The 114,653-nt window shown below is 45.8% G+C and carries 121 protein-coding genes, 1 tRNA gene, 1 other RNA gene and 3 pseudogenes (2 of these 126 cut by a window edge); 36 read left to right on the forward strand and 90 right to left on the reverse strand.

Translation table 11 applies throughout. The features are described from left to right. The 3 genes from tsaE to C2757_RS06385 all read left to right on the forward strand — a co-directional run. A protein-coding gene (tsaE, locus tag C2757_RS06375; protein ID WP_215373619.1) for a tRNA (adenosine(37)-N6)-threonylcarbamoyltransferase complex ATPase subunit type 1 TsaE crosses the window boundary here: on the forward strand, positions 1-426 show its 3' portion. 126 nt of this gene lie to the left of the window's left edge; only the last 426 of its 552 coding nucleotides appear in the window; the start codon falls outside the window, past its left edge; its stop codon occupies positions 424-426. Then, positions 423-1,769 (forward strand): N-acetylmuramoyl-L-alanine amidase, encoded by a 1,347-nt coding sequence (locus C2757_RS06380; RefSeq protein WP_215373621.1) that lies wholly within the window; start codon positions 423-425, stop codon positions 1,767-1,769. Before tsaE ends, C2757_RS06380 begins: the two co-directional genes overlap by 4 nt. An 86-nt stretch (positions 1,770-1,855) precedes the next feature. Then, a tRNA-Lys gene (locus C2757_RS06385) sits at positions 1,856-1,931 on the forward strand. Between the two features lie 270 nt (positions 1,932-2,201). On the opposite strand, the gene C2757_RS06390 is transcribed toward C2757_RS06385, so the two are convergent. From C2757_RS06390 to C2757_RS06405, 4 genes are all read right to left on the reverse strand, one after another. Continuing rightward, entirely contained in the window at positions 2,202-2,753 is a 552-nt protein-coding gene (locus tag C2757_RS06390; protein WP_215373622.1) for a hypothetical protein, read from the reverse strand. A gap of 59 nt (positions 2,754-2,812) precedes the next feature. Beyond that, positions 2,813-4,072, reverse strand: coding sequence for a hypothetical protein (locus C2757_RS06395; RefSeq protein ID WP_215373624.1), 1,260 nt, complete (start codon positions 4,070-4,072; stop codon positions 2,813-2,815). 123 nt (positions 4,073-4,195) lie between these two features. Next, positions 4,196-4,918, reverse strand: coding sequence for a hypothetical protein (locus C2757_RS06400; RefSeq protein ID WP_215373626.1), 723 nt, complete (start codon positions 4,916-4,918; stop codon positions 4,196-4,198). 74 nt (positions 4,919-4,992) lie between these two features. Continuing rightward, the gene (locus tag C2757_RS06405; protein ID WP_215373628.1) at positions 4,993-5,883 is read right to left on the reverse strand and encodes a hydrogen peroxide-inducible genes activator; all 891 of its coding nucleotides are present in this window, start codon (positions 5,881-5,883) and stop codon (positions 4,993-4,995) included. Positions 5,884-6,021: 138 nt separating this feature from the next. Here C2757_RS06405 and ahpC point away from each other — a divergent pair, with 138 nt between their 5' ends. Both ahpC and ahpF read left to right on the forward strand, forming a co-directional pair. Further along, a complete protein-coding gene (gene ahpC, locus C2757_RS06410; RefSeq protein ID WP_215373630.1) occupies positions 6,022-6,585 on the forward strand; it encodes an alkyl hydroperoxide reductase subunit C in 564 nt (187 codons plus the stop codon). A 105-nt stretch (positions 6,586-6,690) separates the two neighbouring features. Then, positions 6,691-8,268, forward strand: a complete 1,578-nt coding sequence (gene ahpF / locus C2757_RS06415) for an alkyl hydroperoxide reductase subunit F (RefSeq protein WP_215373632.1) — start codon at positions 6,691-6,693, stop codon at positions 8,266-8,268. Here ahpF and C2757_RS06420 read toward each other — a convergent pair. Continuing rightward, positions 8,265-9,716 carry an NAD-dependent succinate-semialdehyde dehydrogenase gene (locus tag C2757_RS06420; protein WP_215373633.1) on the reverse strand — a complete coding sequence of 484 codons (1,452 nt, stop codon included), beginning with the start codon at positions 9,714-9,716 and terminating at the stop codon, positions 8,265-8,267. The two genes, ahpF and C2757_RS06420, sit on opposite strands and share 4 nt — an antisense overlap. Positions 9,717-9,880: 164 nt before the next feature. Here C2757_RS06420 and C2757_RS06425 point away from each other — a divergent pair, with 164 nt between their 5' ends. After that, a complete protein-coding gene (locus C2757_RS06425; protein WP_215373635.1) occupies positions 9,881-10,675 on the forward strand; it encodes a DUF4239 domain-containing protein in 795 nt (264 codons plus the stop codon). A gap of 30 nt (positions 10,676-10,705) precedes the next feature. Next, positions 10,706-11,581, forward strand: coding sequence for a CoA ester lyase (locus tag C2757_RS06430; protein WP_215373637.1), 876 nt, complete (start codon positions 10,706-10,708; stop codon positions 11,579-11,581). Here C2757_RS06430 and C2757_RS06435 read toward each other — a convergent pair. The 4 genes from C2757_RS06435 to C2757_RS06450 are packed head-to-tail and all read right to left on the reverse strand — an operon-like array spanning position 11,578 to position 19,111. After that, positions 11,578-13,020 (reverse strand): amino acid permease, encoded by a 1,443-nt coding sequence (locus C2757_RS06435; RefSeq protein WP_215373639.1) that lies wholly within the window; start codon positions 13,018-13,020, stop codon positions 11,578-11,580. The two genes, C2757_RS06430 and C2757_RS06435, sit on opposite strands and share 4 nt — an antisense overlap. A 28-nt stretch (positions 13,021-13,048) precedes the next feature. Continuing rightward, on the reverse strand, positions 13,049-16,201 hold the full coding sequence (locus tag C2757_RS06440; protein ID WP_215373641.1) for an efflux RND transporter permease subunit: 3,153 nt from the start codon (positions 16,199-16,201) through the stop codon (positions 13,049-13,051). 10 nt (positions 16,202-16,211) lie between these two features. Further along, on the reverse strand, positions 16,212-17,465 hold the full coding sequence (locus C2757_RS06445; protein ID WP_215373643.1) for an efflux RND transporter periplasmic adaptor subunit: 1,254 nt from the start codon (positions 17,463-17,465) through the stop codon (positions 16,212-16,214). Then, positions 17,462-19,111: an efflux transporter outer membrane subunit gene (locus C2757_RS06450; RefSeq protein ID WP_215373645.1), complete on the reverse strand. Its 1,650-nt coding sequence runs from the start codon at positions 19,109-19,111 to the stop codon at positions 17,462-17,464. Before C2757_RS06450 ends, C2757_RS06445 begins: the two co-directional genes overlap by 4 nt. A 395-nt stretch (positions 19,112-19,506) precedes the next feature. Between C2757_RS06450 and C2757_RS06455 the strand changes: the two genes are divergently transcribed. After that, entirely contained in the window at positions 19,507-19,725 is a 219-nt protein-coding gene (locus tag C2757_RS06455; RefSeq protein WP_215373647.1) for a hypothetical protein, read from the forward strand. A gap of 9 nt (positions 19,726-19,734) precedes the next feature. Here the strand turns inward: C2757_RS06455 and C2757_RS06460 are convergent, their stop codons facing one another. The 3 genes from C2757_RS06460 to C2757_RS06470 form a co-directional block, all read right to left on the reverse strand. Further along, a complete protein-coding gene (locus C2757_RS06460) occupies positions 19,735-20,112 on the reverse strand; it encodes a hypothetical protein (protein ID WP_215373649.1) in 378 nt (125 codons plus the stop codon). Beyond that, the gene (locus C2757_RS06465; RefSeq protein ID WP_215373650.1) at positions 20,113-20,340 is read right to left on the reverse strand and encodes a hypothetical protein; all 228 of its coding nucleotides are present in this window, start codon (positions 20,338-20,340) and stop codon (positions 20,113-20,115) included. It lies immediately after the preceding gene. Between the two features lie 97 nt (positions 20,341-20,437). Continuing rightward, positions 20,438-21,685 carry a dicarboxylate/amino acid:cation symporter gene (locus C2757_RS06470; RefSeq protein ID WP_215373652.1) on the reverse strand — a complete coding sequence of 416 codons (1,248 nt, stop codon included), beginning with the start codon at positions 21,683-21,685 and terminating at the stop codon, positions 20,438-20,440. A gap of 119 nt (positions 21,686-21,804) precedes the next feature. On the opposite strand from C2757_RS06470, the gene C2757_RS06475 reads away from it, so the two are divergent. Next, positions 21,805-22,476: an alpha/beta hydrolase gene (locus tag C2757_RS06475; protein ID WP_215373654.1), complete on the forward strand. Its 672-nt coding sequence runs from the start codon at positions 21,805-21,807 to the stop codon at positions 22,474-22,476. Here C2757_RS06475 and C2757_RS06480 read toward each other — a convergent pair. Further along, positions 22,469-23,254: a sulfite exporter TauE/SafE family protein gene (locus C2757_RS06480; protein WP_215373656.1), complete on the reverse strand. Its 786-nt coding sequence runs from the start codon at positions 23,252-23,254 to the stop codon at positions 22,469-22,471. The two genes, C2757_RS06475 and C2757_RS06480, sit on opposite strands and share 8 nt — an antisense overlap. A 28-nt stretch (positions 23,255-23,282) precedes the next feature. After that, positions 23,283-24,629, reverse strand: coding sequence for a metalloprotease PmbA (pmbA, locus tag C2757_RS06485; protein ID WP_215373657.1), 1,347 nt, complete (start codon positions 24,627-24,629; stop codon positions 23,283-23,285). Between the two features lie 26 nt (positions 24,630-24,655). Here pmbA and mog point away from each other — a divergent pair, with 26 nt between their 5' ends. Continuing rightward, a complete protein-coding gene (gene mog / locus C2757_RS06490) occupies positions 24,656-25,279 on the forward strand; it encodes a molybdopterin adenylyltransferase (RefSeq protein WP_215373659.1) in 624 nt (207 codons plus the stop codon). Between the two features lie 13 nt (positions 25,280-25,292). Here mog and orn read toward each other — a convergent pair whose 3' ends face one another. Then, the gene (gene orn, locus C2757_RS06495) at positions 25,293-25,880 is read right to left on the reverse strand and encodes an oligoribonuclease (protein WP_215373661.1); all 588 of its coding nucleotides are present in this window, start codon (positions 25,878-25,880) and stop codon (positions 25,293-25,295) included. Between the two features lie 15 nt (positions 25,881-25,895). Here orn and C2757_RS06500 point away from each other — a divergent pair, with 15 nt between their 5' ends. Both C2757_RS06500 and rsgA read left to right on the forward strand, forming a co-directional pair. Continuing rightward, a complete protein-coding gene (locus tag C2757_RS06500; RefSeq protein WP_215373662.1) occupies positions 25,896-27,146 on the forward strand; it encodes a M48 family metallopeptidase in 1,251 nt (416 codons plus the stop codon). A gap of 13 nt (positions 27,147-27,159) precedes the next feature. Then, positions 27,160-28,173, forward strand: a complete 1,014-nt coding sequence (rsgA, locus tag C2757_RS06505; protein ID WP_215373664.1) for a ribosome small subunit-dependent GTPase A — start codon at positions 27,160-27,162, stop codon at positions 28,171-28,173. Here the strand turns inward: rsgA and C2757_RS06510 are convergent. The 6 genes from C2757_RS06510 to rpsP all read right to left on the reverse strand — a co-directional run bounded on the left by C2757_RS06510 (position 28,118) and on the right by rpsP (position 32,081). Next, positions 28,118-29,077 (reverse strand): CobD/CbiB family protein, encoded by a 960-nt coding sequence (locus C2757_RS06510; RefSeq protein WP_215373666.1) that lies wholly within the window; start codon positions 29,075-29,077, stop codon positions 28,118-28,120. The two genes, rsgA and C2757_RS06510, sit on opposite strands and share 56 nt — an antisense overlap. Beyond that, positions 29,074-29,811, reverse strand: a complete 738-nt coding sequence (locus C2757_RS06515; protein WP_215373668.1) for a CoA pyrophosphatase — start codon at positions 29,809-29,811, stop codon at positions 29,074-29,076. The genes C2757_RS06510 and C2757_RS06515 overlap by 4 nt, the downstream gene beginning before the upstream one ends. 65 nt (positions 29,812-29,876) lie before the next feature. After that, positions 29,877-30,272, reverse strand: coding sequence for a 50S ribosomal protein L19 (gene rplS, locus C2757_RS06520; RefSeq protein ID WP_215373670.1), 396 nt, complete (start codon positions 30,270-30,272; stop codon positions 29,877-29,879). A gap of 116 nt (positions 30,273-30,388) precedes the next feature. Further along, positions 30,389-31,141 (reverse strand): tRNA (guanosine(37)-N1)-methyltransferase TrmD, encoded by a 753-nt coding sequence (trmD, locus tag C2757_RS06525; protein ID WP_215376995.1) that lies wholly within the window; start codon positions 31,139-31,141, stop codon positions 30,389-30,391. A 39-nt stretch (positions 31,142-31,180) separates the two neighbouring features. After that, positions 31,181-31,744, reverse strand: a complete 564-nt coding sequence (gene rimM, locus C2757_RS06530) for a ribosome maturation factor RimM (RefSeq protein WP_215373671.1) — start codon at positions 31,742-31,744, stop codon at positions 31,181-31,183. Positions 31,745-31,835: 91 nt separating this feature from the next. Beyond that, positions 31,836-32,081, reverse strand: coding sequence for a 30S ribosomal protein S16 (gene rpsP / locus C2757_RS06535; RefSeq protein WP_128112547.1), 246 nt, complete (start codon positions 32,079-32,081; stop codon positions 31,836-31,838). Positions 32,082-32,395: 314 nt separating this feature from the next. Here rpsP and C2757_RS06540 point away from each other — a divergent pair, with 314 nt between their 5' ends. Continuing rightward, on the forward strand, positions 32,396-32,848 hold the full coding sequence (locus C2757_RS06540) for an META domain-containing protein (RefSeq protein ID WP_215373673.1): 453 nt from the start codon (positions 32,396-32,398) through the stop codon (positions 32,846-32,848). Between the two features lie 19 nt (positions 32,849-32,867). Beyond that, entirely contained in the window at positions 32,868-33,314 is a 447-nt protein-coding gene (locus C2757_RS06545; protein ID WP_215373675.1) for a hypothetical protein, read from the forward strand. Positions 33,315-33,321: 7 nt separating this feature from the next. Here C2757_RS06545 and C2757_RS06550 read toward each other — a convergent pair whose 3' ends face one another. From C2757_RS06550 to C2757_RS06570, 5 genes are all read right to left on the reverse strand, one after another. Continuing rightward, positions 33,322-35,109 carry an acyl-CoA dehydrogenase gene (locus C2757_RS06550; RefSeq protein WP_215373676.1) on the reverse strand — a complete coding sequence of 596 codons (1,788 nt, stop codon included), beginning with the start codon at positions 35,107-35,109 and terminating at the stop codon, positions 33,322-33,324. 49 nt (positions 35,110-35,158) lie between these two features. Then, positions 35,159-36,094 (reverse strand): electron transfer flavoprotein subunit alpha/FixB family protein, encoded by a 936-nt coding sequence (locus C2757_RS06555; RefSeq protein WP_215373678.1) that lies wholly within the window; start codon positions 36,092-36,094, stop codon positions 35,159-35,161. Next, positions 36,095-36,844, reverse strand: coding sequence for an electron transfer flavoprotein subunit beta/FixA family protein (locus tag C2757_RS06560; protein WP_215373680.1), 750 nt, complete (start codon positions 36,842-36,844; stop codon positions 36,095-36,097). Between the two features lie 76 nt (positions 36,845-36,920). Further along, the gene (locus C2757_RS06565; RefSeq protein ID WP_215376998.1) at positions 36,921-38,573 is read right to left on the reverse strand and encodes an acyl-CoA synthetase; all 1,653 of its coding nucleotides are present in this window, start codon (positions 38,571-38,573) and stop codon (positions 36,921-36,923) included. A 42-nt stretch (positions 38,574-38,615) separates the two neighbouring features. Further along, entirely contained in the window at positions 38,616-39,536 is a 921-nt protein-coding gene (locus C2757_RS06570) for a histone deacetylase family protein (protein ID WP_215373682.1), read from the reverse strand. 83 nt (positions 39,537-39,619) lie between these two features. On the opposite strand from C2757_RS06570, the gene C2757_RS06575 reads away from it, so the two are divergent. After that, a complete protein-coding gene (locus tag C2757_RS06575; RefSeq protein WP_215373683.1) occupies positions 39,620-40,873 on the forward strand; it encodes a lytic transglycosylase domain-containing protein in 1,254 nt (417 codons plus the stop codon). On the opposite strand, the gene cysM is transcribed toward C2757_RS06575, so the two are convergent. From cysM to gyrA, 15 genes and pseudogenes are all read right to left on the reverse strand, one after another. Beyond that, a complete protein-coding gene (cysM, locus tag C2757_RS06580; RefSeq protein WP_215373685.1) occupies positions 40,870-41,781 on the reverse strand; it encodes a cysteine synthase CysM in 912 nt (303 codons plus the stop codon). The two genes, C2757_RS06575 and cysM, sit on opposite strands and share 4 nt — an antisense overlap. Before the next feature lie 41 nt (positions 41,782-41,822). Further along, positions 41,823-42,251 (reverse strand): helix-hairpin-helix domain-containing protein, encoded by a 429-nt coding sequence (locus tag C2757_RS06585; protein WP_215373686.1) that lies wholly within the window; start codon positions 42,249-42,251, stop codon positions 41,823-41,825. Between the two features lie 88 nt (positions 42,252-42,339). Next, a complete protein-coding gene (rfaD, locus tag C2757_RS06590; protein ID WP_215373688.1) occupies positions 42,340-43,359 on the reverse strand; it encodes an ADP-glyceromanno-heptose 6-epimerase in 1,020 nt (339 codons plus the stop codon). Further along, positions 43,356-44,285: a D-glycero-beta-D-manno-heptose-7-phosphate kinase gene (gene rfaE1 / locus C2757_RS06595; protein WP_215373689.1), complete on the reverse strand. Its 930-nt coding sequence runs from the start codon at positions 44,283-44,285 to the stop codon at positions 43,356-43,358. Before rfaE1 ends, rfaD begins: the two co-directional genes overlap by 4 nt. 14 nt (positions 44,286-44,299) lie before the next feature. Beyond that, on the reverse strand, positions 44,300-45,664 hold the full coding sequence (locus C2757_RS06600) for a UDP-glucose/GDP-mannose dehydrogenase family protein (RefSeq protein WP_215373691.1): 1,365 nt from the start codon (positions 45,662-45,664) through the stop codon (positions 44,300-44,302). A 34-nt stretch (positions 45,665-45,698) separates the two neighbouring features. Next, the gene (lapB, locus tag C2757_RS06605) at positions 45,699-46,910 is read right to left on the reverse strand and encodes a lipopolysaccharide assembly protein LapB (RefSeq protein ID WP_215373693.1); all 1,212 of its coding nucleotides are present in this window, start codon (positions 46,908-46,910) and stop codon (positions 45,699-45,701) included. A 66-nt stretch (positions 46,911-46,976) separates the two neighbouring features. Then, positions 46,977-47,315 (reverse strand): annotated as a pseudogene (locus tag C2757_RS06610) (integration host factor subunit beta); the annotation flags it as partial. A 51-nt stretch (positions 47,316-47,366) separates the two neighbouring features. Next, entirely contained in the window at positions 47,367-49,040 is a 1,674-nt protein-coding gene (gene rpsA, locus C2757_RS06615; protein ID WP_215373695.1) for a 30S ribosomal protein S1, read from the reverse strand. A gap of 134 nt (positions 49,041-49,174) precedes the next feature. Continuing rightward, positions 49,175-49,837: a (d)CMP kinase gene (cmk, locus tag C2757_RS06620; RefSeq protein ID WP_215373696.1), complete on the reverse strand. Its 663-nt coding sequence runs from the start codon at positions 49,835-49,837 to the stop codon at positions 49,175-49,177. A gap of 13 nt (positions 49,838-49,850) precedes the next feature. Further along, the gene (gene aroA / locus C2757_RS06625) at positions 49,851-51,170 is read right to left on the reverse strand and encodes a 3-phosphoshikimate 1-carboxyvinyltransferase (protein ID WP_371817040.1); all 1,320 of its coding nucleotides are present in this window, start codon (positions 51,168-51,170) and stop codon (positions 49,851-49,853) included. An 8-nt stretch (positions 51,171-51,178) separates the two neighbouring features. Further along, positions 51,179-52,060 (reverse strand): prephenate dehydrogenase/arogenate dehydrogenase family protein, encoded by an 882-nt coding sequence (locus C2757_RS06630; protein WP_215373700.1) that lies wholly within the window; start codon positions 52,058-52,060, stop codon positions 51,179-51,181. Further along, on the reverse strand, positions 52,060-53,190 hold the full coding sequence (gene hisC / locus C2757_RS06635; RefSeq protein WP_215373701.1) for a histidinol-phosphate transaminase: 1,131 nt from the start codon (positions 53,188-53,190) through the stop codon (positions 52,060-52,062). Before hisC ends, C2757_RS06630 begins: the two co-directional genes overlap by 1 nt. Before the next feature lie 18 nt (positions 53,191-53,208). Then, a complete protein-coding gene (gene pheA, locus C2757_RS06640) occupies positions 53,209-54,288 on the reverse strand; it encodes a prephenate dehydratase (RefSeq protein ID WP_215373702.1) in 1,080 nt (359 codons plus the stop codon). Next, positions 54,288-55,385 (reverse strand): 3-phosphoserine/phosphohydroxythreonine transaminase, encoded by a 1,098-nt coding sequence (gene serC, locus C2757_RS06645; RefSeq protein WP_215373703.1) that lies wholly within the window; start codon positions 55,383-55,385, stop codon positions 54,288-54,290. Before serC ends, pheA begins: the two co-directional genes overlap by 1 nt. Positions 55,386-55,410: 25 nt before the next feature. Further along, a complete protein-coding gene (gene gyrA, locus C2757_RS06650; RefSeq protein WP_215373704.1) occupies positions 55,411-58,119 on the reverse strand; it encodes a DNA gyrase subunit A in 2,709 nt (902 codons plus the stop codon). Between the two features lie 159 nt (positions 58,120-58,278). Here gyrA and ompA point away from each other — a divergent pair, with 159 nt between their 5' ends. From ompA to ssrA, 4 genes are all read left to right on the forward strand, one after another. Next, on the forward strand, positions 58,279-58,845 hold the full coding sequence (ompA, locus tag C2757_RS06655; RefSeq protein WP_215274196.1) for an outer membrane protein OmpA: 567 nt from the start codon (positions 58,279-58,281) through the stop codon (positions 58,843-58,845). Between the two features lie 98 nt (positions 58,846-58,943). After that, complete coding sequence (ubiG, locus tag C2757_RS06660) at positions 58,944-59,633, forward strand: bifunctional 2-polyprenyl-6-hydroxyphenol methylase/3-demethylubiquinol 3-O-methyltransferase UbiG (protein WP_215373706.1); 690 nt, start codon at positions 58,944-58,946, stop codon at positions 59,631-59,633. A 3-nt stretch (positions 59,634-59,636) separates the two neighbouring features. Beyond that, a complete protein-coding gene (locus C2757_RS06665) occupies positions 59,637-60,317 on the forward strand; it encodes an HAD family hydrolase (RefSeq protein WP_215373707.1) in 681 nt (226 codons plus the stop codon). Positions 60,318-60,388: 71 nt separating this feature from the next. Then, positions 60,389-60,747, forward strand: a transfer-messenger RNA (tmRNA) gene (ssrA, locus tag C2757_RS06670). 60 nt (positions 60,748-60,807) lie between these two features. Here the strand turns inward: ssrA and C2757_RS06675 are convergent. From C2757_RS06675 to C2757_RS06685, 3 genes are read right to left on the reverse strand one after another with little or no spacing between them, the layout of a single operon-like run. Further along, positions 60,808-61,965, reverse strand: coding sequence for a class I SAM-dependent methyltransferase (locus C2757_RS06675; RefSeq protein ID WP_215377001.1), 1,158 nt, complete (start codon positions 61,963-61,965; stop codon positions 60,808-60,810). Positions 61,966-61,969: 4 nt separating this feature from the next. After that, positions 61,970-62,524 carry a carboxymuconolactone decarboxylase family protein gene (locus C2757_RS06680; protein ID WP_215373709.1) on the reverse strand — a complete coding sequence of 185 codons (555 nt, stop codon included), beginning with the start codon at positions 62,522-62,524 and terminating at the stop codon, positions 61,970-61,972. A 6-nt stretch (positions 62,525-62,530) separates the two neighbouring features. Continuing rightward, positions 62,531-63,532 (reverse strand): tripartite tricarboxylate transporter substrate binding protein, encoded by a 1,002-nt coding sequence (locus tag C2757_RS06685; protein WP_215373710.1) that lies wholly within the window; start codon positions 63,530-63,532, stop codon positions 62,531-62,533. Positions 63,533-63,620: 88 nt separating this feature from the next. Here C2757_RS06685 and C2757_RS06690 point away from each other — a divergent pair, with 88 nt between their 5' ends. Genes C2757_RS06690 through C2757_RS06710 form a run of 5 tightly spaced genes read left to right on the forward strand, consistent with a single transcriptional unit; the run spans position 63,621 to position 67,471 of the window. Next, positions 63,621-64,391: a sulfurtransferase gene (locus C2757_RS06690; RefSeq protein WP_251366724.1), complete on the forward strand. Its 771-nt coding sequence runs from the start codon at positions 63,621-63,623 to the stop codon at positions 64,389-64,391. 51 nt (positions 64,392-64,442) lie between these two features. Beyond that, positions 64,443-65,420: a D-2-hydroxyacid dehydrogenase family protein gene (locus C2757_RS06695; RefSeq protein ID WP_215373711.1), complete on the forward strand. Its 978-nt coding sequence runs from the start codon at positions 64,443-64,445 to the stop codon at positions 65,418-65,420. Then, positions 65,417-65,962 carry a chromate transporter gene (locus C2757_RS06700; protein WP_215373713.1) on the forward strand — a complete coding sequence of 182 codons (546 nt, stop codon included), beginning with the start codon at positions 65,417-65,419 and terminating at the stop codon, positions 65,960-65,962. The genes C2757_RS06695 and C2757_RS06700 overlap by 4 nt, the downstream gene beginning before the upstream one ends. Next, positions 65,959-66,480: a chromate transporter gene (locus C2757_RS06705; RefSeq protein ID WP_251366725.1), complete on the forward strand. Its 522-nt coding sequence runs from the start codon at positions 65,959-65,961 to the stop codon at positions 66,478-66,480. Before C2757_RS06700 ends, C2757_RS06705 begins: the two co-directional genes overlap by 4 nt. Before the next feature lie 13 nt (positions 66,481-66,493). Beyond that, complete coding sequence (locus tag C2757_RS06710; protein ID WP_215373715.1) at positions 66,494-67,471, forward strand: tripartite tricarboxylate transporter substrate binding protein; 978 nt, start codon at positions 66,494-66,496, stop codon at positions 67,469-67,471. A gap of 3 nt (positions 67,472-67,474) precedes the next feature. Here C2757_RS06710 and crcB read toward each other — a convergent pair whose 3' ends face one another. The 4 genes from crcB to C2757_RS06730 are packed head-to-tail and all read right to left on the reverse strand — an operon-like array spanning position 67,475 to position 69,000. Beyond that, positions 67,475-67,852 (reverse strand): fluoride efflux transporter CrcB, encoded by a 378-nt coding sequence (gene crcB / locus C2757_RS06715; RefSeq protein WP_215373716.1) that lies wholly within the window; start codon positions 67,850-67,852, stop codon positions 67,475-67,477. A gap of 9 nt (positions 67,853-67,861) precedes the next feature. Then, a complete protein-coding gene (gene ygiD / locus C2757_RS06720; protein WP_215373717.1) occupies positions 67,862-68,641 on the reverse strand; it encodes a 4,5-DOPA dioxygenase extradiol in 780 nt (259 codons plus the stop codon). Between the two features lie 9 nt (positions 68,642-68,650). Beyond that, positions 68,651-68,788, reverse strand: coding sequence for a hypothetical protein (locus tag C2757_RS06725; protein ID WP_169709848.1), 138 nt, complete (start codon positions 68,786-68,788; stop codon positions 68,651-68,653). A 44-nt stretch (positions 68,789-68,832) separates the two neighbouring features. Then, positions 68,833-69,000, reverse strand: coding sequence for a hypothetical protein (locus C2757_RS06730; RefSeq protein WP_215373718.1), 168 nt, complete (start codon positions 68,998-69,000; stop codon positions 68,833-68,835). A gap of 28 nt (positions 69,001-69,028) precedes the next feature. Between C2757_RS06730 and C2757_RS06735 the strand changes: the two genes are divergently transcribed. Both C2757_RS06735 and C2757_RS06740 read left to right on the forward strand, forming a co-directional pair. Continuing rightward, positions 69,029-69,691 (forward strand): site-2 protease family protein, encoded by a 663-nt coding sequence (locus tag C2757_RS06735; RefSeq protein WP_215373719.1) that lies wholly within the window; start codon positions 69,029-69,031, stop codon positions 69,689-69,691. Between the two features lie 91 nt (positions 69,692-69,782). After that, positions 69,783-70,235, forward strand: a complete 453-nt coding sequence (locus C2757_RS06740) for a cytochrome c (protein WP_215373720.1) — start codon at positions 69,783-69,785, stop codon at positions 70,233-70,235. A gap of 19 nt (positions 70,236-70,254) precedes the next feature. On the opposite strand, the gene C2757_RS06745 is transcribed toward C2757_RS06740, so the two are convergent. Continuing rightward, the gene (locus C2757_RS06745) at positions 70,255-70,935 is read right to left on the reverse strand and encodes a cytochrome b/b6 domain-containing protein (RefSeq protein WP_215373721.1); all 681 of its coding nucleotides are present in this window, start codon (positions 70,933-70,935) and stop codon (positions 70,255-70,257) included. A gap of 118 nt (positions 70,936-71,053) precedes the next feature. Here C2757_RS06745 and C2757_RS06750 point away from each other — a divergent pair, with 118 nt between their 5' ends. Then, positions 71,054-72,487 carry a M23 family metallopeptidase gene (locus tag C2757_RS06750; protein ID WP_251366726.1) on the forward strand — a complete coding sequence of 478 codons (1,434 nt, stop codon included), beginning with the start codon at positions 71,054-71,056 and terminating at the stop codon, positions 72,485-72,487. Between the two features lie 56 nt (positions 72,488-72,543). Here the strand turns inward: C2757_RS06750 and C2757_RS06755 are convergent, their stop codons facing one another. Beyond that, positions 72,544-72,984, reverse strand: coding sequence for a universal stress protein (locus C2757_RS06755; RefSeq protein ID WP_215373722.1), 441 nt, complete (start codon positions 72,982-72,984; stop codon positions 72,544-72,546). A gap of 88 nt (positions 72,985-73,072) precedes the next feature. Between C2757_RS06755 and C2757_RS06760 the strand changes: the two genes are divergently transcribed. Together C2757_RS06760 and C2757_RS06765 are read left to right on the forward strand one after the other, a co-directional pair. Then, the gene (locus C2757_RS06760) at positions 73,073-73,474 is read left to right on the forward strand and encodes a DUF2177 family protein (protein WP_215373723.1); all 402 of its coding nucleotides are present in this window, start codon (positions 73,073-73,075) and stop codon (positions 73,472-73,474) included. Between the two features lie 22 nt (positions 73,475-73,496). After that, positions 73,497-75,125, forward strand: a complete 1,629-nt coding sequence (locus C2757_RS06765; RefSeq protein WP_215373724.1) for a SulP family inorganic anion transporter — start codon at positions 73,497-73,499, stop codon at positions 75,123-75,125. On the opposite strand, the gene C2757_RS06770 is transcribed toward C2757_RS06765, so the two are convergent. Further along, positions 75,122-75,841, reverse strand: coding sequence for a sulfite exporter TauE/SafE family protein (locus C2757_RS06770; protein WP_215373725.1), 720 nt, complete (start codon positions 75,839-75,841; stop codon positions 75,122-75,124). The genes C2757_RS06765 and C2757_RS06770 overlap by 4 nt on opposite strands. 75 nt (positions 75,842-75,916) lie before the next feature. Between C2757_RS06770 and C2757_RS06775 the strand changes: the two genes are divergently transcribed. Further along, positions 75,917-76,684, forward strand: a complete 768-nt coding sequence (locus C2757_RS06775; protein ID WP_215373726.1) for a helix-turn-helix domain-containing protein — start codon at positions 75,917-75,919, stop codon at positions 76,682-76,684. On the opposite strand, the gene C2757_RS06780 is transcribed toward C2757_RS06775, so the two are convergent. The 11 genes from C2757_RS06780 to C2757_RS06830 all read right to left on the reverse strand — a co-directional run bounded on the left by C2757_RS06780 (position 76,681) and on the right by C2757_RS06830 (position 86,808). Next, positions 76,681-76,941, reverse strand: coding sequence for a hypothetical protein (locus C2757_RS06780; RefSeq protein ID WP_215373728.1), 261 nt, complete (start codon positions 76,939-76,941; stop codon positions 76,681-76,683). The two genes, C2757_RS06775 and C2757_RS06780, sit on opposite strands and share 4 nt — an antisense overlap. Continuing rightward, complete coding sequence (locus C2757_RS06785; protein WP_215373729.1) at positions 76,938-77,141, reverse strand: FixH family protein; 204 nt, start codon at positions 77,139-77,141, stop codon at positions 76,938-76,940. The genes C2757_RS06780 and C2757_RS06785 overlap by 4 nt, the downstream gene beginning before the upstream one ends. A 26-nt stretch (positions 77,142-77,167) precedes the next feature. Beyond that, positions 77,168-78,625 carry a cytochrome c oxidase accessory protein CcoG gene (ccoG, locus tag C2757_RS06790; protein WP_215373731.1) on the reverse strand — a complete coding sequence of 486 codons (1,458 nt, stop codon included), beginning with the start codon at positions 78,623-78,625 and terminating at the stop codon, positions 77,168-77,170. 3 nt (positions 78,626-78,628) lie between these two features. Beyond that, positions 78,629-79,552, reverse strand: a complete 924-nt coding sequence (gene ccoP / locus C2757_RS06795; protein WP_215373732.1) for a cytochrome-c oxidase, cbb3-type subunit III — start codon at positions 79,550-79,552, stop codon at positions 78,629-78,631. Beyond that, positions 79,549-79,716, reverse strand: coding sequence for a cbb3-type cytochrome C oxidase subunit 3 (locus C2757_RS06800; RefSeq protein WP_071465248.1), 168 nt, complete (start codon positions 79,714-79,716; stop codon positions 79,549-79,551). Before C2757_RS06800 ends, ccoP begins: the two co-directional genes overlap by 4 nt. Positions 79,717-79,734: 18 nt before the next feature. Then, positions 79,735-80,385, reverse strand: a complete 651-nt coding sequence (gene ccoO, locus C2757_RS06805; RefSeq protein WP_215373734.1) for a cytochrome-c oxidase, cbb3-type subunit II — start codon at positions 80,383-80,385, stop codon at positions 79,735-79,737. Positions 80,386-80,395: 10 nt separating this feature from the next. After that, complete coding sequence (gene ccoN, locus C2757_RS06810) at positions 80,396-81,838, reverse strand: cytochrome-c oxidase, cbb3-type subunit I (RefSeq protein ID WP_215373735.1); 1,443 nt, start codon at positions 81,836-81,838, stop codon at positions 80,396-80,398. 165 nt (positions 81,839-82,003) lie between these two features. Then, positions 82,004-82,183 carry a cbb3-type cytochrome oxidase assembly protein CcoS gene (gene ccoS, locus C2757_RS06815; protein WP_215373737.1) on the reverse strand — a complete coding sequence of 60 codons (180 nt, stop codon included), beginning with the start codon at positions 82,181-82,183 and terminating at the stop codon, positions 82,004-82,006. A gap of 9 nt (positions 82,184-82,192) precedes the next feature. Then, positions 82,193-84,625: a heavy metal translocating P-type ATPase gene (locus C2757_RS06820; RefSeq protein ID WP_215373739.1), complete on the reverse strand. Its 2,433-nt coding sequence runs from the start codon at positions 84,623-84,625 to the stop codon at positions 82,193-82,195. 101 nt (positions 84,626-84,726) lie between these two features. Further along, positions 84,727-85,482, reverse strand: coding sequence for a 2OG-Fe dioxygenase family protein (locus C2757_RS06825; RefSeq protein WP_215373741.1), 756 nt, complete (start codon positions 85,480-85,482; stop codon positions 84,727-84,729). Positions 85,483-85,506: 24 nt separating this feature from the next. Beyond that, a complete protein-coding gene (locus C2757_RS06830) occupies positions 85,507-86,808 on the reverse strand; it encodes a TAXI family TRAP transporter solute-binding subunit (RefSeq protein WP_215373743.1) in 1,302 nt (433 codons plus the stop codon). Positions 86,809-86,927: 119 nt separating this feature from the next. On the opposite strand from C2757_RS06830, the gene C2757_RS06835 reads away from it, so the two are divergent. After that, complete coding sequence (locus tag C2757_RS06835; RefSeq protein WP_215373745.1) at positions 86,928-87,689, forward strand: SDR family oxidoreductase; 762 nt, start codon at positions 86,928-86,930, stop codon at positions 87,687-87,689. A gap of 2 nt (positions 87,690-87,691) precedes the next feature. Here C2757_RS06835 and ccmI read toward each other — a convergent pair whose 3' ends face one another. The 16 genes and pseudogenes from ccmI to C2757_RS06910 form a co-directional block, all read right to left on the reverse strand. After that, positions 87,692-88,882: a c-type cytochrome biogenesis protein CcmI gene (gene ccmI, locus C2757_RS06840; RefSeq protein WP_215373747.1), complete on the reverse strand. Its 1,191-nt coding sequence runs from the start codon at positions 88,880-88,882 to the stop codon at positions 87,692-87,694. Next, positions 88,882-89,358 (reverse strand): cytochrome c-type biogenesis protein, encoded by a 477-nt coding sequence (locus C2757_RS06845; protein WP_215373749.1) that lies wholly within the window; start codon positions 89,356-89,358, stop codon positions 88,882-88,884. Before C2757_RS06845 ends, ccmI begins: the two co-directional genes overlap by 1 nt. Further along, positions 89,355-89,885 (reverse strand): DsbE family thiol:disulfide interchange protein, encoded by a 531-nt coding sequence (locus tag C2757_RS06850; RefSeq protein WP_215373751.1) that lies wholly within the window; start codon positions 89,883-89,885, stop codon positions 89,355-89,357. Before C2757_RS06850 ends, C2757_RS06845 begins: the two co-directional genes overlap by 4 nt. Further along, complete coding sequence (locus C2757_RS06855; RefSeq protein WP_215373753.1) at positions 89,882-91,798, reverse strand: heme lyase CcmF/NrfE family subunit; 1,917 nt, start codon at positions 91,796-91,798, stop codon at positions 89,882-89,884. The genes C2757_RS06850 and C2757_RS06855 overlap by 4 nt, the downstream gene beginning before the upstream one ends. Continuing rightward, positions 91,795-92,229, reverse strand: a complete 435-nt coding sequence (gene ccmE, locus C2757_RS06860) for a cytochrome c maturation protein CcmE (RefSeq protein ID WP_215373754.1) — start codon at positions 92,227-92,229, stop codon at positions 91,795-91,797. The genes C2757_RS06855 and ccmE overlap by 4 nt, the downstream gene beginning before the upstream one ends. Then, on the reverse strand, positions 92,226-92,414 hold the full coding sequence (gene ccmD / locus C2757_RS06865; RefSeq protein WP_215373756.1) for a heme exporter protein CcmD: 189 nt from the start codon (positions 92,412-92,414) through the stop codon (positions 92,226-92,228). Before ccmD ends, ccmE begins: the two co-directional genes overlap by 4 nt. Next, positions 92,414-93,184, reverse strand: coding sequence for a heme ABC transporter permease (locus C2757_RS06870; protein ID WP_215373757.1), 771 nt, complete (start codon positions 93,182-93,184; stop codon positions 92,414-92,416). Before C2757_RS06870 ends, ccmD begins: the two co-directional genes overlap by 1 nt. After that, on the reverse strand, positions 93,181-93,846 hold the full coding sequence (gene ccmB, locus C2757_RS06875; protein ID WP_215373759.1) for a heme exporter protein CcmB: 666 nt from the start codon (positions 93,844-93,846) through the stop codon (positions 93,181-93,183). The genes C2757_RS06870 and ccmB overlap by 4 nt, the downstream gene beginning before the upstream one ends. Beyond that, complete coding sequence (ccmA, locus tag C2757_RS06880) at positions 93,843-94,490, reverse strand: cytochrome c biogenesis heme-transporting ATPase CcmA (RefSeq protein WP_215373761.1); 648 nt, start codon at positions 94,488-94,490, stop codon at positions 93,843-93,845. The genes ccmB and ccmA overlap by 4 nt, the downstream gene beginning before the upstream one ends. A gap of 187 nt (positions 94,491-94,677) precedes the next feature. After that, the gene (locus tag C2757_RS06885) at positions 94,678-95,658 is read right to left on the reverse strand and encodes a quinone oxidoreductase (protein WP_215373763.1); all 981 of its coding nucleotides are present in this window, start codon (positions 95,656-95,658) and stop codon (positions 94,678-94,680) included. Positions 95,659-95,692: 34 nt separating this feature from the next. Further along, positions 95,693-95,983, reverse strand: a pseudogene (locus tag C2757_RS06890) (DUF2452 domain-containing protein); the annotation flags it as partial. 15 nt (positions 95,984-95,998) lie between these two features. Continuing rightward, complete coding sequence (locus tag C2757_RS09045) at positions 95,999-96,127, reverse strand: hypothetical protein (protein WP_256438121.1); 129 nt, start codon at positions 96,125-96,127, stop codon at positions 95,999-96,001. A gap of 31 nt (positions 96,128-96,158) precedes the next feature. Beyond that, positions 96,159-96,692, reverse strand: a complete 534-nt coding sequence (locus tag C2757_RS06895) for a superoxide dismutase family protein (RefSeq protein WP_371817016.1) — start codon at positions 96,690-96,692, stop codon at positions 96,159-96,161. A 94-nt stretch (positions 96,693-96,786) separates the two neighbouring features. Then, positions 96,787-97,335 (reverse strand): DUF3833 domain-containing protein, encoded by a 549-nt coding sequence (locus C2757_RS06900; protein ID WP_215373768.1) that lies wholly within the window; start codon positions 97,333-97,335, stop codon positions 96,787-96,789. Then, a complete protein-coding gene (locus C2757_RS06905; RefSeq protein WP_215373770.1) occupies positions 97,336-97,884 on the reverse strand; it encodes a chalcone isomerase family protein in 549 nt (182 codons plus the stop codon). Beyond that, the gene (locus C2757_RS06910; protein ID WP_215373772.1) at positions 97,881-98,291 is read right to left on the reverse strand and encodes a thiol-disulfide oxidoreductase DCC family protein; all 411 of its coding nucleotides are present in this window, start codon (positions 98,289-98,291) and stop codon (positions 97,881-97,883) included. The genes C2757_RS06905 and C2757_RS06910 overlap by 4 nt, the downstream gene beginning before the upstream one ends. A gap of 59 nt (positions 98,292-98,350) precedes the next feature. On the opposite strand from C2757_RS06910, the gene C2757_RS06915 reads away from it, so the two are divergent. Both C2757_RS06915 and C2757_RS06920 read left to right on the forward strand, forming a co-directional pair. After that, positions 98,351-98,725 carry a DUF2237 family protein gene (locus C2757_RS06915; RefSeq protein WP_215373774.1) on the forward strand — a complete coding sequence of 125 codons (375 nt, stop codon included), beginning with the start codon at positions 98,351-98,353 and terminating at the stop codon, positions 98,723-98,725. Next, positions 98,722-99,621 (forward strand): histone deacetylase, encoded by a 900-nt coding sequence (locus C2757_RS06920; protein WP_215373775.1) that lies wholly within the window; start codon positions 98,722-98,724, stop codon positions 99,619-99,621. Before C2757_RS06915 ends, C2757_RS06920 begins: the two co-directional genes overlap by 4 nt. A gap of 64 nt (positions 99,622-99,685) precedes the next feature. Here C2757_RS06920 and C2757_RS06925 read toward each other — a convergent pair whose 3' ends face one another. Beyond that, a complete protein-coding gene (locus C2757_RS06925) occupies positions 99,686-100,798 on the reverse strand; it encodes a linear amide C-N hydrolase (protein ID WP_215373777.1) in 1,113 nt (370 codons plus the stop codon). A 114-nt stretch (positions 100,799-100,912) separates the two neighbouring features. Between C2757_RS06925 and C2757_RS06930 the strand changes: the two genes are divergently transcribed. After that, a complete protein-coding gene (locus tag C2757_RS06930; RefSeq protein WP_215373779.1) occupies positions 100,913-101,548 on the forward strand; it encodes an NAD(P)H-dependent oxidoreductase in 636 nt (211 codons plus the stop codon). A gap of 141 nt (positions 101,549-101,689) precedes the next feature. Here C2757_RS06930 and C2757_RS06935 read toward each other — a convergent pair whose 3' ends face one another. The 3 genes from C2757_RS06935 to C2757_RS06945 form a co-directional block, all read right to left on the reverse strand. Beyond that, complete coding sequence (locus C2757_RS06935) at positions 101,690-102,697, reverse strand: cytochrome d ubiquinol oxidase subunit II (protein ID WP_215373781.1); 1,008 nt, start codon at positions 102,695-102,697, stop codon at positions 101,690-101,692. A gap of 1 nt (position 102,698) precedes the next feature. Then, complete coding sequence (locus tag C2757_RS06940; RefSeq protein ID WP_215373783.1) at positions 102,699-104,063, reverse strand: cytochrome ubiquinol oxidase subunit I; 1,365 nt, start codon at positions 104,061-104,063, stop codon at positions 102,699-102,701. 133 nt (positions 104,064-104,196) lie between these two features. After that, a complete protein-coding gene (locus C2757_RS06945) occupies positions 104,197-104,934 on the reverse strand; it encodes a hypothetical protein (RefSeq protein ID WP_215373784.1) in 738 nt (245 codons plus the stop codon). An 82-nt stretch (positions 104,935-105,016) separates the two neighbouring features. Here C2757_RS06945 and C2757_RS09015 point away from each other — a divergent pair. After that, positions 105,017-105,175 (forward strand): annotated as a pseudogene (locus tag C2757_RS09015) (sugar ABC transporter permease); the annotation flags it as partial. Positions 105,176-105,206: 31 nt separating this feature from the next. On the opposite strand, the gene C2757_RS06950 reads toward C2757_RS09015, so the two are convergent. The 7 genes from C2757_RS06950 to rpsU form a co-directional block, all read right to left on the reverse strand. Continuing rightward, positions 105,207-105,683, reverse strand: a complete 477-nt coding sequence (locus tag C2757_RS06950; protein ID WP_215373786.1) for a potassium channel family protein — start codon at positions 105,681-105,683, stop codon at positions 105,207-105,209. Positions 105,684-105,740: 57 nt separating this feature from the next. Beyond that, positions 105,741-106,328 (reverse strand): hypothetical protein, encoded by a 588-nt coding sequence (locus C2757_RS06955; protein WP_215373788.1) that lies wholly within the window; start codon positions 106,326-106,328, stop codon positions 105,741-105,743. Positions 106,329-106,437: 109 nt separating this feature from the next. Further along, the gene (locus C2757_RS06960) at positions 106,438-107,091 is read right to left on the reverse strand and encodes a cupin domain-containing protein (protein WP_215373790.1); all 654 of its coding nucleotides are present in this window, start codon (positions 107,089-107,091) and stop codon (positions 106,438-106,440) included. Between the two features lie 658 nt (positions 107,092-107,749). Next, positions 107,750-110,353, reverse strand: a complete 2,604-nt coding sequence (gene rpoD / locus C2757_RS06965) for an RNA polymerase sigma factor RpoD (protein WP_215373791.1) — start codon at positions 110,351-110,353, stop codon at positions 107,750-107,752. A 223-nt stretch (positions 110,354-110,576) separates the two neighbouring features. Continuing rightward, positions 110,577-112,532, reverse strand: a complete 1,956-nt coding sequence (dnaG, locus tag C2757_RS06970) for a DNA primase (RefSeq protein ID WP_215373793.1) — start codon at positions 112,530-112,532, stop codon at positions 110,577-110,579. 27 nt (positions 112,533-112,559) lie between these two features. After that, positions 112,560-113,006, reverse strand: coding sequence for a GatB/YqeY domain-containing protein (locus tag C2757_RS06975; protein ID WP_215373795.1), 447 nt, complete (start codon positions 113,004-113,006; stop codon positions 112,560-112,562). 109 nt (positions 113,007-113,115) lie between these two features. Then, complete coding sequence (gene rpsU / locus C2757_RS06980; RefSeq protein ID WP_011903537.1) at positions 113,116-113,328, reverse strand: 30S ribosomal protein S21; 213 nt, start codon at positions 113,326-113,328, stop codon at positions 113,116-113,118. Positions 113,329-113,406: 78 nt separating this feature from the next. On the opposite strand from rpsU, the gene tsaD reads away from it, so the two are divergent. Continuing rightward, positions 113,407-114,480, forward strand: a complete 1,074-nt coding sequence (gene tsaD, locus C2757_RS06985; protein WP_215373797.1) for a tRNA (adenosine(37)-N6)-threonylcarbamoyltransferase complex transferase subunit TsaD — start codon at positions 113,407-113,409, stop codon at positions 114,478-114,480. A gap of 17 nt (positions 114,481-114,497) precedes the next feature. Here tsaD and folE2 read toward each other — a convergent pair whose 3' ends face one another. Next, positions 114,498-114,653 carry the 3' end of a GTP cyclohydrolase FolE2 gene (folE2, locus tag C2757_RS06990; protein WP_215373798.1) on the reverse strand. The gene runs 672 nt beyond the window's last position, so the window shows 156 of its 828 coding nt (coding positions 673-828); its start codon lies beyond the right edge, outside the window; the stop codon is at positions 114,498-114,500.

A 114,653-nucleotide genomic window follows, 5' to 3' on the forward strand; every position in this document is an offset into this window, starting at 1 on the left:
ACGCCAACTGGACACCTCAATATCGCCTTAGAAGGGGACTTAGGGGCGGGCAAGACTACATTTGCTAGATATTTAATTCAAGGTCTGGGTCACGAGGGCAAGGTGAAAAGTCCGACCTACACTTTATGTGAGCCCTACGAACTCACAAGTCATCAAAAGGCTTTTACTGCTCATCACTTCGATCTCTACCGTATGCGTGATCCTCTGGAATGGCAAGAGGCAGGATTTGCGGAATATTTTGATGTACCCGGATTTTGTTTAATTGAGTGGCCCGAGAAAGCAGAAGGCACCCTACCTGCTTTTGATTTTCAGATTCAACTGATGGCTGGTGAGCAAGAAAATGAACGCACTATTAGCCTGAATGCATTTTCTGCAGAGGGCAAGAAAATACTTAAGAACATACAAGCGATAGCTAACTCAAAATGAGTAGCAAGAAAATGAATCTCTCGAGAAGACAGCATCTCAAGACGTCTGCCAAGTTCTTGAGTTTTGCTTTGCTACTCACCGAGGTAGAGATTGCTTGGGGTGCCAAGATATTGGGTGTCCGCATTTGGCCCTCGGAAGATTACACGCGTATTACTCTAGAGTCAGATACTCCACTACCGATTACTCAACAGATTCTGACCAATCCTGATCGCTTGGTTGTTGATGTTCAAGGACTGGAACTGAACTCAACCCTGAAAGATTTGGTTGCGAAAGTCAAACCAAACGATCCTTATGTCTCACAAATTCGGGTGGGGCAATTTCAGCCAGGCATTGTGCGTTTGGTATTTGATTTAAAAGAACCGATCAAGCCACAGCTCTTCACATTAGATCCGGTTGCGGAATACAACTACCGCATGGTGTTTGATCTCTACCCTACTACGCCACCAGATCCATTAATGGCTCTGGTAAAAAGTAGCGCCAAAAAAGAGAGTGCTCTTGAAAAATCCAATGAAGAGGTTGATCTCATTGCACAGTTCGCCACCAAGAAAGAAAAAGGAGTAGCGAAAGTACCTGCAGCGCCGGTAGCTCAAGCCATTCCAGAAACCAAAGCACTCCCTGCTACCGTAAAATATAAACGCTTGATTACGATTGCCATTGACCCAGGGCACGGTGGTGAAGATCCTGGGGCTATTGGTGCAGCGGGATCCAAAGAGAAGCATGTCGTACTTTCGATTGCTAAGCGACTCAAAGAAAAGATTGAGGGTGAAGCCTACATGCGCCCTTACCTCACTAGAGATGGTGATTACTTTGTGCCACTCCATATCCGAGTACAAAAAGCTAGAAGGGTAGAAGCAGATTTATTTGTATCGATTCATGCAGATGCTTTTATTGAGCCAAGAGCAAAAGGTGCCTCTGTCTTTGCACTCTCCCAGATGGGTGCAAGTAGCACAATGGCGCGCTGGATGGCGAATAAAGAAAATGCTTCAGACCTCATTGGCGGAATCAATATCAAGACACAAGATCGCCAGGTTGCTAACCTATTGCTAGATATGTCGACAACGGCCCAAATCAAAGACTCTCTTCAAGTGGGCAATTCCATTCTGAAACAAATCGGTGGATTTGCACCCCTGCATAAAGGAAAAGTTGAGCAAGCCAGCTTTGCTGTTTTAAAGGCCCCAGACATTCCCTCCATCCTGGTTGAGACTGCTTTTATTAGCAACCCACAGGAAGAGGCCCGATTGAATGATGACGCCTATCAGGACCAAATTGCCGAAGCGATTTTGAGAGGAATTAAGGATTATTTCTCGAAAAATCCACCCGTAGCCAGACGGGTAAACTCCTGACGAACTTGTAGGCACAAGGGCTGAAAGGCAGACAGCCTAAACCCCAAGAACGCCCCTAAACTTCTTGCTATAATCTTTGTTTTACTGGGTCGGTAGCTCAGTCGGTAGAGCAGCGGACTTTTAATCCGTTGGTCGCGAGTTCGAATCTCGCCCGACCCACCAGCGTTAGTAAGCCTCGCTTCTTGCGGGGCTTTTTTGTTTTCTGGGACCCTGATTTTTTTAAGTCAACAAGACCGTTGGTCAGTAACTCCCTAGCAACGACCGAATGGTTTGCTGGTCTTTGCATGTCTCATATCGATCCAAAGCAGGCACCAAATGGAAAACCACCCGAAGGTGGTTTTGGTATTGCTTGCCTAGATCATTATCGGTTTTTTCAGAAAGACAAAAGCCACCCTCGGGTGGCTCTTTCATATCTATGGTGATCGGTAAAGCTTATGGAGCAACCCATTGCTTCTTGAGTACTCTCCTGACCATTGGGTCAAATGTCGATAAAGGCTCACTTTTATAGTTAGGGTCAAACGAGATTTCATCATACTTAGCGCAAAACTCTACTGTTTGCTCATAAGCTGGGTCAGATTTAAATTGATCGCGTGCATTGGGATCTACACCAATCTTATCGCCATAAAAATAGGTTTGAAATAAGCCATGCTGTAGTAGCATCCAGTAATTGTTTCTGGAGATGAAAGGATGCAAGATTGATCCAATCACTTCACCATGATTAAAGGGACCTAATGGCTCAGCAATATCATGAAAGAGCGTGACAACAACATATTCTTCATCACGATTATCTCGCAATGCTCTAGTAGCAGCCTGTAAGCAATGTTCTTTGCGAGTAATGTTGTAAGCAGTATCTTTAGAAAGGTTATCTAAAAGAGCAAAGAGTTGGTCTGGTAAGTTGGCCAAAGTCTTCTCATGGACCTCTTTCATGACATCAAAATCAGCAGTAGTACCCTGATCCATCCTAGTGAAATGCATTTTATCCATAGGAATCTTTCTTAAATTTTGTGTTTAGAAGTGCGTAGAAATTAGAGGTGAGAGGCTCTTCACTTCAGCAATACTGAAGGGGAGGCAGGAATACTTCCCGGAAGCTTTTGCAATGACATCAATTGAGATAACAATTTAATAGTCAGCGGTGAATATCCATTGTCATCACTTGGAATACTGTAAGTAGATCCATCCCGCCCCACGATCATGGCAAAGGGCTTTGGTGTTGGCCTATCTTTATTAACGATTAATAGAGCATCCCGATTAAGAGTGCCTTTATTGTTATTAAAGGTACTCGCTGATGGTGGCAAGGTCACTACATAGGGCTTATCAGCCAGCTGCGCTTTTACTACTTGACCTAAATACTCAAAGATATTATTAGTGGATCGAACTCGCACAATTAGAGTAGGTTGCTGTTTTTTGGCAGCACTGGTTTTCAAGAGATCCTCTTCATTGTTGTCTTCGCAATAAAGTGTTTTTCCATACTTCTTCACTGGTAGAAAGTTGGCATACTGATCTGAAGTAATACAAAACTTATATTTACGGGAAACTTGAGTTGGCTGGTAAAGCGGATTTTTGGAGTCACCTACTTGCTTTAGCAGGATGTTTGAATCTTTAAGCATCGAAAAAGCTTGGTCACCAAACCTTGGGACGACTTTATCAACCGTAAGAGGAGAGCCTAGTTTCTCTGACTCATCAATCAGTTGTGCAGAAAAGCCATCTCCAATGATCTTGTACAGGTACTGCTGAAACTGGTCATGTTCTGGTCTCAGGGGGTTATTAATTAAGACTGTCGATTTCCCATTGGGTTGGAAAATCTCAATCTCATCCACAACCATACTCATAATCACCTCCTTTGGAATGTGATTATGGGAAAAGTACTTCACAGTCTCTTTGGGTAACTCATTCAGATAGCTTGTCCAGAACACTGCGTTATCCAAAGAGGATTGTGTGAATGTAAATGAATTATTTAGTGTCAAAGCAGCGCTAGGGGTAACGGTAGACAGCCCACCTTGAATAACGTTATATCCAGCATTCAAGGGTGCTGAACCACCCGAAAACAAGGCTCCAACAGAGGGGCTAACGCCAATCGCGCCAGAGCCGTTGATCGTTGGCATATCTAAAAAACTAACCATCCTATTATCAGCAGAACGCAAAATGTTTTGGAAAATGCTATTGGTTTGGTACTGCTCTAAAGAATAGGCATATTTAGCGGACATCTCACTGAAGTCTGGGGTGAAAGTCGAGGCGCATCCACCTAAAAGCAAGCCCATCACACTCAGGCTTAAATGATTACGAGTCTTTGAGAAGAATTTCATATATTTACAGTGGTTATCAGGATGATACTAACCCAATTCATCTGGCCACTAAAGCAGGCAAGGCACAAAAAAGGTTCAATATCCAGAGCAGATGATCTATCAGTCTCGTTTATGAGGGCTCATTTAAGCCACCTGTTTCGATAATCGATTTTGATAAAGATAAATTATTGAGGCAATCACCAATAATCCGAAGGCAATCGGGCCATGATAGCTTGCATGTGCCACCTGCAGTTCCCAGCCAAAGCCGATTAGTAAGGCCGCCCCTAAGAGATGCATACGTTTATTGATCGTCAGGTAGATTGCCAAAGAAGTGGCGGCAATAAAGACAGCCCAAGAACCGGCAAGACTGACAACAGATCCAATCCCTCCTATCCAGGAATCTACCCACATGACATCCAAGAAGCGCTGAATTACATGGGCATCGTATGTACTGATTTCTCCGGCAGCGAAGAGTTGATCAATCACAATCAACTGACGGCCTAAAGCAATCCCCCCAATACTATCGAGAACCGTAAAGTACACAACAAAAACAAAGATCGCAGCTCTTGCTATCCAAGAAAAAATTTCGCCTTTTGGTTTATAGGCTGGATCACGATGAAAGGTATCAGTCAAAATTAATAAACCTATTCCAACTAAAACCACTAATGGTGTTTGGACCATATGTAATAGGAACCACCAATTGGGGCCAAAATATGACAAGGCATCATAGTGAGGATCATGCGGCTGAGGATGACATAAGTACGCTGTCATTCCGGGATTGGCTGTAAAGTGGGCTGGATGAAAAAGCTCCATACCAAGCAAGATCAGTGGGGATAACACCAGGCAAATAAAAAGCATGAACCGCATCAACTTTCCCCCAAGTGGTATTAATGAATAAATACTAACTCACAAAAAAGTCTTCGGAAAGGCGATTGTCTCACCTAGCGCTGCATCACCTTAACTAGGGCATTAAATTCTTCAATCCTCGCGGTAGAGGGTCTCGCGACCAAGGCAATCTTTCTTTTGGGCGCTGGTGCGCCCAAGGGTTTTGCAATCAAATTTGTCTGTTTGAGCAAGCCAGATTTCACGGCCATCTCCGGTAAAAGTGCAATGCCTAAATCTGATTCCACCATCTGTACCAGCGTAAGTAGGCTGGTTGCTTCAATTCCATAGTGATTAGCGGCTGGACCTCTTTTGCATGCTTTGATAGTTTGATCACGCAGGCAATTCCCCTCTTCTAGCAACAAGATCCGATCTGCCAATTTATTATTCAAATGAATTTCGCTGCCTTTAAGGGCTGGGTCGTTTTTATTGCCGATCATCCAAAACGCATCGTCAAATAATTCTTTAGTCAGAAAACCTTCGGTATCGTAAGGCAGTGCAATGAGGGCAAAATCTAATTCATGACGATTTAATTTATCCATCAAGTTACCCGACAAATCTTCTCGCAAAACCACCTTGAGCTTCGGAAACTGCTCTCGAATCTTCGGCAATAGTGTTGGCAATAGAAAAGGGGCAATAGTGGGTATTACTCCCAACTTAATCACGCCCACCATAGATCCAGCAGAACCCTCTACAAACTCGACTAAATCGTCTGCCTGGGCAATCAAGCGTTGCGCACGTTCTACTACCCCACGGCCAATAGGGGTTACTGACACTGAGTGCTTATCTCGCTCCACCAACTGCACACCCAGGGAATCTTCCAACTCCTTTAGACCAGCGCTCAGCGTGGACTGGCCCACAAAACAGCTCTCAGCAGCTTTGGTAAAGCTGAGAGTCTCGCTCAAAGCGATTAAGTAACGTAATTGCTTTATGGTGGGTAATGCAGCCATTTTGAGCCCTCTTTTGCTATCTTCAGCTGTTATCTAATAAATCGATTAATAACATCATATTAATTCATTTGAATGATCTTAGCAACAGGCTCATAATTCGTTCAGTTGTTAATTTTTTCAACCCCCGAAAGGAACACCATGTCTATTATTAATACTGTAGTTCAACCATTCAAAACCGAAGCTTTCCACAACGGTAAGTTCGTAACTATCACTGATGAGACCCTCAAAGGCAAATGGTCTGTATTGATTTTCATGCCAGCAGCATTTACCTTCAACTGCCCTACTGAAATTGAAGATGCAGCTGAAAACTATGCTGAGTTCCAAAAAATGGGTGCTGAAGTGTATATCGTGACAACCGATACTCATTTCTCACACAAAGTTTGGCACGAAACTTCACCAGCAGTTGGTAAAGCCAAGTTCCCATTGGTTGGTGATCCCACACACACATTGACCAATGCATTTGGCGTACACATTCCTGAAGCAGGTTTGGCATTGCGCGGCACTTTCATCATCAATCCAGAAGGCGTAATCAAGACAGCTGAGATTCATTCGAATGAAATCGCTCGTGACGTTAGCGAAACATTGCGCAAACTCAAGGCAGCTCAGTACACCGCTGCTCACCCAGGTGAAGTTTGCCCAGCGAAATGGAAAGAAGGCGCAGCAACATTGACTCCATCTTTGGACCTCGTAGGCAAGATCTAAGCTTAGTTATTGACTTAGTCATTCAATCAGACTCTCCTCGGAGAGTCTATTGGAGAGGACCAGATCCTGCCCAATAGACTCACTACATATTTTTAAGGAATCATCATGTTAGATAGCAACATCAAAACCCAACTCAAGGCTTACTTTGAAAAAATTGTGAGCCCAATCGCATTGACAGCCACCTTAGATGACAGCGCTAAGTCAGCAGAGATGCTCGAACTCTTAAATGAGGTAGCAGAGCAATCAGACAAAATTACTGTTTCTATAGATGGTCAGTCTCCGAACGTGCCAAGCTTTACCGTTGGCAAAAAGGGTGAAGTTGCGCGGATTGCATTCTCTGGCTTACCGATGGGCCATGAGATGACTTCTTTTATCTTGGCAATTTTGCAAGCGAGTGGCTATCCCCCTAAAGTCGAGCAAGACATCATCGATACGATCCGTGGTTTAGATGGCAAATTGCGTTTTCAGACCTTTATTTCCTTGTCATGCCATAACTGCCCAGATGTAGTGCAGGCATTAAACCTGATGGCAGCACTCAATCCCAACATCGAACATGAAATGATTGATGGCGCCCTTTATCAGGGCTTGGTAGATCAGTACAAAATCATGGCTGTACCAACAGTCATCGTCAATGGTGAAGTATTTGGTCAAGGTCGAATGACTGTTGAGGAAATTGTTGCCAAACTCGATACCAATAGTCCACAAAAAGATGCTGCCAAACTCAATGCCAAAGAGAGTTTTGATATGTTAATTATTGGCGGTGGCCCTGCTGGCTCAGCAGCAGCAATCTATGCTGCACGCAAGGGTATTCGCACTGGAGTTGTAGCGGAGCGCTTTGGTGGTCAGGTAATGGACACCTTGGGCATCGAGAACTTTATTTCCGTTCAAGAAACTCAAGGGCCTAAATTGGTCCAAGCCCTCGAGCAACATGTCAAAAGCTATGAAGTCGATATTATGAATTTGCAACGTGCTAGTGCACTACGTAAAACCGATGACGGCCTTGAAGTCGAATTAGCCAATGGTGCAATTCTCAAGAGTAAAGCTGTCATTGTGAGCACTGGTGCGCGTTGGAGAGAGATGAATGTTCCGGGCGAACAAGAGTATCGCAACAAAGGTGTAGCCTACTGCCCTCACTGCGATGGCCCTTTGTTTAAGGGTAAGCGTGTTGCTGTGATTGGTGGCGGTAACTCTGGTGTTGAGGCTGCTATTGATTTGGCAGGCATTGTTAGCCATGTCACCTTAATCGAATTTGACAGTAAGTTACGTGCCGATGCTGTACTTCAGACCAAGCTTGCTAGCTTATCTAATATCACCATTATTAAGAGCGCCCTCACTAAAGAGGCATTGGGTGATGGCACTAAGGTCAATGGTCTGCGTTACCTCGATCGCGTCACGAACACTGAGCATAATCTCGAGCTTGAAGGTATTTTTGTGCAAATTGGTTTACTGCCAAATACCGACTGGCTCAAAGGCACTGTGGAGTTATCCAAGCATGGCGAAGTGATTGTGGATGCTAAAGGTGAAACATCGATGCCTGGCGTCTTTGCTGCAGGCGACTGCACAACGGTACCCTACAAGCAGATCATCATTGCAATGGGTGAAGGCGCTAAAGCTTCACTGGGAGCGTTTGACTACCTCATTCGCTCCTCAGTAGTGGAGCCAGAAAAGGCTTTGGCTGCTTAAGACTGAATACCACCCATGCAAAGGTACTTCATCTCTAAGTAATCCTCAATACCGTGCTGGGATCCTTCACGACCTAAGCCGCTTTCCTTAACGCCACCGAATGGAGCAACTTCGGTGGTGATTAAGCCTTCATTAATACCAACCATGCCATATTCCAGAGCCTCTGCAACACGCCAGATGCGGCCAATGTTTTGGGCATAGAAATAAGCCGCTAAGCCAAATTCAGTGTCATTTGCCATGGCAATTGCTTCAGCTTCGGTTGAGAACTTGAAGATCGGTGCAAATGGCCCAAAAGTCTCTTCCCTGAAGGCCAGCATATCCTTGCTGGCACCTGATACAACGGTAGGTTCATAGAAACAACCTCCTAAAGGATGTCTTTTACCGCCGACAACTACTTTGCCACCCTTAGCAACTGCATCCTTGACCTGCGCTTCAACTTTGGCAAGCGCTTTCTCGTCAATCAACGGACCAATGACAGTATCGACATCTGCACCATTGCCAACTTTGAATGCACTCACTGCTTTAGAAAACTTCTCAACAAATAAATCGTATACAGAGTCTTGCACCATGATGCGATTAGCGCAAATACAAGTTTGACCTGCATTACGATATTTGGAGGTGATCGCACCCTTCACAGCTGCGTCAATATCAGCATCATCAAAAACAATGAATGGGGCATTGCCACCCAATTCCATGGAAGTCTTCTTAACCGTGCTTGCACATTGCGCCAACAACAATCTACCAATTTCAGTAGACCCTGTAAAACTGAGCTTGCGCACGATAGGATTTGAAGAGAGCTCGCCACCAATCTCAGAGGCTGAGCCAGTGACACAAGAAAATACTCCTGGAGGAACTCCAGCCTCTTGCGCTAGCTGACACAGGGCTAATGCACTAAATGGCGTTTGGCTTGCGGGCTTGAGCACGATGGTGCAACCTGCTGCTAGTGCGGGCCCCACTTTGCGGGTAATCATGGCGGATGGAAAATTCCAAGGCGTAATGGCTGCACAAACCCCAATGGCCTGCTTAATCACAATTAATCTTTTGTCTTTGGCGTGCGCAGGAATTGTTTCACCATAAATCCGCTTGGCCTCTTCGCCAAACCACTCAATAAAAGAAGCGCCATAAGCAATCTCACCACGACTTTCGATCAAAGGCTTACCCTGTTCGGCCGTCATTAACTGAGCCAATGCTTCCTTGTTCTTCATAATGAGATCAAACCAGTTACGCAGAATTCTGGCGCGCTCTTTAGCGGTTTTAGAACGCCATGCAGGTAAAGCTGCATTTGCAAAATCAATCGCCCTACGAGTCTCAGCAGCCCCCATATTGGGTACCGAGCCAATCAACTCTCCAGTAGCTGGATTGTGCACAGGAATGGTGGCTTGACTATCTGCATCCATCCATTGGCCGTTGATATAGGCTTTTTCAAACTTGAAGGCTAGATTACTCATCTCGTATACGCTCTATCAGACTAGATTTAAAGACCCTGAATTGATCGGGATTAAGCCATTTTATACGCCGCTAGATAAACCAATCAGGATTGAGCGCTTTGCCATTCTCGGGAAAAATGGTTTAGGCTATGGGTATCTCAATAACCCCCTAAATACACACCACTATGGATCTCCCTATCTTAAGACAAGCACTGCAATTGTCTGGCGTCGACCTAAGACTAGAGCTCATTGTTATTGTTTTATCTCTATGCTACTTAGTCTTCTGGATTTTTCAGAAGCAATTTCCAAATGCACTTTTTGGAGAAGACTCAGAATATGCTGGTTATATCTACAATGCTATGGGAGTGGTATTTAGCCTTGTATTTGCATTTGTGACTGTATTGGTATGGCAAAACTATAACGGGGTGAGTGATGCAATTACCAAAGAAGCAAGTACTCTCAATAATATGTATCGACTTTATTCAGCATTTCCACCCGAGGTTGAAAAAAAGGGGCGAGAGCAACTAAGAACCTATACGAGAACCATTATTCAAGAAGAGTGGCCTCTTCTAAGTAACGATCAATTTAGCACCAAAGCGTACCAAGAATTAATACAGATTGTAGATAACGTTATTCACCTGCAACCTCAAACTGTAGGGCAATCTAACATCCACCAACAAATGATTCACTTAGCAGTTGAAGCCACGGAGCTCAGACGAAGTCGTATCTACAATGCACGGTTCGGTTTGGCGCCTCCAGCATGGCTAGGGCTTCTCAGCAGCTCTTTAATCTTTTTATTTTTTTCATGCCTATTTAAGATGAAATCAGTGAGAACCCATTTGCTTTTGATACTGTTTCTAGGCTTAACCATTGTCGGCGTCTTGTACTTCTTGATCCTATTCCTTCACCCCTTCCTAGGTCCGATGGCACTTAACTCGGAGCCATTTGAAAATCTATTGAAATTGTCATGGATCTATTAAATGCTGTGATGAGATTGATATAAGGGAAATATGAATCAGTCGATCCGCCCAAGGCGCTCTGTGCTCTACATGCCAGGAGCCAATACAAGAGCCTTAGAAAAGGCTAAGAGCCTGCCTGCTGATTCTCTGATACTCGATTTAGAGGATGCAGTAGCGCCGAACGCAAAAGTCGCTGCCAGAGAAAATATTCTGAGCGCCCTAGAGTCAGGGTTTGGATATCGTGAGGCGGTAGTCAGAATTAATGGTCTAAATACAGCTTGGGGACAATCTGACTTAGCATTTTTTGCAAACAGCAAAGCAGATGCCATTCTCCTGCCTAAAGTAGAGTCGGCAACACAAGTTCTAGAGGTCGCCGCCCTACTTCAGAAAATGAACGCACCAAGCACTATGCGGATTTGGGCCATGATTGAGACGCCGTTAGCAATCTTCAAGCTAGAAGAAATCGCCAGCGCGCATCCATTGCTTGAAGCTCTAGTCTTAGGTACATCTGATCTTGTGAAAGATTTGCATGCTCGCCATACCCCCGATCGCATCGAGACTCAGACCGCACTCTCCCTCTCTGTATTGGCAGCCAGAGCCTATGGTCTATGTGTTTTGGATGGTGTTCATCTCTCATTAGATGATGAAACAGGACTAAAACTGTCTTGTATTCAGGGGAGAGATATGGGTTTTGATGGCAAGACCTTGATTCATCCAAATCAGATCGCACTTGCTAATGAAATTTTTGGGCCTTCCCCCGAGGAGATCCTTGAAGCCCAAAACAGAATCGCCGCATATGATGCAGCGATTCAATCAGGCGCAGGGATTGCCGTCCTAAATGGCAAGTTGATTGAGGAACTCCACATTCAAGATGCCAAGAGAATCTTGGCCCTTGCAAAGGCAATTAGCGTTAGAGATAAATCTTAAGACTTCTTCAGGTATTGTTTAGCAGCAGCATTCTGAGCCGCAACCTTTTCCTCAAAGTCAGCAATCAGTTGCTTTTGCTTTGTACTTCTTCTAGTTTTAATTCGATACATCGCCCAAAGACCAATAAACCAAACTGGCAGAACAAAAAGAGCGATCCGAGTATCGTCATTGAGAGTCAACGCATAAATCACAATCCCAAAGAAAGCAAAAGCTACATACGGCATCACTTTGCCCAGCGGCATCTTAAACGCAGATTCATCATGGGCTTGAGGTAGTCGTTTGCAATAGACTAAATAGGCCAACAAAATCATAGACCAGATGTAAATAAAGATTAAAGCGGATATCGTCCCTACTAACTCAAAAGCACTCATCATCGATTGAGTCGTGGTGAGCACTATAGATGCCGATAGAATGAGCCCCGTACCCAAGAATATTCCACCCGTCGGAATTTGATAGGTTGATAACTTTCCAAAAATAGCGGGTGCATGGTGATTTTTAGATAAACCGTACAGCATTCTTGAAGTCGCATAGATACCGCTATTACTCGAAGAAGTTGCAGAACTAATCACTACAGCATTAACGATTGAGGCAGCCGCAATCATGCCTACTAGAGAGAACATTCCCACAAAAGGACTTTGATCTGCAGGAATATCATTCCATGGCGTTACCATCATTAAGACGGTGACTGTGCCAATATAGAAAATCATGATGCGCCAAGGAATCTTGCGAATGGCATCAGGAATCATTTTCTCGGGATCCTTAGCTTCCGCCATCATTGTGCCAACGACTTCCATACCAGCAAAAGCAAAGATGGTTGTCTGTAGACCCAAAAGCAATCCTGAAATTCCATTGGGGAAAAATCCTCCATATGACCAGAGGTTGCTAATACGAGCCTGAATGCCACTCGGAGAAACAAAACCAGTAACAGCTAAGTAGAGTCCCAGGGCAATCAATCCAACAATGGCAACGACTTTAATAATGGCCATCCAAAACTCCAGCTCACCAAATGCTTTCACAGACAGAATGTTCAGGGCCAGCAATAAGGCAATGAGTACTAGCGCAGAAATCCAAGGGGGTAGATTTGGCCACCAAAATGCGATATAGCCTGTAATGGCAATGATTTCTGCGATGGCCGCCACAATCCAGGCAAACCAATACGACCAACCAACAAAAAATCCTGCAGCAGGCCCCAATATATCTTCAGAAAAATCTACAAAGGATTTGTACTCGAGGTTGTGCAGTAATAACTCACCCATTGCTCTCATCACAAAATAGAGCACTAAGCCGGTAATTGCATAGATCAAAATAATGCCAGGGCCCGCAAGTGAAATGGTTTTTCCAGAACCCATGAATAGACCAGTGCCAATACAGCCACCAATGGCAATCATCTCAATCTGGCGCTGGCCTAAACCCCGCTCTAGCTTTCTATCTTTGTTCATATCTATCCTTACTAATTTTGATGCTTACTTAATTTGAGGCTAATTTACGCGCTTCAATTTTCTCTTGCTTTTTCTTTTCACGATTCTCAAAGAAGGTTTCGATTTCTACATAGAAAATAGGGACTAGAGCTACCGCCAAACAGGTTGAGGCAATCATGCCACTAAATACGGTGATACCGAGCGAGATCCGCGCTGCTGCCCCAGCACCAGTTGACATCAGCAAAGGCATTACACCCAAGATAAAGGCAATCGAGGTCATCACAATTGGTCTAAAACGCTCTTTGGAAGCTTCTAGGGCCGCATCAACAAAACTCATCCCCTTTTGCCTGCACTCAATAGCAACTTCAACAATCAAAATGGAGTTCTTACAAGAAAGTGCAATCATCAGGACTAGGCCAATCTGCACATAAATATTATTTGGTAGCCCAGTCAGCAATAAAGCGATGACGGTACCCGATAATGAGAGTGGCACTGCAGTTAATACTGCTAAAGGTGCAATCCAAGTTTCATATTGCGCTGCAAGCACCAGATAGACCAACAAGATCGAGAGTGCAAAAATCAGAATCACGGTATTACCAACGAGTTTTTCCTGATAAGACATGCCTGCCCACTGATAGGTTACGCCATCTGGCAAAGTTCGGTTAGCCAGTGCCTCTAAAGCCTTGATGGCCTCTCCAGAACTGTATCCATCCTTCGCAGCGCCAAGCACAGCAGCTGATGGATAGAGCTGGAACTGAGATGCGAAGGCTGGACCAGTAACCTCTTTCACATCAATAAATGATCCAAGAGGTACCATGCTTCCGCTCTTATTTTTGACATACAAGCGATTGAGTTGATCAACGGTACTGCGGTATTTTCCATCTGCCTGAACATACACCTGATAGGTTTGTCCATACTTGAAAAATTGATTGACATATGTAGAGCCTACATATGATTGCAGCACATCATAAGCATCCCCAATTGCTACCCCAACCGTTTCAGCTCTTGCTACATTGAAACTCAACTCTAGTTGTGGAACATTGTTTTGGAAAGGTGTGAAGGCAGCCATGATTTCTGGAAGTTTTTGCGCCTGATCAATAAAATTCTTAGTAGCGGCATCTAACTTGGCAAAGTTATTACTACCATCAGTCAACATCAAGCGCATTTCAAAGCCGCCAGAAAGACCTAAACCAGGAATGGCTGGTGGTAAGAGCACAAAGGACTTCAGTTCTTGAACTTGCTTGAGGCCTTCGTTCATATTCATGTAGATACTACGCAGGTCCTCACCCTTACCGCGCTCATCCCACTTTTTCATAATCACATAAATCGCACCGGAGTTTGACTGTGAAGTACTGTTATTCAATAAATTAATGCCACCAATGACAACCGCAGTATCAACTCCAGGAATTTTTTTCAGTACATCCACTGCCTTCTTCATGCCAGCTTCTGTCCGCTGCAAAGAGGCTGCATCTGGCAGCGTAGTGGATACCACTAAATATCCCTGGTCTTCATTCGGAATAAATCCTGAAGGAACAAACATCAAACCTACCAGCGAGGCAATAATAATGATGATGCCGACCGTAGCACCCTTGGCGCGATGATTCATAAGATGTTGAATTTGATGTTCATACCAGGTGGACAGCCGATTGAAATACAAATCAAACTTTTGATAAAACTTATTTTTAACTAAATTCGGATCAATCGGTTTTAAATATTGAGCAGACTGAGTTGGCTTTAAAGTGATCGCGTTGATACCGCTGATTAACGCTGTAGCAGCAATTACCAAAGCAAATTGGCGGTACATCTGCCCAGTAATCCCAGAGATGAATGAGGCAGGAATAAATACTGCCATTAAGACCAGAGTGATACCAATGATCGGCCCCATTAATTGGGTCATCGCATCAATGGCGCCTTGCCTTGGCGACTCACCCTCTTCTACTTTTTTGGAGACGGCCTCCACCACCACAATCGCATCATCGACCACAATGCCGATACATAAAACAATGGCAAACAAAGTTAAGAGATTGATGGAGAAGCCAAGAGCGGCCATACAAGCGAATGCACCAATGATGGTGACCGGCACTGTCGTTGCTGGTACCAAGGTAGCCCGCCAGTTCTGCAAGAAAATCATGATTACCAGCAATACTAAGATGCCAGCCTCATAAAGTGTTTTGTAGACTTCATGGATTGAGGCTTGCACGAACATCGTGGTATCAAATGGAATTGCCCATGAGACTTCTTTAGGCAAAGTCTTTTGAATTTGTTGCATTTCAGTACGGACAGCATTTGCTGTTGCAATCGCATTCGCACCAGGCATTTGATAGATCGCAATACCGCCAGCAGCTCTTTCATCAATCTTGAAGAACTGGCTGTAGTTTTGGCTACCCATTTCAATCCGAGCAATATCTCGTAAATAAGTAATTTCAGCCTTGCTACCAGTCTTCACCACAATCCTGCCAAACTGCTCTGGCGTTGTCATGGCGCTAGTCACATTCAGAGTGAGCTGAAAATCCTGACCCAAGGGTGTGGGAGGTGCACCAATTTGCCCTGATGTCAGCAAGATATTTTGTCGATTGATCGCGCTAATCACATCGTTTGGCGTCAGATTGCGCATCTTCAACTGAGCGGGGTCTAGCCAAACGCGCATACTGTAATTGCCCACACCAAATACGTTCGCGGCAGCAACGCCTGGTATGCGTGCCAAACGCTGTTGCAATTTGAGGTTTGCAAGGTTACTTAAAAATAAACCGTCGTGATCTGGATTGGATGAAGTGAGGGTGACAAACTGCAAAATCGCAGTTGACTGCGTTCGTGTAGTGACGCCCTGCTTCTGGACTGCCTGAGGTAAAGAAGGTACTGCAATTGCGACGCGGTTTTGTACATTCACCTGTGCCAAATCAGGATCAGTACCGACTTTAAAGGTCACCGTTAAAGTGTAATTACCATCGTTAGTGGATGAAGACTCCATATAGAGCATTCCATCAACACCATTGACTTGGGTCTCAATATTACTTGCTACTAATTGCTGCACTAAGGTTGCACTGGCACCTGGATAGCGTGTAGTCACCTGAATGGTAGGGGGAACAATGTCCGGATACTGTGATATCGGCAAGCCGAATATCGATACAGCACCTATCAACATCATCAATAGAGCAATGACGTTGGCCAGTACTGGCCGCTCAATGAAAAATTTAGATAGCATATTTACTGAATCAACGGAGCGTAATTGGCTCAAGCGTCACTTGGCTTGGGTTTGCCAATTGATTGATGCTCAGATTGATAAAGCCATTAATGACTACTTGACTGCTAGCTGTTAAGCCTTTGCTTACCTCAACATATTTCGCAAAGTTCTGCCCAAGGACAATATCTTGACGCTGCGCTCTTTTTGCTGCATCCAAGACGTAGACATAATCACCTACTTGATCTGTCATGACTGCAGTTCTTGGTAACAATAATGCTTGTCTAGGTGGGCCATACTGGGCCATAACGCGCGCATATAGACCAGGAATAAGTTGATATTGCTCATTCTTAAAAATGCCACGCAATTGTAAAGAACCTGTTTCAGTAGAAATCAAGTTGGCCGCATAGTCTAAGACCCCTTCATGCGGATATCCAGTATCACCTTGAAGCCCAACAAATACAGGTAAGGTGTTGACCTCTGATTTACGCTCTGCGTTCTGATCCACACCCTTCTCAAACTTTAAGAAATCACGTTCATTGATCGAAAAATAGACATAAATTGGAGAGATCTGCTGAATAGTAGAGAGTTGCACTCCTTTAGAAGTTGTATCTAAATACGTACCGACATCCAATAAATGTTTACCCATCAACCCATCAAATGGCGCGCGGATTTCGGTATAGCCTAAATTAATTTTTGCGAGCGTTAAGTTAGCTTCCGATTGTTGGTACTGGGATAAGGCTTTATCCACCGCCGCTTGTGAGGTAGCGTTTTCTTTCAGCAAAGATCTCTGACGAGAGTACTCGCTCTTCGCTTCGGTATAAATCGCTTGTTTTAATTTGACCTCCTGAATATAGGTATCTTGCTCGATTACAAATAGCAGGTCTCCTTTTTTCACCATGGCACCGTCCGCAAAGCCAATCTTGGTAAGGTAACCCTTCACGCGTGCATCTAAGTTGACAGTAAGGTAAGGGTCTACGATGCCATCGAAGGTGGCATAGCTACGCACTTCTTGGGAGAGCGGCAATGCTGTTGTCACGGGAACTGGCGCTTGCTTGATCTCTTTTCCACAAGACTTCAGACAAATAATCACAATGAGTGCAAACAAAACCAAAATAGAGATACCTATCGTTCTTGGGGATAACTTTTTATTAACAACAGGAATATTGATCTGACTGAGTTTCTCTAAGAGCGCATTCCAACGCGACACCAGCGAAACTCGGAGTGGCTCAACTTGCTCCTGTAACTTGGTCAGCAAAAGTTTGGCTTTTAATAAAAGTTCTTTCATGGTGCTGCGCTTCCCTGAGTCGGTGTAGAAGGTTTATTGGGTACTACAGGCTTAGAAGGATCGGGAGTATCAACCACCAGTTTTCCTGCCTGAACATTTAGTGGATCACCAGTTTTTGTCAGCACATTACCCCAATCAGTACGGTCATTCATATTGGCAATCATGGTGTCTGGTAATTTTGGAGCAGTCATATCCGCTGTCCAGCCACCACCGAGTGCTTTAAACGCACCAACATAGCCAATGAGCTCGTTAGATTTTGTTTGCACTAAGGAGCTCTGAATATTTAACAATGATTGTTGAGCAGTAATCACCGTGGTGTAGTCATTCTGTCCGGCCTTGTAGCGCTCTAAGGCTAAATCTGCAGCACTCTTGGCGGCGATGACCCCGCGACCTAAATCCTCTTTAGAGCTTTTGGTAGTGGAAATGGTAATGAGGGAATCTTCAACTTCCTTTTGGGCCACCAGCACTTGATTTTGGTAAGCCAGCAGATTTTGCTGAAACACGGCATCCTGCACGCGCACTTGATCCACAATTGCGCCTCGATAGAACAAAGGCAAATAGAGTCCAGCAGTCACACCAGAGGAGTTATTACCCCAGCTAAATAAGTTTGGTGAAGTTAAGCCGCCGTAATTGGAAGTTGCATAACCAAATGTCCCGCCCAAGGTAAATGTTGGATAGAGCTGGGCTTTATTCACACCAATCAAAGCAGATTGAGCCGCCGCATTAAATTCTGCCTGAAGGACATCGGGACGACGCCGCAATAAATCGATTGGCATACCAACGCCTAACTCAGTAGGCGGCCTCAAAGAGCCTTTGGTTGCCCCATAGGTCTTTTCATAATAATCAGGAGGCTCACCCAATAAGATGCTCATCGCATGTTGAGACTTTTTGAGATTGGCAATTAAACCAGGGATCTGAGCTTTAGTCTGCTCATATTGTGCTTGCGCTTGACTAAGATCGAGCATAGAAGTCGCGCCATATTTAAAGCGCGCACTGGCAATGCGTAGGCTTTCCTTTTGCAACTCCAAATTGGTTTTAGAAACAGCAATCAATTCCTCATAGTTCCGAATATTGATATAGGTATTGGCAACGTCAGCCGTTAAGGAAACATCTGCAGAGTAATAAGCAGCTACGCCAGAAAAGTAAGCATTCAAAGAGCTTTCAATACCACGCCTTGCTTTTCCCCAAAAATCCAACTCCCAATTAAATTGCACCAATATATTTTTGGCTACTAGATTATTAGGATCGTTAATCGCTTCTTGGATTGCACTATTCCGATTATTGGAATACGTACCACTCAATGCTGCTGATGGTAAAAGCGCCGCATCACTCACACCAAGTTGAGCCTGCAATTGATAAATCCGTAATGCAGTTTGTTGCAGCGTTAAATTCTGTGCTGTGGCTTGCTTTAACAACTGATTCAGAGTTGGATCGTTAAAACTTTCCCACCACTGCACTGGATCCAGAATCTTGTTGGAATTCTCACCTAAAGACTCTGTGAACTCGGTTTGAGTTGGCGCACGGTATTGCTCGCCAGTCTTGACCGCAGGTCTTGAATAATCAGGTCCGACCATAAAACAAGCAGTTAGCCCAGTTGTAGCCGCTAGGGCTGCTAAATAGGCTATCGTTTTTTTAGGAAAAAGCATGCAAAAGTGGGTGATTTCAGATAAAGATCATTGAATATTAACCTTGAACACACTATTCAAGTTCAGCTGGGATTATCAACCACCCCTTGCTGGGGCTGCGTAGCCAGGATTATTAGGCTTTATGGCCTTGAGAGGCTTATATCTAGGTAGATATGCTGACTCACTCCAATATCCCAACACTCCGAGGATTTCCATCGCTCGATGCATTGAGATGACAGAAAAATGACTTGCACAACATCAGTGCTAGAAAAAGATATTTTCTAGAATGGAGTGGCCCAAAAGCCTTTAGCACAGCCATTCTTCCTCGAATTTGGCATACACAAAAATGGTGCATACGATTTTCAAAATTGTGCAGAATGCAAGGGAATGCCCCTTTGCACACCCTAAGATAGGGCATGCGTATCAAGATCACCAAAAGCCTTGTACTGAGCGCTCAGATACAAGAAACAGAAACGATTCCCGAGGCACTCTTTCCTGAAGGGGAGTATTTGGCCAATCTGACCCCAGAGGGAAAGATTGAGGTAATCAATATCAAGAAGATCAAAGCGCTCTTTTCTTTTTCCCAGTTCAGAGAAAAAGTCTCACAAGGTGACTTTGTTGTAGTTGAAGCTTAGTGATTCAAATTAGTGATCTAAATCTAAACTCTGGACTAAGCTAGCAAGCTTCACTAAGGCTTCGAAGGCTCCTGAAGAGCTGGACTCGACATCCAGATTCTCCCAATTAAATTCTAGGGAAAAGTGGGCGGACTCAATAATCAACTCATAACTAGAGGAAGCTTTATGACTCGGGTTAGCATCTAACTGCTCAGTAACTGGGACCGCAAGCACCTTGATGCCCTCTAGCAATAATTGAACCTCAGCATTAGATAGCTCTCGGGTATGCAAGACATCGTCAGTTCTTTTGATGGATATCTTTGAGACTTCATCAATGACTACTTCATATTGATTTAAGCCCAAATCAAACCAAACAGTTAACTCTAGGGCAATTGGGTAAGTATTCATTTAATCCACCTCGTCTGCATGGGTTTCATCGAAATGCGCTCTGTGCGGTTTTAGCTTTGCTTCCAGCTGAACCCATTTACCATGTTGCATTCTGTATTCACAATTTTCTGCATGGTTCTCTAAGAGGCCAAAAATAGTCGTTGTCGGAATCTTGCAATATTGGCAGCGATAAGCATGTTGATGCTCTTCAATTTTTTCTTGGGGGTAATCAATATAAAACGGCTTCATAAAGCTCTCCAAAGACTGGGCATCCAATGAAAGAATCTTACTCTGCATTAAGGACAACTCAGTCAAAATACTGCAACCTTGTTGCAATGCAATGAGGCTAGCTCTGCTTCCTCACTTCGCCTTCCAGCTCACCCTCCCATTTGGAAATGACCGCGGTTGCCATCCCATTTCCCAACACATTGGTAGCAGAGCGAGCCATATCCAAGAAATGATCCACGCCCAAAATCAATAAAACGCCAGCTTCAGGCAGATTAAATTGGGATAAGGTAGCTGCAATCACTACCAAGGAGGCGCGGGGAACGCCAGCGATACCTTTGGAGGTAACCATGAGAACTAAGAGCATTAGCAGTTGTTGACTCAACTCCATTTGCACACCATAAACCTGAGCGATAAATAAAGCTGCAAAAGTGCAATACATCATGGAGCCATCTAAATTAAAAGAATAGCCAATGGGCAAAACAAAAGAGGCGATTTTATTTTTACAACCGAAGCGCTCCAATTGCTCCAGTGTCATCGGATATGCCGCCTCAGAGCTGGCGGTAGTAAATGCAAGCAATGCTGGTTCCCGCAACATCGATACCAAATGTAAGGCGCGCCATTTGAGAACAACCGAACTAATCAAAATAATGACTATCCATAGCACAGCAATAGAAGCATAGAAGCTCAGCATGAACTTGCCATAGGTGAGGAGAATTGCCAAACCATTCTCTGCAATCACAGTTGAAACAGCTGAGAACACTGCGATTGGTGCCAACTTCATCACCGCACTGGTAATCTTGAGCATGATGTGGGAGAGCATATCCAGATTGCGAACGAATTCATTAGCTCGCTCACCCATACCAGCTGCGCCAACGCCAAAGAAGACGGCAAAGACTACAATCTGCAAAATCTCATTTTTAGCCATGGCATCAAAGATGCTGGTTGGAAAAATATGCCGCACAAAGTCTGGCAGATTTAAGCTGTTTTTATTTAACCCAGAACTAGCGGCAATTTCCGGAAGGGTGAGCTCAACGCCAACCCCAGGCTGGAATACATTCACCATCACCAAGCCTAGTAACAAAGAAACCAAGGACATAGAGATAAACCAAGCAAAGGTTTTTAATCCAATCCGCCCAATTGCTGAAGCATCTCCCATTTTGGCAATGCCAACAACCAAGGTTGAAAAAACCAAGGGAGCAATGATCATCTTGATGAGCCGTAAGAAGACATCGGTCAGTATCGAGATATAAGAGACGTAGCTGCTGGGAAATGTGCCGCCAGCACCAAGGGCATGAACTAAATATCCGGCTACTATTCCTAGTACCATGGCCCCCAGAATATAGTTGGTTAGCTTTTTAGAGTTCATGGCAGTTCCTAATCTAGATGGAAAAGAGTATTGGCAGATTTTACCCATGAGCCCCAAAACATCCCAGCCAAAGTAAACTGCTGGAGTCATAATGAACCATTAATTTTTGCGAGTCCACCATGGAATTACTGCCTTGTATTGAATTAGAGACATCTCCCCAGCCGAGCGCTGCTGTTATTTGGTTGCATGGCCTTGGGGCTGATGGCAATGACTTTGTTCCCATCGTCCCGGAATTGGATCTAGCGGGCTGCCCTGCCATTCGCTTTATTTTTCCGAGCGCACCAAGCATGCCTGTCACCGTCAATGGAGGCTATGTCATGCCTGCCTGGTATGACATTCTGGGGCGCAACTTAGTGGATCGAGAGGATGCAAGTGGTATTCAGGCGTCGGCATCCGCTATTGCGAAACTCATCGAACGCGAAGCAAGTCGTGGCATTGCTTATGAAAATATCGTTCTAGCAGGCTTTTCACAAGGATGTGCGATGGCCTTGCAGCTTGGTTTGCGCTTTCCCAAAAAGCTTGCAGGCATTATTGCCCTCTCTGGTTACTTGCCATTAGCAACTTCTCTGTCTCTAGAGAAACATAGCGCCAACCAAAACACCCCCATCTTTATGGCCCATGGTGAATATGATCCCGTTGTTGCACTCGAGCGCGCCCAAGCATCTTGTGCATTGCTTGAGAAATTGGGGTACTCCGTCAATTGGAATGAATATCCAATGGAGCACTCAGTCAATCCGACAGAGCTGATGGATATATCGCGCTTTTTACAAGAAGTACTGACAGCTAATTAAGCCCGTCTGCAATCAACTTGATACTGGCAATCAATAAGAAGAACTGCACCAGACGGTAATACCATTTGATAGATATTTTCTCGGCTAAATAAAAGCCGAGATAGACACCCACGGGTACGCAAGGCAACAGAATCGCTGAGGTAGCCAGTTGTTGAAAACTCAGTAAGTCTAAATAGGCATAGGGCGCTAATTTCCCAAAGTTTAGGAAAGTAAAAAATACTCCGAGCGTCGAGGTGTAAGCCATAGGGGCTAACTTTTCTCTCAGCATAAAAATCGTGACTGGGGGGCCGCCATTGTGTGCCACAAACGAGGTGAAGCCTGATAGCACCCCCATCAAGCGTCCCAACCAAGGATAAGGTTTGGCCTCTTTCAAATCAAAATGGGAGGTGACCAGCATCTGGATAAGAAATAACAAAATGAAGATACCAACAAACAGGGTTAAAGCCTTGGGTGTGATGATAGTAAACAAGATCATTCCGATCAGCAGACCAATAAATGCTGGTGGAAGAATCAACTTTAAAATTCGCCAATCGGCATTCTTAATGAAGCGCCGTAAGCCAACTAAATCAATGGCAATCAGTAGTGGCAATAAGATTGCCAAGGACTCATTCATGCTTGACTGGCTTGCCATTAAGGGTAAGGACAACACGCCCAGGCCAGCGCCAAATCCACTCTTTGAAATTCCTACAACAATCACACTGACAATTGCGCAAATAAAGAATACTAAGGAATGTGCCTGAAAAGATTGGGCAATTGGCGCTAATAAAGTTTCAAACATCCTCTGGGCCTATCTCTTCAGTCTTTTACTATTTGCCGCCAACTGTCATGGAGCCAATCAAGATAGAGCCCGTCTCTTTAGTGCCTCGGATAAGGGTATCGCTACCGATGAGTGCAATGTCAAGCAACATATCGCGTAAGTTACCCGCAATGGTGACTTCTTCGACAGGATATTGAATCTCACCATTCTCGACCCAATAGCCAAATGCACCGCGTGAGTAATCGCCCGTGACATAGTTCACGCCCTGACCCATTAATTCAGTGACGAGCAGACCAGTACCCATTTCCTTTAATAGTGCAGGGAGACCGCCTTTGGGTGTCTTCTTACTTTTAAGGGTGAGGTGATGTGAACCACCAGCATTGCCAGTAGTCTTCATACCCAACTTACGGGCTGAGTAAGTGGATAAAAAATATCCCTCTAAAATTCCTTTATCCACTACAGTACGCGCACTTGTTTTCACGCCCTCTTCATCAAATGGCGCACTCCCTGTCATTGACTTGAGATGTGGATCTTCAAAGAGGCTGATATGTTTAGGTAACACTTGTTTGCCTAAGCTATCTAATAAGAAACTGGATCGCCGATACAAGGCACCACCAGATACTGCCTGTACTAAGCCCCCCAAGAGGCCAGCGGCTAAAGGTGCCTCAAAGATCACGGGGCAACGACGGGTTGTCAGGGATCTCGCCTTTAATCGGGAGAGTGCACGCTGTGCGGCATATTTACCAATCGCGGCAGGATCTGCCAACTCTTCAGGTATACGAGAACTCGAATACCAATCATCCCTCTGCATATTGCTCTGTTTACCACCCTCACTTGCAATCGGCGCACAGGAAATATAGTGACGTGAGAATGGATATCCACCCATAAAGCCATGACTGGTCCCCATCATGAAATGTGCGTGATGAGCAGACACTGAGGCGCCATCGCTATTTTGAATTTGCTTGCTTACTGAGAATGCAGAGCCCTCTGCTATTCGGGCTATCTCTACTGCGTGTGCTGCGTCGATATTCCAAGGATGAAACAAATCTAGATCTAAGGGGTTTTTCTCCAGAAGCTCTCGTTCTGCAGGACCAGCACAATGATCTTCAGCAGTATGTTGGGCAATGTGATAAGCCGCATCGACGGTTGCCTTTAAAGAGGCTTTAGAAAAATCACTGGTGCTAGCGTTGCCGCGATGATGACCCAAAAATACCGTGACGCCCACTTGCTTATCCAAGCTTTGCTCAATAGTCTCCACTTCGCCCTTGCGTACCGTAACCGATAAGCCCTGCCCCTCTGATACTTCAGCCACTGCGTCAGAAGCCCCTCTTCTCTTGGCCTCTTTGAGCATGAAATCGACAATTTCTTGAAACTGGTTTGATGTGTAGGTAAACATGCCCTAATAATAGCTAGAATAGAAACATGAAGCAGAATGAAGCCCAAAACCCCATATCCTCAGACCAAATCACCATTGGCCTAATCTCAATCTCAGACCGAGCCAGCCAGGGCGTCTACCAAGACGAAGGTATCCCAGCCCTACGAACCTGGCTTACCAATGCTATTAGCAACTCCTGCACCTTTCACGAACGCTTGATTGCGGATGAGGCACCCTTAATCACCAAAACCATCGTTGAGCTAGTTGATGTTGTTAAATGCGACCTGGTACTGACTACTGGTGGCACTGGACCCTCACGCAGAGATGTCACCCCGGAAGCGACTCTGAGTGCTGGCACTCGTGAGATGCCTGGGTTTGGTGAGCAAATGCGGCAAATTAGCCTGAAATTTGTACCGACAGCCATTTTGTCTAGGCAAGTTGCTACCCTGAGGGAGATTCAAGATCATGCTGCATTGATCATCAATTTACCCGGACAACCCAAAGCCATTGCTGAGACTCTTGAGGGACTCAAGGATGAAAATGGTAAAGCAATCATTCCAGGCATCTTTGCGGCGGTACCCTACTGCATTGATTTAATTGGCGGACCTTATATCCAAACGAATGAATCCGTTGTGAAAGCGTTTCGACCCAAGAGTGCTTTAAGCAAGTAACAGTACTTTTGTTTTACTGCGGCAGCGGCACAATAAATTTATCGCGGTAGTACTTTAGCTCTTCTATCGATTCTTCGATGTCAGCTAAAGCAGTATGGGCCTGCTTTTTAGTAAAGCCTTTAACTAACTCTGGATGCCAACGCTTGCATAACTCTTTCAGAGTAGAAACATCCACATTACGATAATGAAAGTACGCCTCTAACTTAGGCATGTACTTCGCCATAAAGCGTCGATCTTGTCCAATCGTATTGCCGCACATTGGCGCAATTCCTGCCTTGATGTATTTCTTTAAAAACTCGATGCACTCCGCTTCAACCGTTGCCTCATTAAGGGTAGATGCCTTAACCTTGTCAATTAATCCAGAGCGTCCATGGGTACCTTTATTCCAAGCATCCATCGCGTCTAAAACAGCATCATCTTGGTGTACCACCCAGACTGGGGCGGTGGCAATGGTATTGAGATGGGCATCGGTCACAATGATGGCGATTTCCAGGATTCGCTCGGTTTCGGGATTTAAGCCCGACATCTCCATATCCACCCAAATCAGGTGCTCATTTGCTGGTGCAGCCTTGTTGGCTGTTGTGTTTGTTTGTTCGCTCATATCTATAATGATCTCATGACCTTCACAATTATTTTTCTCATTGCCTTTATTGCTAGTTTTGGCCTTCGCCACTGGCTTTCCCAACGTCAAATTCGCTATGTTGCCCAGCATCGCGATCAAGTTCCCGCAGAATTTGCTGCAAAAGTCACGCTTGCAGAGCATCAAAAGGCTGCTGACTACACGATTGCTAAATTACGCCTCGGTATTTTAGAAAATGGGGTCAACGCCATCATTTTAATTGCCTTCACTTTAGTCGGCGGTTTACAACTTCTCAATATGAAACTACTCCAATTATTGGGAGAAGGCATTCCTCAGCAAATCGCTCTCCTGGCCTCCATTGTCATCATCTCCGGCATCATTGATCTCCCCTTCTCTTGGTATAAACAATTTTCTTTAGAGGAACGTTTTGGCTTTAACCGTATGGGCAAAAAATTATTCTTTATCGATATGCTCAAAGGTTTGGTGCTGGGGGCCGCGATTGGGGTTCCATTACTCTGGATTATTCTAGCTTTGATGGCTCAAGCCGGGGATTTATGGTGGCTATGGGCCTGGGGCGTCCTCACTGTATTTAGTTTGCTCATGCAGTGGATCTTCCCTACGTTTATCGCTCCACTATTCAATAAATTTCAAGCCCTAGAAGAGGGTCCTCTGAAGTCACAAATTGAAGCGCTCTTAAAGCGCTGCGACTTTGCTAGTCAAGGTCTGTTTGTTATGGATGGAAGCAAGCGTAGTGCGCATGGCAATGCATTTTTTGCAGGCATGGGCAAAGCAAAACGCATTGTCTTTTTCGATACCTTGATTGAGAAACTCAACCCAGGTGAAGTCGAAGCGGTATTAGCGCATGAGCTTGGCCACTTTAAATGCAATCACATTCGCAAACGTCTCTTGATCTCATTTGCCTTGAGCTTTGGAATGTTTGCACTACTCGGCTGGATTAGTACTAAGTCCTGGTTCTACACCGACCTTGGCGTCATGCCTAACCTGAATGGCTATAACGGTGGTCTGGCCTTAGCCCTCTTTATGCTGGTATCACCGGTGTTTAGTTTTTTCTTCACGCCACTTGCTAGCTTAGCCTCCAGAAAACATGAGTATGAAGCCGACGGCTTTGCAGCGCAGAAATCCTCGGCAACAGATTTGATCTCTGCCTTAGTGAAGTTGTATCAGGACAATGCGTCCACACTGACGCCTGACCCCATCTACACTGCCTTCTATAGCTCTCACCCACCCGCTCCTTTGCGGATTGCTAACTTACAGCGTCTCAGTTAAATCTACACCTGCAATGGATACATTCCACGCGCTACTCACCGCCTCTTATGGCAGGCATTATTTAGCGCAGCGTTTGCTTAAAGATTCCAACGGCATTGAATCGCCCGATGGTCCCCTCATTCAGGTTAGCACCCCCAATAAACAACACGTTGGCGCCGTGGGTGATCGTTTGCTTTTAGAGATGACCTCAGCAGATCAAGCCCGCATTATTCAAATCGAGCCTCGTGAAAATATTCTCTATCGCTCAGATGCCTTTAAGAGCAAGATCATCGCTTCCAATGTCGATCAAATTTTGGTGGTCTTAGCAACGCAACCTGCCTTCTCTCCAGACCTCCTCGGAAGAGCGGTAGTAGCGGCTGAGGCCAATCAAATTGGTTTGCATATCCTCTTAAACAAAAGCGACCTTACAGAAAACTTAGAGCATGCTCGCAAGATTATTGCGCCCTATGCCCGTATGGGTTATCCAGTCAGCGAGGTATCTGCCAAATTTGATCCTGAATCGATAGAGACGCTTCGCCCCGCATTACAGGGCAAGGTCTCGGTCTTCGTAGGCCAGTCTGGCATGGGCAAATCTAGCCTACTCAACGCCTGGGTTCCCAACGCAGCTGCGTTAACTCAAGAATATTCAGTACGCTTAGATACTGGCAAGCACACCACTACTGCTTGTCGTTATTTTGAATTACCCGAAGCTTGGGGCAGAGATACATCCGGTAAGTTGGGTGCCTTAATTGACTCGCCAGGCTTTCAGGAATTTGGTTTAGCTCACATGTCCGTCAGTGAATTGCAGCACGCTTTTAGAGAATTCAAAGATCTGCTGGGGAAGTGTCGCTTTCATAATTGCGCACATCAATCGGAACCCGATTGCGCAGTACGTGATGCAGTCGATAGAAATGAAATAGCGCCAGAAAGACTGGCGCTATTTAGACAACTTCGCTCTGACTCAAAAACAGCAGATACCCAAATTCAGGGAATTAGCCAAGCCAAAGAGCGATGGTCAGCATTAGCAACAAAGCCATCCAAGCGATAACCAAGCGCCATACCAAACCCACAGCAGAGCGCATCGAACGCTCAGTAGGCTCAAGACCCACTTCGTAGATCAAAGGCTCGCCAGCCTCAGCCATACGCAATGCTTCATCACTATCAGGCTCAGATAAAGGTTCGCCTAAACGTACGCCTAAAGCACCACTACCAGCGGCCAAAATAACGGCAGATAAAGAATCGTCCCATTTTTGAGTGAGGTAACGCCAGCCATAAACAGCACCTTCAAAATTACCCACAATCGCAAAGCCCATCGCGGTGATACGCGCAGGAATCCAATCCAACACGTAGAAGAAATGACGAGCAGCTTCGCTCAAATTGAAGTCACCACGCTCAGACCATCGTTGTGCGGCAATATCCGACAAGCGATATAGCACTACACCAGCAGGACCCATTGGCATCATGAACCAAAATAAAACACCGAAAACATGGCGATGTGAACCAATAATGGCACGCTCAAGCGCTAGGGAAATCACATCGGTTTCAGAAAGATTGGAGGTATCGAACTCTGGGCCGTACCACTCACCTAAGGCTGCGCGTGCTGCAGGTAAATCATGGGCCTGAATTGCTTCATGCACCAAAGTGAATGAGTGGCTAAATTGGCGAAACCCAAAGAACAAATAAGCAATAGCAACGTTCCACAAGAAACCTAGGATTGGAAAGGTCACCATGCAACTAACGTAAATGACAAACACCAAGAAGGTTGGCAAAATAAATGCCACTAAGCAGGCAATACGTGCACCTACTGGACTGGCACCATCTTCACTCTTGCCACCAAACTCACCAGCGACCCAATCCAACCAGCGATTGCACATGCGCACAATCCAATGGTGAGAAGTGACTGGGCGATATTGCTCAGCAATGAGGGCGAAGAGAATAGAAAAGAAAGTCATACTTTTAATAAATGATAAAGGTTACGTAACATGCCTGCCGTGGCCCCCCAAATAAAGCGGTTCTCGTACGGCATTGAATAAAAGCGGCGACTACCTTGTTCGCTTTGCCACAAGCGAACTTGGTGATTCGCTGGATCTAGCAAAAAACTCAAGGGAACTTCAAAAACATCCGCCACTTCAAATTCATCCAAGACATATTCTGCCTGAGCTTCTACCAATGCTACTACTGGTGTGACGCTATAGCCAGAAACAGTTAAATATTCAGGCAAATGGCCAATAATCTCCACCCGGCTACGGTCTAGACCAATCTCTTCCTCGCTCTCACGTAAGGCAGTGTCATCTGGACTTCGATCTTCGGCATCCATTCGGCCACCTGGAAAGCTAATTTGGCCCGCATGATCTCGTAGGTGATCCGTTCTTTGGGTCAGCAATACAGACAAACCCCCTTCTCTCAGCAACAACGGAATAAGAACTGCTGCCTTAGTCACTTTGCCAGCAGCCTGCCGACGCGCAATGATATCGGCAGCAATCACATGACGGTTTTCATCGGTAATTTCTGGCTGCCAGCTGGGTTGGCGCGCAAAGAGTGCTCTTAATGCCTCCGGGTTTAAGCGCTCTGCAGGCACATTATCTTGATAGTCACAAACCTCATGAACCGGAATTGCTTGCGCGTCAAACCCTGGAGGCGCAGCTACATTGATTGCATCATCTTCGGGTTTGGCAGTCTTGGTCATAGGCTCATTCTAAGGCAACAAAAAAGGCGACCTAGGCCGCCTTTCTGCTTGCATCAAAACGACAATTACTCAGCAGCTGGAGCAGCTACTACTTTAGTGCGCGCTTGAAGCTTTTCTTTAATACGTGCTGACTTACCAGAACGGTCACGCAAGTAATACAACTTGGCACGACGGACATCACCGCGACGCTTGACTTCAACGCTAGCAATCAATGGTGAGTATGTTTGGAAAGTACGCTCAACGCCTTCACCAGAAGAAATCTTACGCACGATAAAGCTGGAATTGAGTCCGCGATTACGCTTAGCAATCACAACGCCTTCAAAGGCCTGGGTACGCTTACGAGTACCTTCAACAACATTCACACTAACAACTACTGTGTCGCCAGGAGCAAAGCTTGGCAATACTTTGTTAGCACTTAAGCGAGCAATTTCTTCTTGCTCAATTTTTTCGATCAAATTCATTTTTAATCCTTAAACATCTTATTAGCGTTTAATCCCGAGATAAAAATCTACGGACCTAATAGAGGATGCAGTTAATACCATTTCACTAAACCAAAAACCAAACTTTTCAATAGCACTCAATTGGATAGAGAGCGAAGAAATTGTTCATCTTCTCGGGTTAGCAACCCATTAGCTCTGGCAGATTCAATTAAATCTGGCCTTAGCCTGAACGTCAGCTTTAAAGACTGTTGCCGACGCCAATCCGCTATTTTAGCGTGATGTCCGCCTAAAAGCACGTCCGGCACTGATAAATTTTCATAAATTTCAGGGCGGGTGTAGTGCGGATAGTCCAAAAGACCGTTCATAAAGCTATCCTGGGCAGCGGATTCGCCATCCCCTAGCGCTCCTGGAATGAGTCTAATCACCGCATCCATCATCGCCATAGCGGGGATTTCGCCCCCAGAAAGGACAAAATCACCTATAGAGAGTTGAAAGTCGACATTTCGGTCTATAAACCGTTGGTCCAATGCCTCATATCGACCACAAATGAAGTTGATATTGCCGTAATCCAGGATAGTGGCAGCCATTTTTTGGGAAAAACTCTCCCCTTGGGGGGCTAAGAGGCAGATAGGCCCCGTTTTTATCCCTGCAGCCTGATGAGACGCCTTAATCCCTGCAACTGTGTCTTCGAGGGGTTTGGCCATCATCACCATTCCAGGGCCACCGCCATAAGCGCGATCATCGACTGTCTTGCGGGGGTCTGTACAAAAATCCCGAGGATTCCAAAGATGCACGCTGGCTAAAGATTGTTCGCATGCGCGACCAGTAATACCCCACTGTGTAAGAGCAGAGAACATATCTGGAAATAAGGTCACAACATCAAAGCGCATATCTGAATTCAGACTCATTCATTACTGTGGGTTTTGCAATCACCAATCACTCTGCCAATCGAGGGTGATTTTCTTATTCGGTAAGTCTACGTTTTGCACTACTTCTTTTACAAATGGTACTAATTGTTTTATCGCTTTAGTTTGCGCATCACCGATTGCAATGACACCGTGTGCACCATTCTCAGTAATATCTATCACTTCACCTAAAGCTTCGCCTTGAAGATTAACAGCGTGACATCCAATCAAGTCAACCCAATAATAGGAGTCGCCATCCGGCTTAGGGAAGGTTTCTCGTGTTACCAAGATTCTGGCACCCTTTAATGCAAGTGCTTGATCTCGATCGCCAACACCTTCAAGCGCCATCACGACATTACCGCTGTGCATCTTCGCGCTCTTTACTGTGTATTGCGTTAGTGAGGCTTGCTCTATAGACGCAGAGACACCCGCCTCCCGGCGTGGGATGAGAGATAGCCAAACTGCTTTAGAAGAGAGAAGTGCTACAGGGTCGGAAGAGTGAGGCCTAACCTTCACCTGCCCTTGCAGCCCTTGGGCCTCAGAAATGGCGCCAAGTTCAATCAAATCATTTAGGGAAGGTGTACTCATTTGCAAGACACCTTATTTTCCCGAGATAGAACTACTGAAAATCCTGCCACTAAAAACTCCACCATGAGAGTGAAGTCTCTAGCGAAATTATTTAAACAGCAGGATTGTTTTTGATCAAACGAACAACAGTTGGAGATACTTGCGCACCAACACCAGTCCAGTAAGTCAAACGATCTTGAGCGATGCGCATTGCTTGCTCAGATGCAGCTGCTTGAGGATTGAAGTAACCAATGCGCTCGATAAAGTTCGAGTCACGACGGTTGCGCTTATCAGTAGCAACAATGCTGTAAAAAGGGCGCTTCTTAGAACCGCCGCGTGCCAGTCGAATGACGACCATACTTATTCCTTAAAAAATCTAAAATGAAAAGGTTGCTTCCAACCCAATGAAATTTCTACAAAAAATTCTTGGTTCCAGCCCACCAATAAAACATACGGCAAAGCGGAAAACCTCATATTCTAGACGAAAACCCCTACTTTTTCCACCTGTTTGAAGGCCTAAGTCAGTAGAATAGCGGAATACAGTACATAAAAAATATATACAAAACAATAACTTAGAGAAATATGTCCATCAGAATAAGCGCCGATTTTTCCATCCAGGCACCCCCAAAAGACTGCATCCGGAATCTATTTGTGGTGTTTTTGTCTCTAAGCATGGCTTTTTTGACTGGCTGTGCAAACGTCATCCCACCTTGCAACGCTAAAACCAGTCCGCCCAGTAGCGAATTACGCAACACCAAATGGGAGCTTACGCGCTGGAATTTGCCCCCCAATAGCAATGGTGAAGTACGCACCCGCCAAATTCCGCTAGGTGAAGCTAGCAATCCGATTCAGATTACTTTTGATGCTAATGGTCAACGCATCAGTGGTTCTACTGGCTGCAATCGATTTACAGCGCTGCTAGATGAGGATGGTCGCGGCTTTACCTTCAGCAAAATCACCAGTACCAAAATGGCATGCAGCCCACAGCGGAATGAATTGGAGAATGACTTTCTCTACGAGCTCAATGACTACCGCAGCATTATTCGAAACGGCGATCAATTACTGATGATTGGCAGTGACCGTGAAGTCCTTAGTTTTACTCAGCGTCCCAATACAAATCAATAAATCCATTAGAAAAATATAGATGAAAAACTCCAAACTGATTTTTTGTGCTCTCGGCTTATTTTTTCCTGGCAGCGGTCTGAACTGTTTTTACCTGCAAGGCTGGAAATCCTTTTGGGCTTGGGCGCAATTATTTGCATTGATTGGCGGCATAGCTGGCTGGGTCATTCTGAAAGATACCCACTTTCATTCAGCAGCAGGCTGGATCCTCATTACCTTTGGTTTTATTGCGATTGAAGCAAGTTGGTTAACCACGATCGCCTTTGGCCTACGCCTTGATGAAAAGTGGGATGCGCAATTTAATCCTGGCATTGAAGAGCAGCATCGCACCCGCTCGGGTTGGCCGGTGATTCTTACTGTTATTTTTGCACTCGTTTTGGGTGCTGGTGTAATGATGACTTTTCTAGCAATTGCTTTCGAGCAATTCTTTATTTCACAACTCTACGAAGCCAGAAAGCTATCGCAATAATAGCTACCTAGAATTGCTCAACTTCTAAAGCATTTGTAGAGTGGCCACTCTCTACGATTGATGTTGCTAGTGCCTGAGCTTGTGGCAATAAATTTTCAGCGAAGAATCGTGCAGTAGCAATCTTGGCCCCATAAAAAGCAGGGTCGCTATCACGTAAACGCTCTGCGGCTAAAAGCGCTCGTGCCATTTGCCAGCCACCGAGCACCAAGCCTGAGAGACGCAAGTAAGCAAAGCTGCCAGCGTAAACTGCCTTGGCCTCGCTCTTAGCATTTGCCACTATGTAAGCTACTGCCTCCTCGAATGCGGCGCGGCCAATAGACAACTGCTTGAGCACCGCTTTCGCATCAACAGAGCCGCTGACTGCTAGCGCTTTTTCGGTTTCAGCAATTTTTTGTGAGAGTGCTTTTGCGGTAGCTCCGCCATCACGCACTGTCTTTCTACCAACCAAATCGTTCGCCTGAATAGCAGTGGTGCCCTCATAAATCGTCAGAATGCGCGCATCTCGATAATGTTGAGCTGCGCCTGTTTCTTCAATGAAACCCATGCCGCCATGCACTTGCACACCGAGGCTTGCAACTTCAATCGACATCTCGGTTGAGAAGCCTTTCACAATTGGCACTAGGAACTCATAAATTGCTTGGTTAGATTTGCGTACAGTCTCATCTGGTGCCGCATGTTGCGCATCATAAGCAGCGGCAGCGTAATATGCCAATGCGCGAGAAGCTTCTGTGTAAGCGCGCATGGTCATCAGCATGCGCTTGACATCAGGCTGATGAATAATCGCTACCGGACCTGCAGAGCCGGACAAATCACGGCTTTGGATGCGATCTTTAGCATATTGCACTGCCTTTTGATAAGCACGCTCCGCCACTGCAATGCCTTGCATACCGACTGCAAAGCGAGCTGCATTCATCATGACAAACATATATTCCAAGCCGCGGTTCTCTTCGCCAACCAGATAGCCAATAGCACCGCCATGATCACCGAATTGCAAGACAGCAGTTGGGCTCGCCTTAATTCCTAATTTATGTTCAATCGAGACACAGTGAACATCATTCCGCTCACCTAAGCTGCCATCTGCGTTGACCAAAAACTTTGGCACCACAAATAAAGAAATTCCTTTAACACCCTCTGGCGCATCAGGAGTTCTCGCTAATACTAAATGGACAATGTTCTTGGCCATATCGTGCTCGCCATAGGTAATAAAGATCTTCGTTCCAAAAATCTTGTAAGTACCATTGCCCTCCGGTACAGCACGTGCTCGCACCATTGATAAGTCAGAGCCCGCCTGTGGCTCAGTGAGACACATTGAGCCAGTCCACTCGCCTGAAATCATATTCGGGACATATTGCCCCTGAATTTCTGGGCTAGCTGCAGTGAGCAAGGCTTCAATTGCACCGTCTGTCAGCATAGGACACAAAGCAAAAGACAAGCTCGCTGAGTGAACCATCTCAAAACAAGCGGTAGCAATGAGTTTTGGCAAGCCCTGACCACCAAACTCCGCAGGATGAACTACGCCCTGCCAACCAGCAGCGGCAAATTGCTCAAAGGCTTCTTTAAATCCAGGGGTTGTTGTAACAACGCCATCTTTCCAGGAGCTGGGGTTTTGATCGCCTGGCCAATTGAGTGGCGCAACGACGTCTTGATTAAATTTGGCTGACTCTTCCAAAATCGCCGGAGCTAAATCCACATCCGCCCCAGCTTCAGCATAAGACGGATAGGCAACCACATCTGCTAGCCCAGCTAATTCATTCATTACAAACAGCATGTCTTTTACTGGGGCTACGTATGGCATTACAACTCCTCTTTATTTAAATCACATCTTGCAGCATGACTAGCTACTCTTAGCCAAGCGCTTTTATAAGCTCTGGTACTGCAGTATTGAGGTCTGCAACCAAACCATAATCCGCCACACTAAAGATCGGGGCCTCAGGATCCTTATTGATTGCAACGATCACCTTGGAATCCTTCATACCTGCTAAGTGCTGAATCGCACCTGAGATGCCAACTGCGATATACAGTTGTGGAGCAACAATTTTCCCAGTCTGACCTACTTGATAATCATTCGGCACGTAACCCGCATCTACTGCAGCACGCGACGCACCCAAGGCGGCGCCCAGTTTGTCAGCTAAGGGTGCAATCAGTTCTTGGTATTTCTCACCAGAACCTAGACCGCGACCACCTGAAACAATAATCTTGGCGGCTGTCAATTCGGGACGATCAGACTTCGTGAGCTCGCGTCCAACAAAGGAAGAGCTGGTATTGCTTGCAGTAGCTTCTTGCTTTTCAATACTTGCAGAGCCTCCAGAAGCGGCCACAGGGTCAAAACCGGTTGTACGAACAGTAATGACCTTCACTGGATCGCTTGACTGCACAGTTGCAATTGCATTACCAGCGTAAATAGGACGCTCGAAGGTATCGGCAGATACCACCTTCGTAATATCGGACAACTGAGCAACATCTAGCTTGGCAGCAACGCGTGGCATCACATTTTTACCATTAGCTGTTGCTGGAGCAAGCAGATGGGTGTAGTGCTTGGCAATGGAAAGAATCTGGGCAGCCAAGGGTTCAGCCAATTGATCCGCTAGATGCGCAGCATCAACTTGAATAACCTTGCGTACACCCGAAATTTGCGCAGCCGCAGTCGCAGCAGCGTCAGCACTGTTACCAGCAACTAAAACATCTACTTCTGGAGAACACTGCAGGGCAGCTGCTACAGCATTTAAGGTTGCCGCTTTTAGAGATTGATTATCGTGTTCAGCAATAACGAGAGCAGCCATTTAAATCACCTTCGCTTCATTTTTCAGTTTTTCTACCAAGGCTGCAACATCAGCAACCATTACCCCTGCGCTACGCTTCGGCGGCTCTTCCACCTTCATGGTTTTGAGTCGCGGTGCAATATCCACACCGAGATCTTCGGGCTTCACAATATCAATCGCCTTTTTCTTGGCCTTCATAATGTTGGGCAAAGTGACATAACGTGGCTCATTGAGGCGCAAGTCCGTTGTAATCACTGCGGGTAAATTCAAGGCGATTGTTTCTAGACCACCATCGACTTCGCGTGTCACAGTAGCCTTACCATCAGCAATCACCACTTTAGAAGCAAAGGTTGCCTGTGGAATATCCATCAGGCTAGCCAACATCTGACCGGTTTGATTGCTATCGTCATCAATAGCTTGTTTACCCAAAATGATGACTTGGGCTTGTTCTTTTTCAGAGAGGGCTTTGAGAATCTTGGCAACCGCTAACGGTTGTAGTTCGGCATCGGTCTCTACCAGGATCGCACGATCAGCACCAATCGCAAGTGCAGTGCGTAAGGTTTCTTGGCACTGGGTTACGCCTGCAGTTACTACAACTATTTCAGAGGCAACACCAGCCTCTTTTAAGCGAACTGCTTCTTCAACTGCTATCTCATCAAAAGGATTCATACTCATTTTGACGTTGGCTAGATCCACGCCTGAACCATCAGACTTGACTCGAATTTTGACGTTGTAATCAACGACTCGTTTTATTGCAACTAAGATCTTCATTTGGAATTCTCAATAATGACAAAAATTTGTAAAGCATTGTTTAACTACTTATTTTATCCGTCCCAGTGGGCCAGAACTACACATCAATAGCAGTGGCTGATCCCGCTTGCTTACGTAGTTCAAATTTCTGGATCTTGCCCGTAGAAGTCTTCGGTAAATCACCAAAAACAATCGTCTTTGGCACCTTGAATCCAGCCAAGTGTTGCTTACAGTGCGCAATGATATCGGCAGGGCTTACCTCGACACCCGGCTTAATTTCCAAAAATGCACAGGGGGTCTCCCCCCACTTCGGATCAGGCTTAGCAACTACTGCTGCGGCAATCACTGCTGGGTGACGGTAAAGCACATCTTCCACCTCAATCGAAGAGATATTTTCTCCTCCGGAGATGATGATGTCTTTACTGCGGTCTTTAATTTTCACGTAACCATCAGGGCTCATGACTGCCAAATCACCCGAATGAAACCAGCCACCCTCAAATGCTTCTTGAGTTGCCTTTTCATTCTTGAGGTAACCCTTCATCGCGATATTGCCCTTGAACATAATCTCACCCATGGTTTCACCATCAGCAGGAACTGGCTGCATGGTTTCTGGGTCAAGCACTGTGATTGCCTGTTGCAAGTGATAGCGCACACCTTGTCGCGCATTCAAACGCGCACGCTCACCAATATCCAAATCATTCCACTCGTCTTGTTTGACACAAACCGCTGCGGGACCATAGACCTCTGTTAAGCCGTAAACGTGGGTTAAATCAAAACCGAGTTTTTCCATTCCTTCGATGATAGAAGCTGGAGGGGCAGCCCCTGCAATTAATCCTTTTACGCCTGAAGGTACCCCCAGCTTCATTTCATCTGGAGCATTGACTAAAAGATTATGGACAATTGGCGCAGCACAGTAATGCGTTACACCATGCTCTTTAATTGCCGCAAAGATATGCTGCGCATCTACGCGACGCAGGCACACATTCACTCCTGCACGGGCTGCAACAGTCCAAGGAAAACACCAGCCATTGCAATGAAACATAGGCAGTGTCCATAAATACACTGGATGCTTATTAATATCCCAATCCAGTATGTTCGAGACTGCATTCATTGCGGCACCACGATGGTGATAGACGACGCCCTTAGGATTTCCGGTAGTGCCAGAGGTGTAGTTCAAACAAATTGCTTGCCATTCGTCTGCGGGTACCTGCCAAGCAAAATTGGGGTCCCCTGCGGAGAGTAATTGCTCATAAGTCAACTTGCCCAACTTCTCGCCAGGCACCTCATACTCTTTTTCTTCAACGTCGATTACCAAAATTTCGCGGCCAGTTTCTTTTTTGGCCATCTCAAGCGCTTTTTTCATCACCCCTGAAAACTCAGGATCAATGATGACTACTTTTGCTTCACCATGATTGAGCATGAAAGCAATAGACTCTGGGTCTAGGCGAGTGTTTAAGGCATTCAGTACCGCGCCTGCCATGGGGATGCCGAAATGCGCCTCTACCATTGGGGGAGTGTTCGGCAGCATCACCGCCACGGTATCACCTAGCCCAATGCCATGCTTTTGTAGGGCGCTTGCAAGACGACGGCAGCGTTCATACGTTTGCTGCCAAGTTTGACGTAATTTTCCATGAATGATGGCAGTCTTATTTGGATATATCTCTGCGGAGCGCTCTAAAAATAATAGCGGTGTAATGGGCGTGAAGTTCGCTGAATTGCGATCTAACCCTTGTTCATAAATATTTGCCATCATGTACTTTCAATAACGATTTCTTAACTACACGACTGTGACTTAGAGATCAGCCAAAGCCTTTACGTGAGCAACTACACTACGACCTAAAGCGGAAAGGTTGTATCCACCTTCTAAGCAACTCACAATCCGATTCTGAGAATAAGTCTTAGCAATCTCTTTTAGTTGCTTGGTAATCCAGGCATAGTCTGCCTCCACCAAGCCCATTTGACCTAAGTCATCCTCGCGATGGGCATCAAACCCAGCAGAAATAATGATCAGCTCAGGCTCAAAGTTACGAAGTGCAGGTAGCCAACGTTCCTCAACGATTGAGCGCACCACATCGCCCCGTGTAGCAGCTGGTAGAGGTACATTCACCATATTGTCAGAAGGATCTAAACCACTGTATGGGTAGAAAGGATGTTGAAAGAAGCTGCACATCATTACGTTAGGGTCATTAAAAAAAGCTGCTTCTGTGCCATTCCCGTGGTGCACATCAAAATCAATAATAGCTACCCGTTGAATGCCGTAAGTTTCTTGTGCATAACGCGCTGCAATAGCTACGTTATCAAATAAACAAAATCCCATTGAGCGTGTTGGCTCTGCATGATGACCGGGTGGCCTTACAGCACAAAATACATTTTCTACTTCACCCTTCATGACTGCATCCACTCCTGCAATTGCTGCGCCGGCTGCCCGCAATGCTGCTCGGTATGTATGGGGATTCATGATGGTGTCTCCATCGAGCATGAAGTAGCCACTTTCTGGAGAGCGTTCTTTTACAAAATTGACGTGGTCTGGGCTATGAACCAACTCAAGCTGAGCTTCGGTTGCCAATGGCGCATCTAGGTGATGAATAAACCCATCTATGCCACTCCGAATGAGCTGATCGTTAATCGCCTGAATCCGTTCTGGACACTCTGGATGATGGCTACCCATCTCATGTTTCAGAAAGTCTGGATGAGTTATGTATCCTGTTGTCATTGCTCAAAATCCTTAATAGCAAAACCATCGTTCTTATAATCTAATACAACGTGCTTAATTCTCATCAATCTCAAACTCATCGCATGAATCTTCGTGCCGCCTATTTTCTTGTAGCCCTGCTTCTAGCAGCCTGCTCCAGCGCTCCAACACAGCAAAATAAGACTGAACAAGCCATCGTAAACCAAGCTGATGATCCAGCCACTGAGGCGCGCTTTAGCCAAAATTTGAATGAACTACTAACCCAAGTCTCACAATCTCAAGAAATCCCCTTGCAGAGCCTAGAATTGGGCTTCTCAGATGCTAAAACGATTCCCTCGATCCGCAAATTGGTATTACCCCCATCGGGGACCTTTAAGAAAAATTGGCTTGCGTATCGCAAACGCTTTATTGAACCGGTTCGTCTAAAGGCTGGAAAGGTATTTTGGGAGGAAAACCAGGCCTTTTTGAGCCAAGTGGAGCAAGAATCCGGCGTTCCCGCCGAGATCATTGTTGCCATCATTGGCATTGAGACCATCTATGGACGACAAACCGGCAATTTTCGGGTCAAAGATGTCTTATCCACCCTCGCCTTCAGCTACCCTGATACCCCGAATAAGTTGGCTCGGGAGCAGCTCTTTAAAGATCAGCTAAAAGAACTCATCTTGTTGTGCTGGACTGAATCTGGCGGAAAAACCCCAGCCAAAAACAGCGCTCAAGGCGTGAATAATGCTCGCTTTAGTGCTTGCCTTAACCAAAATAGCTCTTACGCTGGCGCTATTGGTCTGCCGCAATTTATGCCCAGCAGCATTCGGAGCTTTGCGGTAGATGGCGATGGCGATGGGAGAATTGATTTAAAGCAAAGCCCTAAAGATGCTATTGCTAGCGTTGGAAACTTTATGAAGATGCATGGTTGGCAAGCGGGTATGCCAATTTCTTTTCCAGTACAAGCTGGAGCTATCTCTGCAGCCAAAGAATTAGCCGACGGTGAGCCTCAACTCAAATACACCGTTCAGGAACTCATCGACAAAGGCATTTTGACAAAACAGCAGGGAGATTTGCAAAGCGGCGGCGTTGAGCCCACTAGTAAAGCATTTATTATTGACTTACCCTATCCTGATAAAGATGGTATTGATCAAGTGCAATATTTTGTTGGACTCAATAACTTCTTAACGATCGTGCAATACAACCGCAGCTATTTTTATGCTCAAAGTGTCGCTGAGTTTGCCGAAGCTCTGGGATATAAAAATAAAAGCGTAGTGCCGGTTGAAAATACCAACAAAGCGCCTACCGGCAAGAGTAGTGCTGAAAAAAGTAAATCGAAGAAATCAGGCTCAAAGAAAAAGCCTAAAGTAAATTAGGCGGGAAATACGCCGGTCGACAGATAGCGGTCGCCACGATCGCAAACAATAAAGACAATCGTTGCATTCTCAACCTGACGAGCAATACGCAAAGCGACAACTAAAGCCCCACCAGCAGAGATGCCACAAAAGATGCCCTCTTCTGCCGCAAGGCGGCGCGCCATCTCTTCAGCGTCTGCTTGAGTGACAAACTCAATACGATCAACTCTGTCGCCCTGGTAAATCTTTGGCAAATACTCTGGGGCCCATTTACGAATTCCTGGAATTTGCGAACCTTCTTCAGGTTGGGCTCCAATAATCTGAATATTGGGGTTCATCGACTTGAGGTAAGTGGAGACACCTGTGATGGTTCCAGTCGTTCCCATTGCAGAGATAAAGTGTGTAATCTGACCATCCGTATCGCGCCAAATTTCAGGACCAGTTGTTTCAATATGAGCCCTTGGATTATCGGGATTGGCAAATTGATCTAACAATCTACCGCGGCCTTCTCTCTGGAGTTGGAGTGCATAGTCTCGCGCAAACTCCATGCCACCAGATGCGGCAGTCAAAATGAGTTCAGCTCCGTAAGCGGCCATACTTTGACGACGTTCAATACTTTGATTTTCTGGCATAACCAATACCATCTTGTAACCCAACATCGCAGCAGTCATAGCTAGGGCAATACCAGTATTACCGCTCGTTGCTTCGATCAGGGTATCGCCAGGCTTAATCTCACCACGCTCTTGCGCGCGCAAAATCATCGACAGCGCAGGTCGGTCTTTCACCGACCCGGCTGGATTATTTCCTTCTAACTTACCTAGAATGACATTATTACGATTGTCATTTTCCAAACCTGGAATGCGCTGTAAACGCACTAAAGGCGTATTGCCTACTGTTTGTGAAATCGTCAGGTAAGTTGGTTTGCTCATCAGGCCATTTTAGCCATAAGCGTACCTAGGCTCTAAAGGGTTTAATTTCTGCGGCCTGCTCCCGTACGCTCCGACTGATTGCGAGGATTAGCTTGAGTACGAGAATTGCGTCTGCTAGAGCTACCGCCCTCTTTCTTGGTCCTGCCGTTAGGCTCCCGAAAGGAGCTGGGTGACTCAATCGTCAATCCGTTATCGACCATTTTCTCAACCGATCGCATACCAATACCTCGGACACGCTTTTGTAAGTCATTGGCATCTTGAAAATGGCCGCCATCCAAACGCTCAGCAATAATGGTTTTCGCTTTCGAAGGGCCAATACCCTTAATACTTTCTAACTCCGATTGAGTAGCCGTATTAACGTTGATCGGTGAAGCAAAGGCAGCTCCTAATGATAAAAATGCTAAGCCAGCTGCCAGTGTTGCAGCTCCCATCCAATTTTTTGCAGCATCAATCTTGAAGTATCTCGTCATAAACTCTCCAGTAGTAAATAAAAAATCCACGTACACAAAGTGCGCGTGGATCGTTTACAACGTAGAGAGAATAACTTAGTTGACCGAGCTACAAAGGGTTGGCTAAGAAATCAGAATTGGCCTCTAGCCATTCAATATAGCGACCTACACCTTGCTCAACATCGAGGAAGGGCTCGGTATAGCCTGCAGCTCGCAGTTTTGTAAGATCAGCTTGAGTGAAACACTGATATTTACCTCTGAGTGCATCCGGAAAGGGGGTGTACTCGATCGCTTTTTCTTTCACTAATTCTTGCAAAGTAGCTGGTTGAGCTTTATCCAGTTTACGCATTGCATTAGCTACTGCATGTGCAACATCGTTAAAGGGTTGTGCACGGCCACTACCTAAATTGAAGATACCGCTGATGTCTGGATGATCCAAAAAGAAAAGATTTACCTTCACGACATCTTCTACTGAAACAAAGTCTCTGCCTTGCTCGCCAGGACCATAGCCACCATACTCACCAAAGAGTTTGACATGACCATTAGCTTTGTATTGGTGATACTGATGAAAAGCGACCGATGCCATACGACCTTTGTGTGATTCCCGGGGGCCATACACATTGAAGTAACGGAAGCCGACTACTTGAGCGGTGTTGGCATTTTCTGAAAAACGCTTGCGCATCACTTGGTCAAACAAGAATTTAGAGTAGCCATAAATATTGAGTGGTTTCTCGTGCTCACGACTCTCCACAAATGCATCGGAGCCCCCATAAGTAGCGGCTGAAGAGGCATACAAGAGTTGGACTTTTTGAGCAGTGCAGATATCTAGCAAGTCCATGGTGTAGCGATAGTTATTCGCCATCATGAAAATGCCATCGGTCTCCATCGTATCGGAGCACGCACCCTCATGAAAGACCGCCCGGACTTTGCCAAACTTGCCACTTCTAAATGCATCTAGAAATTCATTCTTATCTAGATAGTCAATAATGTCTAAGTCCGCTAAATTGCGATACTTATCGGCGGGGTTAAGGTCATCCACTGCAATGACGTTTTTCTCACCACGAGCATTCAGTGCCTGAACAATATTTGCCCCAATAAAGCCAGCGGCGCCAGTTACGATAATAGTCACTGTAATTCCTCTGAAGTAACGGTTGCAGTACCAAGCTTACCAACCACAATGCCACCAGCACGATTTGCCAATGCCATCGCTTTTTCTAAAGGCCACTGCGCAGCTAATGATACAGCTAGAGTAGCAATCACCGTATCGCCCGCGCCAGAAACATCAAAGACCTCTCGAGCCTGTGCTTTGACATGACTCACACCAGCCTCGGTATATAAACTCATACCTTCTTCTGAGCGGGTAAGCAGTAGAGCCTGAAGATTAAGAGATTTTCTCAGGGCTTGCGCTTTATTCGTGAGATCTTCTTCACTATTCCACTTTCCAACCACTTGGCGCAATTCACTTCGATTCGGCGTTAAGACAGTAGCACCGCGATATTTTTCATAATCTTCGCCCTTGGGATCAACCAGGATGACTTTGTTTTGGGCTCTTGCTTGCTCAATCATATGGGCTACTTGACCTAAGGCACCTTTGCCGTAATCAGACAAAATGACGACATCCGCATCACCAACCAATTTCTCAAAGCGCTCTAATTTATGGGCGAGGGCTTTCTCGCTAGGACTCTCTTCAAAATCTAAGCGAATAAGCTGTTGTTGACGGGCAATCACACGTAACTTCACGATTGTTGGCACATTGGCGTCAATTTCTAATTGACTATCGACGCCACCGGATTTGAGTAGCTCTCCCACCCGTTTGCCTGCTTCGTCATTACCTACAATGCCTAAAATGGTTGTGTTGGCACCCAATGCTGCAACGTTACGCGCAACGTTCGCTGCTCCGCCAAGTCGTTCATCGATCTTTCCAACCTGTACTACTGGCACAGGTGCCTCTGGCGAAATACGATGCGTATCACCAAACCAATAGCGATCGAGCATCACATCGCCCACTACAAGTAAGCGTGCTTTTGAAAACTGTTCGCGGTTAGCTTTTTCCATTGAATAATTTTTACTTAATTATGGCGACCAATGCCGTAGTACTCAACACCTAATTCTTGCATGGCGCTAGGCTCATAGAGATTGCGACCATCAAATACGATAGGGCGCTTTAACTTTTGCATTACCTGGTCAAAATCTGGGCTACGGAAAGCCTTCCACTCAGTCACGATCACTAAGGCATCGCATCCATCTAAGGCTGCCATTGGGCTTTCTACCATAGAGACCTTTTTAAGGCCCTCAGGATTGCCTTTGAAGTCTAAATCTAAGCAGTGTTGTGCCTCTGGCATTGCTACTGGGTCATGCGCTACTACTGAAGCGCCGCGCTTTACCAACTCTTGGATGATGACCCGACTAGGCGCCTCACGCATATCGTCTGTATTGGGCTTAAATGCCAATCCCCATAGAGCAAACTTCATGTTTGATAAGTCTTTACCGAAACGCTTCTCGATTTTTTCTACCAAGATATATTTTTGGAGCTCATTAACCGCTTCAACAGCATCTAAGATTTTTAGATCTCTGCCGTGTTCTTTAGCAGTTTTAGAAAGTGCTGATACATCCTTCGGAAAACAAGATCCGCCATAGCCCGTTCCTGAATATAAAAATCCATAACCAATGCGAGAGTCAGAACCAATACCTTGGCGGACCGCTTCAATGTCAGCCCCCACTAGATCAGCTAGATTGGCCAACTCATTCATAAAGGAGATACGGGTTGCCAACATGGCATTCGCTGCATACTTAGTCAGCTCTGCACTCTTAACATCCATGTAGTAAGTGCGTTCATGGTGACGATTAAATGGCGCATAAAGCTTGCGCATTTGCTCCTTAGCACGCAACCCTGCTGGAGTGCTTTCTGTACCTATGACGATGCGGTCTGGGCGCATGAAGTCTTCTACGGCCGCACCCTCTTTTAAAAACTCGGGATTAGATACTACCGAACATAAATCTTCTGGTTGACCTCTTTTTTCCAACTCTTCTTTAATGGCAGCAGAGACCTTATCTGCAGTACCTACTGGCACTGTGGACTTATCCACAATGACCTTAGGAGTCGTAGCATAGCGGCCAATATTACGAGCTGCAGCAACCACATATTGGAGATCCGCTGAACCATCTTCATCAGGAGGTGTGCCTACTGCAATAAATTGAATGTCGCCATGCTCTACCGAAGCCGCAATGTCAGTAGAAAATTGCAATCTGCCAGCAGCACGATTGCGCTCAATCATCTCTTTTAAGCCTGGCTCATAAATCGGCACGCCACCAGAATTGAGAATATCAATCTTCTTAGGGTCAAGATCCAAACAAAAAATATTGTTTCCTTGCTCTGCCAAGCAAGCGCCAGTTACTAAACCTACGTAGCCGCTGCCGATGATGGTGACTTTCAAATGAACTCCTGATTAATCTTTAATATATATAACATTACATTGAGGGGCCGCTTGGTGCAGCACCCTCGGTACGTCTCGGGGAGTATGCCTCCCAATTATTACAGCCAGGACACTGCCAATAGAATCTGCGCGCCCGGAATCCACAGTTGCCACAAGTATATCGAGCCAAACTGGTTGTACGCTGACGCAACAAATTCAAGATGGAATGCAACTCCAGGAGCCTTTCTGGATTGGCGCTCCCCTCCTCTAAAGCAAGGCGGGTTTCAGCCAACTTAGATAGAGCACTCAAACTAGGGGAATGCTGCATTACATCGGCGAGCATCATATTTGCAGCCTGTGGCCCCCGAATTTTCATGAGCTGCTTATGCACAATATCGAGTAACTCGCCAGATGCCTGAGTCTTTAATAGTGCGCAGAGACGATCCAACCCTTCATCTACCCGATCAATAGCGGTATGGGCAATCATCCAGCGGTCAGCCAATAAATGCATATAGGCTGGATGGGAGGCCGCCACTAAACTCCAAGCATCAATTGCTTGTGCTGGGCGCTCCATCGCCATCAAATAATCACCCTGCAAAATCAAAGCACGTGCATGATTTGAGACGGCCTGCAAGGCCCTCTGAATAGACTGTTCTGCTTCTGCCAAATCCTTACGACGCAAAGCCTCTTGACTCAACTCACAATGAAACTGAGCAATCTCTGTTTTATGAGATTTACCCTGCAGTGTTTCTAGCTCACTGGCAGCAATGATGGCTTTTTTCCAATCACGCTCTACCTGATACATCTCTAGCAAACTTTCTTTTGCAGGAACCGCAAATTTGCCGTCACCAACCCGATTCAAGGAAGCTTCAGCACGGTCCAGCAACCCAGCACGCAAAAAGTCACGGCCTAATTCATAAGCAGCATGATCACGATCGCGAGGTTTTAAATCATCACGATTAGCCAAGTGCTGATGCACTTTAATTGCCCGCTCAGTCTCGCCGCGACGACGGAATAAATTGCCCAACGAAAAATGGAGTTCAATAGTCTCTGGATCAAGCTGCGCAATTTTGACCAGCGTTTCAATTGCCTGATCCGGCTGCTCATTCAGTAAAAGGCTCAAACCTTTAAAGGTTGAACGCTGCTGACGCATGCGTTCACGTTCATCCATCCGATTCTCAAGACGAAGATCCCAGCGAGCAGCTAGCCAACCAACACCAAACATGATGGGTAGCAATAAAAGCCAAGATGTCGCTATCTGAATCATGGCGTACAGAATTTAAATAAAAAAATGGCCCGAATGGACCACTGAGGATAAGCCTGAATATTAGGCACCAGAACCCTCTTTGGGGCCCGCCTGTTTGAGCGGCTTGTAATCCACTCGTTCACGCAACTCTTTACCAGGCTTGAAATGCGGCACACGCTTTTCTGGAATCAAGACCTTATCACCAGACTTTGGATTGCGACCAGTACGAGCAGGACGATGATGCAGTACAAAACTGCCAACACCGCGCAACTCAATACGCTTGCCCTCAGCTAAAGCATGAGTCATGGTATCTAGCAAAGTTTTTACTGCTAGCTCTACGTCCCTAGGCAGAAGCTGCGGAAATTGTTCCGCAAGGCTCTCCACAAGTTCGGAGCGAGTAATTGCTTGTTGCTCTTGATCTGTCATGATCTATCAAAAAAAATCGCCGCTCCCCCAACGGAAAGCGGCGATATTGCCTTAACCCTGATTGTCCAATTTTGCTTTTAACAAAGCACCCAAATTGGTTGTGCCAGACTGCGCATCACCTTGGAGTTTGCTCATTGCATCTTGTTGATCAGAACTGTCTTTTGCTTTGATTGAAAGATTGATGACGCGTGACTTACGATCAATATTAATGATCATTGCAGTAACGCTATCGCCTTCTTTCAATACATTGCGTGCATCTTCAACGCGATCGGTTGAGATCTCAGAAGCGCGCAAGTAAGCTTCAACTTCATCAGCCAAGTGAATCGTTGCACCCTTAGCATCAACTGCCTTCACAGTACCGGTGACGAGGCTACCCTTGTCGCTGACGGATGTGTAGTTATTGAATGGGTCACCAGACAATTGCTTGATACCGAGAGAAATACGCTCTTTCTCAACATCAATTGCCAATACAGTGGCTTCAACTTCATCACCTTTTTTATACTTCTTAACAGCTTCTTCGCCTGGCTCATTCCATGAGAGGTCTGAGAGGTGAACTAAACCATCGATACCGCCAGGCAAGCCAATAAACACACCGAAGTCGGTAATTGACTTGATGGCGCCAGAAAGCTTGTCGCCTTTTTGCTGTGAACGTGAGAACTCTTCCCATGGATTTGCTTTGCACTGCTTGATGCCCAAGCTAATACGACGCTTGTCTTCATCAATATCCAAAACCATCACTTCAACTTCAGTTCCCAATGCAGTCGCTTTGCTTGGAGCAACGTTCTTGTTGGTCCAATCCATTTCAGAAACGTGTACCAAGCCTTCGATACCAGATTCGATTTCAACGAATGCGCCGTAATCAGTCAAGTTGGTTACTTTGCCGAATAAACGGGTATTTGGTGGGTAACGACGAGCGATACCAACCCATGGATCATCACCAAGCTGCTTGACACCAAGTGAAACGCGGTTCTTCTCTTGATCGAACTTCAAAATCTTCGCTGTCACTTCTTGACCAACAGTCAACATCTCGCTTGGGTGACGCACACGACGCCATGCCAAATCAGTGATGTGTAAGAGGCCATCGATACCACCGAGGTCAACGAACGCGCCGTAATCAGTGATATTCTTGACGAGGCCAGTTACGACAGCGCCTTCTTTAAGGTTAGACATCAACTTAGCACGCTCTTCACCTTGGCTAGCTTCAACAACCGCACGACGTGACAACACTACGTTGTTACGCTTACGGTCAAGCTTGATAACCTTGAACTCCATCGTCTTACCTTCGTAAGGGCTAGTGTCTTTGATTGGGCGTGTGTCAACTAGTGATCCAGGCAAGAATGCGCGGATACCGTTCACCATCACAGTCAAACCGCCTTTAACCTTACCAGTAACAGTACCGGTAACGATCTCAGCTTGCTCGAGTGCTTTTTCCAAATTCATCCATGATGCCAAGCGCTTTGCTTTATCACGGGAGAGGATAGTGTCGCCATAGCCGTTCTCAAGAGCGTCAATAGCAACAGAAACGAAATCGCCAGGAGCTACTTCAATTTCTCCAGCGTCGTTATGGAATTCTTCAACAGGAATAAACGCTTCTGACTTTAAACCAGCGTTAACAACGACGAAGTTGTGGTCGATGCGAAGGACTTCAGCCGAAATAACTTGGCCGGTCTTCATATTCGATCGGGTTAATGATTCTTCAAATAATTCTGCAAATGATTCAGACATGTGTATTCACTTTGTGCCGTCAGAAGGCCCGACGGGTTAGGTTAAAAAAGTCTTTAAGAAACACGCTAATGAAATGATCGCGTTGTGGAGTTTCCTAAGACGCCAAAACTACTACTTACATCTACTGCTAAAAACTAAACAATTGCAGATTGATACCAATCTAAAACCGTCTTAACTGCTTGATCTATCGAAAGATCTGATGTTTCAAGCACTTTTGCACCATCTGCAACCAAGAGGGGTGCGGTACCTCGACTACTATCTCTGGCATCGCGCTCCTGCAAATCTTGCAGTAAGTCTGAAAGTTTAGCAGAAATTCCCTTAGCTATCAATTGCTTATAGCGACGCTCAGCTCTGGCAGCGGCTGTTGCCGTCAAAAAAACCTTCAAAACTGCGTCTGGGAATATCACGCTGGCCATATCTCTGCCATCAGCCACCAATCCGGGAGATTGGCGAAAACTGCGCTGTAGGCCCACCAATGCAGATCTGACCTCAGGATGAACGGCTAAGGCTGAGGCTCTCAAACCGATGTTTTCCGTGCGAATCGCGTCAGTGACATCCTCTCCATTCAAGAAAATTTGGTTATTTTTAAATGAAATCAATAACTTAGGAACCAAGAGACCTAATTCAGGACCATTTTTGACGTCAATTCCCTGTTTTTCACTAGCCAAAGCCACTAAGCGATAGAGCGCCCCACTATCCAAATAATGAAAGCCCAACTTTTCTGCCACCAAAGAGGCAACCGTCCCTTTGCCGGAAGCAGTAGGTCCATCAATTGCGATGACTGGAAAATTACGCATGAATTGTTTTGAATTAACTCACGACTTTCGCAAATTCAGCGAAGTAGCTTGGGAAAGTTTTTGCTACGCAATTGGGATCATTGATCTTGAGTGCGTTCGGTCCAAATGCAGCAAGTGAAAAACACATCGCCATGCGATGGTCATCATAAGTATCAATGCCTTCGCTCGGTGACTTCCAGTCGGCTGGCGCTTTAGGTGCATTCACAACAATGTAGTCAGCACCTTCTTCAACAATCGCACCTACTTTTCTCAATTCTTTTGCCATTGCGGCAATACGATCTGTTTCTTTAACTCGCCAACTTGCAATATTGTTTAAACGTGTTGGACCCGCTGCAAATAAAGCTGCGATAGCAAGTGTCATTGCAGCATCTGGGATTTCTGTGCAATCAAGCGTGATCCCCTGAAGTTTGCCGTTGGCATTTTTTACACCCGAGACTTCAAGCCAATCCTCACCAGCAGCAATATTGGCACCCATCAAGGCAAGCGCATCAGCAAAAGCCACATCCCCTTGAATACTCTCCTTACCTACGCCCACAACCCTTATAGGCCCGCCACCAATAGCACCAAGGGCCAAGAAGTAAGATGCGGAAGAGGCGTCACCTTCAACTGATAGTTGACCTGGACTTTGATACACCGCATCAGACGTCTTAACAGGGATCACAAATGATTGTGCATCTGGGCAACTAACCTTCACACCAAAGCGCGCCATCAGCTTTAAGGTGATATCAATATAGGGTCGAGAAATTAATTCCCCAATGACTTCAATACGGACCGGCTCATTTGCAACCAAAGGTAAGGCCATTAACAATGCTGTCAAGAATTGACTTGATACATCGCCACGTACCTTGACCACATCTTTAATCTGAATGTCTGCAGCCAAGATTTTGATTGGGGGATAACCTTCTTGTAATTCGTATTCAATCTTGGCGCCCACTTGACGTAAGCCATCTACCAAATCGCGAATGGGCCTCTCATGCATGCGCGCAACACCAGATAGGCGATAGTGACCACCTTGCATTGCTAGTGCAGCAGTTAAAGGACGAATAGCCGTGCCGGCATTACCCATGAAGAGGTCTGCATCACGCACCGGGAATTTGCCACCACAACCCTCCACTACACAAACTTTGTCTGCCTTGTCCGTCACAGATAAACCCAGTTGACGCAAGGCATTACGCATCACTTGGGTGTCGTCTGCATCTAAGAGGTTATTTAGCGTTGTTGTGCCCGAAGAAAGCGCTGCCAATAGCAAAGCACGATTTGAGATGCTCTTGGAACCAGGCAAAACAATTGAGCCTTGAGCTCGCTTGAATGGACCAATCTCAATACTAGGCAAATGAGTCATTAAGCCCCATCCAGATCTTGACGCGCTTTGCTTGCCTTATTAAATAATTTCTCTAGACCAGTACCATCATTTTCAGCAATCAATTTACGCATATGATTCACGATCAATAGATATTGATCTAACTCTTTCAGAATGGCTGTGCGATTACCTAAACAAATGTCGCGCCACATTTCTGGGCTAGATGCTGCAATCCGAGTGAAGTCTTTAAAGCCGGCGCCAACATGACCAAGCTTTTGATCAGCATCTTCCGAATTCACAACACTTGCCATCAAAGCGTATGACAAGATGTGTGGAAGATGGGATACGGCGGCATAAATTGCATCGTGTTGTACAACACCAATCTTTTTCACTACTGAACCGACTGACTCCCAAAATCCAATCATTAAGGCAATATCTTCAGGAGAGTTTTCCTGTAGAGGGCAAATAATCGTTTGCTTGCCTTTGAATAAATCCGCTTTTGCTGCTGCAGCACCATGTTGTGCTCCGCCTGCAATGGGATGAGCCGGTACAAACTGACAAGCTTTTTTACCTAGCACCTCTTTGGCAGCCAAGATCACATCGCCCTTAGTGCTACCGGCATCCGTAATCATGGTTCTAGGCTCAAGATGCGGTTCAATCATCTCAAAGGCTGCTCGCATTTGAGCAACTGGTATGCACAACACAATGACATCAGACTGCTTAGCAGCTTCAATTAAATCCACTACGCCATCAATCGCACCCATCTTTTGCGCTTGATCTAAATTTTCTTTACTGCGACCCACACCTAACACTTTGGTAACCACACCCGCTTGTTTGAGCGCCAAACCTAGGGATGCGCCGATCAAGCCCACACCAACGATGGTGACAGTACCGTAATTGCTCGCAGGATTCTTGATGGTCATTAGGAAAGTATTTCTGCAGTGATTTCTTTTAGGGCTGCGATGAAAGCAGCATTTTCTTCTGGCAAACCAATCGAGATACGTAACCACTGCGGCAAACCATAGTTCCCTACCGGACGCACGATAATGCCGCGCTTTAGCAAAGCTAAATTGATGCGGGGCCCCGCTTGATCGTCGTTACCCACCTTGACGAGAACAAAGTTTCCAGCAGATGGCAGATAAGTCAGGCCTAAATCATCAAATGCTTTAGTAAGTTGTAAATAGCCAGCACGATTGAGTTCAAAACCTTCTTGCAAGAATGCTTTGTCTTGAAATGCCGCAATGGCTGCTGCCTGCGCAAGACTATTCACATTAAATGGTTGGCGAATACGATTGAGCAAATCTGTTAAGTGGGGCTGTGCAACTCCATAACCAATACGTAAACCTGCTAGGCCATAGGCTTTGGAAAAGCTACGCGACAAAATCATATTTGGGAAGCGCTTTACCCAGGCAACCGCATCATAGCGCTGCTCTGGAGTTAAGTATTCGTTATACGCCTCATCAAGCACCACAACAACATGAGCTGGGACTCCCACCAGAAATTCTTCAATCTCTTTAGCGGTGAGATAGCTTCCTGTCGGATTGTTTGGGTTAGCTACAAAGACTAGCTTTGCTTTATCACCAGCAGCTTTGACTGCAGCCAACATCGCTGGCAAGTCATGGCCATAAGTAGGGCTTGCTGAAACCTCAACTGCCTTAGCGCCAACTGCTTGCGTTGCAAGGGGGTAAACCGCGAAAGCGTGTTTGGAGAAGATGACTTCGTCACCAGCCTGCGCCACAGCACGGGCCGCCAACTCTAGGATGTCATTGCTTCCATTACCCAAAGTAATCCAATTAGCCGGGACATCTAAGCGCTCTGATAAAACCTTTTTTAATTCAAAACCATTGGAGTCAGGATAGCGGCCCAGATCACTTGCAGCCTTGAGCATCGCTTCTTGAGCAGACTTAGGCATACCTAATGGATTTTCATTGGAAGCTAGCTTCACAATCTTGTTTTCATCTAAGCCATATTCACGAGCAACCTCGCTGATAGGGCGGCCACCAACATAAGGCGCAATAGCGTGAATGTGTTTTAGACCAATCTTAGAAGTCATGCGAACTTTACAAATGAATTAGGCAGAGTGTGGGTAAGAACCCAAATTCTTATAGAACGCCGCAGTCTCTTTTAACTCCTCAAGCGCTTTTACAACTTTGGCATCCTCTGCATGACCAGCAATATCAATATAGAAGTGATATTCCCAAGTCCCTTTACGGGCAGGGCGAGACTCAAAACGATTCATCGACACACCATGCTTTGCCAAAGGAGCCAGTAAACGGTGCACAGCCCCCGGTTGGTTATCAACCGATAACACCAAAGAAGTTTGATCTTTACCTGTTGGAGTGCACACATAGTTACCAACTACGACAAATCGTGTGCGGTTATGCGGGTCATCCTGAATCTGTGCAGCCACAGCCTGCAAGCCGTAAGTCTCTTGCGCAGGATCTCCCGCGATCGCAGCCAGGCTTGGATCATTTGCAGCTAGGCGAGCAGCCTCTGCATTGCTGCTGACTGCCTGACGCTTTAAATGCGGGGCATGCAGACTTAACCATTGTTGGCACTGTGCCAATGCTTGTGCATGAGCGCAAACCGTTGTCACGCCATCCAAGCTACCACTCTTCGTTAAGAGATGATGGCGAATCGGCAAGACGACTTCTCCGCTAATACGCATAGAGGAATCTAGCAACAAATCCAATGTGCGTGAGATCGCACCTTCACTGGAGTTCTCAACAGGGACCACGCCAAATTGTGCGGCGCCCTTCTCTACTGATTTGAAAACTTCATCTAAGCTGGCACAAGGCAAGCCCACAATCGAGTGACCAAAGTAGGTTTGTGCAGCCTGCTCAGAAAAGGTACCTGCTGGCCCAAGATAGGCAATAGTTTGACGGGCTTCTAAGGCTCTGCAAGCAGACATCACCTCGCGCCAAATGGCAGCAATGCCATCCGGCAGCAAAGGTCCGACATTGATTTCTTGCAGACGTGCAACCACCTGGCGCTCACGCTCAGGACGAAACACTGGGGATGAGAAGCCACCTTTGACATGACCCACTTCTTGCGCCGCTTTAGCACGCTGCGTTAGTAAATCTAAAATCGCTGCATCCAAGGCATCAATTTTTTCTCGCAGGGGAGCTAAGCGCTGTTCTTCAGTACTCATTAAGCCCGCCTTTCAAAATCACGCATAAACTCAACCAAGGCCTTCACACCTTCTATCGGCATTGCGTTGTAAATACTGGCGCGCATACCACCCGCCGCTTTATGACCTCGCAAGGCCACCAGACCAGCAGCATTTGACTGCGCCAGAAACTCTGCATTCAGGTTCTCATCTTTTAAGAAAAAAGTCACGTTCATCCGTGAGCGATATTCCTTAGTGACGCGATTTTCATACAGACTGCTTTGATCCAGAAAGCTATAGAGCAAGTTTGCTTTTTCTTGATTGCGCTTTTCCATCACCTTCACGCCACCCTGCTTGAGGAGCCACTTAAAGCCCAAGCCAGCCATATAAATCGAAAAAGTTGGGGGCGTATTGATCATCGATTGAGTGCCGGCCTGCACTGACCAATCCCAAATCGTTGGGGTGATACCCATGCTGTGACCAAGCAGGTCTTTGCGAATAATCACAATCGTCACACCAGAGGGGCCGATATTCTTTTGTGCACCACCAAACCACACAGCACATTGGGTGACATCCATCTCTTTCGAAAGAATATTGCTAGAGATATCTGCCACCAGAGGAGTGCCCCCAACATCTGGCACATCCGGAAACTCAACGCCACCAATCGTCTCATTGGCACAGTAATGCACATAAGCCGCGTCACTGGATAAATTCCAAGTGGATCTTGCTGGAATCGTGTTGAATTTTTCTGCAGCTGAAGAAGCCACCAAATGAGCAGCGCCATACTTTTGCGCTTCTTTAAATGATTTTTCTGACCAGACACCTGTGACTAGAAAGTCTGCCTTAGGGCCGTTTTTAGCCAAGGGCATGAGGTTCATGGGGATGGCTGCATTTTGTCCAAGTCCACCACCTTGCAAGAGCAAGATTTCATAAGAATCCGGAATGCTCATCAGCATACGCAGGTCTTGAATCACCTCTTCATACACTTCCATGAATTCTTTACTGCGGTGACTAATTTCCATGACGCTAGTACCGAGTCCGCGCCAATTGAGCATTTCATCAGCAGCCTGCTTCAATACCTCTTCAGGTAATGTAGCAGGCCCCGCAGCGAAATTGAAGATGCGGCGGTCAAAAGTCATAAGCTACTAGTCTAGTGATAACGCTTTAAGCGTCACCTGCCGCATCAGAATTGGAATCAGTTGCTGAATCAGCAGATGCATCACCTTCTTCTGCTTCGTCGCCCTCTTCATCCGAGTCGCTCTCAGCAATACGCTGCAGACCAGATAAGCGAGTGCCCTCATCCACGTTGATCAAAGTCACGCCTTGAGTAGCGCGACCCATTTCGCGAATTTCAGAAACACGTGTACGCACTAAAACGCCACCCGTAGTGATCAACATAATTTGATCTTCAGGAGAAACCAAAGCGGCAGCAACTACTTTACCGTTACGCTCGCTTGTCTGAATTGCAATCATGCCCTTGGTGCCGCGGCCATGACGTGTGTATTCAGCAATAGGCGTACGCTTACCGTAACCATTCTCCGTAGCAGTCAACACACTACTTGGAATTGCAATGCCGTTTGCGTCTACCACTGCGGCTTCAGCACCTTCAGCAGCCTCTGCTGGGGCAACTAACATCGCAATCACTTGATGACCGACGCCTAAATTCATGCCGCGCACACCCCGTGCGGTACGGCCCATTGGACGCACATCATTCTCATCAAAACGCACTGCTTTACCGGCATCAGAGAACAACATCACATCATGCTGACCATCCGTTATAGCTGCGCCAACCAAGAAATCATTCTCGTTGAGGTCAACCGCAATAATGCCGGCCTTACGTGGGTTGGAGAAGTCAGACAAGCGTGTCTTCTTCACAGTACCCAAACTCGTTGCCATAAAGACATACTGATCATCTTGGTAGCCCTTGATCGGCAGAATCACAGTGATCTTTTCACCTTCGATCAATGGGAACATATTGACGATTGGCTTACCGCGTGAAGTACGACTGCCTTGTGGAACTTCCCACACTTTGAGCCAGTACATGCGGCCACGATCAGAGAAACACAAAATCGTATCGTGTGTATTGGCTACGAACAGCGTATCAATCCAGTCTTCATCTTTCGTAGCGGCGGCTTGCTTGCCACGACCACCACGTTTCTGTGCACGGTATTCACTCAGCGGCTGACTCTTCATGTAACCAGTGTGTGACAGTGTCACCACCATATCTTGTGGAGTGATCAAATCTTCTGTGAAGAGTTCGGTTGCATTCATCTCAATGAATGAACGACGACCTGTATCACCGCCAGCTTTACCAAATTCAGCTTGCACTTCTTTTAGTTCGCTTTCGATGACTTGAGTAACACGTTCTGGCTTTGCTAACAAATCTAACAAGTCAGAAATTTCTGCCATGACTTCTTTGTACTCGTTCACAATCTTGTCTTGCTCAAGACCAGTCAAGCGTTGCAAACGCATCTGCAAAATTTCTTGTGCTTGACTGTCAGAGAGGCGATACAGGCCAGTAGTCTGCATACCGTACTCGGGCAACAAACCTTCTGGACGGTAGGCATTACGGCCTCCTGGTGTATCGGTCTCAGCACGCGCCAACATCTCACGCACCATAGAGGAATCCCAAGCTTTACCCATCAACTCTTGCTTTGCAATCACTGGGTTTGCAGCCGCTTTAATGATGGCAATGAACTCATCTATGTTTGCTAAGGCAACTGCCAAACCTTCTAAGACGTGACCGCGCTCACGCGCTTTACGCAATTCAAAAATTGTGCGACGTGTCACAACTTCACGACGATGCTGCAAGAAATATTCCAGCATTTGCTTCAAGTTGAGCAAGCGTGGTTGGTTATCTACCAAGGCCACCATGTTCATACCGAAGTTATCTTGCAGTTGAGTGCTCTTATACAAATTATTGAGAACCACCTCAGGCACTTCACCGCGCTTAAGTTCAATCACAACGCGCATACCGGATTTATCTGACTCGTCACGCAAATCAGAAATGCCTTCAACTTTTTTCTCATTCACTAACTCAGCAATACGCTCGAGCAAGTTCTTTTTGTTTACTTGATATGGCAACTCATCAACGATGATGGCCTGACGTGCGCCCTTGTCGATATCTTCAAAGTGAGTCTTGGCACGCATAACAACACGACCACGACCAGTTCTGTAGCCTTCGCGCACTCCTTGAACGCCGTAAATAATGCCGGCGGTGGGGAAGTCGGGAGCTGGAATGATCTCAATCAGCTCATCAATCGAGCATTCGGGGTTATGCAAGACGTGTAAACAGGCTGTAACGACCTCATCGAGGTTATGGGGAGGGATATTGGTCGCCATACCCACCGCAATGCCTGAGCTGCCGTTTATGAGCAAATTAGGCACTTTTGCAGGAAGAATCAGGGGTTCTTTCTCGCTACCGTCGTAATTTGGCCCAAAATCCACGGTTTCCTTGTCCAAATCGGCCAAAAGCTCATGGGCGATCTTGCGCAGGCGGATCTCCGTATACCGCATCGCAGCAGCGTTATCGCCGTCTACGGAGCCAAAGTTGCCCTGCCCATCAACCAGCATATAGCGCAGGGAGAAGTCCTGGGCCATCCGAACGATGGTGTCATACACCGCAGAATCACCGTGCGGATGGTATTTACCGATCACATCGCCAACTATACGGGCAGATTTTTTGTAAGCTCGGTTCCAATCGTTGTTTAATTCATACATCGCGAATAAGACCCGGCGGTGAACCGGTTTGAGGCCATCGCGCACGTCTGGCAGGGCTCTGCCGACGATGACGCTCATTGCGTAGTCCAAATAGGACCGCCGCATTTCGTCTTCGAGGGATATTGGTAGTGTTTCTTTAGCGGCTTGTTCCATCCAGAAATAATATCATTTTGATGACGGATAGCCCCTATGCTAAGATTCTGTCAGTTTGTACGAAATTGAGATGTGTCGCTTTGCGGTTTTTTGCTTCAAAGTAGGGCGAATTACATTTAAGTTTGACTTTAATTAAAAAGAGATTTTTGAGGACTAAAAATGAACAAAACCCTAAGAGTGTTGCTCGCTTCTGTTATTACTGTTTCTGCTTCTGCAGCAATGGCTTCTGATAACTGGCAAAACGGCGATGGCCAATTAAACTGGAAAAACGGCGATGGCACATTGTGCTGGCGCGATAACAACTGGACACCAGCAACTGCAGCTAAGGGTTGTGACGGTGCGTTGACTGCACACAGTCCTGCTGGCGTTAGCCAAAGCAAAATCACTTTGCAAGCTGACACACTCTATGACTTCAACAAGTCTGATTTGAAACCAGAAGGTAAAGCTACTTTGGACAAGATCGCTGCTGATTTAAGCAAGATCAAGTTAGAAGTCATCATCGCTGTTGGTAACACTGACAGCATCGGTACAGATGCATACAACATGGCTCTCGGTCAGCGTCGTGCGCAATCTGTTAAGACATACCTTGTAAGCAAGGGTGTTGACGGTAGCCGTATCTACACAGAATCAAAAGGCAAGAGCAATCCAGTTGCAAGCAATGCAACTGCTGAAGGCCGCGCTAAGAACCGCCGTACTGACATCGAAGTTGTTGGTACAGCTAAGTAATTCACCTTACTTGTAAAAAAGCCCGCTTCTTGCGGGCTTTTTTATTTCCGCTATATTCGTAGAATCCTTTACCCGCCCTACTGAGAGCCAAACTCAAGATGAACGTTGATCAATCTGAAATCGCTAAATTTAGCGCCCTAGCTCACCGCTGGTGGGACCCTAATAGTGAATTCAAGCCTTTGCACGCCATTAACCCACTGCGCCTTGCTTGGATCAAATCCTTCGTAAACTTAGAGGGAAAAAAAGTGGTTGATATCGGCTGTGGCGGTGGCATCTTGGCAGAATCCATCGCTCAATCTGGCGCAGACACCACTGGCATTGATCTTTCTGAAAAAGCTCTCAAGGTTGCAGAATTACATGCATTAGAAGTAGGCGCAAAACTGACTTACCGCTCAATCTCAGCTGAGGCTCTCGCTGATGAACAGCCCGAACAATATGACGTTGTGACCTGCATGGAAATGTTGGAGCACGTCCCAAATCCTGCATCAGTAGTGCAAGCTTGTGCAAAGCTTTGCAAACCCGGTGGCACGCTCTTTTTTAGCACTTTGAATCGTAGCCCTAAGTCCTACTTATTTGCCATTATTGGCGCCGAATACATCCTCAAGCTCCTACCCAAGGGGACTCACGAATACGCGAAATTTATCAAGCCATCAGAGCTGGTTGCGTTCACCCGTCAAGCGGGCTTAGAGATGATTGGAATAAAGGGTTTGAGCTACAACCCAATCACTCAGGTGTATAGCCTCGGGGATGATGTAGATGTGAACTACATGATTGCCGTCAGGAAGTAAGGCATGAGCACCCTATCAAGCCCTTATCACGGGGTATTTTTTGATTTGGATGGCACTCTTGCAGATACAGCGCCGGATTTAGTGGCTGCAACCAATCAATTGCTGGTAGCGCGTCAGCTGTTACCGAAACCTTACGAAGTTTTGCGCCCTTGTGCGTCAGCTGGTGCACGGGGCCTATTAGAGGGTGCATTTGGAATTACTCCAGATCATCCGGATTTCATTGCATTGCGAGATGAGTTTTTTAAAAACTATGAAAATGCTCTATTAGTCCACAGCAAGTTATTTGATGGCATGGATGATTTGCTTGAGCAAATGGAAATCGCAAACCTTCCCTGGGGAATTGTGACGAATAAAAGTGAGCGCTTCACCAATCCACTCACTGAACTGATGGGCCTGCGTCAAAGAGCGGTCTCTACAGTGTCAGGCGATACAACGCCCCACTCAAAACCCCATCCAGAACCAATTCTGCACGCCGCCAGAATTGCCAATATTGATCCAACAAAGTCAATTTATGTAGGCGATGACATCCGAGACGTCATTGCAGGAAAAGCTGCAGGCATGCTGACTGTTGCAGCTGCGTATGGTTACTGCGGCTGCAAAGAGCCACCAGAAGCTTGGGGCGCCGATCACATCATCAACAGCCCCCTCGAATTATTACCAATCATCTTTCCCAATAGGGTTTAATGGCATCCCAAAAGATATTAAGCAATTTGGGGCTAGCGGCTTTAAAATAGACCCTCCTATGCATGAACTCTGGGGTCGACATGGTTTCGACGTGGATTACAAAGCATCAAGGGCATACCGAGGACCCGTTATCTCGTAAATCAATGGGAATGTAATAACTGCTAACGACGAACGTTACGCACTAGCCGCTTAATTGCGGTTGCCCCTGAACTGATTCTCTCTTGGGTCAGGTAGCGAAAGCTACATCAGGGTCATATACAAGAGATAAGACTATTTTGCGTCACGAAGAATAGTACGAAAACTTAGTGAATCGTCGGCGAGGAACGTGTCAATCTGTGCCTAACTGATTAAATTAAATGATATGACTAAGTATGTAGAACTTGTTGTGGAGGATTTGCGGACGCGGGTTCGATTCCCGCCGACTCCACCATATAAATCAAACCCCTCTGAATTTTGGAGGGGTTTTGTTTACCAACTTGTGGTCCTGTTTTTATTTCACTACTAGCCGCCACAAAGAAGTGATCTCTTGAGATCTTGCCGCATGAAGTGCATCGGCTTTATCAAATACTTTGTGATGCTGAGGTTTGGTATCTAAGTGTCCCGCAACCCTCAGTCCGGACTGATCAATCCAATCGAGCAATTGCTCTCTTGATCGCAAGCCGAGATGCTCAGCAAGGTCAGAAAGGATCAACCAACCCTCGCCACCGGGTAATAAATGCTCTTTTAATTTTCCTAGAAAGCCCTTTAACATTTGGCTCTCCGGGTCATATATTGCATGCTCAAGAGAAGAGCTAGGACGCGCTGGCAACCAGGGAGGATTACATACAATCAATGCCGCTTTCTCTGTTGGAAACAAATTGGTCTTCTGAATTTCTATCTGGTGATTGAGACCCAAACGATCAATATTGTCTTGGGCGCATGCAATAGCACGATCATCTTGATCAGTAGCAATGATTTTTTGGATCTCTCGAATTGCCAATACAACTGACAACACCCCAGTGCCCACCCCAATGTCAAATGCTATGGAGTTTTTTTGAATCGCAGCAGGTAGCGGCGCTTTGAGAACCAGTTCAATGTATTCACCGCGAATCGGTGAAAAAACACCGTAGTGTGGATGAATCCGAATCTCCTCATCATCCCTCGCTAGCACGGGAACACCTTTTTTACGCCATTCATGCGCGCTAATGACCCCTAGCAATTCTCGTAAAGAGACAACATAGTCTTCACTCTGCTTTCCATAAGCCTCCATACAGGCTTGCGCAACATCAGGCGCACGTCGCAATGAAATGCTGTGGTCTGCATGAATAGGAATCAGCAACATTCCCAGAATACGCGCCCTTTGCGATTGCGCTAAGCGGTGTAAATTGAAGGTGTCTAAAGGACTTTTGGTTTTCTCTTTTGCAACCCGATCAGCCCTAGTTGATTTCTTCGAAGGCTTATCAACCCTTCTTACAAGGGCCTGCAGTAGCTGGCGAGCATTTTGAAAGTCGCCTTTGTAAAGCATTGCAGTGCCTTCACAAGCTGAACGGTATGCTATGTCGGCCGTTAAGGTGTCATCAGCAATGATGACTTTCTGATGTGGCGCAATGCCATTTTCGGAGCGCCATTTAGCAGAAAAAGATTGTTCGCCTTCGCTCCAATGAATCATGAGTTCATGAAGTGGGTGGATGATCTTCGGGGTGAATATCCAAAGCAATTAAGAAGCGAGATACCATGTTGTAGGCAGCGATGACTGTTACTAGCTCCACTGTATCCGTATTTCCCAATGCTTTTTGAAGACGTTTCATGAGTTCGGGATCGACTTGAATATTGCGCGTCATCTGCAAGGTTAAGTCAGCAGCATCATTTTCCAACGGAGTAAATTCGTTCCGCGGGAAGTTGGGCTGACCGATCAATCTGAGGGCTTGTACTTGTTCTTCGGTGCCACCAGCCTTTTTAAAGGGAGGTGCATGATGAAAAAATTCATATTCAGCACCATTGAGCACTGCGACTCCGCACATTGCCAATTCCCTTAACTTGGGATCTAGGGACAAATTATTGCGAATCTCTCCAATAAAGTGATTCCAGCCCTCAGCAATCGGTACGCTATGCAAGAGCATTCGATCCAAGTTAATAAACTGCCCGCCACGTCTCTTACGAATAGCAGAAACCAGCTCAGCTGGCTCTGCTAAATCAATGGGTTGATACGGAATCGAACGTTCAGTCATGTGCGCTTACTGAGCAGTTTCTTTAATGCCGTTCTCAATGACGAACTTGCCCCAAATACCAATTTGCTTACCGATAAATTCACGGGCAGATTCTGGGCTACCACCCACAATCTCAATTCCTTGAGCTTTAAACTTCTCCGCAACCAAGGGAGTTTTTAAGGCCTTATTCAAGGCCTTATTCATGGCATCAATAATCGCAGGTGGCGTTTTTCCTGGAGCAATCACTGCCCACCATGCTGGTGCGCTAAAGCCTGGATAACCACTCTCAGCCACTGTAGGCACATTAGGCATTGTTGAAGTTCTCTTTGCTGTAGTAATCACCAAAGGAATCACACCACCGCTATCAACATGGGGCTTCACCAAGAACTCTGAACCAACAGCCAATGGCACTTGACCACCCAAAGCATCCTGCATCAAAGGACCGCCGCCACGATACGGAATGTGGTTCCAATCAAAGCCTGCTTGCTTAGCAAGACGTGCCATCGATAGGTGTCCAAGACTACCAATTCCGATGGAGCCATAGCTAAATGGCTTTCCGGCTTTAGACATCTCTGTCAATTGCTTAAAGCTCTTAATTCCAGAATTTTTACTTGCTACCAATACCATTGGTGAGGTTCCCACCAAAATCACAGGTGCCAGATCTTTAATGGTGTCGTAGGGAAGTTTGTCTTTGAGGCTAGGATTGACGCCGTGGGTATCAAATACCACTGCAAAGGTATAACCGTCCGCATCCGCTCTTGCTAGCGCAGCAGTACCAATCACACCTGAAGCACCGCCAATATTTTCAACAATCACATTTTGCTTAAGCTCTGTTTGCAAGGCTTGTGCCAAGACTCGGGCAACCTGATCAACTGATCCACCAGCTGGAAAGACTGCTATCAATTTGATGGGTTTTTGGCTTGGCCAGCTTCCAACGCCAGCAGTTTGGGCAAACACCATGCCGCTTACCCCAAAGGACATTAGGGTTATCAATAGGGCTCTTTTGGCCATTTTTGCTAAATACAGCATAGATCGGTCTCCTTTGAATAAGGCTTAAGATTACCACCCCATAAGCCTGTTTGCTCGATAATATGGCAGTAGCTTGATGAGAGAAGAGATGAAGTCGATTTTGAACATTGCCGCCTATTTATTTGTCAGCCTCGACGGCTTGGCAGATCTGCGGGTAAAAATGCTTGAGGAATGCAATACCCGCAATCTGAAGGGGACTATTCTGCTTACCGGCGAAGGCATTAACCTCTTTTTGGCTGGTTCAGCCCCCGAGTTGCGTGGCTTTTTGGATTGGTTGCGGATGGACCCCCGCTTTAAACCTCTTGAAGCCAAAGAAAGCTGGTCAGAAGAGCAGCCTTTCAAAAAGATGCTGATCAAGCTCAAAAATGAAATTATTCGGATGAATCACCCAGCTATTCGACCTGAAGAAGGTCGCGCAAATTTCATCAGCCCAAAAAAATTACAAGAATGGCTTGATCGCGGTACTGATGACTTAGGCCGCCCTGTCGTAATGGTAGATACACGCAATGCATTTGAAGTGGAATATGGCAGCTTTGAAAATGCCTTGCACTTCAATATCGAAAAGTTTACCGAGTTTCCACAAGCGATTTCCGCTCACAAAGAAGCACTGGCAGACAAAACACTGGTGAGCTTTTGTACTGGCGGCATTCGTTGTGAAAAATCTGGACTCTATATGCGCGAAATTGGTATGCAGCATAGCTATCAATTAGAAGGTGGCATCTTGAAGTATTTTGAAGAGGTTGGCTCAGCACACTACCAAGGCAGCTGCTTCGTATTTGATGAGCGTGAAGCACTAGAACCCAATTTGGACACCATTCCTGTCGAGCGCTCGATACGAAAAAAGCTTAAAGCTGGCTAATATTTACACCAACCACTTCACCCACACATATCTATATCGAAAGTATTCCGCATGGCCTCACTTCCAAACATTGTCATCTTAGGTGATTACGAACGCGCCCTGCGGCGTTTTTCAAACTGGGATCAATTAGATCAACAATCTCATTTAACAATTCATCATGAGCCATTGCGTGATGAAGCGCTGTATGAAGCTGTGAAAGATGCTGATGCCATCGCCATTGTGCGCGATCGTTCGCCCTTTAATGAGGCCATGATTGCCCGACTACCGAAACTGAAATTTCTGATGTTTACTGGCGAGCGCAATGGCACTCTTGAAGCCGCTGCATTAGTGTCTCGCAATATTCCAATGGCTTGTACACCGGGTGGCCCCTCTAAAGAAACCACTACAGAACTCACTTGGGCATTAATTTTGGGGGCATCAAAACGCCTCATAGAACAGAACCAGTTGATTTCTTCTGGTGGCTGGCGTGATGGATTGTCGGTATTGCCAATGCTCGCTGGAGAGCGCCTTGGCGTCATGGGTTTGGGATCTATTGGTAGTCGCGTAGCTCGCGTTGGAGCCGCTTTTGGCATGGAAGTGGTGACTTGGAGTCCACGCATGACGCCAGAACGTGCCGCCGCTGAAAATGCGAAAGCAGTTAGCCTGGAAGAATTATTAAAGACCTCTAAGATTGTTACGATGCACTTGGTAGCAGGACCTAGAACAAAGGGGCTCATTAGTGCAGATCAACTTGCTTTGATGCGTCCGGATTCGATTTTGGTGAACACTTCCCGCTCAGCATTGATCAATATGGTTGATCTCCAAAAAGCGCTTGCTGCAGGCAGGCCTGGCCAAGCAGCAGTGGATGTATTTGATATCGAACCACTTCCTGAAAAAGATGTATTGCGTAACACACCCAATCTTTTGGTAACGCCCCATCTTGGATTTATTGCGGAACCTATCTTTGCAACTTTTTCCAAAGGGATTACAGAAACCTTAGAAGCTTGGCTGCATCAGAAACCAGTACCTCATCCATTTAAGCCACAGTGACTTTAAAAACACCAACCCCCAAGCAACTTTTCATTGGCTTTAGCAAGATTGGTATATCGGGCTTTGGTGGAGTACTGCCCTGGGCTCGTCGCTCACTTGTTGAGCAAGAAAAATGGATCAGCGCTGAAGAATTTAATGCCCTGCTCGGTATTTGCCAAATTGTTCCCGGGCCGAATATTGTTAACTTGGCAGTCTGCGTGGGAAGCCGCTTTGCAGGCGTCTCTGGAGCACTAGCAGCTGTTTTCGGTTTAATGCTTGGGCCCAGCGTGATCGTCATCCTCCTTGGAATGCTTTATGAACACTATAGCTATTTGCCAGCAGTTCAAGGAATGTTGCGCGGTATTTCAGCGGTAGGTATCGGCTTAATTGCAGCAACGGGTTTTAAGATGATGCGCAATGAGTTTAGCTTCCCACCCATGCTGTTGGTGGTAGCACTCACCGTGATTGCAGCAGGATTTTTTCACCTCAATTTAGGATGGGTTGTGCTCATTGCATCCCCTCTGGCGACTTTTCTGGCATGGAAAAAGGCGAAGCAAACATGAGTGCACTGCTGAGCCTATTTATCAAACTATCGGCGTTCTCGGCTTTGGCTTTTGGCGGCATTAATGCGCTATTGCCTGCACTGTATGACCTCTCAGTCAATCAAGAGCATTGGCTCAATACGCAAACCTTTGCAGATTTTTTTGCAATTGCGCAAGCAGCGCCTGGACCCAACCTGATGACAGTGACCCTCATCGGGTGGCATGTGAGTGGAGTGATTGGCGCTATCGTTGCATCGATTGCCATTTGCTGGCCGTCATCGATCATGGTCTTCTTTTTGCAAAGGTATATCAGTAACCTACGTAACCCAATCACTAAGAAAACTATTCAGTTTGCTGCTAGCGCGTTAGCGGTTGGTTTGGTGCTCGGATCCGCATGGGATATCTCACAGCAAATTAATCATAGTGTGGCAGCGTTTGCCCTAACCTTGCTAGCAATTGCTGTAATGCTACTAAGCCGTTGGCACCCACTCTATCTCATTGTGATTGGTGCTGTATTAGGAGTTCTGGGGTTCATATAAGGAGTGATTAAATATGCAATGTATTCACAAAATATTGATTAGGGCACTGAGCCTTGCGGCACTCCTCTCCCCCACTGCTTTTGCACAAAACGGATATCCCAATAAGCCGATCAACTTTATCGTACCCTATGGTGCTGGTGGCAGTGCTGACTCTCGCAGTCGTCAGATTGCCCAAAAGATGAGCGTCATTCTCAAGCAACCCATAATCATTGATAACAAACCTGGTGCAGGCGGCAATATTGGGACTGAATTTATAGCCAGAGCTGCGCCAGATGGATACACCATTGGCATGGGTAACTTTGCACCCATGGCTGTGAATAAAACACTGTTTGGAAATTTGCGTTACGACCCTGAAACAGATTTAAGTCCCATCATCTTGATAGAAAAAGGGCCGCTTGTTTTGGTAGTCAATCCAAACTCACCATACAAAACCATTGGCGACATCGTGGCTGCTGCTAAAGCGAAACCTAGCGTCCTGACATTTTCTTCGGGCGGGATTGGTGGTAGTCATCAACTCTCTGCTGAGCTTTTTGAACTCAATGCTGACATCAGTATGATTCACGTGCCATACAAAAGTGGCTCTGCTGCCTTAACAGATCTGATGGGTGGCAATGTCGACCTCATGTTTGATCAAATGTATTCTGCTGTTCCTAGTATTAAAGCCGGCAAGTTACGTGCTATTGCCATTACCAGCAAGAAACGCTCACCTTTGCTACCTGAGGTGCCAAGCTTTGCAGAGTTAGGCTACCCCAAAGTCGAGGTATTGAATTGGCAGGGACTCATCGCTCCAAAAGGCACACCCAAGGCAATTATTGAGCAATTAAATGCTGCAGCCAATCAGGCCCTGAGAGACCCGGCTCTGCGCGAATTAATGCTCTCGCAAGGGAATGAAATTGGTGGAGGCACTCCAGCAGAATTTGCAACTTTGATTAAAGCGGAGGCCAGCAAATGGAGCGCTGTTGTGAAGACAGCGAACATTAAGCCTGAGTAAAAATTACTTTAGAGCTTGATAGGTCAGAATACCTAAGAAGGTAAGAATGAGTGAGCCCGCTAAATGTATTAATGCAGTGCCCATTGCCCAACTAAACTCACTCCGCTGCATCATCCCCACGACCTCAGCAGAAAAACTAGAGAAAGTTGTTAGACCGCCCAGAAAGCCAGTGATAACAAATAGCTTCCACTCGGGTGAGAGGTGGGGGTTATTACCAAAGAACGCAACGGCAATGCCGATGAGATAGCCACCCACCATATTCGACAGCAGAGTGCCTAAAGGAATAATTGAGCTGCTCCCCACCATCAGGAAATTAAATCCTGCCCGCAAAAGAGCGCCAAAGCCTGCTCCAAAGAAGATCGCGAAAATGGATATCCACATAATTTGTACTTATTGAATAGAAAAACCAAGCATGCTAATAGAGCTCATCTCAATGCCGTCTGCATAGACTGTCGCATGCTCACCCGCCTCTTGTAAAGCCAAAGTGTACAAAGCAGGCCAATAATGTTCTGCCGTCGGAATAGACATCTGAGCAGGCTCACCATATTTTTGCCAGTCAATCAGTGACTCATGATGATTGGCAATCATTTCTGAGATGAAGAAATGATTAAAGTCTTTAGCCCAAGGATAAGGCTGGGCATCTTCTTGCCAATGCATTGTCCGAAGATTATGGACAACATTCCCGCTAGCCAAAATCAGAATATTTTCATCACGCAGAGGTCGCAGCTGCTTGGCAAGCTCGTAATGCTGTCTGGCGGATTTAGAGCCATCTAGGCTTAGCTGTACCACTGGCACATCTGCATGAGGGTACATATATTTGAGGACAGACCAGGCGCCATGGTCGATCCCCCATTCGTTTTCCTCCATCACCACCGGCTCACTAATGCATTCTTGAACGCGATCTGCGAGTGCAGGACTACCAGGTGCAGGATATTCAATGTCAAAGAGTGCTTGCGGAAAGCCGCCAAAGTCGTGAATGGTTTTGGGTTTGGGCATTGCCGTGAGCCACACGCCACGAGTAACCCAATGTGCGGAGATGACTAAGATCGCATCTGGGCGCTTTAATGACTTGCCAAGAGCGGCCCATGCTGCGGTATAGCGGTTGGGTTCGATGGCGTACATCGGACTGCCATGGCCAGCAAATACTGCAGGTTGGCGATGGCTAGTCATTAATGCTAGTTAACCGAATACGTAACCAGTATGAGCTGCTACCAATGCAAACAAAATGGCCAAGCTAGTAGCTGCAGCCAACATGACAACCAAAGTGATGATCTTTTTATTAATCTCTTCTTTAGATTCGTTATGCCATTCGTTCATGCTAAATCCTCTGTAAATTCATTAATTTGTGGCTAGATTATCCACTATCGCCCGCGACCAGCCTTACGCATCATGCCTTTTCCACCACCAAAGCCTGCCTGAGGCCTGCCCGCAGGTCCGGATGGGCCTTTTGGGGCTGGTGGACGTGCTGGTGGCTTTGCAAGTACTGGCTTAGCCGGGTTTTTGGGGTCGGGTTTCTTATCGTCAGTCACTTTTAGCTCCTATGGATATCATATTGCCATGATTACTGACTATTCTATCCAAGCTGTCGCCATTAATGCGATTCCCCTGATTTTTGCCATTACCATCCATGAGGCAGCCCATGGCTACGCTGCTCGAAAATTCGGGGACAACACCGCATACATGCTTGGCCGCGTCAGCCTGAATCCCGCCAAACATATAGACCCGGTAGGGACCCTATTGATTCCACTGATGCTCATTTTGGCTGGATCCCCTTTTTTAGTCGGCTACGCCAAACCAGTACCGGTGAACTTTGGCCGATTACGAAACCCCAGAATTGACTCGATTTGGGTGGCCTTAGCGGGCCCTGGGTCGAACTTCATTCAAGCCATCATCTGGGCATCATTGCTCATTATTCTGGTGGGCTTTGGAATTGATGAAAAGTTTCTCATTGCCATGTCTCAAGCTGGCATTCTTTGGAATCTGGGGCTGCTAGTATTCAATCTCTTCCCTCTCCCACCCCTCGATGGTGGTCGTATTCTGGCTGGCTTACTACCCGCTCGCCAATCGATCGCTCTAGGCAGGCTGGAGCCTTGGGGCTTCTATATCGTCCTTGCTTTGGTCTTTACCGGAATTATTGGCAGTCTTTGGATGGAGCCGCTGATGGCCTTTTTTAGAGGGGTTTTGTATCTCATCACGCTACCACTACAAATGCTGTTTTAGGTCAAACAAAAGACATTGTTCTGAGGTATGCTGATTCCAGCGTGCATTTAGAACCAAAAGTCCTTATTCCACTCATCACAAGAGGTTTCATATGAAATTCCAAAAGATTGTTTTAGCAAGTACTGCAGCTGTTTTGGCAATGGGCGCAGGCACCGCGTTTGCTCAATTCCAAAAACCCGAAGATGCAATCAAATATCGTCAAAGCGTATTTACCGTGATGTCTAATTCGTTTGCAAAAATTGGTGCAGTCGTTAAAGGTGAAGCACCTTACAACAAAGAAGAAGTAGCTAAGAACGCTGCTGTAGTAGCAACACTAGCACCTTTGCCATGGCAAGCATTTGGTCCTGGCACTGAGGGTGGCAAAGCACAATCAGAAGTGTGGTCTGATCACGCCAAGTTCAAAGCTGCTTCTGAAAAAATGCAGTTGGCTGTCATTGACTTAAATAAAGCAGCTCAATCAGGTGATCTTGAAAGCATTAAGAAAACCTTTGGTGCCGCAGGAGCAAGTTGCAAAGGCTGTCACGACGATTTCAAGAAGAAGTAATTGTGAATCCCTTTGGTATCTACTTCGTAATAAAGTAGCCCACGGTCACCGCAATTAGACTTAAGAGCACCAAAGCTACAGTACGCTGCAGACCTCCATCCTTGGAGGCCCGACCCAAGTCAGAAGGCAAGTAACTTGCTTCCTCGCTTGGGTCGATTTCTTTGTCGCCGCTAATCATCGGTTTTATCAAATCTTCACCCTTGAATTTCTTATAGAAGAAGATTGCTGCAATATGAATCGCAATTAAGGCATAAATTAAGACTTGATTACTCTCGTGAATTTCAGAGAGAAATGAAACCGTTGCATTGGATACATACTTGGTAAACGGTCCTTGAAAAGCAACCTCATCATCAACAAACAAACCCGTGCTTGCTTGGACAGTCAGTATAAAAAGTAAAGCAAATACTGATAGCGCTCCGATTGGGTTATGCCCCAATACTTTTGGTGCCCTACCTTTTAAGTAATCCATGATATTGGTGATGTTGGGGAAAAATGTTACAAAACGTGCATGGGTTGATCCTACAAAACCCCAAACAATCCGAAAGATCAGCAAAGACAAAATGCAGTAGCCAAAATAGGCATGCCATTCAATAGCATTCCCGCCAAGATTAACGCTGACTAGACTGCCAACGATACAAAGCACTAAGAGCCAGTGAAAGAGGCGAAGTGGTAAATCCCAAACACGGATAATTTTTTTCATTTCTGTAGGATAAGGTAAAAGAATTGCAGTGATTTGATTCTAATCAAACTTATGCTGATTTTGCTGCGCCACAACATCAATTCCAGTGGGCTCGCCAATATTATTAGATAATTACCCGGTGAATAAGAAAGCAACTAGTCGCTCACTCCTGTCACGAGGGGCACTCATTCTGTTTGGATACATCTGCCTCAGTCTTTTGCCTGACTCTGTATCCATAGCGAATGCCCAGACAAATCAAGCCCGTAAAAAGGTAGTTGTCCAAAATACCAAGTCCGTAGGCTTTAAAGATACTACTGCACGAGGTAGCTCCAAAACCAACAGTATGAGTCTCAACCCCGCCCTTTTTCAACGTAAAGATCCTAGTGAACTGGAATTGGATAGCGCTGGTAACTTAGACTACCGCGTCATTCAAGGCTGCCTACGTCGCAGCTTTAGCGATGAGAATTTACCTGCCAGTATTGGTATCGATAATCGCCAGTTTTCAGAGTTTTTCAGAAATCAGACGAAAACATTTTTTGATCGGATGCGCGGCGATTGCATTCCCTATGCAGCAGCATTTGGAAGCCGTAACCGCTTTGACTCATTAAGCATTATGAATGGGCCGATCCAAGATAGCAAAACGGAGGTATGGACATTTACGCCCTCTGCATTTGGTGGATTTTTGATTCAGCAAGATTACTTAAAAAATGAATCCAAAAACTTGACTGAAATCCGCATTCCATTAAGAGAGGTTCTATACGACCCACGCAAAGTCGGTGACAAATTACCCGTGGAATTAGTTTGGGAGCTCAACTCACTGATTAAGCAAATCTACCCCGAAGAAAATAACTCCTTAGAGAATACGAATAGCGTTGTACGACTGATTGTCGATTTTGGAGACCGCGAACGCTGGGCGCAGATCTGGTCTGCTGAAATTATTGACCCAAGCAGTAAAGAAGTATTCGCTAGCGCGTTCTGGGTTGATCGCAACGATATTCCTGGGGGATTTTTTACAGGCGGTGGCGAGTCCTTGGAGCGCTCGTTTTGGACAAACCCTCTGAGCTATCGCCGTATTTCAAGGGGGGTTGGCATGGTGCGCGCATCCTCGTCGAACAAGCGCAGTAAAAGTAGTGTCCCTGCAACTCAGCCAACTCAGCCTAAACAGCAGCGTTATCGCGCCCATATGGGCATTGACTATGCTGCACCAATTGGTACACCCGTATTTAGCGTCGCCAATGGCAAGGTGGCGCACATTGGCTTTAGCGGTGCCTATGGCAACTTAATCATTCTCGAGCACCCAGGGAACTATCACACCTATTACGCTCACCTTAGCAACTTCAATGTTGAGCTCGAGCTTGGCAATGAAGTTCGTCGCGGTCTAGAGATTGGCTATGTTGGATCAACCGGAAGATCTACAGGTCCGCACTTGCATTTTGAGCTCAGAAAAAATGGTGTGTATGTCGATCCTTATGGCGCAAAAACACAACTGGACCTATGGTCAATGCGTGATAACGAAAGTGGCCAGCTCACTAGAGAAATTCTTCTTCTGGGTAGTCCGATCAAACATAATTAAACAGATGCAAAAAGGGTCCTTGCGGACCCTTTTCTCTAGCGCTAATTCCGCAATGATTAACCCAGCACTAGCACTGGCAATTTAGTATGCACAATCACTTCATGTGTTTCGCTACCCAGCAACACACCTGTGATGCCAGTACGCTTATGGGAGGCCATCACAATGACATCTGCTTTAGATTTTTTAGCAGCCTCCAAAATACCTTCTGATAAGTTGACATTAGAAACATGGAGGCTCTTTGCCTTCACGCTTGCACCAAGTGCCGTAGCGGCTTTTTTAAAGACATCTTTTGCATAAGCTTCGCAGACCTTGATGTGATCTTTTTGAGTAATGCCATAGCCCATGGTGCTATCGGAGTACACCAGAGGCGGCAAGGGGTCGGATACGTAAACCAAGGTCACTGCAGCCCCGTCTGATTTGGCAAGCTCTGCGACCTTCTTCAAGGATTTTTTGCTGACGTCTGAGCCATCGACTGGTACCAATAAATGCTTAAACATATTGACTCCCTTTAATTTGAACTACTAAGTGACACTTTCCATCATAATCCTTATTATTAGGCTAACAAAGCTCAAAAAGGTAAGTGAATTGCTCAAGTATTGCGGTATCTATCTTTCATTTTTAATTAGCTTAATTGCAATCGATTTAGTTTGGTTGCTGGGTGTCGCTAAAACTCTCTATCGCGAAGAGATGGGTGACTTAATGGCCAGTGAACCGAAACTCATCGCTGGTTTGGCTTTCTATCTTCTGTATGCGCTTGGGGCAACAATTTTTGTCATTCTCCCAGCCCTCTCAAAACAATCATGGCTTTATGCAGTGCAATACGGTGCCTTGTTTGGTTTGTTTTGCTATATGACTTACGATCTCACCAATCTTGCTGTCATTCGAGATTTTCCAACGCGCCTGGCATTCATCGATATTGCATGGGGAAGTTGTGTGACTGCCTTTTCCGCCAGCATTGCTTACTGGGTCGGAAATCGACTCTCCTAGATAACGAACCAGAAACTAGTCAATGTTCTTTCGACCCAAAATTCTGGATTGTTTCTCGAGCTACAACAAAGCCCAATTTGCAAAAGATGTTCTCGCAGGTCTAACAGTAGGTATCGTCGCGCTGCCATTGGCTATGGCTTTTGCAATTGCGAGCGGACTGAAGCCAGAAGCCGGTATTTTTACGGCCATTATTGCGGGAAGTTTGATCTCTTTGCTGGGCGGTAGCCGAGTTCAAATTGGTGGACCTGCAGGTGCTTTCATTGTGATCGTATATGGCATTGTTGAGCGCTATGGAGTCTCCAATCTATTAATTGCTACTGCACTATCTGGGGTGTTCTTAATCTTGATGGGGGCTTTTCGCCTCGGCACTCTAGTGCGCTTCATTCCAGTAGCTGTGATTATTGGTTTTACCAATGGTATTGCGTTTTTAATTGGCCTATCCCAAATCAAGGATTTTTTTGGCCTCAGCATTGAAAAGATGCCAGCACAATTTTTTCCAGCGGTACGCACTCTATATCAAGCTGCAGACACCGTTAACCTATTTGCCCTAGCTGTCGCGAGCGGCAGTATTGCGCTCATTATTTTTTGGAAACTCTTTCAGGATCGACTGGGGTACCTCAGACATCTTCCCGGAACCGTGATTGCGATGGTGGTGGCAACCGTTGTTACGACCGTACTGGAGTTACCGATTGATACGATTGGTAGTCGCTTTGGTGGCATTCCAGCGGGGCTACCCCATTTTGAATGGATCCCAATGAGCTGGAGCACTACCCAATTTATGGTGGCTCCCGCTCTCACGCTGGCATTACTAGGTGCAATTGAGTCTTTACTCTGCGCCCGCATTGCTGACGGCTTCATTCATGATCGCCATGATTCGAACCAAGAGTTAATGGCACAAGGAATTGCCAACATCGTTACACCCTTCTTTAGCGGCATGCCAGCAACCGGCACGATTGCACGCACCGTTACCAACGTAGAAAGCGGTGCTAGCACACCTATCGCGGGTATCGTTCATGCTTTTGTGCTCTTCATCATTGTTTTGTTTGCTGCTCCCCTTGCTAAAGATATTCCACTGGCAAGTCTTGCAGCTATCTTGATGTATGTTGCTTGGAATATGGGTGAATGGCGAAAGTTTATTGACCTCAAACAATTCCGCTTACCCTATCGCATTACCATCTTAAGTGTTTTTGCACTGACAGTAGTGCTTGATCTCACTGTTGCAGTGGAAGTTGGATTGCTGTTGGCCTTTATCACCTTTATCTATCGCATATCCAGTTTATCCCGCTGTGAAATTGCCGATGCGCAAGCTTATCCAGCTCTCGCAAATCTCCAAGGTCGAATCGATGCCTACCGTATTTATGGCGCAATCTTCTTTGGGGCCGTAAAACTGCTTGAGAAAATTGAAGCAAATCTTCCAACTCAAACCTTATTGCTGGACCTGAAGAACGTGATCTATGTTGACTCTTCCGGCATGGATACCATCGCAGAGCTTGCTCATTTATGCAAGGTGCGCAAGGTCAACTTCATTATCTGCGGACTGGATCATCAGCCTTATGAAATAGCCCAACGCAGCGGTTTCATAGACCAATTACCAAACGATTGTCTCTATCCTGACATCGTCTCAGGAATTGAAGCTGTAACCCATTCCTAAGAAATACAAAAGCCGCCTTGCAATAATGCTTGCGGCAAAACCCAGGCGCGATATAAACCAAATCCCCCCGCAGTAAACAGGAGTGTCACAGCAAAGTAGCGCACCCATGAGTACTGAGAAAACTGCGTCAGTACTGCTGAGAATTTTGAAATGAGCAATAAATTGGGTAGGGTTCCCAAGCCAAATGCAAACATGAGGGAGGCACCCGTCAAGACATCGCCTGATAAAAAGGCAAGGGGTAAAACGCTGTAAACTAAACCACAGGGAACTAAGCCCCAAAGCATCCCACTAAACCAGCGTGAAGGGCCACTCGCCATACGACCCAAATACTGAGCCCAATAGCTAGCAATTTTGCTGCTCAACCACTTACCCCCCAATGCCCCTTGCGACTTACCCCAGCCCAGTAGACGAAAGCCCATCCAAATCAATACCAAAGAAGTGAAGACAAACAAAGGACGCTGAATAGGCACGATGTTTTGCTGCCAGACCACTAAGCCAAGCCAAGCAGCCAGCGCCCCCAATAATGAGTAAGTGGTAATACGCCCCAAATGCATCACTACCTGCAGGTAAAAAAGCTCAGATTTTGGCCTCAGGAGGCTTACTGTGGCGCTTGGACGTTCAATGGCAGCTGCGATACCGCCACACATCAGAGCGCAGTGCCAGCCGCTCACCAGAGCCCCTAGAAAGACCGCAAGCAAGAGGCTAGTAGTCAGCATTGGAATGGTAAAAAATAGGTAAAAGTTCTGATATTCACCCATATAGAATAAACTGCTCTTTGAGGCAAGCTCAATATGAATTACACACCTACCGACTCCCCTACCAGCAAATGCTCAGTCTGCGTGCTGGGGCAGTTTTGCCTACCAGTTGGACTTAGCAGTAGCGATGTTTCTAAAGTAGACACCCTAGTTAAAGAACGCGTCCACCTCAAGAAAGGTGAGAACCTGTATCGCCATGGCGATCCCTTGAGCTCTGTATACAGCGTTCGCTTTGGCACTCTCAAAACAGAGTATTCCCTCCAAGATGGACGCCAGCAAGTGATTGGCTTTCATCTTCCTGGTGAGATCTTGGGTCTTGATGGAATCGGTGAAGGTCACTACCAATCAGATGCTATTGCTCTAGAAGATAGCGAAGTTTGTATTATTCGCTACGAGGCTTTTGAAGATTTGGCTCGCGAGATTCCAATGCTACAAAGCCAGTTTCACAAAATCATGAGTCGCGAACTAACACAAGATCAACGTCACCTACTCTCCTTAGGCACGATGCGCGCTGAAGAAAGATTGGCTGCATTCTTACTGAGTCTTTCGCAACGCTTAGCTGCTCGCGGTTATCTCAATAATGAATTTGACTTGCGAATGAGTCGCGTTGAAATTGGCAGCTATCTTGGCATTCAAATTGAAACCGTCAGCCGCATGTTGTCGCGCTTCGCTGAATCAGGTCTCATTCAGATTAAGCAACGTCATATCAAACTGATTGATATGAACGGCCTATATGAGCTAGCGGGCATTCCAAATCCTGATAGACACGCCTGCAGCACCGATATTCCAATCAAACAGGCTTAAATTAAGCCGCGATCGACTTCTTTGCCATCCGGAGATTCAATCCCTGGAAGAATATAGGCAGTTAAGGCGCTAGAGACTGCACAGAAGATCCAAATCACAAAAAAGCCAATGGTATAGATACCCTCATCGGAAACATCAGGATGATAACCAAAGAACAATAAATCTTGAGGGTGAACGACAGTAAACAACAGACCCTCCGCCATACCCGCTACCAAAAAGGATGGCCATAAAATCCAGATCAGCAGGCGGTATTTCATTTTTGAACCTGCGCATCTTTCAGTTGCTCAACCTTTAAGCCTTGCTTTACTACGCCATCGCGCAACGATTTATCTGCATGAAGATTTATAGCCAACCAAATAGTAATCGCACACCCAATCATCGCAACCGCTGGCCCACTAATTAATAGCCAAGGCCATAACTGCTTCCACCAGGGTTTTGTAGTTTGTTGATCTGCCATATTCATCCTCTCGATTCCTTTCCGCCTCAACGGGGAATAATAAAAGTTGATTTTTCGTTACGGGTTCTGATGATGATTTTATTATCTGCAAACTCTTGAGCTATTACATCAAAATAAATAGGGTGGTTACCAGAATCACTCTCATCAATCTCAGTACTGACTTTAATCGGTATTAACTGATTGCTTGCAGGAGCCACGTCAATTTCCGCCACTTCCCTGCCTTGGGAATCCAGAATTCTAAGATGATCTAGGCCCGTAGCTTTTACTTGAACTTTCATGGGGTGCTCGGAGGCATTCATGATCTGAATTCGATAAATATTCTCAATCCGCTCACCATCAATCTCACGGGCCAAAGCACCGCGATCCCGCATGATATCCACCCGTAATGGATTACGAGTTGCTAAAGAAATGAGAAAGGCGGAGGTTAGCACCGTAATAAAGGCTGTATAGATTAAGACTCGTGGACGCAAGATATGCTTGATTGCGCTTTGATTAGACTCTTGATCTTCAATTGCCCGCTCAGTGGTGTAACGGATTAATCCTTTGGGATAATCAACTTTCTCCATCACCTGGTTGCAAGCATCAATACAAGCACCACAACCAATACACATGTATTGCAAGCCATCCCGAATATCAATTCCGGTTGGGCAAACTTGTACGCAGATACTGCAATCTAAGCAGTCACCCAAACCTAATGAACCGTGATCTGCAGACTTACTGCGACTACCCCTAGGCTCACCACGCACTTTGTCATATGTGACCAAGAAAGTGTCTTTATCCACCATCACGCTTTGGAAACGCGCATAGGGGCACATGTATTTACAGACTTGCTCACGCATGAAGCCTGCATTACCCCAGGTAGCAAAGCTATAAAAGCAAAGCCAGAAGGTTTGCCATGGGCCAAGCGATAAATGCAATAAAGCAACCCCTAAAGTTTCAATTGGCGTGAAGTAGCCAATAAAAGTAAAACCTGTCCAAAATGCCACCAGCAACCAAAGAAAATGTTTGGTGACCTTAAGACGCCACTTTCTGAAACCCCAAGGCCATTCTTCGCCATCCAAACGAATTCGCGCAAAGCGATCGCCTTCGACCTTGCGCTCGATCCACATAAAGATTTCGGTGTAGACGGTTTGTGGGCACGCATAACCACAAAACAGTCGACCGGCTACGGCCGTAAAGAGGAATAAAGCTAATGCGGAAAGAATTAATAGCAGCGTGAGGTAAATCACGTCTTGCGGCCACAGCACAAGACCAAAGATATAGAACTTACGCTGAACTAAATCAAAGAGAACTGCTTGGCGATCATTCCAACTAAGCCAAGGCAATCCATAAAACAGCAACTGCGTAGCAAATACCAGAATAAAACGCCAACGGGCAAAAAGACCTGTTACTGAGCGGGGGTAAATTTTTCGCCGGACCTCATAAAGAGATTCCTCAATCACTTCTATTGGAATGGGCTTGCCACCCGGCGAATTACTAGGCACAGCTTACTTGCTAGCTGCTTGCTTGTTGTTAGATAAACCCCAAACATAGGCAGTCAATAATTGAATCTTTTCAGGACTCAATACTTTATCTTGAGCAGGCATCATTGCCATACGACCCTTCATGACCGTCTCAACAATGGTCGCCTCTGAGCTACCATATAACCACACTTTGTCGGTCAAGTTTGGTGCACCTAAGGCAATGTTGCCTTTGCCATCTGCACCATGACATGCAACGCAGTTTGCTTTGAATACTTCAGCACCGAGTGCCGCTTTCTGACTATCTACAGGCAGGCCAGATAAACTGCGAACATAGTTAGCGACATCCACAATTTGCTTGCTATCAAGCTGCGGGAATGGGGGCATTACGCCACCGCGACCATAGGTAATCGAAGCTTTAATATTCTCTGGTGAGCCACCGTATAGCCAATCACCATCGGTTAAATTGGGGAAGCCCTTACCACCACCAGCATCAGAACCATGGCATTGTGCACAGGAATTCAAGAAGAGACGTTGGCCCATTTCACGGGCTTTAGGATCCGCAGCAACTTGCTCAATATCCATCTTGACATATTTGGCATAGACTGGCTTCAGCTCATCATTTGCTGTAGTCATTGACTTCATCAAGGCGCCATCAGTGCTGTAACCCAAGAGACCTGGATAGGAGCCTAGGCCTGGATATAACACGAGATAAACCAAAGCAAAGATGCAAGAAATTAAGAACATCCACATCCACCAACGTGGCAATGGATTGTTCAACTCCCGCAGATCATCATCCCAAACGTGGCCGGTATCAGCAACTGCACCATCTGGCGTATGAACAACCTTGGCTTTACGTTGCGAAAATAATAACCAGATGCACCAAAATATACCGACCAATGTTACTAAGGCGATATAGATACTCCAACCGGCACCAAGAAAGTCACTCATGATTTATCCTTACTGAATTCATCTGGAAGATCGAACGGAAGTTCGGCAGATTCTTGATTGGCAGGCTGTCTTTTTGCAGACCAAGCCCACCAAACGATTCCTAAAAACACTACCAAGCCAAGCACGGTAGAGATTGCTGAGAGATAAGGGGCGATATTTTGCATATGTCCTGATCACTAAGATTACTTAGCGACAACCTCATCAACAATGATGTATCGACGATTGATGCCAAGACCTTGCAAGTAAGCAACCAAGGCGTCTAACTCAGTCTTGCCTTCCAGCTCCTGAGGAGCATTCGCAATTTGCTCATCGGTATACGGTACGCCTAAACGACGCATCGCCACCATATGAGACTGAATTGAACCAGCATCGGCAGGATTTTTTGCCAACCATGGATATGCAGGCATATTGGACTCTGGCACTACATCACGGGGATTATTCAAATGGATCTGGTGCCAAGCATCAGAATATTTTCCACCTACACGAGCCAAGTCTGGTCCAGTACGCTTGCTTCCCCAAAGAAATGGATGGTCATACACAGACTCGCCAGCCAATGAGTAAGGTCCGTAGCGCTCTACCTCAGAACGCAAGGTACGAATCTGCTGTGAATGACAGCCTAAGCAACCTTCGCGCTGATAAATATCACGGCCAGCTAAACGAAGCGCGCTATAGGGCGTAACGCCAGGACTAGGCTCAGTAGTGGAGTGCTGGAAAAATAAAGGAACGATCTGCACTAAACCAGCAACTGAAATCGCTGCAATAGTCGCAATAATCAGCCAGCCAACATTACGCTCAAGCGTGTCGTGGGAGAAAAATCGACGTTTTTCTGACATGTTCTTTTCCTTAATGAGCAGCAATAGACGCTTGTGGGATAGGAGCGTCAATGAATTTTTTATCAATCACGGTTTTATAGACGTTGTAAGCCATCAACAACATGCCGCCTAAGTAGCAGAGGCCGCCTATCAAACGAATGACGTAGAAAGGATAGGTGGCTTTAACCGACTCAACGAAGCTATATGTCAAAGTACCATCTGGTTCAAATGCTCTCCACATCAAGCCTTGCATCACACCAGCAATCCACATTGCAGCGATGTAAATAACCACGCCAATTGTTGCGATCCAGAAATGCAATTCAATTAACTTGGTGCTGTACATATCTTTTTGACCAACTAAACGTGGGATCAGGTAGTACAAAGAACCAATAGTGATCATGGCAACCCAGCCCAACGCGCCGGAGTGAACGTGACCGATAGTCCAGTCAGTGTAGTGAGACAAGCTATTAACAGTCTTAATCGACATCATCGAGCCTTCAAAGGTAGACATGCCGTAGAAGGACAAGGCAACTACTAAGAATTTCAGAATAGGGTCGCGACGCAATTTATACCAAGCACCTGACAAGGTCATGATGCCGTTGATCATGCCACCCCAAGATGGAGCCAACAGAATTAAGGAGAACACCATTCCTAGAGACTGAGTCCAGTCTGGCAAAGAAGTGTGCTGCAAGTGGTGTGGACCAGCCCACATATACGTAAAATTCAATGCCCAAAAATGGACGATCGATAAACGGTAGGAGTAGATTGGACGTTCAGCCTGCTTTGGAATGAAGTAATACATCATGCCCAAGAAGCTGGTAGTTAAGAAGAAGCCCACTGCATTATGGCCATACCACCACTGAATCATGGCATCTTGCGCACCAGAGTAAGCAGAGTAAGACTTAAAGAGGCTTGCTGGCATCTCGATGTTATTGACGATATGCAAAACAGCAATCGTTAAGATGTAAGCGCCAAAAAACCAGTTAGAAACGTAGATATGCTTAGTCTTACGTTTGATCACAGTGCCAAAGAAAACGATTGCGTATGCAACCCAAACGACAGTGATTAACAAATCAATTGGCCACTCAAGCTCGGCGTACTCTTTTGAGGTTGTGATACCTAGTGGCAAAGTGATGGCAGCAGAAACAATGACAGCCTGCCAACCCCAGAAAGTAAAGGCTGCCAATTTATCGCAGAACAATCGAACTTGACAGGTGCGTTGCACGATGTAGTAAGAGGTTGCAAATAAGGCGGAGCCACCGAATGCAAAGATCACAGCATTAGTGTGCAAAGGACGCAAGCGACCGTAACTCAACCAAGGAATATTGAAAGTGATTTCTGGCCAGATCAGCTGGGCTGCGAGAATGACCCCCACGAGCATGCCAACAATTCCCCAAAGCACAGTGACGATGGCAAATTGACTGACAACCTTGTAATTGAAGGTATCTTGATTACTCCCCACGGTAAGTCCCATGGTTTCTCCTTTTTTGTGACCAAACAGCGACATAATCCAAATAGACTGGATTGATTATCAAAGTAAGACTTACGCGAGGGTTTGATCTACATCAAAAAGGCTAGGGCAAATTACTAGGCCCTCAGTGACAACTGACCCTTATAAGGGAAATCACTAGTCATAAGGCTATTTTTTAGAGTGCTCGCTAACTTGATGGGGCGCTGGCGTGTCATCATCCATCAGAATAGATTGGCCTGGGCCATCTAAATCATCAAACTGCCCACTCTTGATTGACCAATGCAATATCCAAGCCAAGAGACCGACCAAAATGAGAGACAGCGGAATCAGAACAAATAAACTTTCCATCCCTGTAGTCTAAGCTTTTCGTAAGCGCCAGGCATTCAGTGTGACCGCAAGCGAAGAAAGCGACATCCCAATGCCAGCGATCCAAGGATTCACTAAGCCCATCATTGCCGCAGGAATGGCTAGCAAGTTATAAATCAAGGCCCACAGCAAATTCTCTTTTATGATTAATTGCGTCTTGTCAGCTAATCGCAAAGTTTTTCCTAATGCCTCTAAAGATACAGCCGTCAAAATTGCATCTGCGCCAGCAGCAGCTAAAGGAGCCCCAGCTCCAACCGCAATCGAAATATCCGCACGGGCTAACAAAGGCGCATCGTTTACCCCATCGCCAATCGCCCAAACAAAGCGCCCCTGATTTTGCAAACGCTCAATGTACGCATATTTATCTTCAGGGGTACAGCCGCCCTGAAAACTCTCAATACCTACTTGATGTGCCCACCACGCAACGGTTGCAGGGTCATCCCCCGACACTAAATGCACAGCAATATTTCTGGATCGAACCGTTTCGAGAAATTGCTCCAGCCCTGGTCTAGGAGTGTCTAAAAATATGAAGCTCGCGACCAAGCCTTGAGCATCACGTAAATGCACCTGACCAAACTGCCCTGCTCGCCCATCCTGTTCCACTCCAAGCCAGGCAGCACTGCCTAAACAATAATCTCCCGAACTCAAGCCTTTACCCAATTGATTGATTACTGGCTCAGAGAGGATGGGAAGCGCTAAGTCTTCTAGTTCAGCAGCCCGCAGTAAAGAGAGTGCTAAGGGATGTCGTTGGCCAGCCTCTAATGCTGCGGCTAGTGCCAGTGCATCTTCGCGGCGATAGTCGGACCGCAAATGCATCATTTCTTTTAGTACCGGCTCACCCATGGTTAAGGTGCCCGTCTTATCTAGCACAAGATCCGTTGCTTTTACTAAACCTTCCATCACATGACTGCGCACAATCAATAAACCCAACTTGGTAACAGCCCCTTGAGCTGCAGCCATCGCAGTAGGTACCGCGAGGGATAGTGCACAAGGACAACTTGCTACTAAGACAGATACCAGCACCGTCCATGCTCGACTAGGATCGAAATAAAACCAAATCGCTGAGGAAACAAATGCACTGAGCAATAAGAAAGCCACAAAGTATCCAGCCCACTTTTCAGCAAGACTCACCATCACCGGCTTGGCTAAGAGGGCTTGATCTAATAATGAAGCAATCCCTGCAATACGAGTAGATTGCCCCACCGCCTCTATTCTCATGAAGAGTGGGTTGAGAATATTATGCGTGCCCGCATAAACACGATCACCAATCTTTTTCTCAATCGGTTTTGATTCTCCAGTGAGTAGAGATTCATCAAGCGTACTGGGATTTTCGATCAAGACACCATCTGCTGGAACCACTTCACCAGGAGAAACGCGCAATACTTCTCCTAGATTGCAATTGACTACTGGCACCACCTGAACATCTTGCGAGCTTGGATAATTGAGAATGCGTTCGCAAGTCGCAGGCAATTGCTTTGCTAGGGCCTCGGCTCCACCCTGAGCATCTTGTCTTGCTAAGAGCTCAACATATCTAGCGGCCAAGATAAAGGCCACAAACATGGTGATCGAATCAAAATAACTCTGCCCAGATCCTCTGATCAAATTGATCGTGCCCGCAATAAATGCCAAGGCTAGCGCAATGGCAATCGGAACATCCATGCCCAGCATATGTGTTTTTTTGAATGACTCCAGGCTACGCCAAGCCGCTTGAAATATCGGCCCAGCGGAATAAACCATGACTGGGACAGTTAATGCCCAGCTTGTCCAACCCAAAAGCAAATCAAACTCTGGAGTAATGTCTGCCCCCACATAGGTAGGCCATGCATACATCATGACTTGCATCATCCCCAACATGGCAACACCTAGTCGAGTGAGCAGTTGTCTTCTTTCTTTTTTAGCCCTATCAGCAGATAAAGAAGGCTCAAAAGGCCATGCCTCATATCCGATACGCTCGATTTCAAAAAGCAATCTTGCTAAGCTTGTTGTATCGGGCGAGAATCGGACCATCACTTTTTGTGTGACGTAATGGATTTGCACATCTTGGACACCATCAATTCTTCGCAAGTGTTGCTCACATAACCAGACACATGCTGCACAGCGGATTTTTTCTAAGCGCAGAGTCGTTTCAAGGTCACCATGTTCACCATGAGGTCTTGTAAACCGCCCCAATAAAGAGGGGTCATCGTAGGGCTTCAGCTTTTCTGGAATGTCATTACGAGCAAGATACTCGGCAGGTTTCTCGCTGGATTGGACACGTCGCGCATAGAAGACTTCCAAACCTTCACCATGAATTGTTTGGGCAATAGCCATGCATCCTGAGCAACAAAATGCTCGGACAATCCCACCCAATTCTGCCTCAATGAGGTCGCTAGGCAAAATTGGACTGGAGCAGTGATAGCAGCTTAGGGCAGCGCGCTTATTCATAAAATATTGATGGAGCAAATTTACTCTACTGCAATACACACTCTAAGAGACTATGTGCAGGGAACGTGAGCCCATTCTACTCGCCCTAATAAGATGGACTTTTATTGCTGTGATCGATTGGGCGCATCCTGAAAGCCATTGGATCTAAAAGTGAGAACCAAGGTATCGCGATAGCCATAATTTCCAAGCGGCTGAATAGGGGTAGATTCATGAATCATGCGCTCATCATTCATGAGGAGTAGTGACCAAGGCTGGGCCAATGTAAAGCGTAAACCCGCAGAACCCTGAGCATCAAATATTCTGGTTTCCCCACCCTTGATGCCAACTCTATTTAATAAAAAGACTGCTACAAAATCAACGCCATCACGATGAGCGCCTTCTGGGGTTGGTCTTCCGATGCCATCAGCGGTATCAATCCGAAATTGATGCGCCTCTACAAACCAAGTATTCACAGGTTTTAAGCTATTAAGCACATGTGCGAGACCAATTAGTAAGGCTTGCCATGTGGAATGATTAGCCAATTGGGTTTGTATAGGCTCAAACCAACGCTCAATCCCGCCATGCAATGCGTTGTAATCCACCGACTGCCAATGTGCACGATGTGGCACTAAATTGAGGTGATCCCCTTTAATCTCATAGCTTGCATGACGGCGGAAGCGATAACGACCGCCATCCTTAAGATAGGGATCACGAGGTAAGCCTTCCCAGAATGCGCTCAAACTCTGTAGATCAGATAAAGCAAGGTCACCTAGCTCAGCCACGGTTTCTGCAGAAGCAACAACATAGCCATCAGTTCGTAAAGCATCGACCAGCTGTTTAGCAGGAGTCAGTATTGGCGTTAAGGGGGTAGTGGTCATCAATAGATTTTAGGGCAAGACACCTTAGCTTGCAGCGTGTAAGCGATTACGCACCTGCTCAATATGCCCTTTGAGATCATAAAAATCTTTTGCGGAGAATGCTGAAATTTTCATCTGCATAACACGACGCTCTATCAATGCCAACTCTTCTAAGTGCTTCTGAAGTAACTCCCTCTTCGATGCATTTTTTTCAATCGTATTCAACTCAGCGTAAATGCCTGCAAGTTTCAGACGTAGCAAGAAATTATTCGCCGAAGAGATATAAGTAAATAGTGGAATAAAGATCACTAGCAACGGAATCACAATCTTGACAAAGCGCCCTACCCAAACTGCGGTCCAAAAGGGTAAATGCCGATGCAGAAAAGATGGTCCATCTTTTAGATAAATTTCTGCATCTTCATGAAGCGGAAAATCAAGGCCCGTCGCAGAAGGAAATTCGCCTAACTTTTGCAAGTGGCTATATGCAGGCAAGATGTCGTAGGTGGCTCCAAGCACCAAAGACAATAGAGCAGGACTTACATCTTGCTTGCTAACAAGAGTTGCTGTTGCAGACAGCACTTGAATATCTTTTTTTGGGACGTCATTAGCAATACTCAACAAACCTCTGGGAACATTGACTTTAGTTAGATAAGGCAGATTACGCACATATGCATCGCCTTGATCGAAATTCATGAGGAGAATGCCCGGTATGTTGTAAAACTTTTTTAAAATTGGAGATTCTGCTGCCACAACCGTAAAGGCAACATCTATTTCCCCATTGCTTAATTTTGCTACTGCCTCATCTGGTGTTAAATGCTCTGCTCTAATCTCGCTTTCCTGAATTTCACTGAGCTTTAGCAAGGCATCACTTAAGACTGCAGTACCGCTGCCTTGATTACCAACAGATACTCTCTTGCCTTTGATTTGACTTAAGACCCGCAATTCGCCACCATCAGCTTTAAATGCTGCCGGGCGATACCAAACCCAAACGGGCTCATAAAACATCCCGCCAATAGAAACGAGGTTGGGATATTTCTCAAGCTCAGCCACTCCGCCCTGGACCATTGCAAAATCGACATCAGATTTTGGGTTGCTTAGTAAACGTAAGTTATCTACTGTGCCGCCACTTTCCAGCACCTCTAACGTAACACCCTCCTTAGCAAGCTCGCGCTTGAGACGCTCTCCAAATTGGTAGTACAAGCCTTGAGGAAGGCCCGTAGCCATTTTGATCGCCTTTGGAGGTGGAGGCGTGAGAATCCATAAAACCCCAAAAATGAATGCGACAAGTAGCACAAAAGCCAAGAGGATTGCTTGGGGGTTATAAAGATGATTTTTGAGGGATTTCATAAAATTCTCTTTTGTTTTTTGCATTATGCCCTGAGCCCAATAATAGGCAAAAGAATTAAATGTGCCCAATAAATCAGGATAAGATGAGCCTTTTCTAGCTACATTTATTCAATATGAATATGGACTCAAAGCACAATAAAGTGGCCCTGGTTACTGGAGCAGGAACTGGGATTGGCAAAGCTGCTGCCAAATCATTACTCAAAGCTGGCTTTCGAGTCGTCCTCACCGGCCGTAACTTGGAGCGCCTAGAAAAAGCGATTATTGATATTGGTGGAGATCAAGCAAGCTGTCTAGCAGTTGCATGTGATGTGGGCAAGCCTAGCGACGTAAAAAAACTATTCGCCGCACTGCAAGAAAAATTTTCACGTATTGACGTGCTATTTAATAATGCCGGCATAGGGGCCCCCGCCATTCCAATGGAAGACCTTTCATATGAACAGTGGATGAATGTGGTCAATGCCAATCTTAGTGGTGCATTTCTATGTTCGCAAGAAGCCATTCGGATGATGAAAGCACAATCCCCTCAAGGGGGTCGCATTATCAATAATGGTTCTATCTCAGCATATGCTCCAAGACCGATGTCAGCGCCATATACCGCGACTAAACATGCTATTAGCGGTCTTACTAAATCCATCGCACTAGATGGGCGCCAATTCAATATTGCTTGCGGACAAATTGATATCGGTAATGCTGCAACAGAGATGACAGAGCCAATGGCTGCCGGCATTATGCAGGCCGATCAATCCATCAAGGTAGAGCCGCGTATGAATGTTGAGCACGTAGGAGAGGCTGTGCTGCAAATGGCCCAACTTCCCTTAGAGAGCAACATTCTTTCGATGACCATCATGGCCACGAATATGCCTTTTGTCGGCAGAGGTTAAGCTTAAGGACGAACTTGATTTACTACAAGCTGGACATTGCTTGCGCCAACCTTAACAGTTTGTACAGCAGAGATTAAGTCTCCGGCTTCTTGTTTTGCCATTCCTGTCTTGGAGACCCTGACTTCAATAGTCACCTCAGATTGTTTTGAGAGCGGGTCACTTGGATTCATCGCCAAAGCATCGTTCATTACAAAGTTCATTGGAAATTCTGTAGCAGGCATCCTCAGAACGGCCACAGGCATGCGCTCACCAGGCTTGCGAGCAATCACCATTACGACAGCGCCGGGCTGTACTTTAGATATTAATTCTGCTGATAGTGCAATCTTGCCACTGATACTCTTAACTGCAACTGCCGCAGGGGATTTTGCAGAAAGACTGCCTTTGCTGCGCGCATCTGCAATCGAACCCTCAATTGAACGAGCTTCTTCAGTTCCCGGAGGTATTTGTTGCGCCAGCTTTTCCCAAGTCTGGACAGCAGCCCGATAATTTCCTGATGTATAGGAAGCCGTTCCTGAAAGCCAGAGAGCCATCATATTATTCGGATCCAATTTCAGTGCTTGCTGAATCAGTTGCAAGGGCTTACCAGCAAAATTTCCATTGGCTTTTACTGCCAGCGCATCTGCATAGTCAGCCAAAAGCTGAGGATCGGAATCAATAAAACTACCTGCATGTTCATAGGCTTTAATGGCATCATCATTGCGACCCAAAATCTTGTATGAGCGCGCTAACATCGCCCAGCCTTTTAGGTTTGTTGGGTCTTTTTCCATCTTGGCAGCGAATTCCGAGACCATTTTCTCAACACCCTCACGAGTCATGGGTTGCGCTGCTTTCATTTCGGCAACTTGGCTAGCATCTCCAAGAGAAAGATAAAGACCGGAAGACAGTAAAACAACAAAGATACACAGTCCTATGACAGTCTTTTTACCTGAACCCATTACGGCTTGGTCGTCTGCTTCATGGGTATCCTGAAAGAGGCGTTGACGCATTTCAGCATGGGCGATTTCATAATCAGCCGCCGTTAAATTACCAGCACTGCGCTCTGCTTCTAATTTATCAAGTTCCTCGCGATATATAGCAGCATTCATTTGACGGCGGGAGGTGCCTGGAAACTTGGATGGAAAAATAAAAGGGCGCAAAAGCAACACCAGCACCAAGATCAACAACAGAAAAGCAGAGCTTAAAAAAATGATCATTAGATACCCTTTTCACCCTGACGATCACTCTTCAGGAGGTCATCTAAGCGTCGATTGTCTTCGTCTGACAAGGCGATATTGTTTGCAGAAGCATTCCTGCGGCGCAGATAAGTAAATAATCCTGCGACTCCAATTAAAAGAATGATGAATGGGCCTAGCCACAGCAGCCAAGTAATAGGCTTTACTGGTGGTCGATATAGAACAAAATCCCCATAGCGTTCAACCATAAAATTTCTGATCTGCTCGTCGCTCTTGCCCTCTTTAATCAGAACTCGAATCTGCTCACGTAAATCATTAGCCAAGTCTGAGCGAGATCCTGCCAAAGATTCATTCTGACAAACTAAGCAACGCATTTCTTCAGAAATGCTAATTAGGCGTTGCTCTGTTACGGGATCATCCACCAAAGGAGCGGCATCTTTTGCTTGGGATATGCCAATACTCAAAAGGCAAAGAGCAATCAAGAAAATCTGCTTCATGATTTTTGCAGCTCCCTAATTAAGGGATACATTTTTTGATTGAGCAGTTCAATCGTTATTGGACCAATGTGTTTAAAGCGGATAATTCCAGCCTTATCAATCACGTAGGTTTCAGGAACTCCGTACACACCATAATCAATTCCCACGCGACCATTGGCATCAAAAGCAGATAGCGTGTAGGGATTGCCCTGCTTGGCCAACATTGCCAATGCATCCTCACGGCTATCTTTGTAATCTAAGCCAATCACTGGGGCAATGTGTGATTTGGCTAGCTCAACTAACACGGGGTGCTCTTCGCGGCAGGCCACACACCAAGATGCCCAAACATTGAATATCCAGACCTGCCCTTGCATACTGGCAGGAGAGAAAGATTGATTGGGCTCTGAGAGTTGTGGAATATTAAAAGCCGGTGCAGCTTTATTAATGAGCGGTGATGGCACTTCATGAGGGTCACGATTCAAGCCAATAGCCAAAAAGACTACCAAGACAATAAAAAGCATCAAGGGAATTAAAAATTTGGCCTTCATGATTGTCTTCTCAATTTCATCCGATAGCGTTTGTCAGACATTGCCAAGACACCACCCAAAGCCATCAATAAACAACCGCCCCAGATCCAATCTACAAAAGGCTTGTAATAGACCCGAACCGCCCAAGATTTATCGGCTAATTCTTCACCTAGTGAAACATAAATGTCCCGAGTCAAGCCAGCATCAATTGCTGCTTCAGTCATTGGCATGGTAGATGAGAAATAACTACGCTTTTCTGGATAGAGTGTGGTTTCTAATTTCCCATCCTTCATGAGCAAGAATGCGCCGCGCATCGCTTGATAATTTGGCCCCGGAACAGTGCTGACACCCTGCAGCTGGATTGTATAAGCACCAACTGAAACTGTTTCACCCGCAGACATGCGCACATCTTTTTCTTCTTGATAAGCACCGACCATAGTGATACCAATCACGAATATGGCAATTCCAAGATGGGCAACTTGCATACCCATAAATGAACGGGTAGGTTTACCAACCTTTGCTTGGCGAATAATTTGCAAACAACCTGAAGCAATCACCCAAAAAGCCAATAGGAAACCAAGACCAGCTAACCAGGTGAAATCGCCCATGATCAACGGAATCGCAATGCCTGCAATGAGCGCTACTAAGCCGGCAATCCATAAACGCGTAATCACCGTCAATAAATCTGTTTTCTTCCAACTTGTCCAAGGACCAATACCCATCAATACCAGCAGAGGAATCATGATGGGAACAAACACGCTATTGAAGTACGGTGGCCCGACTGAAATCTTCCCCAGATGGAGAGCGTCAATCAACAAAGGATATAAAGTGCCAAGCAATACGGAGCCTGCAGACACTACCAAGAAAACATTCCCGAGAAGAATAAAAGTTTCCCTTGAGCTCGCACTAAATTGACTTCCTGATGAACTCTTCGGTGCACGTAATGCAAACAAGGTCAATGAAGATCCCACAACCAATGCGAGGAAAATTAAGATGAAGATTCCGCGACGAGGATCAGTAGCAAAAGCATGCACAGAGGTGAGTACCCCTGAGCGCACTAAGAAAGTACCTAACAGGGAAAGCGAGAAGGCGATGATTGCAAGCAATACAGTCCAGCTTTTAAAACTGCCACGTTTTTCAGTCACCGCCAAGGAATGCAATAAAGCCGTACCTACTAACCAAGGAATAAATGAGGCATTTTCTACCGGATCCCAAAACCACCAGCCACCCCACCCTAACTCGTAATAAGCCCACCAAGACCCCAGAGCAATACCTAATGTGAGAAATACCCAGGCAGCAGTTGTCCATGGGCGAGACCAACGCGCCCAAGCAGCATCTAAACGGCCTGAGAGCAAAGAAGCAATTGCGAAAGCAAAGGCTACCGAGAAGCCAACATATCCCATATACAACATGGGTGGATGAAAAACCAGACCCGGATCTTGCAACAATGGATTTAGAGAGCGGCCATCCTGTGCTGCGGGCAATAGGCGTACAAAGGGATTTGATGTGGTTAATACAAAAAGTAAAAGTCCGCTAGTCACTAAACCCAAGACCCCTATTACTCGAGCAACCATAAACTCATCAAGCTCTTGAGAAAGTTGGGCTACCAAAATCGTCCATGTGCTGAGTAGAAAAATCCAGAGGAGCAAAGAACCTTCATGGCCACCCCACACCGCACCTAAGCGATAAACCACTGGTAACTGTGAATTCGAATGTTCGGCTACATACAGCACTGAAAAATCATTGACATAGAAGCTCCAAGCCAAGATTACAAATGCAATCGCCAGCAAAAGGAATACGGTTTGCGCTGCAGGTCTAGCCAGTATTAGCCACTCACGTCGACCTTGATGTGCACCTATCAGAGGCAATACACCTTGAATTAAAGCAACACACAATCCCAGAATTAATGCGTAATGCCCAATCTCCGGAATCATGGTTTGCTTCCGTTTTTCTGTGCTTGCTCCAATGCATGCTTAGCTTCAGGAGGCATATAGTTTTCATCGTGCTTAGCAAGTACTTCACTCGCAACGAATTCGCCATTAGCATTCATACGACCCTGAACAACTGCACCCTTACCCTCCTTAAATAAATCAGGAAGAATTCCGGTATAGGAAACGGGAATATCCTTAACCAGATCTGTGATCACAAAATGGACTGTTAGGCCATCACGCTTAAGAGAGCCATCCTTCACTAAACCACCAATCCGAAATGCTTGGCCCTTTGGTGCATTACCAGTTGCAACTTCACTAGGCGTAACATACAAAGCGATATTGCTATTGAGTGCATTCAAAATCAGAACTGCAGCCACCCCAATCACGGCTAGTGCTGCAAGAATCAATAATGCACGCTTATGTCTAGGTTTCACTCAATATTCTCTTGATCAAACTGGTCCGCTAAAAGCTCTTGTTGGAGTCTACGCACAATCGCCCTGTAGCGTGCACGCACAAACAAAGGCTCCAAAATAAGAACTAGAACACAAACACCAAAGCTACTCCACACATACAGTGCGTAGCCACCCATGGCAAAAAATTCGGCTGGGCTATTCCACATCAGCGCTTCACCTCACTCAATTGTCGCACCCAATCAGTATGGGCTTCACGCTCCAAAATGATGGCTCTTACCCGCATTAAACCGACCGCAACGGTATACATCCAGAAACACAGTGCCATTAACAGCATGCCCCACAACATTGTCTGAGCCATGGCTGGAGCCTTAGTTAAAGAAACCGAAGCACCTTGATGCAAAGTGTTCCACCACTTTACCGAGAAATAAATAATGGGTACGTTCACCACCCCAACCAAAGCCAAAATCGCACCGGCTTTATCTGCTCTGCGAGGGTTCTCAATCGATGCTTGCAGAGCAATGAATCCCAAATAGAGGAATAACAAAATTAATTCTGAAGTCAGTCGTGCATCCCATACCCACCAAGCGCCCCACATTGGCTTGCCCCAGAATGCTCCAGTCCACAGAGAGAGGAATGCCATCCATGCCCCTATGGGAGCTAAGGCTTGCGCCATCATGGCAGAGAGGCGCGTATTGAAGACCAAACCTAGACCAGCCCACGCTGCCATCACGATATAAATAAACATGGACATCCAAGAAGCAGGTACATGAATAAAAATAATCCGATAGCCTTGACCTTGGACCGCATCTACTGGTGCTACAAAAAAACTTACCCATAGGCCAGCTGCACCAAAGATCGCAGTCAGAACCCAAAAAATCGGGATGAGCTTTCCGGCAAGAGGATAAAAAGTGCTCGGGCTAGATAACTTAAACCAGTTAATCCAGCGATTATGAGAAAGGTGATTTACTTCATTCATTCGATTGCAATCTTTATGGCGGCAGCACTTACCCAAGGTACAAATGCTAAAGCCAAAATCAATAAAGCGCCCAGCAATGAGAAATGCCCCGATATATTCAGACCAACACTATTTGCATAGACCGCACCAGCACCAAAAATTAATACGGGAACATACAAAGGCAAAATTAATAGGCTCATCAATACGCTTCCACCCCTAAGACCCAAAGTCAGTGCAGCCCCAATAGAGCCTAGCAAGGATAGCACTGGCGTACCCAACAAAAGTGATGCCATCAGCACATATAAGGAGTCTGCATCCAAGTCAAACTGAATACCAATAATCGGAGCCAGTATGACCAGAGGAAGGCCGCAAACAAGCCAATGAGCCATAATTTTTCCAGAAACCAATAAGACTAGGGGCTGTGGCGCTAACACTAACTGCTCCAGAGTGCCGTCTTGATAGTCAGAAGCAAACATGCGATGAAGCCCAAGCAAGGTTGACAGTAAAGCAGCAACCCAAATCACTCCGGGAGCAACCTTTCGGAGCAAAGCAGGATCGGCACCGATTCCCAATGGGAAAAGACTCGTCACAACAACAAAGAAAAATAATGCTGTCAGGACCTCACTCTTGCGACGCATCACCAAGAGAAGATCGCGCTGAATAATGGCAAACATTGCGTTCATAGCTCAAGCACCCGAACACTTGGCAGGCTTACCGTCTGATGACTTGTTAGAACTACTAAGCCACCATCTGAAAGATGCTCAGCAATCAAATCTTGTAAGGCATTTACTGCCTTGGAATCTAAAGCGTTAAAGGGTTCATCCAAAATCCACAACTTGGCCTGGCGGGTCAACATACGCGCCATTAAAAGGCGACGTTTTTGCCCAGCAGACAAACAATGCACTGGTAAATTTTCACGTCCGCGTAGACCAAAGCGCCACAATGTAGTCAAGGCTTTTTCAAGGGGCAAGGCAACATCATCTAACTCTGCATACATCTTCAGATTTTCTATCGCACTGAGATCTTCTTTTAAAGCATCTCTGTGCCCCAAAAATAGTAGCTCACGGTGATATGCCAGAGAGTCCAACCCGATGGATTGATTCCCCCAAAGCACCTCACCAGACTCAGGTTTAGATAGGCCAGTCAAAATACGCAAAAGACTGGTTTTGCCAACGCCATTCTCACCACGAACATGTAAGCACTGACCAGCAGAAACCGATAGATCGAGCCCAGAAAATAGTTGCCGTTCACCACGCACACAGCTCAGTCCTCGGGCTTCGAGTGCCAAGGTAGTTTTGCTAGAGGTCGGGGAAATGGTGGCTGTCATGTAAGGCTGCGGTGCGAATCAAAGCACCGCATGCATTGTCCAAGAGCACTCATAGGCTGTCAAACAACTGAAAACGGGTTTAAAAAATAATCTCTTTAAATTCAGATACTTACAGAATTATAACCCGAGCAAGGCTTTGAAATAAAAAGCCCCGCTTCTGCGGGGCTTAGATCTCAGAAAGGCCATCTTAAGGAATCATCACGATTGCGCCAGAGACTTTTCTGCCCTCGGCGGCACGGTGAGCATCAGCAGCTTCCTCAAGAGGAAACTTCGCACCAATTTGCACCTTCACCATTCCCTTAGCGATAGCCTCAAACACTGCCTTCGCATTTTCTTGCAGTAGTGCAGGGGTCGCATTGTGTGGAAATACAGAAGGTCTAGTTAAAAACAGGCAGCCCTTCTTATTTAATATCTCTGGCTGAATCTCTGGAGCCGGACCAGATGCGGCGCCAAATAACGCAACCGTGCCAAATGGAGCCGTGCAATCCAAGGAACCCAAGAAAGTAGTCTTAGCCACTGAGTCATACACCACATTCGCCTTCTTACCACCCGTTGCTTTGATCACCTCTTCGACCCAGTTCGGCTGAGAGTAATCGACCACTGCATCACAACCCGCTTCTTTAGCAGCAGCAACTTTTGCTTGTGAACCTACCGTACCAACCACAAATGCACCAAGCGCTTTGGCCCAACCAGCCAGAATTTGACCAACACCACCAGCAGCGGCGTGAACCAACACAATATCGCCAGCTTTTACTTTATAAGTTTTTTGGACCAGGTATTGCGCTGTCATCGCTTTGAAGAAAACAGCGGCGGCAACCTCATCTGAGACATTGTCTGGTACGGGAACCAATTTATCGGCGGCGACATTGCGTGCACTTGCATACGCCCCAATGCCGGCATTCATATACATCACACGATCACCAACCTTGAAGCTCGTAACTCCTTCACCCAAGGCCTCAACAACACCAACTGCCTCATGGCCCAGACCAGTCGGAAGATCAAGTGGATAAACCCCGGAGCGTTGATATACATCGATAAAGTTAAAACCAATTGCAGTTTGGCGAATTTGTACTTCACCCTTTGCTGGCGGAGGCAACTCTTTATCGATTACCTGGATTACATCGGCACTACCCAATGCAGAAAGACTAACTACTCGAGCTTTTGTCACATGTCACCTATGTTTGTTATTAAATAGAAAAAAATCATACAGTAAGGGCGCCTTCTTCAACTACAGCCCAAGTACTATCACCCAGCTTCTTCACGGCCATGGAGTAGTTCCAACCATCTGGAATCCCGCAACTCCATTCTTTAGGACCATTCTGTATCAGTACGTTGACTGCATTTCTGCTGTCGTAATACAAGTGATAGATTTTCCCGTGAATGGGATTAAAACCAAACTTTGCACTATGCACCATCTCGGTTGCATCAAGTCGTGCTTGTAGGGCGCGGGCTTGTTTCATTAATACTTCGGCTTGCTCCATGATGCGCTCATACTCTTGCTTAGCATTTTACCGCGCAACATTGACAGCCTTATCTTTTTCTTCAACTACTTTAATGGGAGCAAATACAGGAGCCCCAACTTCCATGGGATATTCAATTCCAGCATGTCTTGCTGGATCAGTATCTTCTATTCTCATCGATGCCCCTGCATTTCCTTCAAATACTTATTTACTTAATTAAACCGCAGGCAATACGTGGACCAGAATTTCCAGCAGGCTGTGATTTGTAGTCATCTGGGTCACGGTGAACCACGACAGAGCGCCCCACAATTCCAGTTGGGCCTGTATTTACCGCAAAACCATGCAAGGTGGCTGTGTAATTTGCATTGCCACTCGCATCCGACTTAATGTTCGGCAAATCACCAGCATGGTTCATGCCGCTATTTGGCATTCCGTGCGCTTTAGTTTCAGGATTGAAGTGGCCACCTGCACTCACTGCATCTGGCGAAGAGCAATCACCTTTTTCATGCACATGAAAGCCCTGCTCTGCATTTGGCTTCAGACCAGAAAATTTTCCATTAATCAATACATCATTCCCCTGCCAAACAAATGTCACTTCACCTTTTGCAGTAGAGCCTGACTTTGACTCTAGGCTTGCGTTTGCTTTTTGACCAGTGCCCTGCTCCATCGATTGACAAGCAACCAAGGCAAGTAATCCAGCCAGAGATAACCCCAGTGAAATCATTTTAAATTTGCGATTCATCTTCATCTCCTAGATATTTCTACGTTGATTAAAGCCTTATGAAATGCTCTTTGGCACTTTTGAGTAAAGTGTGACACAAATCAAAGCTATCCGCTTACCGCTTGTAAAAGCTCAGGGTTACCTCTCCAAGCTCAATGCCAAACTTACTCATTTTGGCCTTATTTAGCATCACCTTGGGGGCAACCAGATACATCCAGTCATTAAATTGCACATGGTAAACAGTGCCGTCTACCGGCAAGGCCAAGGTATAGGTCCAATTTAAAGCGTTACCAGCTAACTCCCCCTGAGCATCGCCAACGACGTCATCTGCTCGGCCGATATATTTACCTGGTCCCTGCTCAATGAGAGTCCAAACGCGTTTTTGCTTGCTACCATCCGAATACTCAAAGCTCTCATCCAGCGTGCCTACTTTTTTACCATCAACTACCTTCCAATCGGCCTTAATGAGAACTGTAAAACGCTTCTTCACTTCACCACTTCGGTCTGTAAATATTCCATAGGCATCAATCGTCCCTGAAAAATACTCACTCATATCTAGAGCAGGTTTCTCATTAGCATATTGCTGGACACTCGGACCGGCACAAGCAAGCAAGAAAATTGCTGTCGCCAAAATTACCAATAACTTAAAAATAGAGTGGATCATTTAGCAAGCCTCATTAAAAATAGGTGGGGAACAACTTTGACCCAATAGGTCTTTACGTAATTTAGGTGCGCTCGTTTTTGGATCTAACCAGATACCAAAAAAAGCTTTTGAAAAATCTGCTCCTGGAACTTGGGCGATCCGTTTGCCATCATGATAAAAAAGGGTTCCCTGGGGTGGGTTATAGACTGCAGTCAATGTCTGGCCAGATTCTATATCTGGCAGAAAGTTCGCCAACTCTTTTCCCCACAAGCTTGCTTGCGCCTCAGGCACGCCAATCTTTTTCATTTCCTCAACACTACGATTGGCAATTGAAACTCCACTAAATGACTTGTGATAGCGGATATCTAAAGCAAACTCTGATGATGCTGGGTTGGCAGAACGATAGAAAGACGCATCGTAGATATGAAAACCCCACCAATTCAGCTTTCCACTGCCTTGTAGTTTTGCAGAACTGAGTGCACTATCAATGTGGGCTGTATCACGAGCAAAGCTAGAAAAAGCAAAGCAAAAAAGAAGAGTAAAGCTTAAGGCAATTTTCAGAATTCTCATGATCTAGCCTTCGAGGCAGTAATCTTCACTAGATATAAAGCAGCTGGACCAAACAGACTGGAGATTGCATGTCGGTTCTTAGCAAAGAATCGGTATGCGAGCCGCAATGACGGCTGGAGCGCCTTTCTAGAAAAGACCCAAGCCAAGAATGGCAAGTTAGCTCTGCGATAGGCCTCTGGAAATACCGCCGCACCCTCTATTAAGCCACCGCTTTCATATTGCGCGTACATCGCTGCTAATGCTTGGTCGCAAGAAATCCCGATCGTATCCGAATGAAATTGCTCAGAATGAACATCAACAAACTCCAATAGGCCAGCTTGATTTCTTCTTGACAAAAACAGAATTTCCGCTTGGCACAAAGGGCAAGAGCCATCGTAAAACAGAGTGAGTTTTTCTAGTGAAGTCATCGCTGAGCAAGTTTACGGCTTATTGAATAAACTAGCTGAGAACACACTCAAAGGAAGTCATGAACAAAGAAGTTGCCCTAAACGTATTTGGAGAGCCGCTCATTCCCTGCTCTTTTGCCCCCCTTACGGGCTTCTTGCGTGATGGTTGCTGCAAAACCAATGAAGAGGATGTGGGTAGTCACTTAGTTTGTGCAGTGGTCACTACAGAATTTCTGCAATTTAGCCTTGAAAAAGGCAATGACTTAATTACCCCCAGACCAGAATATCAATTTCCTGGCCTAGTTGCAGGAGACCAATGGTGTCTGTGCATAACTCGTTGGGTTGAAGCGGCCAAGGCCCACTGTGCACCGTTACTTAAACTGGAAAGTACCCATATTAAAGCGCTTGAGACGGTTCCTTTGGATATTTTGAAACAATATTCGAGTGAAATTTGAAGGCGTTTTATACCGATCATTTCATATTACCGCTACCAGCAGGGCATCGCTTCCCAATGGAAAAGTATTCTCGTTTGAGAGATTTGGTCGCCACACTCGATGACATTGAACTCGTTGAAGCTCCCGCAGCAAGCGATACCCAAATTTTGTATGCACACGACCCTTCTTATCTCATCAAGATCATTGAAGGTAAATTAAGCGCAGAAGAACAAAGAGAGATTGGCTTTCCCTGGAGCGAGAAAATGGTGGAGCGCTCACGCCGCTCTGCTGGAGCTACCGTTGCAGCAGCTAAAAATGCTCTACAAGAAGGCATTGCAATTAATCTAGCTGGCGGTACCCATCACGCCTATCGCGATCTCGGCAGTGGCTTTTGCATCTTTAATGACTCTGCAATTGCTGCACGAACCCTACAAAAAGAAGTAAATGCAAAATTAAAGGTCGCCATTATTGATTTAGATGTTCATCAGGGCAATGGCACAGCAGCTATCTTGCAACAAGATCCCTCAATCTTTACGCTCTCGATTCATGGAGAAAACAATTTTCCATTCAAGAAGGAGTTGAGCGATTTAGACATTGGACTTCCTGATGGCTGTGATGACCAAACCTACTTACTAGCGCTAGAGGACAGCCTCAGTCAACTTGACTCCAGATTCAAGCCAGACTGCTTAATTTACCTTGCAGGTGCGGACCCCCATGAGGGCGACCGCTTAGGAAGACTCAAACTGAGCAAAGAGGGAATGCGCTTAAGAGATGAGAGAGTTTTTGCTTTTGCACTCGATCAAAAACTACCCATCGCCATTTCAATGGCAGGCGGTTACGGCAAGGAAATGGAATCCACCGTAGATATCCATTTCCAGACCATTAAGACCGCTCTGCACTTTCAGCAGCAATATTAAATATTGGAGGCATTCTCCAGACTACAAGGGTTAAATGACTTAATCATAGTCACTCATCTAGTCTTTAATTAATTGAAATAACAGCTTGTGGCTTATCTAATTTGTAGTACTTGATTTCTTTTGCATTGACATCCATCTTCTTCATATCAAAAGAATAGATATTCGTAGTCTCAAACATTTTGAGGTAGTAGATCATATTTTTATTATCTGCAACGACGCTCCACTCCGTAACTTCAATACCGCCAGCACCACCACCATAAGCATTCGTTGCAGGTAAACTAATCGCACCTGGTGGAATATCAAAACTACCTAAGATGTGCCAAGCAGTATTAGTTTGTTGAGCTGTTGTGTAGCTAGAGGGAACCGACTTTGTTAAAAATAACGCACGGATAAAGCGACTTGGACTCAAATAATCTCCAGGCAAGCCATGCAGGCCACTGCCTGAGCTTGGGGGTACAAAACTGGCGCCATTGATGACTATGGGATTCTTCTCAACACTTGTGAGATTGGCATAATTCCCAATGTTGTTTAGTTGATCTCTGAATGCAGGATCATTGGTCATAACGCCAGTGGGATTATCAGTAATCACTAATTCACCCTTCAAATACTCAATCACAATGCTTTTACCTTTGGCATCATGCAAGGTCATACGCACTGGTGCAGATTGATTGTTATAGGCAGGAATGATGGAGCGGTTTACTTTAATTTTCTGAAAACCTGCCTTCACTTCATCAACGCTTGCAAAATTACTTAGGGCATAAAGCAACATCTGAATCGAAGCAATACTATTAGCAGAGTCTGCCGGGCTGACGGCCTGATATACCGCGGTATTGGGGGCATTCAATAAGCCTCCCACTAGACCCTTCTCGTTCATACCATCGACTAAAACTGGCATTCCTAGGCCATTCATACCAGCGACTGCATACTTAGTAGTCCAATTCAGCCCTGAACCTGGCTTACTATCAACACCGACGCCAAGCATCGGTAGATTTCTGGGAATAAGCGTTAACTGAGATTTCAGGGGAAGGCCAAACTCCATCGTGCGGCCATACACAAATCCATTGTCATTGCCCTTCAATAGAAAACTAGTACATGCATTACTTGAAAGGGGCACAAAGGCTAATGTGCTTGAAACTGCTATCGCTAAAAATTGCTTGGCCATTTTTTGATTCATCATTACTCCTGCAATTGATTAAACAATATAAGCTTTTCTTCAGGTCAAAACTATTCGCCTATATATGACAGATTAAACTAAAATTGAATCTCTGAAGCAATAAATTTAGGGAAAAATATGAGTCTCATTGATAAGCTGCAGTGGCGCTACGCCACTAAAAAGATGGATCCAACAAAGGTAGTTCCGCCGGAGAAACTAGACCAAATTTTAGGGGCTATTCGCTTAACTGCCAGCTCTAGCGGCTTGCAGCCTTATGAGGTAATCGTCATTAGCAATCCGCAGATTCGAGAAAAGATTCAACTGATTGCGAACGGACAATCTCAAATCACAGACTGCAGCTACTTACTCGTCTTTGCAGCCTGGGATAACTACACTACAGAGCGCATTAATGCTGCGTTTGATATGACCGAGAAGATTCGTAATTTCACCAGTGAATCCGGAACCGCTTACCGGCAAATGCTTCTCAAAAATTACCCGAACAGAGACCCTGAAATCAATTTCAACCACACTTCCAAACAAGCCTACATTGGCCTGGGCACTGCTCTCATTGCAGCAGCCTATGAAGAGGTGGATAGCACCCCGATGGAGGGCTTTGATCCACAAGCACTAGATACACTGCTGAATCTCAAGGAGCGGGGCTTACGCAGCGTAGTAATGCTCCCACTTGGCTATAGAAAAGCTGACGAAGACTGGTTGCTTAATCTTAAAAAAGTAAGGAGAGCGAAGGAGAATTTTGTGAGCTGGATCAAATAGAGCGCTACGCCCAAAGACAAAATGCCAACCTTGAGGTTGGCATTTTATTTTGGAGATATCAATCAAAAAAACTATAGGAATCACAAAAGACCACGGCTTGCCAGCAGCCCCAGGGCCTGAAATGAAGGTTAATGCCCGGATTTAGTAATAACTCAGAGGCTTAGTCTTACCCCAAAAAATTCGGTAAGTCATGAAGGTATAAGCCAAAATCGCTGGCAACACCACAACCACTCCAATGAAAATCACCCACAGCGATTCGGTAGCAGAAGCTGCTTGCCAGATATCCATCTTATCAAGTACCAAATATGGAAATAAGCTGTAAGCAATTCCAATAAACGATAAAGTAAAGATAGCAATCGTTAAAAGAAATGGGCTCCACTCTCGTTGTAGATGACCGCCTGCAATTTTTTTGAGACGGCGAATAATTAAGCTAAAACATAAAATAATCAGCAACGGAATTGGCGCTAAATACAGAATATTGGGGAAGGAAAACCACTTCTCAAACATTTGATGGCTAACCAGCGGTGTTGCAGCAGAAATAATGACAATGCAAACGCCAGTCATAAACAAACTTTTCCTCGCCCAAGTAATTGCCTTAATTTGCAATTCACCTTCTGCTTTTAAAATTAACCAAGTTGCCCCTAATAAACAGTATCCAAACGGCAAGCAAATACCTACCAAAACTGCAAACAACCAGGCATATAAACTATTCTCAAGACCCAAAATCACGCGGCCTATCATGACTCCCTGACAAAAAGTGGCTACTAGGCTACCGATAAAAAATAAGGCGTTCCACAAGGGTTTTTGCTCTACATTGACCTTCACCCGAAAGTCAAAAGAAACGCCACGAAGTATCAGCGCCATCAACATGAATGCGGCAGGCAGATAGAGATCATGCAAGATTGCGCCATGTGCCATCGGAAAGGCTATTAATAAGACGCCTACACCCAGTACGATCCAAGTTTCATTCGCATCCCAAAAGGGGCCAATCGAAGAAATCATTTGATCTTTTTCAGAATCATCGACAGCATTTAATAGGATGCCTACTCCCAGGTCATAGCCATCCAAGATCACATAGAGAAAGATCGATAGGCCCATCGCAAACAAGAAAAAGAGGGGCAACCAATTTTGGGCAAGGGCGTAATTCATGCTATTCCCCCAACTTTAAATAAGGTGAAGTGGAAATATTCGGAAATTTTTCCTGAACACCATCATGAGGAACATCGGCACCGCGGGCCATGTAAAAAATAGTCCAAATATAGGCGCTCAGAAGGCAGAGGTACAAAATGAGATACAAGAGCAAGGTACTAAATACGATGCCACTGGGTTGATTGGTCACTGCGTCTACAGTCCTTAGCACGCCTGCCACTAAAAAGGGCTGCCTGCCAATCTCAGTGACATACCAACCTGAGACCACTGCCACCCAGCCTGAAAATGTCATCCACACCATGGACTTGGTGAGCCACATCGGTAATTGCTTTTGCTTGTATAGATACCATCTACCCAACCAAGCAGCCAGTAGCATAAGCATGCCAATGCCCACCATAATTCGGAAGGCAAAAAAGACTGGCGCTACGGGTGGAGTCTCATTGGGAAATGCATTGAGACCTTGAACCTCACCATCCCAAGTATGGGTTAAATACACCGAGGCTAAATTGGGTATAGCAATCTCATATAAATTGGTTTTGGTTTGCTGATCGGGTATTGCGAACAAGACTGCAGGAACATTCTTTTGGGTATTCCAAATACCTTCCATAGCCGCTAATTTTGCTGGCTGGTATTGCAGGGTATTTTGTCCGTGGAGATCCCCCAGAAAAATTTGCAATGGAACCAGCACTGCCGCAACGGTTAAAGCAAGTTTCAATACATGCCCATTCACTGCTGATTGGGAGTTTCGAGCAATTCGATAACAAGACACACCGATTAACACAAAGCTAGCAGTCAAAAATGAAGCAGTTAGCATGTGTGCCAGACGATAGGGCATCGATGGATTAAACACAATTGCAAGCCAACTAGTTGCATGGGCTTGACCGTTAATCATCTCGAAGCCCTGTGGGGTTTGCATCCAAGAATTGAGCACAATAATCCAAAATGCTGACAAGGTTGTTCCAAAGGCAACTAGAAAGCAAGCCAATAGATGGACTTTTGGAGATACCCGATCTTTACCAAATAGCATGACACCTAAGAAAGTGGCTTCTAAAAAGAAGGCTGTCAGTACTTCATATCCCAGCAATGGCCCCGCTATATTTCCAACGGTTTCCATATAACCAGGCCAATTGGTTCCAAACTGAAAACTCATCGTGATGCCGGAGACAACTCCAAGAGCAAACGTGAGAGCAAAAATCTTCACCCAAAATTTATAGGCATCATTCCAAATAGATACTTGTGTGCGAATATGTTTGAGCTTGAAATAAAAAAGAAACCAACCTAAAGCAATGCTAATCGTTGGAAACAAAATATGAAAAGTAATATTGGCCGCAAATTGAATTCTGCTGAAGATAAAGGTATCGATCATGAGTTCATGCCTTGTGAGATCTTAAATTGCACTGTATTTAAGCAATGTTACTCCCCTACCTAATATTGCAATATCCCCACACTTTGAGGTCATATAACAAACCCAACCATCTGAAGGGCGCAATATTGCTTACTTAGGAGACTGAACTGAGCCAAAGCGAGTCGATTTCGCTCAGCTTCATCGGATCAAAATGATCAATCACTTCCCAATAGCGCCCAGATGGAGCCATGTAAGATAATTTCTCTTCAATGCCCAAGGCTTTGCTCACTATATTCGCATCAAGATTGAGGTCTGAATCGTCTAGCTGCCTTTTTTCTGTAAGGCTCATCAATTTGGAAAATGCTACTTTCTGAAACAAGAGCCTTGATTCAGGCAATTCAGATAAATTGACAACACGACAATGGTTCATTTGAGCAATCGCCATGAAGCGGACGGACTTTGCTTCCAGCGACTGCAAAGTAATATCAGCACGTAAGGGATCGGGTGTACCAACGCCGTAGAAATGGGTGGGATTGACAGTTGCTTGTGAATAAACCATATCGCATCCCAAATATGCAATCACATCTGGCTTGAGGGCTCCAAGAGCCCAGTAACCCGCAGTAAATGCCATTGTGCCGCCTGCATATACAAAGCCGCCAAAATGATTTTGCTCTGGAACAAACTCTTTTGCCGTAATCACATTCTTTTGGGCGAGAACTGGAGAGGATGGGAGGCGATCTACTGGAAAATCTTCTGGATAAATTAAATAATCCCAATGCTCAATTAATTGCCAGGCGTTATTAATCACCACACAGGAGGTAATCCCAGAAAGGTCCCAATCCTTGATTCTGATTGCATCTGGTGCACTACCGACGATTAAGACAATATTCAATGAATGATCCTTGCTGACTATTTCAGTGCTTAGACCTCTTTTTAGCACTTATTCATGACATTTTTAGTCATAGAGGGATAGAAACCCAGTGGTCTATTTGATTAGTGGCTTCCGTTGGAGTTTTTACGGTATAGAGGATGTCTCTCTTTGGATCAGTCTAGGAATGACGATCTCTTTTTTAGCGCTATCGATTGCGGTAGTCATTTGGATCTTTAAAACCGGGTACCGCCTTAAAAAGTAATGGCGTATCAGGCCATACTTAGTGAGACGACTTACATAAAATAGCCATCTGATTTGGCCAGTCTACGCGCAACATGTACTGTACGCTGCATGTTGGCTAAATTGGCAATCGTCCAACCAAATGCGACCATCCCATTTAGAGCAATGATGACGACCATTAAATCCCAACCGGATGGGAGTGGAATGCTGCCATACCCTACCGTTGTGTAGAAACTGCCTGCAAAGAAAATAGCCTGGTCTAGATTGGGCACTAAACTAAAATAAAAAAGAGCGACTCCCCATAGATAGATCTCAATCAAATGAGAACCAACCAATACAAACGACATTGCGTAAAAAAGAAATAGGGTATATCGATAATTCTGACTCTGAATCAATTTTCTAGAAGTGTTTTGGTATGTATTGGTAACAAAATAGTTGTAGACAGCATGAAAAATCAGCATCAAAAGGAGAATCACACCTCCCAACAATAGGACATCAAAATTAAAGAGGTGCACAGGAGGGTTATTCATCAGTAACCTTGGTTTATATCGCGTCTGATTAAAAGAGTGTTCTGCTAAACATTAAAATCAATGCCCTTTTACAGAAATTGCTCTAACTGTTAGGGCTGCAGCAACATCATAGACATTCTGAGCTCTATGTTTTGCATCGCAGTAATCACATTCTGTATATCTTGAATACATATAGTTATCAAGCACATTCCCTTGGGCATCTTTAATGATGGCTGATATCTGAGAATAATTATATCTAGCCATATCCAGTACGGTGTCTTGACTAGCCAAAATGATTGATCCGGTAGTACTTAATAGATAGGCATCCACTAAATTTAACTCTAGCTTGAGCCCACTATTGCTTGCCTCATTAAGCAAGCCTGCATTCATGAGTCTTGTCTTGATCGTTTGCGCAAATTGCTCCTGAGAGAATCCCCGCTTGGCTAATTCAGGTAATTTAGCTTGAACTTGATCCGATATCGCAAATGTCATTGATGACAGCGGCTGATCTTTAGAAATAAGGACATCTTGTTTGGTAACTATGATATTCGGATTATCCAAAGCATTATCCCCGGTATAGGAATGTGCAAAGTTCAATCCAACATCATTGGCACAAGCGCTTAAGAGTACTGAAAGCAGCACTACAAAATATTGAGGAAATTTCAAGTGGTCTCCAAACTTTGGACTGATTCTGAATCCTTACAAGATATTACCTGAGATCACCATGGAATATATGTTGTGATAGATAACAAGCTAAGCGCCCCTTTCTCCATTTTTAATCTATTAAATGCCCTGTCTTCACAAAAATAGTACAGCCTTCTTTGCTAAAGGGTTGGTGCAAACTCATGTGGGGACTTCTAATCCATGATCCAGCCGGATAACGTCCATGCTCATCCTCAAATACACCATCCACTACAAAGATTTCCTCGCCCCCATAATGCTTATGCGGGTTGAAATAGGTTTGCGGTGCCCAACGAACTAAGCTTGACCCACCTCCCTGTTGCATCAAGGGCATGACCGTAAGGCCTGAAACCATGCCCTGGTACCAAGGCGCAGTATTAGTGTCAACAATCTCCCGCACAACTTGATCCAATCCAAGATGTCTGAGTTTTACAAATAGTGTGCAGCCTGGATTACTAAAAGGGGCATGCGAAGAACCTGGAGGATTCATGATGTAAGTCCCAGCAGGATAGCTACCGGTCTCGTCGCTAAAAACTCCATCCAAAACCAAAATTTCCTCACCGAATTCATGGGTATGGGATTTAAATTGAGATCCAGGTTGATAACGCACTATTGAAGTTGCTTTTGCCACTTCATCGCCAAGTCGATCTAGCATTCGTCTCTCAATGCCTGACTCAGGACTGGGAACCCAAGGTAAGTCATGATGACTCATGACAACTCTCTTACTGTAGTCGGAATTAATGTTCATAATTTTTCTAGGGTCATTCTGCGCAGAATAAACCAAAATCGTTGCAAGAAGTATTCACTCAATTAATCATGTAAAGAAAAACGACTTAGGAATTTCTCCCTAAGTCGTTGACATTGCTGGTGGGCCCACCAGGACTTGAACCTGGGACCAAAGGATTCCGGTTTGTGTAGCTTTCACTACTCCCTGGACTATGCCTTCATCATATAAAGATTTACATCCTCACTTAGATGGGTGCCGTCTAGTCTCTACACGTTCAAAGTATTTCTACTAAGCTTCGCTCGGCGTTAGCTTGTGCAGCTTTTGGCTACATTTAGCTTTCTCCGAATTTGACACCATCCCTTATGCAGTTTCCACGCATAAGGCACAACTTTCGCTATGAGTCCTCTGCTCTAACCAACTGAGCTATAGGCCCTTAATCGTTACATTTACTACACACCTTACTGCTGGTGTTTACCACTTCAAAACCACACTAAAACCGCATTTACTACACACCTCGGTTTTTGCTTCGGTGTGTACGCGGTGTGTAGTGAATTTATATCGCCTAATTCACCACTAACCTCTTGAATCTATTGAGGTCTTTGTTACAAGACCCCTAGGGCTTCTTTCTTATGAGTCCTCTGCTCTAACCAACTGAGCTATAGGCCCGTTAATCCTTCAATCAATCCTCTTCGAGGAAGGTCTTGAGTTTGTCGCTACGGCTTGGGTGACGCATTTTTCTGAGAGCCTTCGCCTCAATCTGACGAATACGCTCACGAGTAACATCAAACTGCTTACCTACTTCTTCGAGAGTATGGTCAGTGCTCATCTCTACACCAAAGCGCATGCGCAATACTTTTGCCTCACGTGGTGTTAATGAGTCCAGCACGTCTTTGACGACATCACGCATAGATTCATGCAAAGCTGCTTCTGCTGGAGCCAAGGTGTTGCCATCTTCAATGAAGTCGCCCAAATGAGAGTCTTCATCGTCACCAATTGGTGTCTCCATAGAGATTGGCTCTTTAGCAATCTTCATGATCTTACGAATCTTGTCTTCAGGAATCTCCATCTTCAGAGCCAAGGTTGCAGCATCTGGCTCATGACCAGTTTCTTGCAAGATTTGACGGCTGATGCGGTTCATCTTATTGATCGTCTCGATCATATGAACAGGAATACGGATCGTACGGGCTTGGTCAGCAATAGAGCGGGTAATTGCCTGACGAATCCACCAAGTTGCGTAGGTAGAGAACTTATAGCCACGACGGTATTCAAACTTATCTACCGCCTTCATCAAACCAATATTGCCCTCTTGAATCAAATCCAAGAACTGCAAGCCACGATTGGTGTATTTCTTAGCAATGGAGATCACCAAACGTAAGTTAGCTACGGTCATCTCACGCTTCGCTTCACGGGCACGCTTCTCGCCAGCGATCATTTGCTTGTTGACTTCTTTCAACTCAGGAAGCGGAATCACTACATTCTTTTGAATATCAATCAACTTCTGCTGCAGCTCTTGAATTGCAGGAACGTTACGTTGCAAGAGTGCGCTGTAAGGCTTGTTATCTTTGAGTAACTTCTCAGTCCAGGTCAGATCCATAGACATCTTAGGAAAGTCTTTGAGTACTTCTCCACGATTAACGCCTACTTTATCTACTAACAAGCTCACGATGCCGCGCTCAAGCTTCCACACTTGGTCAACCTGTGAGCGCATGGTGTCACATAACTTCTCAACACTCTTCGCAGTAAGGCGGAAGCCTAGGAGCTCTCCACGGATAGCATCTTGTGCTTTGATATAAGCAGGGCAGTTATAGCCATCCTTATCAAAGGCACGACGCATCTTGTCAGCTTGCGTGCGAACAATCGCAAACTTTTCTAAAGAGATTTGCTTGAGTTCCTCGAGCTGTTTAGCGTTAGCTGTAGCAGCACCGCCGCCACCGCCGCCTTCATCCTCTTCACCCTCATCACCCTCTTCTGCATCAGGGTCGATCTCTGGCTCTTCAGGTCCCAACTTGATATCTTCTGCGTTTGGATCAACTAAGCCATCTACAAACTGGTCGATCTCCATCTCGCCGCTAGCAATCTTGTCGACGTTAGCAAGAATTTCTGCGATTGTGACTGGACAAGCAGCCAGTGCCATCACCATGTCTTTGAGACCAGCCTCAATCTTCTTGGCAATCACAATCTCGCCTTCGCGAGTCAAAAGATCCACGGTACCCATCTCACGCATATACATACGGACTGGATCGGTAGTGCGACCAAATTCTGAATCTACTGTAGAGAGTGCGGCTTCAGCTTCTTCTTCGGCCTCTTCTTCAGAAGCTGCAGCTGCTGTGTTATCTGACAGAATTAATGTTTCTGCATCAGGCGCTTGCTCATAAACAGTAATACCAATGTCATTCAATAAGCTGATCAAAGTTTCTAATGCATCTGCATCAGATAACTCATCAGACATCACGTCATTCATCTCGCCATGGGTTAGATAACCCTTGGACATACCCATCTTGATCAATGTTTTGAGGCGAGCACGACGGAGCTCTTGTTGCTCTTCAGTGCCGAGCTGTTGTGCAGCAAATTCTTTTAAGAGCGCTTTCTCTTTGGCTTTACGCTCACGTGCTTTTTGACGGTCCGTTAAAACCGGTTCAGCACCCTCAGCTGGAGCGTCGACCTTAGCCTTACGACCGCGCGTCTTTTTCTCTTCTTCGACTGCTGGAACTTCAGCTTCAACAGTCTTGGCTTTCTTGCCTTTAACTTCTTCAACTTTTACGGGAGCTGCTGCTTTTGCTTTTTTAACTGGCTCAACCTTGACCGGTTTTGCAGGCACCTTAGCTGCAACTGTTTTTACAGCAACTTTAGCTGGCAACTTAGCCGGCGCTTTAGCGGGAGCCTTAGCGGGAACTTTAGCAACTGGCTTGGCTGCCTTTACAGTCTTGGCAAGCACTTTAGTTTTTGCTACTGGCTTAGCCGCAACTTTTTTAGCTACTGGCTTAGCAGGTGCTTTTGCAGTTTTAACTGGGGCTTTTGCTGGCCTAGCAATGACCTTAGTTTTTGCTACTGGCTTAGCCGCAACTTTTTTAGCTACTGGCTTAGCAGGTGCTTTTGCAGTTTTAACTGGGGCTTTTGCTGGCTTAGCAATGACCTTAGTTTTTGCTACTGGCTTAGCCGCAACTTTTTTAGCTACTGGCTTACTGGTAGATTTAGCGGCTGGCTTAGCAACTGTTTTGGCAGCTGGCTTAGCTGGCGCCTTTGTTGCTGGTTTAACTGGTTTTTTGGTCTTGGTATTAGGCATTGATTAGCACTTACTCACATTACTGTTATAGATATCGACTGATTAAGTACAGCCCCGTAACTCACTTACCCCAAATTTCATCAAAATAAAGCGCAAGTGGCTGAATTAATTCATTTTTTTCTTGGGAACAGAGGATTATAGTCGATTCCGACTTTTTTTAGCCCCTAATAGTATTAAATATGGGGTAATTTCAGAGAATTTCTTGGGATGTTTCAGTAAATTCTTAGGAGAATTTCAGCTTTTCACCCAATTCCCGATATCTCGCTCGATCTTGCTCATTGGCAGCGCTCCCAGCGATCTTTTGGGCAATTTCCGTCATTTCTTGTTTGAGCTGAGAAAGCTCTAGCTTTTTAAAGGCGCCTTCTAGATCTGCAGTTGCGCCCTCTAGATCCAGATCTGAGTCCATCACCCGCTTTCTGAGCACTTCATAAAGTGGGGCTAAGGCGCTTCTTGAAAGTTGATCTTGAAACATGGCAAATGCACCTGCACCAACAATCGCAGGTTTGCCGTTCTCACCCTGGACCAACTCCACAAGATCACATTGCACTAATAAATCTTGCATGAGCTCTAGTGCTTTGCTTGATCGTTGTTCAGCCGCTTTTAATGCAAGAGCACGCTGATTAGCATCAAGTGCTTTTCCCAAATGCGGGAATTGAATTAAGACACGCAACATTTGCTCAGCCAAATCCATTGGGGCTTTAGGTGGCTCAATATTTTGTGTGGCAACTCTTTTGGCAGAACCTTTAGATGCTTGCCATGGTGCACCTTGCGCGCGATTGCCTGAATTTACAAAACTATTTTGCGGTCTTCCCGCATTACTTGAGTAAGTGCTTGGCGCTGGCGCAGGGGCTACAGTTAAGCCACAAAAAGCCTCAAGTTCTGCAGGCGTAGTATTGGTGCGAATCGCCAGTTCACGCAGGATCTGAGTACGCAACGCAATTGGTGGCATTGAGAGTAATAGAGGCTTGGCCGCATGATGGGTATGGGCTCGGCCCTCTGGAGTCGTTAACTCATGATCCTCACTGACTACCTTAAAGAAGAAGCTTGAAAGTGACATAGCTTCTTTAATGACTTTTTCAAAAGCGGGTGCACCGTAAGCACGAACATAACTATCTGGGTCATGTTCAGTAGGTAAAAATAAGAAGCGAATTTCTTTATCATCTGACATGAGTGGCAAGCAAGCTTCTAAGGCACGCTGAGCGGCGCGCTGACCTGCTGAGTCACCATCAAAGGAAAACACGACTTTATCGGTTTGACGTAAAAGCATCCGCACATGATTTGCAGTACATGCCGTGCCAAGCGTAGCCACTGCATTTGGAAAACCCAATTGCGCCAAGGCGACAACATCCATATAGCCTTCACACACTAGAACATATTCTTGCGCACGGATCGCTTGTCTGGCTTCAAACAAGCCATAAAGCGTGTTGCCCTTTGAGAATAGTGGTGTCTCTGGAGAATTTAAATACTTAGGTTCACCTTGATCGAGAATACGGCCGCCAAAGCCTATCGTTTGACCCTTGGGATTGCGAATTGGGAACATCACTCGATCACGGAAACGATCGTAGCGTTTTACCGGGTGTTTATCTGCAGGAGCGCCTTCAGACTGCTCCCCCTGAATCACTAGGCCACCTTCCACCAAGGTCTTAGCGACCTCATCGTTGGTGTATGGACCAAATACCGCCTCAAGACCTTGCCAACCATCTGGTGCATAACCGAGTCCATAGCGTTTAGCGATTTCGCCAGTAAGACCGCGGCCTTTTAAGTATTCAACTGCACGAGTACTGCCCTTCAGTTGCTGACGATACCAATCTGCCGCTGAACTCATCACCTCACTTAGGGCCATTGCCTGCTGCTGTCTTGCCACATCATTAGCGGTGCGCTCTTCACGTGGCACATCTAAACCCGCAGATCTCGCAAGATCTTCAATCGCATCGACATAACCGAGGCCTGAATACTCCATCATGAAACTGATAGCTGAGCCATGTGCGCCACAACCAAAGCAGTGATAGAACTGTTTAGTGGGTGATACGGAAAAAGATGGGGACTTCTCTGAATGAAAGGGACACAAACCTTGATAGTTTGCGCCTGCCTTTTTTAACTTTACGTGTTGCCCAACCACATCAACGATGTCAACCCGATTTAAAAGATCGGCAATGAAGGAATGTGGAATGAGCGCCATAAGGCTAGGAGTATGCGATGAGTTCTCTTATTTTGCGAGTGCGGCTTTTACCAGGCCAGAAACCTTACCCATATCAGCCTTACCAGCCAATTGAGCCTTGAGAACACCAATCACCTTGCCCATATCTTGAGGGCCTGCTGCGCCAGTAGTCGCAACCGCTGCAGCCACTGCTGCCTCTACCTCAGCATCAGACATTTGAGCGGGCATGTAATCTTGCAAAATTACCATCTCAGCAGCTTCAATCGCCACCAAATCATCGCGCCCTGCTTTTTCAAACTGAGAAATAGAGTCTTTGCGTTGCTTAATCATTTTTTCAATAGTGGCAATAATCGCTGCATCATCAAGCACAATGCGATCATCCACCTCACGCTGCTTGATTGCAGCCAACAATAGGCGAATGGTGCCAAGACGTGCTGTCTCTTTAGCACGCATTGCATTTTTCATATCTTCGGTAATTTGATCTTTCAGACTCATTGCATTGTTCCTAATGTTGAATGTACCAGGCAATTAAAAAGCAAAAACCCGCTGCGTTTCACCGTCAGCGGGTTTCAAAGCTTCTCGGTGAAGAGAGCTTTAAATTCTATTAGTAAAGCTTCTTAGGCAACATTTGGCTGCGAATACGCTTGTAATGGCGTTTAGCAGCGGCAGCCTTTTTACGCTTACGCTCAGCCGTTGGCTTCTCGTAAAACTCGCGGGCACGCAAGTCTGTCAAAAGACCATTTTTTTCAATGGTGCGCTTGAAACGGCGCAATGCCACTTCAAATGGTTCGTTTTCGCGGAGGCGGACTGTAGTCATACTTATTTAACTCGTATATGCTCGATAGGTATCGAAAAAATTAACTGAATTGCGATTCTAGCACGACCAAGCGAAAAAATGATTGTTTTAGGCATAGAAACTTCTTGTGACGAGACCGGGGTGGCTTTATACAACACGACCCCCTGGGAAGAGGGAAAACCTGCCTTTAAAGGCATTCTGGGCCAAGGTTTGCACTCTCAAATCGTCATGCACCGGGATTATGGGGGTGTCGTACCTGAGCTCGCCTCCCGTGACCACATTCGCCGTGTTTTGCCCCTTTTGGATGAATCTTTGGCCAAATCTGGCCTCAAATTGACAGATATTGATGCCGTGGCCTTCACTCAGGGGCCGGGATTGGCTGGCGCCCTCCTCGTCGGCAGTGCCTTTGCCAAATCCCTGGCTCAAGGCCTTAATTTGCCCTCGATTGGGGTTCATCACCTCGAGGGACATCTACTTTCCCCGCTTTTAGGACAAACCGCCCCCCAATTTCCTTTTATTGCCCTTTTGGTTTCTGGGGGCCATACCCAGCTGATGAAAGTCTCTGGCATAGGCCAATATGAACTCTTGGGCGAAACCTTAGACGATGCCGCAGGCGAAGCATTTGATAAGACTGCCAAGCTATTAGGTCTTGACTACCCCGGTGGCGCTGCGATTTCTAAATTAGCAGAAAAGGGGCGCGTCGGAATATTTGACTTACCTAAACCGATGCTGCACTCTGGTGATTTAGATTTTTCCTTCTCTGGATTAAAAACTGCTGTTCTCAATCAAGTGAAAAAGTTTGAAGAGCAAAAAACAGTAGATGCAACTGAAGTCGCACAATTTCATGCAGATCTGGCACGAAGTTTTGTGGATGCCATCGTTGCAGTCTTAGTGAGTAAATCTGAAAAAGCACTCAAGCAAACTACTTGTAAACATTTAGTACTTGCGGGTGGCGTAGGCGCAAACTTGCAATTGCGTAACGCTCTCAATGACAAAGCGCTCAAGAATCACTTCGAAGTGCACTATCCACCACTCGAGTTATGCACTGACAATGGCGTGATGATTGCTTTTGCTGGAGCATTACGGATGCTTGCCAAAAATAATGGCTCCACAACTTCTGGAGCCTTTGATATCAAACCCCGCTGGGATTTGGAGAGCAATAACCTCAAGTAATGAGGAGAAAAAAGGGTTTACTTCTGGTGACTAATGCGCGCAAAAGCGCTGTGGTTATGAATAGACTCAAAGTTTTCAGCCTCAACCACAAAAGAACGAATTCGCTCATCAGCCTTCAGCTTGCCAGCTACATCGCGCACCAAGTCTTCGACAAACTTAGGATTGCTATAAGA

This window comes from Polynucleobacter sp. MWH-Svant-W18 (assembly GCF_018687495.1).
Taxonomy (GTDB): domain Bacteria; phylum Pseudomonadota; class Gammaproteobacteria; order Burkholderiales; family Burkholderiaceae; genus Polynucleobacter.

Bases quoted from the DNA above. Each gene is read 5' to 3' on its own strand.
- C2757_RS06380 (WP_215373621.1), top strand. From the start codon at position 423: ATGAGTAGCAAGAAAATGAATCTCTCGAGAAGACAGCATCTCAAGACG.
- C2757_RS06390 (WP_215373622.1), bottom strand. From the start codon at position 2,753: ATGGATAAAATGCATTTCACTAGGATGGATCAGGGTACTACTGCTGAT.
- C2757_RS06395 (WP_215373624.1), bottom strand. From the start codon at position 4,072: ATGAAATTCTTCTCAAAGACTCGTAATCATTTAAGCCTGAGTGTGATG.
- C2757_RS06400 (WP_215373626.1), bottom strand. From the start codon at position 4,918: ATGCGGTTCATGCTTTTTATTTGCCTGGTGTTATCCCCACTGATCTTG.
- C2757_RS06405 (WP_215373628.1), bottom strand. From the start codon at position 5,883: ATGGCTGCATTACCCACCATAAAGCAATTACGTTACTTAATCGCTTTG.
- ahpC (WP_215373630.1), top strand. From the start codon at position 6,022: ATGTCTATTATTAATACTGTAGTTCAACCATTCAAAACCGAAGCTTTC.
- ahpF (WP_215373632.1), top strand. From the start codon at position 6,691: ATGTTAGATAGCAACATCAAAACCCAACTCAAGGCTTACTTTGAAAAA.
- C2757_RS06420 (WP_215373633.1), bottom strand. From the start codon at position 9,716: ATGAGTAATCTAGCCTTCAAGTTTGAAAAAGCCTATATCAACGGCCAA.
- C2757_RS06425 (WP_215373635.1), top strand. From the start codon at position 9,881: ATGGATCTCCCTATCTTAAGACAAGCACTGCAATTGTCTGGCGTCGAC.
- C2757_RS06430 (WP_215373637.1), top strand. From the start codon at position 10,706: ATGAATCAGTCGATCCGCCCAAGGCGCTCTGTGCTCTACATGCCAGGA.
- C2757_RS06435 (WP_215373639.1), bottom strand. From the start codon at position 13,020: ATGAACAAAGATAGAAAGCTAGAGCGGGGTTTAGGCCAGCGCCAGATT.
- C2757_RS06440 (WP_215373641.1), bottom strand. From the start codon at position 16,201: ATGCTATCTAAATTTTTCATTGAGCGGCCAGTACTGGCCAACGTCATT.
- C2757_RS06445 (WP_215373643.1), bottom strand. From the start codon at position 17,465: ATGAAAGAACTTTTATTAAAAGCCAAACTTTTGCTGACCAAGTTACAG.
- C2757_RS06450 (WP_215373645.1), bottom strand. From the start codon at position 19,111: ATGCTTTTTCCTAAAAAAACGATAGCCTATTTAGCAGCCCTAGCGGCT.
- C2757_RS06455 (WP_215373647.1), top strand. From the start codon at position 19,507: ATGCGTATCAAGATCACCAAAAGCCTTGTACTGAGCGCTCAGATACAA.
- C2757_RS06460 (WP_215373649.1), bottom strand. From the start codon at position 20,112: ATGAATACTTACCCAATTGCCCTAGAGTTAACTGTTTGGTTTGATTTG.
- C2757_RS06465 (WP_215373650.1), bottom strand. From the start codon at position 20,340: ATGAAGCCGTTTTATATTGATTACCCCCAAGAAAAAATTGAAGAGCAT.
- C2757_RS06470 (WP_215373652.1), bottom strand. From the start codon at position 21,685: ATGAACTCTAAAAAGCTAACCAACTATATTCTGGGGGCCATGGTACTA.
- C2757_RS06475 (WP_215373654.1), top strand. From the start codon at position 21,805: ATGGAATTACTGCCTTGTATTGAATTAGAGACATCTCCCCAGCCGAGC.
- C2757_RS06480 (WP_215373656.1), bottom strand. From the start codon at position 23,254: ATGTTTGAAACTTTATTAGCGCCAATTGCCCAATCTTTTCAGGCACAT.
- pmbA (WP_215373657.1), bottom strand. From the start codon at position 24,629: ATGTTTACCTACACATCAAACCAGTTTCAAGAAATTGTCGATTTCATG.
- mog (WP_215373659.1), top strand. From the start codon at position 24,656: ATGAAGCAGAATGAAGCCCAAAACCCCATATCCTCAGACCAAATCACC.
- orn (WP_215373661.1), bottom strand. From the start codon at position 25,880: ATGAGCGAACAAACAAACACAACAGCCAACAAGGCTGCACCAGCAAAT.
- C2757_RS06500 (WP_215373662.1), top strand. From the start codon at position 25,896: ATGACCTTCACAATTATTTTTCTCATTGCCTTTATTGCTAGTTTTGGC.
- rsgA (WP_215373664.1), top strand. From the start codon at position 27,160: ATGGATACATTCCACGCGCTACTCACCGCCTCTTATGGCAGGCATTAT.
- C2757_RS06510 (WP_215373666.1), bottom strand. From the start codon at position 29,077: ATGACTTTCTTTTCTATTCTCTTCGCCCTCATTGCTGAGCAATATCGC.
- C2757_RS06515 (WP_215373668.1), bottom strand. From the start codon at position 29,811: ATGACCAAGACTGCCAAACCCGAAGATGATGCAATCAATGTAGCTGCG.
- rplS (WP_215373670.1), bottom strand. From the start codon at position 30,272: ATGAATTTGATCGAAAAAATTGAGCAAGAAGAAATTGCTCGCTTAAGT.
- trmD (WP_215376995.1), bottom strand. From the start codon at position 31,141: ATGCGCTTTGATGTTGTGACCTTATTTCCAGATATGTTCTCTGCTCTT.
- rimM (WP_215373671.1), bottom strand. From the start codon at position 31,744: ATGAGTACACCTTCCCTAAATGATTTGATTGAACTTGGCGCCATTTCT.
- rpsP (WP_128112547.1), bottom strand. From the start codon at position 32,081: ATGGTCGTCATTCGACTGGCACGCGGCGGTTCTAAGAAGCGCCCTTTT.
- C2757_RS06540 (WP_215373673.1), top strand. From the start codon at position 32,396: ATGGCTTTTTTGACTGGCTGTGCAAACGTCATCCCACCTTGCAACGCT.
- C2757_RS06545 (WP_215373675.1), top strand. From the start codon at position 32,868: ATGAAAAACTCCAAACTGATTTTTTGTGCTCTCGGCTTATTTTTTCCT.
- C2757_RS06550 (WP_215373676.1), bottom strand. From the start codon at position 35,109: ATGCCATACGTAGCCCCAGTAAAAGACATGCTGTTTGTAATGAATGAA.
- C2757_RS06555 (WP_215373678.1), bottom strand. From the start codon at position 36,094: ATGGCTGCTCTCGTTATTGCTGAACACGATAATCAATCTCTAAAAGCG.
- C2757_RS06560 (WP_215373680.1), bottom strand. From the start codon at position 36,844: ATGAAGATCTTAGTTGCAATAAAACGAGTCGTTGATTACAACGTCAAA.
- C2757_RS06565 (WP_215376998.1), bottom strand. From the start codon at position 38,573: ATGGCAAATATTTATGAACAAGGGTTAGATCGCAATTCAGCGAACTTC.
- C2757_RS06570 (WP_215373682.1), bottom strand. From the start codon at position 39,536: ATGACAACAGGATACATAACTCATCCAGACTTTCTGAAACATGAGATG.
- C2757_RS06575 (WP_215373683.1), top strand. From the start codon at position 39,620: ATGAATCTTCGTGCCGCCTATTTTCTTGTAGCCCTGCTTCTAGCAGCC.
- cysM (WP_215373685.1), bottom strand. From the start codon at position 41,781: ATGAGCAAACCAACTTACCTGACGATTTCACAAACAGTAGGCAATACG.
- C2757_RS06585 (WP_215373686.1), bottom strand. From the start codon at position 42,251: ATGACGAGATACTTCAAGATTGATGCTGCAAAAAATTGGATGGGAGCT.
- rfaE1 (WP_215373689.1), bottom strand. From the start codon at position 44,285: ATGGAAAAAGCTAACCGCGAACAGTTTTCAAAAGCACGCTTACTTGTA.
- lapB (WP_215373693.1), bottom strand. From the start codon at position 46,910: ATGATTCAGATAGCGACATCTTGGCTTTTATTGCTACCCATCATGTTT.
- rpsA (WP_215373695.1), bottom strand. From the start codon at position 49,040: ATGTCTGAATCATTTGCAGAATTATTTGAAGAATCATTAACCCGATCG.
- cmk (WP_215373696.1), bottom strand. From the start codon at position 49,837: ATGCGTAATTTTCCAGTCATCGCAATTGATGGACCTACTGCTTCCGGC.
- C2757_RS06630 (WP_215373700.1), bottom strand. From the start codon at position 52,060: ATGACCATCAAGAATCCTGCGAGCAATTACGGTACTGTCACCATCGTT.
- hisC (WP_215373701.1), bottom strand. From the start codon at position 53,190: ATGACTTCTAAGATTGGTCTAAAACACATTCACGCTATTGCGCCTTAT.
- pheA (WP_215373702.1), bottom strand. From the start codon at position 54,288: ATGAGTACTGAAGAACAGCGCTTAGCTCCCCTGCGAGAAAAAATTGAT.
- serC (WP_215373703.1), bottom strand. From the start codon at position 55,385: ATGACTTTTGACCGCCGCATCTTCAATTTCGCTGCGGGGCCTGCTACA.
- gyrA (WP_215373704.1), bottom strand. From the start codon at position 58,119: ATGGAACAAGCCGCTAAAGAAACACTACCAATATCCCTCGAAGACGAA.
- ompA (WP_215274196.1), top strand. From the start codon at position 58,279: ATGAACAAAACCCTAAGAGTGTTGCTCGCTTCTGTTATTACTGTTTCT.
- ubiG (WP_215373706.1), top strand. From the start codon at position 58,944: ATGAACGTTGATCAATCTGAAATCGCTAAATTTAGCGCCCTAGCTCAC.
- C2757_RS06665 (WP_215373707.1), top strand. From the start codon at position 59,637: ATGAGCACCCTATCAAGCCCTTATCACGGGGTATTTTTTGATTTGGAT.
- C2757_RS06675 (WP_215377001.1), bottom strand. From the start codon at position 61,965: ATGATTCATTGGAGCGAAGGCGAACAATCTTTTTCTGCTAAATGGCGC.
- C2757_RS06680 (WP_215373709.1), bottom strand. From the start codon at position 62,524: ATGACTGAACGTTCGATTCCGTATCAACCCATTGATTTAGCAGAGCCA.
- C2757_RS06685 (WP_215373710.1), bottom strand. From the start codon at position 63,532: ATGCTGTATTTAGCAAAAATGGCCAAAAGAGCCCTATTGATAACCCTA.
- C2757_RS06690 (WP_251366724.1), top strand. From the start codon at position 63,621: ATGAAGTCGATTTTGAACATTGCCGCCTATTTATTTGTCAGCCTCGAC.
- C2757_RS06695 (WP_215373711.1), top strand. From the start codon at position 64,443: ATGGCCTCACTTCCAAACATTGTCATCTTAGGTGATTACGAACGCGCC.
- C2757_RS06705 (WP_251366725.1), top strand. From the start codon at position 65,959: ATGAGTGCACTGCTGAGCCTATTTATCAAACTATCGGCGTTCTCGGCT.
- C2757_RS06710 (WP_215373715.1), top strand. From the start codon at position 66,494: ATGCAATGTATTCACAAAATATTGATTAGGGCACTGAGCCTTGCGGCA.
- crcB (WP_215373716.1), bottom strand. From the start codon at position 67,852: ATGTGGATATCCATTTTCGCGATCTTCTTTGGAGCAGGCTTTGGCGCT.
- ygiD (WP_215373717.1), bottom strand. From the start codon at position 68,641: ATGACTAGCCATCGCCAACCTGCAGTATTTGCTGGCCATGGCAGTCCG.
- C2757_RS06725 (WP_169709848.1), bottom strand. From the start codon at position 68,788: ATGAACGAATGGCATAACGAATCTAAAGAAGAGATTAATAAAAAGATC.
- C2757_RS06735 (WP_215373719.1), top strand. From the start codon at position 69,029: ATGATTACTGACTATTCTATCCAAGCTGTCGCCATTAATGCGATTCCC.
- C2757_RS06740 (WP_215373720.1), top strand. From the start codon at position 69,783: ATGAAATTCCAAAAGATTGTTTTAGCAAGTACTGCAGCTGTTTTGGCA.
- C2757_RS06745 (WP_215373721.1), bottom strand. From the start codon at position 70,935: ATGAAAAAAATTATCCGTGTTTGGGATTTACCACTTCGCCTCTTTCAC.
- C2757_RS06755 (WP_215373722.1), bottom strand. From the start codon at position 72,984: ATGTTTAAGCATTTATTGGTACCAGTCGATGGCTCAGACGTCAGCAAA.
- C2757_RS06765 (WP_215373724.1), top strand. From the start codon at position 73,497: ATGTTCTTTCGACCCAAAATTCTGGATTGTTTCTCGAGCTACAACAAA.
- C2757_RS06770 (WP_215373725.1), bottom strand. From the start codon at position 75,841: ATGCTGACTACTAGCCTCTTGCTTGCGGTCTTTCTAGGGGCTCTGGTG.
- C2757_RS06775 (WP_215373726.1), top strand. From the start codon at position 75,917: ATGAATTACACACCTACCGACTCCCCTACCAGCAAATGCTCAGTCTGC.
- C2757_RS06780 (WP_215373728.1), bottom strand. From the start codon at position 76,941: ATGAAATACCGCCTGCTGATCTGGATTTTATGGCCATCCTTTTTGGTA.
- C2757_RS06785 (WP_215373729.1), bottom strand. From the start codon at position 77,141: ATGGCAGATCAACAAACTACAAAACCCTGGTGGAAGCAGTTATGGCCT.
- ccoP (WP_215373732.1), bottom strand. From the start codon at position 79,552: ATGAGTGACTTTCTTGGTGCCGGTTGGAGTATCTATATCGCCTTAGTA.
- C2757_RS06800 (WP_071465248.1), bottom strand. From the start codon at position 79,716: ATGCAAAATATCGCCCCTTATCTCTCAGCAATCTCTACCGTGCTTGGC.
- ccoO (WP_215373734.1), bottom strand. From the start codon at position 80,385: ATGTCAGAAAAACGTCGATTTTTCTCCCACGACACGCTTGAGCGTAAT.
- ccoN (WP_215373735.1), bottom strand. From the start codon at position 81,838: ATGGGACTTACCGTGGGGAGTAATCAAGATACCTTCAATTACAAGGTT.
- ccoS (WP_215373737.1), bottom strand. From the start codon at position 82,183: ATGGAAAGTTTATTTGTTCTGATTCCGCTGTCTCTCATTTTGGTCGGT.
- C2757_RS06820 (WP_215373739.1), bottom strand. From the start codon at position 84,625: ATGAATAAGCGCGCTGCCCTAAGCTGCTATCACTGCTCCAGTCCAATT.
- C2757_RS06825 (WP_215373741.1), bottom strand. From the start codon at position 85,482: ATGACCACTACCCCCTTAACGCCAATACTGACTCCTGCTAAACAGCTG.
- C2757_RS06830 (WP_215373743.1), bottom strand. From the start codon at position 86,808: ATGAAATCCCTCAAAAATCATCTTTATAACCCCCAAGCAATCCTCTTG.
- C2757_RS06835 (WP_215373745.1), top strand. From the start codon at position 86,928: ATGGACTCAAAGCACAATAAAGTGGCCCTGGTTACTGGAGCAGGAACT.
- ccmI (WP_215373747.1), bottom strand. From the start codon at position 88,882: ATGATCATTTTTTTAAGCTCTGCTTTTCTGTTGTTGATCTTGGTGCTG.
- C2757_RS06845 (WP_215373749.1), bottom strand. From the start codon at position 89,358: ATGAAGCAGATTTTCTTGATTGCTCTTTGCCTTTTGAGTATTGGCATA.
- C2757_RS06850 (WP_215373751.1), bottom strand. From the start codon at position 89,885: ATGAAGGCCAAATTTTTAATTCCCTTGATGCTTTTTATTGTCTTGGTA.
- C2757_RS06855 (WP_215373753.1), bottom strand. From the start codon at position 91,798: ATGATTCCGGAGATTGGGCATTACGCATTAATTCTGGGATTGTGTGTT.
- ccmD (WP_215373756.1), bottom strand. From the start codon at position 92,414: ATGTGGAATAGCCCAGCCGAATTTTTTGCCATGGGTGGCTACGCACTG.
- C2757_RS06870 (WP_215373757.1), bottom strand. From the start codon at position 93,184: ATGAATGAAGTAAATCACCTTTCTCATAATCGCTGGATTAACTGGTTT.
- ccmB (WP_215373759.1), bottom strand. From the start codon at position 93,846: ATGAACGCAATGTTTGCCATTATTCAGCGCGATCTTCTCTTGGTGATG.
- ccmA (WP_215373761.1), bottom strand. From the start codon at position 94,490: ATGACAGCCACCATTTCCCCGACCTCTAGCAAAACTACCTTGGCACTC.
- C2757_RS09045 (WP_256438121.1), bottom strand. From the start codon at position 96,127: ATGAGAATAGAAGATACTGATCCAGCAAGACATGCTGGAATTGAATAT.
- C2757_RS06895 (WP_371817016.1), bottom strand. From the start codon at position 96,692: ATGAATCGCAAATTTAAAATGATTTCACTGGGGTTATCTCTGGCTGGA.
- C2757_RS06900 (WP_215373768.1), bottom strand. From the start codon at position 97,335: ATGATCCACTCTATTTTTAAGTTATTGGTAATTTTGGCGACAGCAATT.
- C2757_RS06905 (WP_215373770.1), bottom strand. From the start codon at position 97,884: ATGAGAATTCTGAAAATTGCCTTAAGCTTTACTCTTCTTTTTTGCTTT.
- C2757_RS06910 (WP_215373772.1), bottom strand. From the start codon at position 98,291: ATGACTTCACTAGAAAAACTCACTCTGTTTTACGATGGCTCTTGCCCT.
- C2757_RS06915 (WP_215373774.1), top strand. From the start codon at position 98,351: ATGAACAAAGAAGTTGCCCTAAACGTATTTGGAGAGCCGCTCATTCCC.
- C2757_RS06925 (WP_215373777.1), bottom strand. From the start codon at position 100,798: ATGATGAATCAAAAAATGGCCAAGCAATTTTTAGCGATAGCAGTTTCA.
- C2757_RS06930 (WP_215373779.1), top strand. From the start codon at position 100,913: ATGAGTCTCATTGATAAGCTGCAGTGGCGCTACGCCACTAAAAAGATG.
- C2757_RS06935 (WP_215373781.1), bottom strand. From the start codon at position 102,697: ATGAATTACGCCCTTGCCCAAAATTGGTTGCCCCTCTTTTTCTTGTTT.
- C2757_RS06940 (WP_215373783.1), bottom strand. From the start codon at position 104,063: ATGATCGATACCTTTATCTTCAGCAGAATTCAATTTGCGGCCAATATT.
- C2757_RS06950 (WP_215373786.1), bottom strand. From the start codon at position 105,683: ATGAATAACCCTCCTGTGCACCTCTTTAATTTTGATGTCCTATTGTTG.
- C2757_RS06960 (WP_215373790.1), bottom strand. From the start codon at position 107,091: ATGAACATTAATTCCGACTACAGTAAGAGAGTTGTCATGAGTCATCAT.
- rpoD (WP_215373791.1), bottom strand. From the start codon at position 110,353: ATGCCTAATACCAAGACCAAAAAACCAGTTAAACCAGCAACAAAGGCG.
- dnaG (WP_215373793.1), bottom strand. From the start codon at position 112,532: ATGGCGCTCATTCCACATTCCTTCATTGCCGATCTTTTAAATCGGGTT.
- C2757_RS06975 (WP_215373795.1), bottom strand. From the start codon at position 113,006: ATGAGTCTGAAAGATCAAATTACCGAAGATATGAAAAATGCAATGCGT.
- rpsU (WP_011903537.1), bottom strand. From the start codon at position 113,328: ATGACTACAGTCCGCCTCCGCGAAAACGAACCATTTGAAGTGGCATTG.
- tsaD (WP_215373797.1), top strand. From the start codon at position 113,407: ATGATTGTTTTAGGCATAGAAACTTCTTGTGACGAGACCGGGGTGGCT.